Annotated in this window: 86 protein-coding genes and 4 pseudogenes (1 of these 90 only partly in view); 46 read left to right on the forward strand and 44 right to left on the reverse strand. The window is 71.6% G+C overall.

Annotated elements, in window-relative coordinates:
• Positions 1-74 precede the first annotated feature (74 nt).
• The 5 genes and pseudogenes from ACWDAG_RS11805 to ACWDAG_RS11825 form a co-directional block, all read right to left on the reverse strand.
• A complete protein-coding gene (locus ACWDAG_RS11805) occupies positions 75-848 on the reverse strand; it encodes a thioesterase II family protein (protein WP_450695430.1) in 774 nt (257 codons plus the stop codon).
• Positions 849-897: 49 nt separating this feature from the next.
• A complete protein-coding gene (locus ACWDAG_RS11810) occupies positions 898-2,205 on the reverse strand; it encodes a M18 family aminopeptidase (protein WP_450695431.1) in 1,308 nt (435 codons plus the stop codon).
• Complete coding sequence (locus ACWDAG_RS11815) at positions 2,202-7,844, reverse strand: MupA/Atu3671 family FMN-dependent luciferase-like monooxygenase (protein ID WP_450695432.1); 5,643 nt, start codon at positions 7,842-7,844, stop codon at positions 2,202-2,204. The genes ACWDAG_RS11810 and ACWDAG_RS11815 overlap by 4 nt, the downstream gene beginning before the upstream one ends.
• Positions 7,841-11,128 (reverse strand): type I polyketide synthase, encoded by a 3,288-nt coding sequence (locus ACWDAG_RS11820; RefSeq protein WP_450695433.1) that lies wholly within the window; start codon positions 11,126-11,128, stop codon positions 7,841-7,843. The genes ACWDAG_RS11815 and ACWDAG_RS11820 overlap by 4 nt, the downstream gene beginning before the upstream one ends.
• A 319-nt stretch (positions 11,129-11,447) precedes the next feature.
• Positions 11,448-12,503, reverse strand: a pseudogene (locus tag ACWDAG_RS11825) (MFS transporter); the annotation flags it as partial.
• Between the two features lie 179 nt (positions 12,504-12,682).
• On the opposite strand from ACWDAG_RS11825, the gene ACWDAG_RS11830 reads away from it, so the two are divergent.
• Complete coding sequence (locus ACWDAG_RS11830; protein WP_450695434.1) at positions 12,683-13,567, forward strand: LuxR C-terminal-related transcriptional regulator; 885 nt, start codon at positions 12,683-12,685, stop codon at positions 13,565-13,567.
• 62 nt (positions 13,568-13,629) lie between these two features.
• On the opposite strand, the gene ACWDAG_RS11835 is transcribed toward ACWDAG_RS11830, so the two are convergent.
• Complete coding sequence (locus ACWDAG_RS11835; RefSeq protein WP_450695435.1) at positions 13,630-13,803, reverse strand: hypothetical protein; 174 nt, start codon at positions 13,801-13,803, stop codon at positions 13,630-13,632.
• A 424-nt stretch (positions 13,804-14,227) separates the two neighbouring features.
• Here ACWDAG_RS11835 and ACWDAG_RS11840 point away from each other — a divergent pair, with 424 nt between their 5' ends.
• The gene (locus ACWDAG_RS11840) at positions 14,228-15,118 is read left to right on the forward strand and encodes an ornithine cyclodeaminase family protein (RefSeq protein WP_450695436.1); all 891 of its coding nucleotides are present in this window, start codon (positions 14,228-14,230) and stop codon (positions 15,116-15,118) included.
• 13 nt (positions 15,119-15,131) lie between these two features.
• Here ACWDAG_RS11840 and ACWDAG_RS11845 read toward each other — a convergent pair whose 3' ends face one another.
• Positions 15,132-15,728 carry a short chain dehydrogenase gene (locus tag ACWDAG_RS11845; RefSeq protein WP_450695437.1) on the reverse strand — a complete coding sequence of 199 codons (597 nt, stop codon included), beginning with the start codon at positions 15,726-15,728 and terminating at the stop codon, positions 15,132-15,134.
• A gap of 70 nt (positions 15,729-15,798) precedes the next feature.
• On the opposite strand from ACWDAG_RS11845, the gene ACWDAG_RS11850 reads away from it, so the two are divergent.
• The 5 genes from ACWDAG_RS11850 (at position 15,799) to ACWDAG_RS11870 (ending at position 21,008) form a co-directional block, all read left to right on the forward strand.
• On the forward strand, positions 15,799-16,656 hold the full coding sequence (locus ACWDAG_RS11850) for a LysR family transcriptional regulator (RefSeq protein WP_450695438.1): 858 nt from the start codon (positions 15,799-15,801) through the stop codon (positions 16,654-16,656).
• A 226-nt stretch (positions 16,657-16,882) separates the two neighbouring features.
• Positions 16,883-17,773 (forward strand): alkaline phosphatase family protein, encoded by an 891-nt coding sequence (locus tag ACWDAG_RS11855; RefSeq protein ID WP_450695439.1) that lies wholly within the window; start codon positions 16,883-16,885, stop codon positions 17,771-17,773.
• Between the two features lie 5 nt (positions 17,774-17,778).
• Positions 17,779-19,062 carry an MFS transporter gene (locus ACWDAG_RS11860; RefSeq protein ID WP_450695440.1) on the forward strand — a complete coding sequence of 428 codons (1,284 nt, stop codon included), beginning with the start codon at positions 17,779-17,781 and terminating at the stop codon, positions 19,060-19,062.
• Complete coding sequence (locus ACWDAG_RS11865; protein ID WP_450695441.1) at positions 19,059-20,081, forward strand: TolB family protein; 1,023 nt, start codon at positions 19,059-19,061, stop codon at positions 20,079-20,081. The genes ACWDAG_RS11860 and ACWDAG_RS11865 overlap by 4 nt, the downstream gene beginning before the upstream one ends.
• A gap of 126 nt (positions 20,082-20,207) precedes the next feature.
• Entirely contained in the window at positions 20,208-21,008 is an 801-nt protein-coding gene (locus ACWDAG_RS11870; RefSeq protein ID WP_450695442.1) for a transglutaminase domain-containing protein, read from the forward strand.
• A gap of 8 nt (positions 21,009-21,016) precedes the next feature.
• Here the strand turns inward: ACWDAG_RS11870 and ACWDAG_RS11875 are convergent, their stop codons facing one another.
• The 3 genes and pseudogenes from ACWDAG_RS11875 to ACWDAG_RS11885 form a co-directional block, all read right to left on the reverse strand.
• Positions 21,017-21,925: a TIGR01777 family oxidoreductase gene (locus ACWDAG_RS11875; RefSeq protein ID WP_450695443.1), complete on the reverse strand. Its 909-nt coding sequence runs from the start codon at positions 21,923-21,925 to the stop codon at positions 21,017-21,019.
• 755 nt (positions 21,926-22,680) lie between these two features.
• Positions 22,681-23,886 carry a cysteine desulfurase-like protein gene (locus tag ACWDAG_RS11880; protein ID WP_450695444.1) on the reverse strand — a complete coding sequence of 402 codons (1,206 nt, stop codon included), beginning with the start codon at positions 23,884-23,886 and terminating at the stop codon, positions 22,681-22,683.
• A 75-nt stretch (positions 23,887-23,961) separates the two neighbouring features.
• Positions 23,962-24,063, reverse strand: a pseudogene (locus ACWDAG_RS11885) (IclR family transcriptional regulator); the annotation flags it as partial.
• A gap of 197 nt (positions 24,064-24,260) precedes the next feature.
• Between ACWDAG_RS11885 and ACWDAG_RS11890 the strand changes: the two are divergent.
• From ACWDAG_RS11890 to ACWDAG_RS11940, 11 genes and pseudogenes are all read left to right on the forward strand, one after another.
• A pseudogene (locus ACWDAG_RS11890) lies at positions 24,261-24,936 on the forward strand (4-hydroxy-2-oxovalerate aldolase); the annotation flags it as partial.
• 4 nt (positions 24,937-24,940) lie between these two features.
• A complete protein-coding gene (locus ACWDAG_RS11895) occupies positions 24,941-25,030 on the forward strand; it encodes a hypothetical protein (RefSeq protein ID WP_450695574.1) in 90 nt (29 codons plus the stop codon).
• A gap of 104 nt (positions 25,031-25,134) precedes the next feature.
• Positions 25,135-26,550: a hypothetical protein gene (locus ACWDAG_RS11900; RefSeq protein ID WP_450695445.1), complete on the forward strand. Its 1,416-nt coding sequence runs from the start codon at positions 25,135-25,137 to the stop codon at positions 26,548-26,550.
• Between the two features lie 63 nt (positions 26,551-26,613).
• On the forward strand, positions 26,614-27,837 hold the full coding sequence (locus tag ACWDAG_RS11905) for an AAA family ATPase (RefSeq protein WP_450695446.1): 1,224 nt from the start codon (positions 26,614-26,616) through the stop codon (positions 27,835-27,837).
• Positions 27,834-29,069, forward strand: coding sequence for a vWA domain-containing protein (locus ACWDAG_RS11910; protein WP_450695447.1), 1,236 nt, complete (start codon positions 27,834-27,836; stop codon positions 29,067-29,069). Before ACWDAG_RS11905 ends, ACWDAG_RS11910 begins: the two co-directional genes overlap by 4 nt.
• Before the next feature lie 116 nt (positions 29,070-29,185).
• Positions 29,186-30,025, forward strand: a complete 840-nt coding sequence (locus ACWDAG_RS11915) for a PaaX family transcriptional regulator (RefSeq protein ID WP_450695448.1) — start codon at positions 29,186-29,188, stop codon at positions 30,023-30,025.
• A gap of 156 nt (positions 30,026-30,181) precedes the next feature.
• Entirely contained in the window at positions 30,182-31,783 is a 1,602-nt protein-coding gene (locus ACWDAG_RS11920; RefSeq protein WP_450695449.1) for an MFS transporter, read from the forward strand.
• 190 nt (positions 31,784-31,973) lie between these two features.
• Positions 31,974-32,690: a DUF4232 domain-containing protein gene (locus ACWDAG_RS11925; protein WP_450695450.1), complete on the forward strand. Its 717-nt coding sequence runs from the start codon at positions 31,974-31,976 to the stop codon at positions 32,688-32,690.
• Between the two features lie 184 nt (positions 32,691-32,874).
• Entirely contained in the window at positions 32,875-33,009 is a 135-nt protein-coding gene (locus tag ACWDAG_RS11930) for a hypothetical protein (protein WP_450695451.1), read from the forward strand.
• A gap of 154 nt (positions 33,010-33,163) precedes the next feature.
• A complete protein-coding gene (locus ACWDAG_RS11935; protein ID WP_450695452.1) occupies positions 33,164-41,272 on the forward strand; it encodes a type I polyketide synthase in 8,109 nt (2,702 codons plus the stop codon).
• Positions 41,242-42,789 carry a tryptophan 7-halogenase gene (locus ACWDAG_RS11940; RefSeq protein ID WP_450695453.1) on the forward strand — a complete coding sequence of 516 codons (1,548 nt, stop codon included), beginning with the start codon at positions 41,242-41,244 and terminating at the stop codon, positions 42,787-42,789. Before ACWDAG_RS11935 ends, ACWDAG_RS11940 begins: the two co-directional genes overlap by 31 nt.
• A 105-nt stretch (positions 42,790-42,894) precedes the next feature.
• On the opposite strand, the pseudogene ACWDAG_RS11945 reads toward ACWDAG_RS11940, so the two are convergent.
• Both ACWDAG_RS11945 and ACWDAG_RS11950 read right to left on the reverse strand, forming a co-directional pair.
• Positions 42,895-43,377: pseudogene (locus ACWDAG_RS11945) on the reverse strand (hypothetical protein); the annotation flags it as partial.
• Between the two features lie 311 nt (positions 43,378-43,688).
• The gene (locus ACWDAG_RS11950; RefSeq protein WP_450695454.1) at positions 43,689-44,864 is read right to left on the reverse strand and encodes a cytochrome P450; all 1,176 of its coding nucleotides are present in this window, start codon (positions 44,862-44,864) and stop codon (positions 43,689-43,691) included.
• 225 nt (positions 44,865-45,089) lie between these two features.
• Here ACWDAG_RS11950 and lanKC point away from each other — a divergent pair, with 225 nt between their 5' ends.
• The 4 genes from lanKC (at position 45,090) to ACWDAG_RS11970 (ending at position 51,619) form a co-directional block, all read left to right on the forward strand.
• A complete protein-coding gene (gene lanKC / locus ACWDAG_RS11955; RefSeq protein ID WP_450695455.1) occupies positions 45,090-47,705 on the forward strand; it encodes a class III lanthionine synthetase LanKC in 2,616 nt (871 codons plus the stop codon).
• Between the two features lie 6 nt (positions 47,706-47,711).
• Complete coding sequence (locus ACWDAG_RS11960; RefSeq protein WP_450695456.1) at positions 47,712-47,825, forward strand: SapB/AmfS family lanthipeptide; 114 nt, start codon at positions 47,712-47,714, stop codon at positions 47,823-47,825.
• Between the two features lie 93 nt (positions 47,826-47,918).
• On the forward strand, positions 47,919-49,649 hold the full coding sequence (locus ACWDAG_RS11965; protein ID WP_450695457.1) for an ABC transporter ATP-binding protein: 1,731 nt from the start codon (positions 47,919-47,921) through the stop codon (positions 49,647-49,649).
• Complete coding sequence (locus ACWDAG_RS11970) at positions 49,646-51,619, forward strand: ATP-binding cassette domain-containing protein (RefSeq protein WP_450695458.1); 1,974 nt, start codon at positions 49,646-49,648, stop codon at positions 51,617-51,619. The genes ACWDAG_RS11965 and ACWDAG_RS11970 overlap by 4 nt, the downstream gene beginning before the upstream one ends.
• A 15-nt stretch (positions 51,620-51,634) precedes the next feature.
• On the opposite strand, the gene ACWDAG_RS11975 is transcribed toward ACWDAG_RS11970, so the two are convergent.
• The gene (locus ACWDAG_RS11975) at positions 51,635-52,249 is read right to left on the reverse strand and encodes a response regulator transcription factor (RefSeq protein ID WP_450695575.1); all 615 of its coding nucleotides are present in this window, start codon (positions 52,247-52,249) and stop codon (positions 51,635-51,637) included.
• Between the two features lie 208 nt (positions 52,250-52,457).
• Here ACWDAG_RS11975 and ACWDAG_RS11980 point away from each other — a divergent pair, with 208 nt between their 5' ends.
• Both ACWDAG_RS11980 and ACWDAG_RS11985 read left to right on the forward strand, forming a co-directional pair.
• Complete coding sequence (locus ACWDAG_RS11980) at positions 52,458-53,516, forward strand: right-handed parallel beta-helix repeat-containing protein (RefSeq protein ID WP_450695459.1); 1,059 nt, start codon at positions 52,458-52,460, stop codon at positions 53,514-53,516.
• Positions 53,517-53,564: 48 nt separating this feature from the next.
• On the forward strand, positions 53,565-54,593 hold the full coding sequence (locus tag ACWDAG_RS11985; RefSeq protein ID WP_450695460.1) for a methyltransferase: 1,029 nt from the start codon (positions 53,565-53,567) through the stop codon (positions 54,591-54,593).
• Between the two features lie 72 nt (positions 54,594-54,665).
• Here the strand turns inward: ACWDAG_RS11985 and ACWDAG_RS11990 are convergent, their stop codons facing one another.
• From ACWDAG_RS11990 to ACWDAG_RS12040, 11 genes are all read right to left on the reverse strand, one after another.
• Entirely contained in the window at positions 54,666-54,998 is a 333-nt protein-coding gene (locus ACWDAG_RS11990; RefSeq protein ID WP_450695461.1) for a TcmI family type II polyketide cyclase, read from the reverse strand.
• Positions 54,999-55,021: 23 nt separating this feature from the next.
• Complete coding sequence (locus ACWDAG_RS11995; protein ID WP_450695462.1) at positions 55,022-55,501, reverse strand: SRPBCC family protein; 480 nt, start codon at positions 55,499-55,501, stop codon at positions 55,022-55,024.
• A 1-nt stretch (position 55,502) separates the two neighbouring features.
• The gene (locus tag ACWDAG_RS12000) at positions 55,503-55,757 is read right to left on the reverse strand and encodes an acyl carrier protein (RefSeq protein WP_450695463.1); all 255 of its coding nucleotides are present in this window, start codon (positions 55,755-55,757) and stop codon (positions 55,503-55,505) included.
• A 29-nt stretch (positions 55,758-55,786) separates the two neighbouring features.
• Positions 55,787-57,040, reverse strand: a complete 1,254-nt coding sequence (locus ACWDAG_RS12005; protein ID WP_450695464.1) for a beta-ketoacyl synthase N-terminal-like domain-containing protein — start codon at positions 57,038-57,040, stop codon at positions 55,787-55,789.
• On the reverse strand, positions 57,037-58,305 hold the full coding sequence (locus tag ACWDAG_RS12010) for a beta-ketoacyl-[acyl-carrier-protein] synthase family protein (protein ID WP_450695465.1): 1,269 nt from the start codon (positions 58,303-58,305) through the stop codon (positions 57,037-57,039). Before ACWDAG_RS12010 ends, ACWDAG_RS12005 begins: the two co-directional genes overlap by 4 nt.
• A complete protein-coding gene (locus ACWDAG_RS12015; protein ID WP_450695466.1) occupies positions 58,302-58,712 on the reverse strand; it encodes a cupin domain-containing protein in 411 nt (136 codons plus the stop codon). The genes ACWDAG_RS12010 and ACWDAG_RS12015 overlap by 4 nt, the downstream gene beginning before the upstream one ends.
• Positions 58,713-58,779: 67 nt before the next feature.
• Positions 58,780-59,922 (reverse strand): SchA/CurD-like domain-containing protein, encoded by a 1,143-nt coding sequence (locus ACWDAG_RS12020; protein WP_450695467.1) that lies wholly within the window; start codon positions 59,920-59,922, stop codon positions 58,780-58,782.
• A 121-nt stretch (positions 59,923-60,043) separates the two neighbouring features.
• Positions 60,044-60,727, reverse strand: a complete 684-nt coding sequence (locus tag ACWDAG_RS12025) for a class F sortase (RefSeq protein ID WP_450695468.1) — start codon at positions 60,725-60,727, stop codon at positions 60,044-60,046.
• Between the two features lie 262 nt (positions 60,728-60,989).
• On the reverse strand, positions 60,990-61,508 hold the full coding sequence (locus ACWDAG_RS12030) for a hypothetical protein (protein ID WP_450695469.1): 519 nt from the start codon (positions 61,506-61,508) through the stop codon (positions 60,990-60,992).
• Positions 61,509-61,670: 162 nt separating this feature from the next.
• Positions 61,671-63,386, reverse strand: coding sequence for an FAD-dependent oxidoreductase (locus tag ACWDAG_RS12035; protein ID WP_450695470.1), 1,716 nt, complete (start codon positions 63,384-63,386; stop codon positions 61,671-61,673).
• A gap of 174 nt (positions 63,387-63,560) precedes the next feature.
• Positions 63,561-66,503, reverse strand: a complete 2,943-nt coding sequence (locus ACWDAG_RS12040; RefSeq protein WP_450695471.1) for an AfsR/SARP family transcriptional regulator — start codon at positions 66,501-66,503, stop codon at positions 63,561-63,563.
• A gap of 249 nt (positions 66,504-66,752) precedes the next feature.
• Here ACWDAG_RS12040 and ACWDAG_RS12045 point away from each other — a divergent pair, with 249 nt between their 5' ends.
• From ACWDAG_RS12045 to ACWDAG_RS12055, 3 genes are all read left to right on the forward strand, one after another.
• Positions 66,753-67,472, forward strand: a complete 720-nt coding sequence (locus ACWDAG_RS12045; RefSeq protein WP_450695472.1) for an IclR family transcriptional regulator — start codon at positions 66,753-66,755, stop codon at positions 67,470-67,472.
• Between the two features lie 281 nt (positions 67,473-67,753).
• Entirely contained in the window at positions 67,754-68,971 is a 1,218-nt protein-coding gene (locus ACWDAG_RS12050) for a cytochrome P450 (RefSeq protein WP_450695473.1), read from the forward strand.
• A gap of 157 nt (positions 68,972-69,128) precedes the next feature.
• Positions 69,129-70,352 (forward strand): cytochrome P450, encoded by a 1,224-nt coding sequence (locus tag ACWDAG_RS12055; RefSeq protein ID WP_450695474.1) that lies wholly within the window; start codon positions 69,129-69,131, stop codon positions 70,350-70,352.
• Between the two features lie 39 nt (positions 70,353-70,391).
• Here ACWDAG_RS12055 and ACWDAG_RS12060 read toward each other — a convergent pair whose 3' ends face one another.
• From ACWDAG_RS12060 to ACWDAG_RS12075, 4 genes are all read right to left on the reverse strand, one after another.
• Positions 70,392-71,654: an MFS transporter gene (locus tag ACWDAG_RS12060; RefSeq protein ID WP_450695475.1), complete on the reverse strand. Its 1,263-nt coding sequence runs from the start codon at positions 71,652-71,654 to the stop codon at positions 70,392-70,394.
• A 116-nt stretch (positions 71,655-71,770) separates the two neighbouring features.
• Entirely contained in the window at positions 71,771-73,600 is a 1,830-nt protein-coding gene (locus tag ACWDAG_RS12065; RefSeq protein WP_450695476.1) for an endo alpha-1,4 polygalactosaminidase, read from the reverse strand.
• A 114-nt stretch (positions 73,601-73,714) separates the two neighbouring features.
• On the reverse strand, positions 73,715-73,909 hold the full coding sequence (locus tag ACWDAG_RS12070; protein ID WP_450695576.1) for a glycoside hydrolase family 97 C-terminal domain-containing protein: 195 nt from the start codon (positions 73,907-73,909) through the stop codon (positions 73,715-73,717).
• Positions 73,910-74,345: 436 nt separating this feature from the next.
• The gene (locus ACWDAG_RS12075; protein WP_450695477.1) at positions 74,346-74,945 is read right to left on the reverse strand and encodes a TetR/AcrR family transcriptional regulator; all 600 of its coding nucleotides are present in this window, start codon (positions 74,943-74,945) and stop codon (positions 74,346-74,348) included.
• A 116-nt stretch (positions 74,946-75,061) separates the two neighbouring features.
• On the opposite strand from ACWDAG_RS12075, the gene ACWDAG_RS12080 reads away from it, so the two are divergent.
• Positions 75,062-75,712, forward strand: coding sequence for a peroxiredoxin-like family protein (locus ACWDAG_RS12080; RefSeq protein WP_450695478.1), 651 nt, complete (start codon positions 75,062-75,064; stop codon positions 75,710-75,712).
• Between the two features lie 19 nt (positions 75,713-75,731).
• Here ACWDAG_RS12080 and ACWDAG_RS12085 read toward each other — a convergent pair whose 3' ends face one another.
• Positions 75,732-77,096 (reverse strand): pyridoxal phosphate-dependent decarboxylase family protein, encoded by a 1,365-nt coding sequence (locus tag ACWDAG_RS12085; RefSeq protein WP_450695479.1) that lies wholly within the window; start codon positions 77,094-77,096, stop codon positions 75,732-75,734.
• Between the two features lie 118 nt (positions 77,097-77,214).
• On the opposite strand from ACWDAG_RS12085, the gene ACWDAG_RS12090 reads away from it, so the two are divergent.
• Positions 77,215-77,706, forward strand: a complete 492-nt coding sequence (locus ACWDAG_RS12090; protein ID WP_450695480.1) for a MarR family winged helix-turn-helix transcriptional regulator — start codon at positions 77,215-77,217, stop codon at positions 77,704-77,706.
• A gap of 314 nt (positions 77,707-78,020) precedes the next feature.
• Here the strand turns inward: ACWDAG_RS12090 and ACWDAG_RS12095 are convergent, their stop codons facing one another.
• From ACWDAG_RS12095 to ACWDAG_RS12115, 5 genes are all read right to left on the reverse strand, one after another.
• A complete protein-coding gene (locus ACWDAG_RS12095; RefSeq protein WP_450695481.1) occupies positions 78,021-79,181 on the reverse strand; it encodes a substrate-binding domain-containing protein in 1,161 nt (386 codons plus the stop codon).
• 56 nt (positions 79,182-79,237) lie between these two features.
• Positions 79,238-80,344, reverse strand: coding sequence for an ABC transporter permease (locus ACWDAG_RS12100; protein WP_450695482.1), 1,107 nt, complete (start codon positions 80,342-80,344; stop codon positions 79,238-79,240).
• On the reverse strand, positions 80,341-81,888 hold the full coding sequence (locus ACWDAG_RS12105) for a sugar ABC transporter ATP-binding protein (protein WP_450695483.1): 1,548 nt from the start codon (positions 81,886-81,888) through the stop codon (positions 80,341-80,343). The genes ACWDAG_RS12100 and ACWDAG_RS12105 overlap by 4 nt, the downstream gene beginning before the upstream one ends.
• Before the next feature lie 136 nt (positions 81,889-82,024).
• Positions 82,025-84,901: a SpoIIE family protein phosphatase gene (locus tag ACWDAG_RS12110; protein WP_450695484.1), complete on the reverse strand. Its 2,877-nt coding sequence runs from the start codon at positions 84,899-84,901 to the stop codon at positions 82,025-82,027.
• 148 nt (positions 84,902-85,049) lie between these two features.
• On the reverse strand, positions 85,050-86,018 hold the full coding sequence (locus ACWDAG_RS12115; protein WP_450695485.1) for a cyclase family protein: 969 nt from the start codon (positions 86,016-86,018) through the stop codon (positions 85,050-85,052).
• Positions 86,019-86,719: 701 nt separating this feature from the next.
• Between ACWDAG_RS12115 and ACWDAG_RS12120 the strand changes: the two genes are divergently transcribed.
• Both ACWDAG_RS12120 and ACWDAG_RS12125 read left to right on the forward strand, forming a co-directional pair.
• Entirely contained in the window at positions 86,720-87,856 is a 1,137-nt protein-coding gene (locus ACWDAG_RS12120) for a serine/threonine-protein kinase (protein WP_450695486.1), read from the forward strand.
• A gap of 887 nt (positions 87,857-88,743) precedes the next feature.
• Positions 88,744-89,439, forward strand: coding sequence for a hypothetical protein (locus tag ACWDAG_RS12125; RefSeq protein ID WP_450695487.1), 696 nt, complete (start codon positions 88,744-88,746; stop codon positions 89,437-89,439).
• Positions 89,440-90,226: 787 nt separating this feature from the next.
• Here the strand turns inward: ACWDAG_RS12125 and ACWDAG_RS12130 are convergent.
• Positions 90,227-92,674: a SpoIIE family protein phosphatase gene (locus ACWDAG_RS12130; RefSeq protein ID WP_450695488.1), complete on the reverse strand. Its 2,448-nt coding sequence runs from the start codon at positions 92,672-92,674 to the stop codon at positions 90,227-90,229.
• Between the two features lie 432 nt (positions 92,675-93,106).
• On the opposite strand from ACWDAG_RS12130, the gene ACWDAG_RS12135 reads away from it, so the two are divergent.
• Positions 93,107-93,328: a response regulator transcription factor gene (locus ACWDAG_RS12135; protein WP_450695489.1), complete on the forward strand. Its 222-nt coding sequence runs from the start codon at positions 93,107-93,109 to the stop codon at positions 93,326-93,328.
• On the opposite strand, the gene ACWDAG_RS12140 is transcribed toward ACWDAG_RS12135, so the two are convergent.
• Entirely contained in the window at positions 93,312-93,800 is a 489-nt protein-coding gene (locus ACWDAG_RS12140; protein WP_450695577.1) for a transposase, read from the reverse strand. The two genes, ACWDAG_RS12135 and ACWDAG_RS12140, sit on opposite strands and share 17 nt — an antisense overlap.
• Before the next feature lie 29 nt (positions 93,801-93,829).
• Positions 93,830-94,252, reverse strand: coding sequence for a secondary thiamine-phosphate synthase enzyme YjbQ (locus tag ACWDAG_RS12145; RefSeq protein ID WP_450695490.1), 423 nt, complete (start codon positions 94,250-94,252; stop codon positions 93,830-93,832).
• Between the two features lie 136 nt (positions 94,253-94,388).
• Here ACWDAG_RS12145 and ACWDAG_RS12150 point away from each other — a divergent pair, with 136 nt between their 5' ends.
• From ACWDAG_RS12150 to ACWDAG_RS12170, 5 genes are all read left to right on the forward strand, one after another.
• Positions 94,389-94,457, forward strand: a complete 69-nt coding sequence (locus ACWDAG_RS12150) for a putative leader peptide (RefSeq protein ID WP_351286961.1) — start codon at positions 94,389-94,391, stop codon at positions 94,455-94,457.
• Between the two features lie 118 nt (positions 94,458-94,575).
• Positions 94,576-95,478, forward strand: a complete 903-nt coding sequence (locus ACWDAG_RS12155) for an ABC transporter permease (RefSeq protein ID WP_450695491.1) — start codon at positions 94,576-94,578, stop codon at positions 95,476-95,478.
• A complete protein-coding gene (locus tag ACWDAG_RS12160) occupies positions 95,451-96,191 on the forward strand; it encodes an ABC transporter ATP-binding protein (RefSeq protein WP_450695492.1) in 741 nt (246 codons plus the stop codon). The genes ACWDAG_RS12155 and ACWDAG_RS12160 overlap by 28 nt, the downstream gene beginning before the upstream one ends.
• Before the next feature lie 43 nt (positions 96,192-96,234).
• Positions 96,235-97,257 carry an ABC transporter substrate-binding protein gene (locus tag ACWDAG_RS12165; protein ID WP_450695493.1) on the forward strand — a complete coding sequence of 341 codons (1,023 nt, stop codon included), beginning with the start codon at positions 96,235-96,237 and terminating at the stop codon, positions 97,255-97,257.
• A gap of 73 nt (positions 97,258-97,330) precedes the next feature.
• A complete protein-coding gene (locus ACWDAG_RS12170; RefSeq protein WP_450695494.1) occupies positions 97,331-98,416 on the forward strand; it encodes an NAD(P)-binding domain-containing protein in 1,086 nt (361 codons plus the stop codon).
• A gap of 15 nt (positions 98,417-98,431) precedes the next feature.
• Here the strand turns inward: ACWDAG_RS12170 and mltG are convergent, their stop codons facing one another.
• Together mltG and ACWDAG_RS12180 are read right to left on the reverse strand one after the other, a co-directional pair.
• Positions 98,432-99,394 (reverse strand): endolytic transglycosylase MltG, encoded by a 963-nt coding sequence (gene mltG / locus ACWDAG_RS12175; RefSeq protein ID WP_450695495.1) that lies wholly within the window; start codon positions 99,392-99,394, stop codon positions 98,432-98,434.
• Between the two features lie 43 nt (positions 99,395-99,437).
• Positions 99,438-101,240: an ABC transporter ATP-binding protein gene (locus ACWDAG_RS12180; protein WP_450695496.1), complete on the reverse strand. Its 1,803-nt coding sequence runs from the start codon at positions 101,238-101,240 to the stop codon at positions 99,438-99,440.
• Between the two features lie 93 nt (positions 101,241-101,333).
• Between ACWDAG_RS12180 and ACWDAG_RS12185 the strand changes: the two genes are divergently transcribed.
• Positions 101,334-101,786, forward strand: coding sequence for a MarR family winged helix-turn-helix transcriptional regulator (locus ACWDAG_RS12185; RefSeq protein ID WP_450695497.1), 453 nt, complete (start codon positions 101,334-101,336; stop codon positions 101,784-101,786).
• 165 nt (positions 101,787-101,951) lie between these two features.
• Here the strand turns inward: ACWDAG_RS12185 and ACWDAG_RS12190 are convergent, their stop codons facing one another.
• From ACWDAG_RS12190 to ACWDAG_RS12200, 3 genes are all read right to left on the reverse strand, one after another.
• A complete protein-coding gene (locus ACWDAG_RS12190) occupies positions 101,952-103,298 on the reverse strand; it encodes a cation:dicarboxylate symporter family transporter (RefSeq protein WP_450695498.1) in 1,347 nt (448 codons plus the stop codon).
• A gap of 167 nt (positions 103,299-103,465) precedes the next feature.
• Positions 103,466-105,061, reverse strand: coding sequence for a peptide-N4-asparagine amidase (locus ACWDAG_RS12195; protein WP_450695499.1), 1,596 nt, complete (start codon positions 105,059-105,061; stop codon positions 103,466-103,468).
• A gap of 48 nt (positions 105,062-105,109) precedes the next feature.
• Complete coding sequence (locus ACWDAG_RS12200) at positions 105,110-105,856, reverse strand: L,D-transpeptidase family protein (protein ID WP_450695500.1); 747 nt, start codon at positions 105,854-105,856, stop codon at positions 105,110-105,112.
• 133 nt (positions 105,857-105,989) lie between these two features.
• Between ACWDAG_RS12200 and ACWDAG_RS12205 the strand changes: the two genes are divergently transcribed.
• Positions 105,990-107,795 (forward strand): ABC transporter transmembrane domain-containing protein, encoded by a 1,806-nt coding sequence (locus tag ACWDAG_RS12205; RefSeq protein ID WP_450695501.1) that lies wholly within the window; start codon positions 105,990-105,992, stop codon positions 107,793-107,795.
• Entirely contained in the window at positions 107,792-109,573 is a 1,782-nt protein-coding gene (locus tag ACWDAG_RS12210) for an ABC transporter ATP-binding protein (RefSeq protein WP_450695502.1), read from the forward strand. The genes ACWDAG_RS12205 and ACWDAG_RS12210 overlap by 4 nt, the downstream gene beginning before the upstream one ends.
• A 48-nt stretch (positions 109,574-109,621) precedes the next feature.
• Here ACWDAG_RS12210 and ACWDAG_RS12215 read toward each other — a convergent pair whose 3' ends face one another.
• Positions 109,622-110,131: a COG4315 family predicted lipoprotein gene (locus tag ACWDAG_RS12215; RefSeq protein WP_450695503.1), complete on the reverse strand. Its 510-nt coding sequence runs from the start codon at positions 110,129-110,131 to the stop codon at positions 109,622-109,624.
• 108 nt (positions 110,132-110,239) lie between these two features.
• On the opposite strand from ACWDAG_RS12215, the gene ACWDAG_RS12220 reads away from it, so the two are divergent.
• From ACWDAG_RS12220 to ACWDAG_RS12240, 5 genes are all read left to right on the forward strand, one after another.
• Complete coding sequence (locus ACWDAG_RS12220; RefSeq protein ID WP_450695504.1) at positions 110,240-110,845, forward strand: RNA polymerase sigma factor; 606 nt, start codon at positions 110,240-110,242, stop codon at positions 110,843-110,845.
• Positions 110,832-111,476: a hypothetical protein gene (locus ACWDAG_RS12225; protein ID WP_450695505.1), complete on the forward strand. Its 645-nt coding sequence runs from the start codon at positions 110,832-110,834 to the stop codon at positions 111,474-111,476. The genes ACWDAG_RS12220 and ACWDAG_RS12225 overlap by 14 nt, the downstream gene beginning before the upstream one ends.
• 245 nt (positions 111,477-111,721) lie before the next feature.
• Positions 111,722-112,192 carry a DUF5709 domain-containing protein gene (locus ACWDAG_RS12230; RefSeq protein ID WP_450695506.1) on the forward strand — a complete coding sequence of 157 codons (471 nt, stop codon included), beginning with the start codon at positions 111,722-111,724 and terminating at the stop codon, positions 112,190-112,192.
• A gap of 29 nt (positions 112,193-112,221) precedes the next feature.
• Positions 112,222-112,482, forward strand: coding sequence for a type B 50S ribosomal protein L31 (locus tag ACWDAG_RS12235; protein ID WP_450695507.1), 261 nt, complete (start codon positions 112,222-112,224; stop codon positions 112,480-112,482).
• Positions 112,483-112,581: 99 nt separating this feature from the next.
• Entirely contained in the window at positions 112,582-113,061 is a 480-nt protein-coding gene (locus ACWDAG_RS12240; protein ID WP_450695508.1) for a carboxymuconolactone decarboxylase family protein, read from the forward strand.
• 59 nt (positions 113,062-113,120) lie between these two features.
• Here ACWDAG_RS12240 and ACWDAG_RS12245 read toward each other — a convergent pair whose 3' ends face one another.
• Positions 113,121-113,915, reverse strand: a complete 795-nt coding sequence (locus ACWDAG_RS12245) for a metal-dependent hydrolase (RefSeq protein WP_450695509.1) — start codon at positions 113,913-113,915, stop codon at positions 113,121-113,123.
• A gap of 145 nt (positions 113,916-114,060) precedes the next feature.
• Between ACWDAG_RS12245 and ACWDAG_RS12250 the strand changes: the two genes are divergently transcribed.
• A protein-coding gene (locus tag ACWDAG_RS12250) for a DUF3516 domain-containing protein (protein WP_450695510.1) crosses the window boundary here: on the forward strand, positions 114,061-115,343 show its 5' portion. It continues 1,231 nt past the right edge of the window; only the first 1,283 of its 2,514 coding nucleotides appear in the window; the start codon lies at positions 114,061-114,063; the stop codon falls past the right edge of the window.

Consider the following 115,343-nt stretch of genomic DNA (forward strand, 5'->3'; position numbering starts at 1 on the left):
TGTCAACCTCGGAGTGTGATGTCAACAGCGAAGTGGGGGGAGGTGATGTGATGGAACGTCAGGACTGCGGGGCGTCAGGGCTGGAGCTGCGCGCTCCGGAAGTGGTCGAGATGGTCGGCGATCGCCTCCACCAGCTGCGCGGGCTCGTCCGCCAGCAGCAGATGGCCGCCGGGCAGCCAGACCGTGCGCGTCGCCTCGCTGAACAGGGACCAGCCTGCGGTGCGCTCCTCGGGGCACAGCTCGTCCTCGTCGCCGAACAGGGCCAGCAGCGGGCAGTTGACGGCCGCGGTGGCGGGATCGGCGACATAGTCCTCGACGGCGCGCATGTCCGCCACGATGGCCGGCAGGAGCAGCCTGAGCATCTCGTCCTGGGCGGCGAGCGTCTCCGGCACACCGCCGAAGTCCTGGAGTACGGCCAGGACTTCGGCGGGGTCGTCGGTGTCGCGCAGCAACCGGCGGGCGGGATCCGGCCGTTCGTTCACCGCCCACTGCGACACGACGACGAAGCCCGCCACCGTGCCGTCACCGGAGCGCTCGATCTCGCGTACGGCGTCGAGGCCGATGACCGCACCGGAGCACACCCCGACGACGATCAACGGGGCCGTCCCGGGCAGCGCGCGGATCGTGGCCACCACGTCCGCCACCAGACCGGGCAGCTCCGGAACGGCTTCCCGGATGCGCGACTCCCGGCCGGGCAGCCGGGCCGTCGCCACCAGCCAGTCGTCCGGAGCGTGCCCCGCGAACGCCAGACCGCTCGCCGCTCCCGCTCCCGCGTGGGGGACGATCAGCAGGCGCAGCGCCGCGTTCTCGGGGGCGGCTCCCTTGAGGGTGAAGCTCCGTGCGGACACCTTCTGCCTCTCGTGCTCATGTTGGTTCCGACCGGTGCGGTGCTCCCGATCAGGCGGTCGTCACGAACTCCGCCAGCGCCCGGGCCAGGAACCCCGGATCCGCGGCCCCGACCAGTTCGCGCGACGAGTGCATGGAGAGGCCGGGCACTCCGACATCGACCGTGGTCACGCCCAGACGTGCCGCGGTGATCGGCCCGATCGACGTACCGCAGGGCATCGCGTTGTTGGACACGAACCGCTGCCACGGCACCCCGGCCCGCTCGCAGGCGGCCACGAAGGCGGCGAAGCCGGTCCCGTCGGTGGCGTAGCGCTGGTTGACGTTGACCTTGACCACCGGGCCACCGCCCGGCAGGGGATGGTTGTCCGGATCGTGGCGCTCGCTGTAGTTGGGGTGGACCGCGTGCGACATGTCCGCGGAGACACAGAGCGAGCCCGCGAGCGCCCGTGACCAGTCCTCCCCGCTGCCGCCCCGGGCGGCGACCACCCGGCTGAGCACACGCTCCAGCAGCGGGCTCTGCGCGCCGGTCTCGGAGCCGCTGCCGACCTCCTCGTGGTCGAAGGCGGCGAGCACCGGCACCTGCACGGCCTGCGGGGCCCCTCCGTCGCCCGACCACACCTGGGCGGCCGACGTCAGCGCGGTCACTCCCGCGTGCACGGACACCAGGTTGTCCAGCCGGGCGGAGACCAGGAACTCCCGCTCCGCGCCCAGCAGAGTGGGTGCCTGCACGTCGTGCAGCATCAGGTCCCAGCCGAGGACGTCGGAGACGTCGAGGTCGGCTTCGCGCGCGACCCGGCGCAGCAGCGCACCCTGTTCGGGCCGGCCCAGCGACCAGATCGGCTGGGTCTGCCGCTGCCGGTCCAGGGTGAGCCCGTCGTTGACCGAGCGGTCGAGGTGGATGGCCAACTGCGGTACGCGCAGCAGCGGTTCATCGATCTTGACCAGCTTCGCGGTACCGTCGCGCAGGGTCAGCCGCCCCGAGATGCCCAGATCGCGGTCGAGCCAGGTGTTGAGCGGGACGCCTCCGTAGACCTCCACGGCGACCTGGCGCCAGCCCGCGGACCCGATGTCCGGCGTGGGCTTGACCCGCAGGTTCGGGGAGTCGGTGTGGGCGCCGACGATTCTGAACGGGGCGTGGGCGGGCGCGTCCGCGGGGACGTACCACGCGAGCAGGGCGCCGCCGCGGGCGATGAAGCAGCCACCGGTGTGACCGGTCCACTCCTCCGTCTCCCGCAGCTCCTTGAATCCGGCCTTCTCGAGCCGGTCCGCGGCCAGCGCCACGGCGTGGTACGGCGAGGAGCTGCCCTCGAGATAGGCGAGCAGATCCTCGATGTGAGGGTTGTCCGAGACCTTGGTCATTCGGCGTACGTCTCTCCAGTCGGCGTATGAGGGGTGAGCAGTGTGCGGACTTGCTGGTCCGGACGAGTGCACAGATCGTCCAGCAGGGCGACATAGGAGGCGAGGATGCCCTCCGCTGTCTCCCTGTCCCACAGGTCGGCCGAATATTCGAGAAACGTTCGGTAACCCCGGCTGCGGTCGCGGTACGGCTTGAAACCGAAGGTCAGTTCCGCGCGGGCCACGGACGGTGCCAGATCGTCCACTTCGACCCGCAGACCCGGTATCTCGATGTCGAGGTCGTCGGTGTTCTGGAAGGCGAGGGCGTTCGGCACGATCTCGGGCACCTCGCGCGCACCGGCCTCCCGCATCGCCTGCAGGACCCGGGTGGTGGGCAGCACGTTCGCCATGGTCGTCAGGGCCCCGGCACCGGTCCGGGCGACCAGCTCGGCGACGCTCTCGTCCGGGTCGATGCGCACCCGCACCATGACGGCCGTCGTCGTCATGGTCACCAGCGACTCGGTGTCGCTGCCCTCTCGGTTGGCGTACGGAACGCTCAGCAGCACGTCCCGCTGCCCGGAGAGCCGCGCCAGCAGCACTCCGAGTCCGGACGCCGCGACCGCGAACGGCGTCACATGCCGTAAGGCCGCGAACTCCTCGACCTTCGCCCGGAGTTCACCCGAGGCCTGGCCCCGGATCGTCTCGCCGTCGCCGCTCAGCCGCTCCGGCCGCGGCCGGTCCGTGGGCACCTCCACGCGGGCCGGCACACCGTCGAGATAGGCGACGCAGCGCGCGGCCCGCTCGGCCTCCGTCCGCGGGTTCTTCCGCGCCCGCTGGCGGCGGGCGTAGTCGGTGGGCTGCGACGAGGGCGGGGCGAGGGTGTGTGCGGTGCCGGCCGCTGCCGCCGTGTAGAGCTCGGCGAGCTCCGACAGCAGCACGGAGTGCGACCAGCCGTCGGTGCAGATGTGATGCACCATGAACATCAGCACCCACTCGTCCCTGTCGACCCGCAGCAGCCGCAGCCGGGGCAGCGACGGACGCGTCAGATCGAAGGGCTCCGCGACCAGAGCACGGCACACCTTGTCCACGCGGGCCGCCCGCCGGTCGGCCGGAAGACGACTGAAGTCGTCCATCTGCAGCCGCAGTCGAGGCGCCGCCACGACCTCCTGCCACCAAGCTCCCTCGCCGTCCCGCACGAAGCGGGTGCGCAGGGCGTGGTGCCGGTCGATCAGCTCGGCGAGCGCCGCGCGCAGCGCGTCCGGGACCAGCGGGCCCGTGAACCGGATCCGGGTCGGCACGTTCCACACCTGGGGCTGCGCCGTGACGTTGTGGGCGGCGATCACCCGGCTCTGCTGGTCGGTGACCGGGGCCCGGTCGACGACTTCGAAGCCGTCGCCCGGCGCAGCGGGCAAGACGGGCTCGGCGAGGCGTACGGGTCCGGCCTGGCGTTCCCCCTCGGCCGGTTCGGCTGCCTGCGGATCGGGTTCGGTCGCCTTCGGACGGGGATCGCCGCCGTCCGCGCCAAGATCCCGGACCATGGCGGCCAAGGTGGCGTCCGCGAAGAAGTCGGCCAGCGAGAACTCGACGTTCAGTGCGTCGCGTACGCGGTTGCCGAGCCGTATCGCCGAGATGGAACTGCCGCCGAGGTCGAAGAAGTTGGCGTTGTCGGGCACCTCGTCGACACCGAGCACCGTCTGCCACAGCGAGCGAAGCGTCTCCCGGACGGAGTCCGTGGCGGGCCGTACGTCTCCCACCAGTTGGGCGCTCCCGCTCGTCATCGCGCGCAGGACCCGGTCGAGGTCCTCCAGATACCCCTGGACCGTCGTGGCGTCGAAGAGGTCCGCGTCGTAGCGGATCCGCAGCCGCAGGCCGGCCCGGGTGCGGATGGCCATCAACGCCAGTTCGAGCGGGGCCGATTCGGCGCCCCCGTCGACCTGCTCGGCGCGCAGTCCGGGCAGCCGGATCCCGGCCAGCGGTGCGGTGTCGAGGTCCGCGGACACGGTGATCAGCGGGCGCGGGTTGCCGGGGTCGGGGTTGACGGTCGCCAACAGGGTGTCGAGGTCCACGTGTTGGTGCGCCTCGGCCTCGAACAGGGCGTCGCGGGTGGCCCGTACGGCATCGCGCAGTGACGTCGTGGCCGTGAGCGCGGCGCGCAGCGGCAGCACGGCGACATGGAAGCCGACAGTCCCGGCCGTCGCGGCGGTGCGCCCGCCGAAGGTGGAGCCGACGGTGAACTCGTCCTGGCCCGAACGCTCGCGCAGCACCAGCTGCCAGCCGGTGAGGAGCGTGGCGAACAGCGTGACGCCCTGCCGGCCGCTCCACTCCCGCAGTCCGGCCGCCCGCTCCTCGTCGAGCGCGACCTCGACCGCCGCGCCACGTCCGGCGACCCTTTTGCCGCGCGGCCGGTCGGTGGGCAGCGCGGGAACGGGCGGCAGCGGGTCCAGACGGCGCAGCCACCACTCCAGGTCCGCCGGGTCCGGCTCCGGCGGCGCGGCGTCGACCGTGCTGGTGGCCGGGCCCGTGAACACGGCCGGGCGCTGCTCCACCGCGGCCGTGTACAGCTCCTCGAGGTCGGCCGCGAGGATCCCCGCGGAGTGGGCGTCGGTGACGATGTGGTGCAGCCCGAACACCAACACATGGTCGTCCGGTGCGAGTCTGAGCAGCCTGGGGGCGAACAGCGGGCCCTCGGCCAGGTCATGGGGCCGGGTGCTCTCCTCACGGAGCAGCGCGGCGACGGCCGTGTCCGCGTCCTGCCCCTGAGCGTCGGTCACCCGCAACGGAACGCGCAGATCCGGCCGTACGACCTGCCGGACCGTCTCGTCCCCGGCGCCCGCGCGGAACACGGTGCGCAGTGCGGCATGCCGCTCGACAAGACCCGCCACGGCCGTGTGCAGCGCCGTCTCGTCCAGCGCGCCGTGCAGGCGCACCGCCTGGATCTCGTTGTACGCGGCCGGGTCGTCGATCAGCTGTGCGGCGAGCCAGAGCCTGCGCTGGGCGGCGGTCGCGGGCGCGGACACCTCGACCGGTTCCGGGAGTCGGGCCTCCTGGTGGCGTCGGCGCAGCGCGTCCAGGTGTGCCAGGCCGGCGCGCATCCGGTCGGCCGGCATGCCGAAGTCGACGAGGGCGGCGATCTCGTCGACGCCCGCCTCGCGCAGGGCGTCCACGAGCGGTGAGCAGCTCTCCGGCGTGCCGATGAGGGCACGCTCGTCGCAGTAGCGGTCGTAGGCCCGCCGGAACAGATAGTCCAGGTCCTCCTCGCTCGCCGCCGCCACATCCTGCGGGCCGGTGCCGAGCGCGGTCGCCGCGGAGCGCATCTGCAGTGAGGAGCGCAGATAGCGGGTCATCGGCTCCAGGGCCTCGGCCCGTGCGGCCGTGTGGTCCTCGCCGAGATAGGTGTGCAGCAGCACGGTCACGCGGCCCGCGTCGGGGTCGAGGCCGTGCTGCTCGCGGGCCTTGCGGTAGTGCCGGACGTTCTCCGCCAGCTCCTCGACGGACTGGCCCATCAGGTTGGTGACGATCCCGAGCCCGCGCCGCCCCGCGTCCTCGTAGGAGGCGCGCCGCCCCGAGGTGGCGAGGAACAGCGGCGGCAGGTCCTGCACCGGCCGGGGATGGATGCGTACGTCGGTCTCGCGGCCCTCGCCGGTCAGCCGCCGCACCGTACCGCCGCCCCACAGCGTGCGGACGTCGTCGAGGTGGGCGAAGGCGATCTCCTTGCGCCGGGCGAACCGGTCCGGGTGGAGCGCGAAGTCCTGTGCGTGCCACCCGGTGGCGCAGCCCAGGCCGACCCGGCCGCCCGAGAGGTTGTCGACGACCGACCACTCCTCGGCGACCCGGACGGGATCGTGCAGGGGCAGCACGACGGAACCGGCGTTGAGCCGGATGCGGCTGGTCTCGCGGGCCAGCGCGGAGGCCAGCACGGCCGGGTTGGGGAAGAGGCCGCCGAAGGAGTGGAAGTGGCGTTCGGGCAGCCACAGCGAGCTGAAGTCGTGGGTGTCGGCGAAGCGCGCCGTCTCGACGAGCCGGTCGTAGGCGTCGGACGGGCGGGGCGTGCCGTCGCCCTCGGGGTAGTCGCCGAAGAAGTACACGCCGAAGTCGGGGGCGGGACGCGGGCGTTGCGGCTTCGCCGCGGGCTGCGGCCGGGAGGTGCGGAAGAAGCCGCCCCGGCGCAGATCGCGCAGCGAGTCCTTGACCGCGTCCGCCACGCGGGCGACGTCGCCGTCGGTGTGGGCGGTGGAGAGATAGAAGCTGCGCCACTCCCACACGTAGACGCCGCGCACCAGCAGATGCTGGTACAGCAGCTCCATGTCGGCCCGGTGGGTGAACCGGAACATCGATCCGAAGTGGCTGAGTTCCAGGGGGAATTCCTCATCCTGGAAGAAGCCGTTGAGGTCCGCCGCCAGGGCGTCGGTGCGGGCGCTGAGCCGCTCCTGGAGCTGCGGGCCCTCGGTGTGCAGACGGGTGAGCACCGCCTTGGCGGCCGCCATGGACAGCGGGTGCTGCAGATAGGTGCCGCCGAAGAACGTGGTCTCGGCCATGGGCCGGCTGTCGTCGCCGTACCGCCAGAAGCCGCCGTCGACCCCGTCCATGATGTCGGCGCGGCCCGCGATCGCGCCGATCGGGTAGCCGCTGCCGAGCGCCTTGCCGTAGGTGGCCAGGTCGGGGACGACACCGAAGTGGTGCTGTGCGCCGCGCGGATGCGGGCGCAGACCGGTGAGCATCTCGTCGAAGAGCAGCACGATGCCCCGGCGGCGGGTGAGCTCGCGCAGGGTGCGCAGGAACGCGACCGGGCGCAGCGCGGGATTGCGGCACTGCACCGGCTCGACGAGGACCGCGGCGATGGAGTCGCCCAGCGCGTCGATGGTCTCCAACGCTTGCGGGCTGCCGTATTCGAGGACGATCAGCTCGGACACCGCGCTGTCGGGGATGCCGCGCGACACCGGGACGGCCTGCCGGCCGTCGGGTCCCGGGCGGCCGAGCACGGAGTCGACATGGCCGTGGTAGGAGCCCCGGAACATGACGATCCGGTCGCGTCCGGTGGCGGCCCGGGCCAGCCGGATCGCCGCGGAGTTCGCCTCGGTGCCGGAGGCCGCGAACGCCACCCGTTCCATGCCCGTCAAGTCGGCGAGCAGCTGGGCGACTTCACCGGCCTCCACGGGGCGGGGGCCGAACCGCAGCCCCTGGTCGAGGTGGGCGCGCACGGCCTGTGTGACGAACTCCGGTTCGTGGCCGAACAGCAGGGAGCCGAAGCCCATGGTGATGTCGGTGTACTCGTTGCCGTCCACGTCCGTCACCCGGGCGCCGCGCGCCGAGCGGGCCGAGATCGGGTACAGCGTCTCCTTGGTGGAACGGCGGAACCCGACCACGGCACGGCTGTCGGCCAGCACCGAACGCCGTTGCTGCGCAAGCTCCTTGGAGGTGCGGGTGCGCTCGGTCAGCCGCCGGGCCAGCTCGTCGGCGTGCGCCCGCTGCGCGATGTCGGCGGTGTCGCCCGCCATGCCGGAGCCCTCCGGGAGGGTGACGCGGGGGCCGTGTATTTCGGGGCGCGCTCGTGGCGGGGTTTCGGGGGGTGGCTCAGGCGCGGCGGTGCGCTGTTTGGCTGCCGCGAGTTGTGCGGTGAGTTGCCGGGAGAGTTCGGCGGCCCGGTCTGCCGGGGTGGCGCTCATCGGGCGCGCTCGGCGTTGAGGAGGGCGACGGCTTCGGAGAGCTGGGTGATCAGCGCGGCCTGGGTCTCGGCGAGCACATCGATCTGACGCCTGAGTTCGGCGATCTCGGCGCGGGTCGCGTAGTCGGGGGCCGCGGGTGCGTCGTGTGCTGGGGCATCGCTGGCCTTGCGTCCGCCGGGTGCCGCCTGCCGTGTGAGCGCCGGTACGCCTTGAGCCGCGGAGGCCTCGGCGCGGTCCGGCTCCGCCGGGGTGGGCAAGTGCCGTACCTCGATGGGCGCGGCGGCGGGCTCCGGGCTCGGCTGCCCGGAACGGGCGGTGATCAGACGGGCCGTCAGCTTAGGGGTGCCCGCCTCCTCCATGAACTCCCGCACGGTCAGACGTACCCCGAACTCGCCCTCCAACTGCCTCAGCATGCCAATGAGTTGGAGCGAGTCCGCGCCGAGGCCGACATAGGTCTCCTCGTCCCGCAGGCCGGCCCGGTCGTGGCCGAGATGCTGCGCGGTGAGATCCAGTACCCGCTCGAGTACTGCGTGTTCGGTCACGTCGGTCTCCACGGAAGGTTCGGTTGCGGGTCTGTCACCTGCGGGCGCACGCCTCGCCGCCGGCGGGGGCGGGCCGATCCAATACGACTGGTGCTGGAACGGGTACGTGGGCAGGGGGATCCGCCGCCCCGCGCACCCCTCCAGAAGGGCCGCCCAGTCCAGGCCGACCCCGGCGCAGTGCAGTCGGGCCACCGCCGTCCACAGCGCTTCGGTGCCCTGGCCCGGGCGCTGGGTCGGCACGCACGGCGTGCCGGGCAGGGTCCTGCGGACCATTCCGGTCAGCGGTGCGCCGGGTCCCAGTTCGAGCAGGACGACCGCGGGGGTGAGCGTGCGCAGGACGGCGTGGAAGTCGGCGGTGGCCCGGGCCTGGCGTACCAGGTAGTCCGCGTCGGGCAGCCAGCCCGGCGGATGCGCCGTCCCGTCGAGACCGCTGATGAACTCGGTCTCGACGGGCCGGAGTTGGATCTTCTCGGCGGCCGTGCGCAGTTCGTCGAGCACGGGGTCGAGCAGTGCCGTGTGGAAGGCGCGGTCGACGGGAAGCGGCTCGCCCGCCTCCCGGTGTTCGGCCAGCCAGCCGCGGGCCGCCTGCACGGCCGCGGGCGATCCCGCGACGACTTGGTGCCCGGGGCCGTTGGACACGGCGAGTTCCAGCGGGCCGAGCCCGGACTCGCCGATGTCGGCGAGCAGTTGGCGTACCCGGGCCCGGGAGGCGAACACGGCGAGCATCGCGCCGGGCCGAGTGTCCTGCATGAGGCGCCCTCGCCGGCACAGCAGCCGCATCCCGTCCTCCAGGGACAGCGCGCCCGCGGTGCACAGGGCCGCGTACTCCCCGACGCTGTGCCCGGCGACCGTGGTCGGCACCACGCCGAGGTGCCGCCAGAGCCGGGCCTGCGCGACCTGCAGGGCGAACAATGCGGGCTGGGCGAAGGCGGTGTCCCAGTGCTCCGGCCCCGCTCCGCCGACGAGCCGGTCGAGGAAGCCGTCCTCACCCGTCTCCTGCCGGTGGATCCGCGCGCACTCCTCCAGGACGTCGGCCACCACCGGGAAGCGGGCGGCGAGCGCGGCGCCCGAGGCCGGGCCGCCGCCGCCCTGGCCGCTGAAGACGAACGCGGGCGCCGCCGCAGTCTCCACCGTGCCGGCGTGATGAGTGCCCGCCGCCTTGTCCGGAGCCGTCAGCCAGGCGTCCAGCGCTTCGACCAGGCCCTCGGGGGCTGCGGTGACGACGAGCCGATGCCGCAGCTGCCGTCGGCCCAGCGCGGTCGTCGTCAGGAGATCGGCGGGGTCGATGTCCGGCCGGGCCGCCAGCGTGTCCCGGAAGGACCGGGCGTACCGCACCAGGGCCTCGGGGGTCTGGGCCGACAGCGGGAGGAGGGCGGGTGCGGGCGCTGTGGCCGCGGGCCGTGCCGGCGGTGCCGGTGCCTCCTCCACGATCACATGGGCGTTGGTCCCTCCCATGCCGATGGAGTGCACGCCCGCACGTCGCGGGCGCTGCCCGGGCCAGGCGGAGGCGTTTCGCGGCAGGACGAACGGGCTGTCCTCGACGCCCAGTCGGGGGTTGGGGCGGCTGAAGTTCACCAGCGGCGGGATGACGCCATGGCGCAGCACCAGGATCGCCTTGATCAGCCCGGCCAGACCGGCGGCGCTGTCCAGGTGCCCGATGGCGGGCTTGGTGGAACCGAGCGCGCAGAAGCCCGTACGGGCGGTGTGCCGGCGGAACGCCTCGGTGAGCGCGGCGAATTCGATGGGGTCGCCCTTGAACGTGCCGGTGCCGTGCGCCTCCAGATAGCCGATCGAGTCGGCGCCGACCCCGGCCCGGTCGAGCGCGTCGAGCACCGCGTCGCGCTGAGCAGGGACTCCCGGAGCCGCGAACCCCCCTTTGTCCGCACCGTCGTTGGTGACCGCGGAGCCCAGCAGGACGGCGTGGACGGTGTCGCCGTCGGCGAGGGCCTTCGCCAGCGGCTTGAGTACGACGACGGCCACACCGTTGCCGCCCACCGTGCCGTCCGCCGCCGCGTCGAAGGCTCGTACGGCGCCGCTCCGCGAGATCGTCGACCCTGGGACATGGCGATGCCCGGTGATCTGCGGCAGATGGAGCGCGGCCGAGCCCACCACCATCAGATCGGCGTCGCCCGCCAGCAGCGCCTGACAGGCCAGGTGCACCGACACGAGCGCGCTCGAACAGGCCGTGGCCACATTGACCGCCGGTCCGCGCAGACCGAGCCGGAAGGCGGCCCGATTGGCCGTGAAGTCCGGGTAGTTGCCGACCTGGACCTGCTTCACCGAGGTCCATTCGTCGCCTGCGAGATCCCGGATGTTGGAGGCCAGATAGCTGTGCAGGGAGTAGAGGCGGTACCCGATGCTCGCGTACACGCCGATCCGGTCACCGGGCCTCGTGGACACGCCGCTCCGCCCGCCCGACCCGGCGTACCCGGCGTCCTCCAGAGCATGGTGACAGCACTCGAGGAACAGCCGCTGCTGCGGATCGGTCAGCGTGGCCTCGCGGCCGCTCATCCCGAAGAACCCGGCGTCGAACTGGTCGATGCCGTCCAGCAGGGCACTGGCACCGGTGAAGTCCGGATCGCCGAGGACCTCCTCGGGTATGCCCGCCGCCTCGAACTCGCCCCGGGTGAAGGGGCGTACGTGCGAGACGCCGGATGTGATGTCGTTCCAGTACTCCTCCGGGGTCTCAGCCCCCGGAAACCTCAGCGCCATCCCGATGACCGCCACGCGCCGGTCCCGCACCCGCTTCCCCCCGCTCCTTGCGCGACTTCTGCCTGCGCCCGACGCCCTCCGTGCCCGCGGCGCGCTGCCGGAGCACCAGGGCCACGAAGACCACGGCGACGGCGATGGCTGCACCGTGCGCGACCGTCACCACCGACAACGGGCTGAAGGCGTCGAGCGCGGCACCGACCGCGATCATGCCGACGCCGAAACCGAGGCTCTCCACGGTGGCCGACAGCCCGAAGGCGTGCGTGCGGAAGGCGTCCGGCAGGCCCTGCAGATGCGAGGTGTACGACACTTCGGTGAGCCCGTCGGCCGCGCCCGCCACCAGGGCCACCAGCACGGTCACGGCCCAGGGGAACCCGGCGAAGGCCAGGATGAAGCCGGCGGACATCGCGATGGTGCCGACGCCGAAGCCCAACGCGCCGACCGCCCGCCCCGTGCGTTTGGTGTATCGCTGGATCACCTGCTGGACCAGGACGTTGCCCAGCGCCCACACGCACCAGAAGACGCTGACGAAGACGGCGGGGCTGTCGGTGTCCAGTTGGGTGGAGTACACGGGCAGCGCCGCGTTGTGCGAGGACGAGCCGAGCGCGTCGACGCCGCGCAGCAGCACCATCAGGCCGAGGACGGGCGCGGCCGCCAATGCCACGACCGCGGCGGGCAGTCGGCGCCCCGGCCGCCCGTCTGTGTCCCCCTTCTCGGCGTTCGCCCGGTCCGCCGTGCGCTCAGAGGCGGGCAGAAGGGCCACGGTCGCCGCGCAGACCAGGAAGGTGGCCATGTCCACGAGGAAGGCCGCGGTGTAGCCGAGCAGGGACACCACGACGCCCGAAGACGCGAACCCCGCGACCATCGCCATCGAACGCCAGCTGACCATCAGTGAGTTGGCCCAGGTGCGGCGGCTCTCCTCGATCACCTCCGGGATGACCGTGCCGCGCAGGGCGACCATGAACAGCGTGCTGGTGACGCCGGCCACCGCGGACACGGCGAACACCGCGGCGGTACGCAGCCCGTCGGGCGCCGTGATCAGGAGGAGCAGCGCGACCGCCTGGACCACGTTCACCCAGAACATGGCCCCCTTCGCCGACCAACGCGCCAGGATCGTGCCCGCGAGCAACCCCGCGACGAAGCCCGCCGCAAGCCGTACGGCCATGAACGCGCCGACGGCCAGCGCCCGGTCCGTGATGGCGTACACATACAGGTTGAGCGCCACCATGTTCAGGAAGCTGCCGTACGAGGAGACCGCGTAACCGGCCACCAGGATCCGGTACTTGCGTTCCCGGGCCGTCGCCTCACCGGACGTCACGAACACGCCCCTGCCAGGACGCTGCCGTGTCGTGTGGAGTCGGGCATGAGTGACTTCCTTCTCGAACGCCTGAGTGGAAACGGTCCCACCGCACGCTAGGCAGACAGCATCGAATTGACCCTCATGAACGGCGGCTCACGAATGTAATCTGCACACTTGTGAAGCGTGATCATTTCGGTGCACGGGCGTCCGATTGCGGCGAAACATGCCTCGAACGGCCTTGCGAACAGGCCCTGTCGGTCTACCGCCGCGCCCTGCGCGAGGGACGCGTGCGCCGCGTCGACGTGCCGAGTTGCCTGATCGACCTGCACCTCGTCGTGGACGACGAGGACGCGCCCGGGTTCTGCGTGCCCGTCCCGCCGGAGGGCGCGCGGCTCGCCGTAGTGAGCCCCATCGAGGACCGGATGGCGGAGCAGCGCAGGCAACTGCACTCCGTACAGGCCTGGTTGACCGCGTTCGAGTCGGTCTACACCCAGGAGCAGGACGAGACCCGGCCGTTGGTGGCCCGGCTGACCGGGAAGGCCGTCATCAACGCGGCCCTCGAAGTGGCGGTCGGCGGCTGCCGGCGCGAACTGCTCACGGCCCAACCGGGCGGCGGACGTTCGGAGTCGGCGCTGCAGGACGCAACGGGCCGCGATCTGCGGGCGCTCGGCCGAGGGGTGCGCCAGCGCACCATCTACCAGCACACCGTCTACACACATCGGCCGACGATGTCCTACATCGAGCAGGTCACGGCCGCCGGGGCCGAAGTGCGCACCCTCGCCGAGATTCTGGAACGCGTCATCGTCTGCGACCGCGAGGTCGCCTTCATTCCGCTGTCCGAGGACACGAACGCGGGAGCGCTGCAGATCCGGGACCCGGCCCTGGTGAGGTTCGTCGTCCGCTTCTTCGACCAGGTCTGGGAGCGTTCGATGCCGGTGCGCCCCGCGGACTCGGCGCAGCGCAGCCCGGTGGTCACCTCCGACCTGCAGCAGACCATCCTGCGGGCCGTGGTCACCGGGGAGACCGACAGCGCCATCGCCCGGCGCCTCGGCATGAGCCGACGCAGCGTCGCCGAGCACATCCACAAGGTCTCCGTGCGCCTCGGCAGCGGCAGCCGGGCCCAACTGGGCTACCTGCTGGCGACGTCCGGCCTCCTGGACCGCGACGCATGACATGCCTGTGGGGGCAAGCGCTTGGGCGCCTGCCCCCACCAGCCGGCCTCACGCGGCCGGCGTCACCGCGTCCCCGCCGGTGTCCGCAGGGCCCGTCGGGCGGTGACGAGGCTCGTCCCGAGCGTCACCGCCGCCGCGACCGCGACGACCGCCAGCCGGACACCGAGCCCCTGGTCCGGTTGGACCGAGTCCGTGCGGACCAGGGTGAAAGACAGGATCCCGGCGAGCCCGGCCACGGTGCCGAAGCGTGGACGTTGATGGGGTGCTTGCCGTCAGCAGGCTCGTCCTGGTCGTCGTTCTCGCGGGGGCCGACGGGGTCGCCGTCCTCGCCGATCGGGCGGCCCCGGTCGTCGCAGTCGACGGCAAAGACGGCTCTGCCGACTCTGCTGGTGCGGAACAGGCGGCGGACGTTCTCCGACAGGGTGTCCTCGTCGCGCTTGTTGGCCATCGTGAGGGAGGGGGCCGGGGGCCGTGGCCGTCGTACGGGGCGGCGTGGCCGGCGTTGACGAGGTCGGTGTTCAGGCATGCGCCCTCGGCTGCCGTGACCGTGGCGAGCCATCGGCCGTACTTCTCCTTGCGGTGGGTCTCGATGATCAGGTCGGGGCCGGTGTGGGGAGGAATGGATCGGAGATGACGGGTGCGCAAGGAGGGTTTCCAGCTGTGATCACTGTTCTCGGGGGCGCGCCTCCCATGGAGGCGGCCATCGGCGCGCTGCGGGCGAGCCTGCTCGGCGGGCTCGACCCGGAGGCCGGTCCGCCGCGTTCGGCCGTCCCGGTGCCGCGGGGGCAGCTCCTGCTCATGCCCGCGCACTGGGGCTCGTACGCCGGGGTCAAGGTGGTGACCGTGGCGCCGGACAACCCGGCACGGGAACTGCCGCGGATCCAGGGCAACTACCTGCTGCTGGACGGCGAGGCCCTCACCCCGCTGGCACTGCTGGACGGGATCGCGCTCACCAGCGTGCGTACCGCGGCGGTGTCGGCCGTGGCAGTCGACGCGCTCGCCGAACCGGGGGCGAGCCGACTGGTGCTGTTCGGGACGGGGCCGCAGGCACGGTCGCATGTCGAGGCGCTGCGGTGCGTCCGGCCGATCCGGGACGTCGTGGTCGTCGGCCGGAACGCCGAGCGCACCCGCGCGTTCGCCGCTGACATCGGGGCGCGAGTCGGCAGTGCGGACGAGGTCGCGGACGCGGACGTCGTGGCCTGCTGCACCACGGCGCGCACACCGTTGTTCGACGGCTCGCTGCTGCCGCCGCACGCGACCGTGGTGGCCGTCGGATCGCACGAGCCGGACGCCCGGGAGGTCGACGAGACGGCTGTCGGGCGTTCGACTGTGGTGGTGGAGGCGGTTTCGGCGGCGCTGCGTGAGGCGGGCGACATCGTCCTGGCCGTGCAGGCAGGGGCGCTCGATCCCGGCACGCTGGTCGGCCTCGCCGACCTCGTACGAGGCGACGCCCGACTCCCTTCCGATCAGCCGCGGTTGTTCAAGAGCGTGGGCATGGCCTGGCAGGACCTGGTGGTCGCCGCGGCCCACTTCGAAGCGGGCCGGGCATGACGGGCTCGGCTCCCTACAGGGCGTAGACCTGCCCGGTCTGCGCGCCCTCGACGGACCGGACGTATGCCTGCGTGACGTCGGCGAGGTCGACCGGCGGCATGCCCGGGAAGTAGTCGCCGTACCGGCTGAGGCTCTCGGTGAAGACCGTCGGGCTGATCGCGTTGATGCGCTGCGGGGCGATCTCGATGGCGGCGGCGCGGACGAACGCCTCCAGTGCGCCGTTGGCCATGGAGGCCGCGCTGCCCGTGGGGATCGGCTCCCGGGCGAGCACACCGGTGATGAGGGTGAAGGAGCCGCGCTCGGCGATGCGCGGGATGCCCTGGCACACCAGGTCGATCTGGCTGAGCACCTTGCCGTGGAAGGCGGCCAGATAGTCCTCGGGGGTCAGCTCGGCGACCGGCTTGTACGGCACGTGTCCGACGGCGCTGACCACGGCGTCCACCCGGCCGGCGCGGTCGTAGACCTCGGTGACCTGCGCGGGGTCGGTGATGTCGTGGCGCAGATCGCCGCCGCTGCGGCCCACGGTGAGGACGTCGTGGCCGCGGGTGTCGAATGTCTTGTGGAGGGCCGCGCCGAGCGTGCCCGTGGCGCCGATGAGCAGAATCTTCATGGCTGCGACGCTAGGCCCCGCCCCCGGCGGGAGGGAAATACCTTCTGGGGAGCACTTATGCTTCAGAGTTATGAATGTGGAGCTACGGCATCTGAGGGCGCTCGCCGCGATCGGCGACGAGGGCACCATCACCGGTGCGGCGGCCGTGCTCCACATCAGCCAGCCCGCCCTCTCGCGAACCCTGGAGCAGTTGGAGAGCCGGGTCGGCGTGCGGCTGGTGGACCGCACCACGCGTACCCTTTCCCTCACCGACGCCGGTCAACAGCTGCACGAGAAGGCCCATTTGATCCTGCGTCAGCTGGACGACGCACTGACGGAGGCCGCGGCGGGGGTGCGGCCGCTGCGGATCGGTTTCGCCTGGGCGGCGCTCGGTGACCTGACCGTGCCGCTCCTGCGCGGCTGGCGCGAGGCGCATCCCGGGACCCCGGTCCAGGTGTACCGGCGCGACGATCCGGAGGTGGCGCTGCGCCGCGGGGAGATCGACGCGGCACTCCTGCGCACCGCGCCCGGCGCCGGGCTGGAGGTCCGGTCGCTGTACCGGGAGCGGCGCCTGGCCGCCGTACCCGAGTGCGACCCGCTCGCCACTCGCCCGTCGGTGCGGCTGACGGATCTCGCCGACCGGCCGGTGGTGCTGTGCGCCACCGCCGCGACCACCGCCGAGCTGTGGCCCGAGGGACGGCGGCCCCGCACGTTCGAGGTGGCCAACGTCGACGAATGGCTCACCGTGATCGCCACGGGGGACGCGGTCGGCGTCACGGCGGAGGCCACCGAGCAGAGCCATCCGCACCCCGGGGTCCGCTATCTCCCGCTGGCGGACGTACCGCCCGTGACGGTCCGCATGGCCTGGCCGCGCACTCCCACGCACCCGGCCACGCTCGCCTTTCTCGACCGTCTGCAGTCCCTGATTTCCGCGCATCCGCAGGCCTGACCTGCGCGGACGTCCGGCTCGCTGAGATCGGGGTACGCGGGTCGCATGTGGCGGCGACCGCGAGCCCGCACCGCACATGACCTGTACATGACCAGCGTGTCGTGCGATGTTTGCCCATCGGGGTCCGGCGTTCGTCTGGGCTTCACGCAGTGCCGGCCTGAGGCTCCTATCGTTGCGGCGCCGCCCTCCCCCGCACGTGCCCGTCACTTCTGTCCGGAGGACAGTCATGACCGCCGTCAAGGCCCCCCAGCGCAACCGTCGTCCCCTCACCGCACTCGCCGGTGCCGTCGCCCTCACCGCCACGTCGATCGGCGCGTGGGCCGCAACGACCTCAGCAGCTCAGGCCGCCGCTCTCCCCACCCCCGACCACGTGGTGGTCGTGGTGATGGAGAACCACGCCTACTCGCAGGTGATCGGAAGCTCCAGCGCCCCGTACATCAACAACACCCTCAAGGCGGGTGGCGCCAACCTCACCCAGTCCTACGGCCTCACCCACCCCAGTGAGCCGAACTACTACATGCTCTTCTCGGGCTCCAACCAGGGCCGCACCGACGACAGTTGTGTGAGCGTCGGGTCCATCTCCGCGCCGAACCTCGCCTCCGAGCTGATCGCCGCGGGCAAGACCTGGAAGAGCTACAACGAGTCGCTGCCCAGCCAGGGTTCGACGACCTGCAGCAGCGGCAACTACGCGCAGAAGCACAACCCGTGGTTCGGCTTCTCCAACGTGCCGACGAACACCGCGATGACCTTCGCGCAGTTCCCGACCGACTACACGACCCTGCCGAAGGTCTCCTTCGTCGTGCCGAACCTGTGCAGCGACATGCACGACTGCTCGGTCTCCACCGGCGACACCTGGATCAAGAACAACCTGGGCGCGTACGCCACTTGGGCCCAGACGCACAACAGCATCCTCGCCGTCACCTTCGACGAGGACAACAAGCTCTCCGGCAACCGCATCCCGACCGTCCTCTACGGGCAGCACGTCACGCCGGGCAGCTCCAGCTCCACCACCTACAACCACTACAACGTCCTGCGCACGGTGGAGGACCTGGCCGGTCTGACGACCCACGCGGGCAACGCCGCCTCGGCGTCCGACATCACCGGCATCTGGAACTGACGCCCGTGTATCTCGCGGACTCCCGCAGCACCAAGGCCGCCGTCGCCCCGGACACCCGTCCGGGGCGGCGGCCGGCCGCCGTCCCCGGCACCGTGCTGGCCCTGGGTGCGGTCAGCCTGATCACCGACGTCTCCTCGGAGATGATCACCGCCGTGCTGCCGCTCTACGTGGTTGCCGGACTCGGCCTGTCCCCGCTCGGCTTCGGTCTGCTCGACGGCATCAACAACGGCGTGGGGGCACTCGTCCGACTGGCCGGCGGTCACCTCGCCGACCGCGGCGGCCGCCGGCACAAGGTCGTGGCGGGCCTCGGCTACGGCCTGTCGGCGCTGTGCAAGCCGCTGCTGCTGCTCGCCCACACGCTCCCCGTCATCAGCGCCGTACTGGCGGCCGACCGCACCGGCAAGGGGCTGCGCACCGCACCCCGGGACGCGATGATCTCGCTGGCCACCGAACCCGAGCACCGGGGACGGGCGTTCGGGGTGCACCGCGCCATGGACACCACCGGCGCACTGGTCGGCCCGCTGGTCGCGTTCGCCGTGCTGCGGGCAACCGTCGACGGCTACGACGCGGTCTTCGCGGTCAGCGGCTGCATCGCCGTGCTCGGGGTGCTGGTGCTGGTGCTGTTCGTGCCCCGCCGCATCGGCCCCGCAGGTGTGGTGCAGTTGCCCGAGCCGACTCGGCCTGCCCTGCGCGATTCGCTGGGCCTGCTGCGCCGCCCGGAGCTGCGTCGGCTCACCCTCTGCGCGGCCCTGCTGGGCCTGACCACCGTCAGCGACTCCTTCCTGTATCTGCTGCTCCAGCGCGAGGGGGACCTGTCCGCCGACCTGTTCCCGCTGCTGCCCCTGGGCACCGCCGCCGTCTTCCTGCTGCTCGCCGTCCCGCTCGGCGCACTCGCCGACCGCCTGGACCGCCGTCGGCTGTTCCTGGCCGGCCACGGCGTCCTGCTGCTCGGCTACGGTCTGGTGCTCTCCCCCTGGCACGGCATTCCCGCCGTGGTCGCGGTCCTCGTGCTGCACGGCACCTTCTACGCGGCCACCGACGGAGTCCTCGCGGCCGCCACCGCCGGAGCCGTTCCGGCACAGCACCAGGGTGCGGGGCAGGCGCTGGTGGGCACCGGCCAGGCGCTGGCCCGGTTCGCCTGCTCACTCGCCTTCGGCGCGGCCTGGAGCCTGTGGGGCGGCCGCACCGCGCTCGCCGTCACCGCCGCGGCGCTGGCCGTGAGCGCCGTCATGGCCTCGTTCGTGCTCCGTCCCGCCGACGACGTGTCCCCCGCCGAGGTGTCCGCATGACCCGAACCACCCGTCTGGTGATCCTGCTGGCCGCCGTTCTCCTGCTCGGCGGTGTCGGAACCGGGGCGGTCCTGTACGCCGCCCATCGCTCGGGCATGCGCGACGAGCAGCAGGCGAACGGTCCGACCGTGCGGACGGGCACCGTCTCGCTCCGGCCGACGGCCGGACGCCGGCTGCTGGTGCGCAACCTGGCCTGGGGCCCGCACCGCGACGAGATCGCCACCGTGCCCGCCGACGATCCGCAGGGACCGCGCACCGCCTCGGGCGTCAAGTGCCTGCGCTTCCACGCGGCCGCCGGAACCGGTATCTGCCTGCAGGCCGTGCACGGCACGCTCAGGGACACCTACCGGGCGGTGGTCCTCGACGCGCACCTGCACGAGCGGCACCGCTTCCCCGCCGCGGGCATCCCCACCCGGGCCCGCGTCTCGCCCTCCGGCCACCTGGCGGCCTGGACGGTCTTCGTCAGCGGAGACTCCTACGCAGGCACCAAGTTCTCCACCCGCACCGCCATCGTCGACACCCGCACCTGGAAGATCGACGACAACCTGGAGACCTTCCGCATCATCAAGGACGGCGGGACCTACCGCGCCGCCGACACCAACATCTGGGGCGTCACCTTCGCCGACGACAACCGCTTCTACGCCACGCTGGCGACGGGCGGCAAGACCTACCTCGTACGAGGAGACGTCGGAGCACGCACCCTCACCACCCTGCACCGCAACGTCGAATGCCCCTCCCTCTCCCCCGACGGGACCCGCATCGCCTACAAGAAGCGCGTCGAGGGAGCCTCCCCCGACGCCCCTTGGCGGCTGTACGTCCTGAACCTGCACACCATGAAGGAGACCGCGACCGCCGAGCAGCGCAACATCGACGACCAGGCCCTGTGGGCCGACGACTCCACCCTCGTCTACGCCCTGCCCGGCGACTACGGCTCGGACCTGTGGACCGTCCCGGCCGACGGCACCGGCACGGCCCGTCGGCTGATGACCTCGGCAGTGGCCCCCGCCTACCTGGGCTGACGGGTCCTCACAGCTCCCACGTCCAGCGCAGTCACCTGCGGGAGCGACCACGACAGAGTTGAACATGTTCAATTCATCGGTGATGATACGTGTGGCCATCGGGGCGCCGGAGAGAGGACCACGGTCATGACGAGCTCGCTTCTCACGCCACGAGGTCGCTCTCGCGCCGGCACGGCGGTCGGGGGAACGGCGGCGGGGAGCACTGCCCCGACGCGGATCCTCGACTGGCGGCACCCGCAGGTCGCTTCCCTGCTTCGACGGATCGACGCGACAGCGGCCGCGGGGACCGCCACTGCGGCCGACCGCCGGACAGCGGATCTGCGCAGGGCCCACCAGGTGATTGCCGAGGCTGTGCGGCCTGTGTACTCGGTGCAGGACGAGCGTCCCGTGTCCGAGGTGCTTCGCCGCGGCCGTGGTTCGTGCAGCCAGCGGCTGGCCGTGCTGGAGGCGGTGGCGCGGGCATCCGGGGTGGCCACGCGGGTGCGCGGTCTGCTGGTCGACGGGGCATTCTGGTATCCGCGCTTTCCTCGGCTGCGCCGGATCGTCCCGGACCGGGTTCTGCTGGCATGGCCGGAATTCCGCCTCGACGTACCGGCGCCGACCGGCCACGCCGCCACTGCCTGGCTGACGGTCTCGGAACTGTTCGGCAGCCTTGCCGAGTTGAGCGACGGCCGGGGCGGCGGCTTCACCAACGCCGGTGCGGAGACGCTGTTCGAGGCGCTGTCCAGGACCGCGATCGACTGGGACGGGGTGACGCTCTGCCCGGCCGACGGTGCCCCATGCGATCTCTCGGCCCACGTCCTGGCAGATCTGGGTCACTTCGACTCGCGCGACGAGCTCTTCGCCCGGCACGGCCAGACCCTCTGCCGGACGGCGAGGGTGCTGGCCGAACCCGTCCTGGGCCGTCGTCGCGCGGCGGGCGCCTGAGAGCACCGTCAGTGGACCACTGAGTCCAGGGCGGCGTCGAAGGTCGGATGCTCGAAGGTGAAGCCGGAGTCGAGGAGGCGTCCTGGCACCACCCGCTGGCTCATCAGGATGCCGTCGGCGAACTCCCCGAGCACCAGCCGCAGGGCGAAGCCGGGCACGGGCAGCACCGTGGGGCGGTGCAGGACCCTGCCGATGGCGGCGGTGATGTCCCGGTTGGTCGCCGGGTGCGGGGTGGTCATGTTCACCGGTCCGCTGACCGACTCGGTGTCGATGAGGTGGCGCAGGGCGCGGACCGTGTCGGCCAGGGAGATGTAGCTCCAGTACTGACGACCGCTGCCCAGCCGCCCGCCGAGACCCGCCCGGGCGAGCGGCAGCAGGCGGCCCATCGCCCCGCCCGCGCCCGACACGACGATCCCCAGGCGCGTGGTGACGACCCGCGTCCCGGCCGCCCGGGCGCCGTCCGCGGCGGCCTCCCACTCCTGGCACACACCGGCCAGGAAGTCCCGGCCCGCCCTGCCGGACTCGTCGACCACGGCCCGCCCGGTCTCGCCGTAGTAGCCGACGGCGGACCCCGACACGAACACCTGCGGCGGCTTCTCACAGCCACCGATCGCCTCGGCGAGGGCGCTGGTGCCGCGCACCCGGCTCTCGCGGATCTCCTTCTTGTACGCGGCGGTCCACCGGCGGTCGCCGACTCCGGCCCCGGCCAGCCCGACCACCGCGTCCGCGCCGTCGAGCACCGCCGGATCGACCGCGACAGCGTCCGCCCGCGGGTCCCACCGCGCCTCGACGCTTCCGTCGGCCCGGGTCTGGGGTTCCCGCCGGACCAACCGGGTCACGCGATGGCCGTCGGCCAGCAGCGACGCAGCGAGCGCGCCGCCGATCAACCCTGAGGAACCACTGATGACGACGTGCATGAGAACCGGCCTCGATCCGGGAGCGCAGCCCATATGTTTGACTCTTCAAACATACACCTGTCGTTGGCGGACCGTTCGCTCCGTTCGCGGAACTCGCTCGGCGGAACACCATGGGCCGAGCGGAAGGCCCGTGAGAACTCGGCGGGGCGGGGGAAGCCCCGGCGGGCGGGGGTCAGTTCGGGGTCGCCGAGGTGTCGGCGGATGAAGGACTTGACACGCAGGGTCGGCGCCCGGGCACGGGTCTCCGCCTGCAACCGGCGGTCGGCGTCCAGGGCGTGGGCGAAGACAGCGACGACGATTCCCTGGCGGGGCGCGTCCAGCGGCTCGTAAAGGCGCGGTGTCGGAGACCACCGGCACGAGGAACCGCGTCAGCAGCGCACCGACTCCCTCGCGGCCCGAGATCCGGCGCCCGGTCACCTGGTCCGCCCGGTGCGCGGGCAGCGCACCAGGGACCGTGGTATCTCGATTCCGATCAAGGTCACCGGGTCCGGGCCGGTGGATATGTCGTACGACCGTGAGGAGCTGTTGGTGTGGATGTCGTCGATCCGGAAGGCGACCCGCTGTCTGCCCCAGCCGGCAGCTACCTCTCCGCGTCGCAGGACGGAGACGTGGCAGACCTCGGGCGGCCCATGCGCTCGGTTCAGACGTCGAAGCGGTCGCCGACCGGCAGATCCACGGTCCGGAGACCCGATTCGCGCAACACGGCCGTGATCAACCACACGGCTCGGACGGCACTTTCGGGCCTCCGGCCGTGCTCAGAGCCCGAGGAACTCGGACAGCCCGCCCAGCAGCCGGTCGACGTCCTCCGTGCTGTTGTAGGGCGCGAGGCCCATGCGGAGGCCGCCGGTGTCGCCGAGGCCGAGCCGGCGGGAGGCCTCGATGGCGTAGAAGGATCCCGACGGGGCGTGGACGCCGCGCTCGGCGAGGAAGCGGTAGGCGTCCGTGGTGGAGCGGCCCTCGAAGGTCAGCAGCAGGGTGGGCGTGCGGTCGGCCGCCCTGGAGTGGACCGTGATGCCATCGAGCGAGGACAGTCCCTTGTCGATCTGTGTGCGCAGGCTGTGTTCGTGTGCTTCGAGCGCCGCGAACGCGGAGGTCAGGCGCTGTCGGCGGGTTCCCGCGGCGCTCGGGTCGAGGCGGGTGAGGAAGTCGACCGCGGCGATGGTGCCCGCGAGGAACTCATAGGGCAGCGTGCCCAGTTCGAAGCGCTCGGGGACCGCGTCAGTGGAGGGCAGGAGCTTGTCCGGCCGCAAGGTCTCCAGCAGCTCCGGCCGGGCGGCGAGGACTCCGTGGTGCGGGCCCAGGAACTTGTACGGGGAGCAGACGAAGAAGTCCGCGCCGAGCGCCTCCAGGCCGACCAGCGTGTGGGCGGCGTAGTGGACGCCGTCGACGTAGCTGAGCGCCCCCGCTTCGTGCGCCAGGGCGGAGATCTCGGCGATCGCGGGGCGTGTGCCGATCAGGTTGGAGGCGGCGGTGACGGCGACCAGCCGGGTGCGTCCGGTGAGGACGGCTCGGATGTCGTCGACGGTCAACTCCCCGGTGGCCGGGTCGAAGTCGGCCCAGCGTACGGTTGCGCCGACCGCCGCGGCGGCCTGGACCCAGGGGCGGATGTTGGCGTCGTGGTCGAGACGGGTGACGACCACCTCGTCCCCGGGCTGCCACGTCTTGGCGAGGGTGCGGGAGAACTCGTAGGTGAGCTGGGTGGCGCTGCGGCCGAACACGATCCCCGACGGATCCGCTCCGAGCAGGTCGGCCATGGCCCGGCGAGCCCCGGTGACGATGGCGTCGGCGTTGCGCTCGCCCTCCGCCACCTGACCCCGGTTCGACAGCGGGTGGGACATGGCGTCGGCGATGGCCCGGATGACGGGCTGCGGGGTCTGAGTGCCGCCCGGGCCGTCGAAGTGCGCCGTTCCGGCGGCCAGGGCCGGGAATTCGGAGCGGATGGCGGTGATGTCGTACGTCACGAGAAGGCTCCTGTTGAGTGCCGGGCCGGGGCAAGGATCCTCCGCGATGGCAGGCGGGCGTGGCAACAGCACGTGTCAGCCACCTGGGCGCAGCACGCGGGACAGACCGAGCGCCGCTGTCCGTAGGGCGGGAGCCGGCTGGGCGGGACTGAAGCGGGTCCGGGGCACGGCCACCGAGGGTGGTGACCGTGGTGCCGTCGGCGAGGTCGGCGGCACCGCCGAGGCAAGGCGATCATCGATGGTCGGCCGGGTCCAGGCCCATGTGCCCGGCTACCGGCTCAAGCAGAAGGTGCATACGAGAAGGTCGCCGCGGACGACCTCCTGCGCACCACGGAGCGCATGGCCGCCCACCGAGCCGTGGAGGTGGCCTCCCGATGACCCGCCTGTACTTCCAGGACGTCACCCTCAGGGACGGCATGCACGCCGTCCGCCACCCCCACACCGTCGAGCAGGCCCGCACCATCGCGGCCGCCCTGGACGCGGCCGGCGTGGCCGCCATCGAGATCGCCCACGGTGACGGCCCGGCCGGCTCCGGCATCAATCACGGCGTCGGCGCCCACACCGACCGGGAGTGGATCGAGGCCGTCACCGGCGTGGTACCGCAGGCGGTCCCGACCACCCCGCTGCTGCCGGGCATCGGTGCGCGTCGCCACCCACTGCACCGAGGCCGACATCTCGACCCAGCACATCGCCGCGGTCCGCGAGCTGAGCATGGACGTCGCCGGGTTCTTGATGATGTCCCACATGGCGGAGCCTGCCGAACTCTCCCGCCAAGCAAGGCTGATGAAGTCGTACGGCGCTACTTGCGTCTATGCCACCGACTCCGGCGGCCGGCTGACCATGGACGGCGTGCGCGACCGCTTTCGCTCCTACCGCGAAGTCCTCTCCCCCGACGCGGAGTTGGGCATCCCGCCCATCACAACCTCGCCCTCGGCGTGGCCGACTCCGTCGTCGCCGTCGAGAGCGACACGGTCCGCGTCGACGCCTCGCACGCCGGGCTGGAGCGCGGGCAACTGCCCGCTGGAGGTGTTCGTCGCGGTCGCCGACCTCAGAGATCGGCCGGCGGGGCATGGCCGGCGGCCAGGAGGACATGATCACTGACATCGCGCTGGGCCTGGTCGCGCGGGCAGGGACCTCGTCCTGAGCGAAAATCCTTGGCAGTTCGAGTACGGCGAAGGTTACGATCCCCGCGATGACTACTCATTCTGCTGTCAGATTGGGGGTCCCGTCCGCGCAAGGTGAGTGCTGATGCCCACTCACACCGCGAACGGGGACTCCTCCCTCTCGTTCTGGCTGCGCGTGCGCGAGTTCGCCGTGCCGCCCTCCATGATCGAGACCGCGACCGCCCGGCGCCGCGTCGGCGACTGGGCCGGCGCGTGCGCTGCCGCAGGCGTTGATGTCGACCTGAGTCTGCGCTCGGTGGAACGCACTCACGGCCGGGCGTTTGCTTCCCAGGTCAGGGCAGACCTACGGCAGTTGGCGCCGGACCTGCTGCGCTGGCACATGCCGAGGATCGCTCCCGACGGACTGCTCCGCCCGGGGCTGACCGTCGCCCTGGCCCGCTACGACACCGTGGAGCGCGACCGGCCGGATCCCGTGCACCTCGTGGTCCGCACGCCCCCGGCCTGGGCGGACGCCGGGCAGCGGATCAGCCTCGGGCTGTGGGACGGATCCCACTCCGAGGCCGCCGCCCGCCGCCATCCGCATCCTCACCCCAGCCGGCGCTTCCGTCTCGACCTGCACCGGCACCTGTGGGACGCGAGCAGGGCCGGGGAGCTGCGGGTCAGGTCCGGTGCCGATCGGCCGGCCGGCCCCGAACCCCTCGTACTGGAACCGGAGTTGCGCCGAACGGTGCCGCACTGGCATCGCTGTGCCCTCGACCGGTGGGCCGCCGAGGCGGGGATTCTGCTCCGCGCCGAACGGCGTCAAGGATCCAGCGGGTCCGTCCTCGTGCGGCTCGGGGGCCGGCATCGGCTGGTGCTGGACGTGAACCCCGACGGGCGGTCGTCGACGCTGCGGTGCGCGGACAGTGCCCGGTCCAGGCGTACGGACGGCCCCACGCTTCCGGTCCTCCCCGACGCGGGAACCTGGGTGCCGCCCGACCTGGAGTTGCTGCGCTCCGGTTCGATCGGGGCAGATCGGCTGCACCCTTTGGTCGCCGCCGCGCTCGTACCGGACCACTCGCCCGGTCCGGCCGGGGTTACGGAGCCGCCGGGGCTTCCGCGTCTCGTGGAGTGCCGTGGTTCCCGGCACCGGATCGGTCTGGTCGACGGAGTGCTCGTACCGCTGGACCACGACCCTGCCGAGGTCCGGCGGGAGGAGCTGCTGGTCGCGCTGACCGGCACTCCCCTGCCCTGCCTGCGGGCGATCGACGAGGCGCACCGCCGTCCGGACTGTCTCACGGGTGTCCGCGAACGCCTGGACCACGGTGACATCGCCGGTGCGCTGGCCGTCGTGGAGGGCCTGCTCGGCCCCGACGCGGTGCTGCGCGACGGCCCGCTGCGGGACGAACTGGAGGCGGCGGCGGAGCGGCGGATCACCTACGGCCTGTTCAGGGCGGGCCTGATCGGGCCCGAGGACCCGCCTGCCCGTTTCCGCCCCCGAGAAGACCGCCGCCGCCCCCTTGCCCGCCGCTTGCGCCTGCGCCGAGCGACCTTCTACTGACCCGCGGCTCCTGTTCCCGCGACTGCTCTGTCGGCTCACCACGAACCCAAAAGGTGATCAAACATGTCTGCACACGTTCCGTCCGCTGCCGCTTCCCAACTCGACGTCGCCGGCGAGCTGTTGACCCTGTTGCGCGACGCAACCACCGAACCGCGCCCCGACACCCGGCTCGAAGCCCTGACACTGGCCGTGGCCGCCGATCTCCCCGTGCTGCTGTGGGGTGAACCGGGCATCGGCAAGACCGCTGCCCTGACCCAGCTCGCCGAGGCCCTGGACCTTCCGCTGACCACGGTGATCGCCAGCGTGCACGAGCCGTCCGACTTCTCCGGGCTGCCCGTCGTCGGGGACGATCCCGCGGAGCAGGGGGTCCCGATGGCCCCGCCGGACTGGGCGGTTCGGCTGGTGCGGGCGGGACGGGGGCTGCTGTTCCTGGACGAGCTGTCCACCGCGCCGCCCGCGGTGCAGGCCGCGCTGCTGCGCCTGGTGCTGGAGCGACGGATCGGCGCCCTCCGACTGCCGCCGGGGGTGAGGATCGTGGCCGCCGCCAATCCGCGGTCCTCGGCCGCCGACGGCTGGGAGCTGAGCCCGCCGCTGGCCAACCGCTTCGTGCACCTTCAGTGGACCCACGACCACGAGGTCGTCGTACGCGGCCTCGGCGGGACCTGGCCGCGGGCCACGCTGCCGCGGCTCTCCCCGGCAAAGCTGTCTCAGGCGGTGGACTTCGCCCGCCGTGCGGTGTGCGGGCTGCTCACCGCACGGCCCAAGCTCGTGCATCAGCTGCCCGGCAACGAGATGCGGCGGGGCGGCGCGTGGCCGTCGCCGCGGAGCTGGGAGATGACGCTGTGTCTGATCGCCTTCGCGACCGCGGCCGGCTCCTCCCGGGACGTGCTCTCGCTCCTGGTCCGGGGCACGGTGGGCGACGGTCCGGGCCTCGAACTGCTGGCCAGTCTGGACCGGTTGGACCTGCCGGACCCCGAGGTGCTCCTTGCCGACCCTGCGGGTGCCGAACTGCCCGAGCGGGGTGATCTGCGCCAGGCCGTGCTCGACGGTGTGGTGGCGGCGGTCCGCGGCCGCCCCGAGAAGTCCCGCTGGGACGCGGCCTGGGCGCTCCTGGTGCGGGCGCTGGAGACCGGAGCGCCGGATCTGGTGGTCGTGCCCGCGACCACGCTCGCCACGCTGCGCCGCGAGGACTGGGACGTACCGGAGTCGATCGAGAAGCTCGCCGGAGCGGTGTCCGTGTCCCGGCGGGCGGACCAGGCCGCCCTCGCGTCGCAGGCCGGCCGATGAGCCCCGACGAAACCGGGGCACTGGACCTCGACAAGCTCTTCGCGGCCCGGCTGCACGCCGCCCGCGCCCGCCCCTACCTCGCGACCGCGCTGTTCGCCCTGCACACGGTCGAGTCGCGGCAGGTGCCGACGATGGCGGTCGACCGGCACTGGCGGTGCTATGTCTCGCCGGGGTTCGTGGACCGGATGCCGGTGGAGGACCTGGCGGCCGTCTGGGTGCACGAGGTGTCGCATCTGCTGCGCGACCACCACGGGCGCAGTGACCGGGTCGCCCGGGAGCGCGGGCTGACCGGCCCCGGCGAACGGCTGCGGATGAACATCGCCGCGGACTGCGAGATCAACGACGACATCTACGGCGACGGGCTGGTCCGGCCCCAGGGGGCGGTGCGGCCGACTGCCTTGGGCCTGTCCGAGGGGCAGCTGATGGAGGACTACCTGCGCCAGTTCACGCTCGGCGCGCGGACGCAGAGCATGGCCTGGCTGGACTGCGGCAGCGGCGCCGACGGGCTGGCACGAGAGTGGGAGCTGGGTCCGGACGGCGCACACGGTCTGAGCGCGCAGGAACAGGACGCGGTGCGGTTCCGGGTGGCGCAGGGGCTCAAGGGCCGGCCGGGCGATGCGCCGGAGGGGTGGCGGCGGTGGGCCGAGAAGGCGTTCCATCCGCCGCAGCCGTGGCGGGAGTTGCTGGGCGCGGCGGTCCGTTCGGCGGTCTCCGGGTCGGGCGCGGGCGAGGACTACAGCTACGGCCGGCCGGCGCGGCGCTCGGTGTCGCTGCCCGGTGTCGTACTGCCGAGCCTGCGGCGCAGACCGCCCCGGGTTTCGGTGATCATCGACACGTCCGGGTCGGTCAGTGACACCGAACTGGGCAGCGCCCTCCTAGAGGTGGCCGCGATCTCCCGCGCCGTGGGAGGCCGCCGTGACCTGGTGACCGTGGTGCCGTGTGACGCGGCGGCCCGGATCGCGCACCCGCTGTGCCGGGCCGAGGGCATACCGCTGATGGGCGGTGGCGGCACGGATCTGCGCACGGGCTTCGCCAAGGCCCTGCGTACGCGGCCGCGCCCCGATGTCGTAGTGGTGCTGACCGACGGTCAGACCCCCTGGCCGGACTCCCGGCCGGCGTGCCGGACGGTGGTCGGGCTGTTCCCCCGGCAGGGCGCGAGCTGGGACGAGGAGGATCCCGACTACGTGCCCGATGCGCCGCCCGCCTGGGCCCGGGTGGTCGACATCGGGTAGGTGCCCGCGGTGGGGCGAGCCGGTCAGCGTCGCAGGCACCATGGTGTGCGCCCCTCTTACACGGTGGACAACGACCTGTCCGTCGAGGTGAACAGGACCGGATCTACCCTTGCCCCGTGACCAGCTTCGATCCGCCGGACCAGGCAGGCAGCGCACCGCGGCCGCAGTCGCTGATGCTGACCTTCTTCGGCATTCACGCCCTGGGCCGGGACGTCGCCCTGTCGGCGAGCAGTCTCATCGACGTGTTCGGGCAGGCCGGGATCACCGAGGACGCCGTACGGTCGACGCTGACCCGCATGGTCAAGCGCGGTCTGCTGGAACGGCACCGGCGCGGCCGTAAGACGTACTTCGGCCCGACACCCCGCGCCACCCGCGTGCTGCAGGACGGCCACGACCGGGTCTGGCACACCGGCGCGGTCAACCGCACCTGGGACGGCACCTGGACCATGGTCGGCTTCTCCCTCCCGGAGGCATGGCGCCGCGAGCGGCACGACCTGCGTTCCCGACTGCTGTGGAGCGGTTTCGGCCCGCTGCAGAACGGCCTGTGGGTGGCGCCCGGCACGGTGGACGTGCCCGAGATCGTCGCCGGGCTGGACCTCGACCCCTATCTGCGCGTCTTCCAGGGAGCCACGGCCGTCGCCCCGACCGACGCCCGGACGATCCTGCACACGGCGTTCGACGTGGAGTCCGTCGCCAAGGGGTACGAGGCCTTCCTGGCCCGCTGGAGCATGGACGCCGACGAGCCGGCGGACCCACTCGTACGGCAGTTGCTGCTGCACACCGACTGGCTGGACCAGGTCCGCCAGGATCCCCATCTGCCCGCCGAGCACCTGCCCGAGGACTGGCCGGCGGCCCGCGCGGAGGAGCGGTTCCACGAGCTGGCGCGGCATTGCGAGGAGCCTGCCCGCAAGGAGGTCGCGAGCGCGCTGGACGTGATCGCGGTGACCGTCCCCTAGGACCGTCCGGACATTCCGTGGCACCCACCGGGCACAGCCATGCCTCTCATTATTGGGCAATCCATTGACCGCCGTTGAAAAACTGCCCTACATTCATCGCGTTCTCGGCGTCCCCAGATCGCTCGAAGCCGCCCAGCCGCTCAAAGGGGAGCACTCGTGTCCACCGAAACGCGCACCCACACCGGCACCACCGCCGACTCTCAACCATCCGGCGGCCTGCCCGTCGGCACCCTGATCGCCGGCTGCTTCGCGGTCTGTCTGGCACAGATCGCCCTGGCCATGCCGGCCACACTGAACGGGCTCTTCCAGCAGGACCTGCACCCCGTCGGTTCGCAACTGACCTGGATCTCGGATGCGTTCCTGCTGCCCGTCTCCGTACTGGAGCTGACCTTCGGCGTCCTCGGCGACCTCTTCGGCCGCAAGCGGCTGCTGGTCGGCGGCGGTGCGCTGCTGGTGGTCGGCGAGGCGCTGGCCGCCGCCAGCACCGGTATCCACATGCTCTGGGTGGGCCAGGCCATCGCCGGTCTGGGCGCGGCGGCGCTGTTCCCGACGTCGCTCGCGATGATCGCCGCGGGCACCCACTCGGCCAAGGACCGCGCCCGCACCATCACCATCTGGGCGGCGGCCCTGTCCAGCGGCGGTTTCGTCGCCCCGGTCCTGGGCGGCATCACCGGCAACTACGGCTCCTGGCGCTGGGCGTTCATCGTCGTCACGGGCCTGGCCCTGATCAGCACCGTGCTGAGCCAGCTGCTGGCGCACAACTCCAGCGCCCCGGAAGGCCGTTCACTCGACCTGGCCGGCCAGATCACCATCGGCATCGGCATGTTCGCCCTGCTCTACGCGGTGATCCAGGGCCCGGCGGACGGCTGGACCGCGACACCGGTGGTGATCGCGTACGTGGTCGCCGCGCTGTTCATCGGCCTGTTCATCGTGGCCGAAAGCCGGGCCGCCTCCCCTCTGTTGAGGCTCGATCTGTTCAAGAACCGGGCCTTCGCGGTGGCGTCGTTCGTCGCGGTGGTCGGCATGTTCAGCTACCTCGGCACCGCCTACGCGACCAGCATCCGGCTCGGCCCGATCCAGCATCAGAGCCCGCTGCGCGGCTCGTTCGCGTTCATCCTGCTCAACGCCTGGACGCTGCTGCTGATGCCGCTGATCTCCCGGCTGCTGGAGAAGGTCAGCCCGCGCTGGGTGCTCGGCGCCGGTCTCGGGCTGATGGCGACGGGAGACTTCATCGCCGCCACCCTCTCGGTCCACGACCGCGCCCTGACCTCTCTCATCCTCCCCATCGGCCTGGTCGGCATCGGCTTCGCACTCACCGTCTCCTCCATCACCGCGACCGCGGTCAACACGGTGGAGGTCCACTACGCGGGCATGGCCAGCGCATCGACCAGCCTGCTGCGCGACTTCGGCTTCACCCTCGGTCCGGCGGTCATCGGCGCGATCGCGCTGAGCCACGCGGCAGACGAGTTCACCTCGAAGCTGGCCGCCTCCCCTCTGTCCGCCGAGGTCAAGGCGGCGGCAGGGCAGGTGGCGGCCGAGGGCGGCCCGCTCGCCTCCAACTCCGTACCGCCGTCCTCCCCGCCGGGAGGCGCGGTCCCCCTCGCCCTGGAGGCCCTCGGCAACGGGTACGCCATCGGCTACGTGATCTGCGGTCTCTCGGCCCTGGCCTGCTGCCTCCTCAGTGTGATCGCGCTGCGCGGCAAGGGCGACAAGGACGCGACCGTGGGCATCGCGGAGGAGGAGCCCGCGGCCGCCTGACCACCCCTGAGATCCCCGAGCGAGAGGGCGCCGGTCCACTGGCCGGCGCCCTCTCGTCACCGCAGTGTCACAGAAGATCCACACGTGTCACAGCTGATCCACAGAGGAAACCCCCGGTGAGGCAGTCGTGTCTCCTTGGTCGGGCGCCGGCGAAGGACCGGCCCCGCACCATCCGAACTCGGGGGACTCCATGCAGTACGTGAACGGCATCCGCAAGGCCGCACTGGCGATCGCCGCGCTCTCGGCCGCCCTGTCGGTGACCGCGTGTCAGGCCGGCGGCTCCAACGCGGGGGCCGAAACGGCGACGAAGGCCCCGAGCAGCGCGCCGTCCGCCTCCACCACACCGGGCACGACGAGCCCGGAGCCCTCCCACGCGCCCACGACGAAGGCCCCGACGGCGACCGCCTCCCCCATATCCGGGTCCGGGTCCGGGTCCGGGTCCGGTTCCGGGTCCACGGGTACGGCCGTGAAGGCGTGCGCGGCAACCGTCCTGAAGGTGACCGCACACCAGGCCGCCGACCGCCCGGTGGGCACCGGAACCGGAGCGGCGGTGATCGAGTTCACCAATACCTCCGCCAAGCCGTGCATCGTGCAGGGCCATCCCACCGTGGCCGGCGCGGGCAACGGCTCGCCCGAGCACAACGCCCCGCTGAAGGTGACGCCCGTCGGCTCCGCAGCGCCGGTCAAGCTCGCCCCGGGCGCCAAGGCCTCGCTGAAGCTGACCTTCGTCCAGGTGCAGGGCGAGGCGGACGGCTACTGCAAGTCCGGCGCCAAGCCGGTCGCCTACCCCACGCTGGTGGTCGGCCTGCCGGCCTCCGGGGCACACCAGGTCGCCCTGGACGACGGTGTCTTCGCGGAGTGCGACAACACGGTGACCGCCACTGCCGTGACGGCCGCGAAGGCCTGAGCCCACAGGACATTTTCACCATGGACACCGAAGGCGTTCTCCTTCTCCGCAATTCGGTCCGCCTGTCCTGATTTATTGGCTGGTCGGTCACGGGATCCGTGACCGACCGGCCCGCACGACCGAGTTCACCACGGAGAAGGACCAGACTGTGATATCCGACCCGACCGGAAACGATCACCTACCGGTGTACGAAAGCCTGCTCCGTGAGCGCGGCGACGTCGTGGCGGAAGCCCGCGTGGCCGCGGAGCAGATGCAGCACCAGGCACCGCAGACGCAGAGCAGCAACGACTGGGATCCGTCGGACTTCGGCCCGCAGTGAGGGAGGAGCCCCGCCGGTCAGGAAGGGGCTCCTGCTTTGCGCCACCCCGCCGGAACATTCGATCACCCGGCCCTCTGCCCCGTAGGCTCAACGTCATTGACCTGCAAGGGGATTGACGGCGGCCGTGCCGAGCACGCGCCGGAGGGGCAGGAACATGACGCACGACGGGCTGATCCGGCCGCTGCCGGAGCTGCTGAAGGCGCACGCGTGGGAGGCACCGTCACGTGTGGCGTTCGCCGACGACGTGCGTGTCCTCACCTACGCGGAGTTGGAGCGGCGCACCGGGCGACTCGCCGCGCACCTGGCCCGGACCGGCCTGGGGCGGGGCGAGCGGGTCGCGATCTGCCTGGGCAACTGTGTGGAGACGGTGGAGAGTGTGCTGGCCGCCGTCAGGGCGGGAGCGGTCGGGGTGCCGCTCAATCCCCGGTCCTCGGACGCCGAACTCGCCCATTTCCTCAAGGACAGCGGCGCCTCGGTACTGGTCACCGACCCCGCGCACCTGGCCCGCCTGCACCGCCTGGGTCCCGGACACCGCCTTCCACGCATCCTGCTGACCGGCCCCGGGCCGATACCCGAGGACGCCCCCGACGGAACGGTCCTCTTCGACGCCATCGCCGCCGAGCCCTCGCCCGCCGGGCCGCGGGACGACCTCGGGCTCGACGAGCCCGCCTGGATGCTCTACACCTCCGGCACCACACACCGCCCCAAGGGCGTGCTGTCCACCCAGCGCGCCGCCCTGTGGTCGGCGGCAGCCTGTTACGCCCCGCTCTTCGGGCTCTCCGCCACGGACCGGCTGCTGTGGCCACTGCCGCTGTTCCACAGCTTCGGGCACTCCCTCGCCGTCCTGGGTGTCACCGCGGTCGGCGCGAGCGCCAGGATCACCGGCGAACTCCTCCCGCCCGGAGGCCTGTTGCGGGAGCTGCACACACCGCGCGAGAACCTGGGCGGCCCCTACACCGTCCTGGCCGGGGTGCCCGCCACCTACCACCAGCTGCTGGCCTCCGCCCAGGAGGAGCCCTCCTCGACCCCGCCGGGACTGCGGACCTGCATCGTGGCGGGCGCCCCGAGCGGACCCGCCCTGCGCCGGGCGGTGGAGAACCTGTTGGGGGCACAACTCCTCGATGCGTACGGCAGCACCGAGACCTGCGGCATGATCGCGGTGAACCGTCCGGACGGCCCGCGGGTCGACGGTTCCTGCGGTCCGCCGGTGCCGGGCATGGAGGTGCGTGTCGTCGATCCCGGCTCCGGCAACGATGTCGCGGACGGCGGCGAGGGCGAGCTGTGGGTGCGCGGCCCGAGCCTGATGACCGGCTACCACAACCGGCCGCAGGAGACCGAGGCCGCGCTGCGGGACGGCTGGTACCGCACCGGGGACCTCGGCCGACGTGTCGCACACGGCCATCTCACCCTCACCGGCCGGGTCAGCGAGCTGATCATCCGCGGTGGGGAGAACATTCACCCCACGGAGATCGAAGAGGCGCTGCTGCGCTGCCCCGGCGTGCGGGACGCGGTCGTCGTGGGCGCCCCGCACACCGTCCTCGGCGAGGTCCCGATGGCCTACGTCGTCCCGGGACCGGAAGGGTTCGACCCACGGCAGGTCCTGGACGCGTGCCGGAGCCGGCTGGCCGAGTACAAGGTGCCCGTCGAGATCCGCGAGATCGCGGCCGTACCGCGCACGGCGTCCGGCAAGATCGCCCGCCACGCGGTCGTCACGGGAGCAGCCCCGCCCGCCCCGTCCTCCGCCACGGCCGCCGCGGGAGCCCTGCGGCAGCGGCTGCTGTCCCTGCCGGCCGAGGGGCGCGAGCGGGCGCTGCGCGAGGCGGTACTCGCGGAGACGGCCGCGGTCTGCGACAGCGGACCGTATGAACGCCTCGATGCGGACGGCCCGTTCACGGACCTCGGCCTGACCTCCGTGGGCGCCGTCACGCTCGTCGAACGGCTCGGCGAGGCGACCGGACTGCGGCTGCCCTCGACGCTGGTCTTCGACCAGCCCACACCGGCCGCGCTGGCCCGGCACCTGCACGGCACCCTCTTCACCCCGGACACCACGACCGTGCGGCCCTCCGCAGCGGGTGCGAGCACGGACGATCCCGTGGTGATCGTCGCCATGGGCTGCCGCCTGCCCGGCGACGTCGATTCCCCCGAGGACCTGTGGCGGCTGGTGTCGGAGGGCGGGGACGCGACCTCAGACTTCCCGACCGACCGGGGCTGGGACCTGGCCGCCCTCTACGATCCCGACCCCGACCGGATCGGCACCTCGTACACGCGCCGGGGCGGATTCCTGCACCGGGCCGCGGAGTTCGACGCGGGACTGTTCGGGATCTCGCCGCGCGAGGCGCTGGCCATGGATCCCCAGCAGCGGCTGCTGCTGGAGACGTCGTGGGAGGTGTGGGAGCGGGCGGGCATCGACCCGGCCGCGATCCGTGAGAGCGACACCGGCGTGTTCGTGGGCGTGATGCACGGCGACTACTCCGCCCGCTTCACCACCCACGAACTGGAGGCCCATCTGGGCCTGGGCTCCTCCGGCAGCGTGGCCTCGGGTCGGATCTCGTACGTGTACGGTCTGCGCGGGCCCTCGATCACCGTCGACACCGCGTGCTCCTCCTCGCTGGTGGCGCTGCACTGGGCGGCGAAGGCGCTGCGTTCCGGGGAGTGTTCACTCGCTCTGGCGGGCGGGGTCACGGTGATGGCGACGCCCAAACCGTTCACGGCGTTCAGCCGTCAGCGCGGTCTGGCGCCCGACGGCCGCTGCAAGTCGTTCTCGGCCGCGGCGGACGGCACCGCCTGGGCCGAGGGCGCGGGCCTGGTGCTGCTGGAGCGGCTGTCCGACGCCCGCCGCCACGGTCACCCGGTGCTGGCCGTGCTGCGCGGCTCCGCGGTCAACTCCGACGGCGCGTCCAACGGGCTGACGGCCCCCAACGGTCAGGCCCAACAGCGGCTGATCACACGGGCGTTGGCCGACGCCGGACTCCGCCCCGAGGACGTGGACGCCGTGGAGGCGCACGGCACGGGCACCACGCTCGGTGATCCTCTGGAGGCACGGGCGCTGCTGGCCACCTACGGCCAGGGGCGGCCCGAGGACCGGCCACCGCTCTGGCTCGGCTCGGTCAAGTCCAACCTCGGGCACACCCAGGCGGCCGCCGGAGTGGCCGGGGTCATCAAGATGGTGCAGGCCCTGCACCACGAGGAACTCCCCCGCTCCCTGCACGCGCAGACCCCGACACCGCACGTCGACTGGTCCACCGGCCGGGTGCGGCTGCTGACCGAGGCCCGCCCGTGGCCTGCGACGGACAGCAGGCTGCGCCGAGCGGGTGTGTCGGCCTTCGGCATCGGCGGCACGAACGCCCACGTGATCCTGGAGGAGCCCAAGCGCTCCGCGGAAAGTGCCACGATTGGCCGTCGATCGCCTGCGGGTACGTCGTGGCTGGTCGCTCCCCCACTCTCGGCTTCGTTCGATCGGGGGGACCCCCATCGCGGCGAAGCCGCACATGAAAGCAGCCCCCTGCCCCTTCAAGGCGCTGCCGAACCGCCGATGCCTTGGTTGCTCTCCGGTGCCGACGAGGCAGCCTTGCGGGCCCAGGCCCGCCGCCTCGCGGACCACCTGACCGCCCGCCCCGACCTCTCCGCGGCCGACGTCGGCGTCTCCCTGGCCGTGTCCAGGACGGCGCTCGCCCACCGGGCGATGGTGCCGGCCGACGACCGAACGCGGATGCTCGCGGCCCTCGATGCGCTCGCCGAGGGCGTCGACGGCATCGGCTCGATGCGAGCCGTCGCCGCCCCGGGCCTGCGCATGGCCTTCCTGTTCACCGGCCAAGGCGCCCAACGCGTCCGCATGGGCGCGGAGTTGCGCACCGCGTTCCCCGCCTTCGCCACCGCCTTCGACGAGGTCTGCCGGGAGCTCGACGGCCACCTCGAAGTGCCGCTGGGTCAGGTGCTGTCCGCGGAGCGGGGCTCGCCCGAGGCCGCACTGCTCGACCGTACGGACTTCACGCAGGCCGGACTGTTCGCCTTCGAGGTGGCGCTGTTCCGGCTGCTGGAGTCCTGGGGCGTGCGGGCCGACTTCCTGACCGGTCACTCCGTGGGGGAACTGGCGGCGGCCCATGTCGCCGGAGTGCTGGATCTGCCCGACGCGGCGCGACTGGTGGCCGCCCGCGGCCGGTTGATGCAGGCCCTGCCCGCCGACGGGGCGATGATGGCCCTGCACGCGACGGAGGAGGAGGTCCTCGCGGCGCTCGAGAACGCCGGTGACCGGGTGGCGATCGCCTCCCTCAACGGACCGCGCTCGGTGGTGATCTCCGGCGTACGGGAGACGGTTCTCGCCGTCGCGGCCGGGTTCGAGGCCCGCGGCCGCAGGACCGTACGCCTTCGGGTCGCCCACGCCTTCCACTCGCCGCTGGTGGAGCCGATGCTCGACGACTTCCGCCAAGTCGCCGAGGGGCTGGTCTTCCGGCCGCCACGGATACCCGTGGTCTCGGCGGTGACGGGCCGTCCGGTCAAGGCCGGGGAGCTGTGTACCCCGGAGTACTGGGTACGGCACGCCCGCCTGCCGGTGCGGTTCGCCGATGCCCTGGGGTGGCTCGGCGACAACGGCGTCTCGGCGTTCCTGGAGATCGGCCCCGGTCCCGTGCTGACGGCGGCGGCCGAGGAATGTCTGACCGGCCCGGACGGCGAGGGCCCCTTGTGCATCACGGCCACCCGCGGCGGCGAACACGAGCCGCAGACCCTGCTGACCGCCGTGGCCCGCCTCCATGTGCGCGGGGCGCAGGTCGACTGGCCCGCGGTGTTCGCGGACAGCGGGGCACGCCGGGTGGACCTGCCGACGTACGCCTTCCAGCGCCGCCGGTACTGGCTGGACGCGCCGCGCACGCAGGGCCCCGTTCCGGCCGCCCACGAACACCCGCTGCTGGGACCGGCGTTCACCGTGCCGGACACCGACCGCACGGTGTTCTCCGGCCTGCTCTCCCCCGCCACGCACCCATGGCTCACCGACCATGTGATCGCCGGGTCGGCCCTCGTCCCCGCGACGGTGTTCGTGGAGCTGGCCGTACAGGCGGGCCAGGAGACGGGCTGCGGCGCTCTCGACGAACTCGTGGTCGTGGCTCCCCTGGCCCTCGCCCCGGACACGGGGGTGCGCGTCCAAATCGTCGTAGGAAAGCCGGACGAGTCCGCCCGACGGCCGTTCGACGTCTACGCCCGCCCCGACGGGGACGGGGAGCCCGCCTGGACCCGGCATGCCACCGGGCTGCTCGGCCCGGGTCCCGGGGAGGCTCCGCCGCCGGACCCGGAACTCACGGCATGGCCCCCGCAGGGCGCCGCCGGGGTCGACCTCACGGACGCCTACGACGGGCTCGCGGAGGGCGGCCTCGCCTACGGGCCGTCCTTCCGGGGCGTACGGGCGGTGTGGCGACGCGGGGACGAACTGTTCGCGGAAGTCCGGCTGTCCGACGGGGAGTTGACCGGCGCCGACCGCTTCGGCATCCACCCGGCCATGCTCGACGCGGCACTGCACGCACCGCTGCTGGCGGGCTCCGCGGGCGAGGCGGAGGCTCTCCGGGTGCCGTTCGCATGGACCGGTGTGCGGCTGTACGCGGCGGGCGCATCGGAGGTACGCGTGCGCGTCGCCCCGACCGGAGCGGACGCGCTCTCGGTGACGCTGGCCGACCCGGCAGGCCGCGCGGTGGCACGAGTGGATTCCCTCGTCACCCGGCAGCTCCCGGTCCCGACGGACGAACTCGACGTGGCCCGGCAGGCCCTGTGGCGCCCTGCCTGGACCCCCGTCGAACCGCCCGACGGCGAACGGGGCACCACGGGACGCTGGGCGCTGCTCGGCCCGGACGAGCTGGACCTGCACACGCTGCTCCCCGAAGTCGTGGACACCGCCGCACACGAACCGGACACCGTCGTCCTCACGGCCGTCGGCCCGGCGGCGGATCCCGACCCGCTGCCCGCCGTGCACGCACTGACGGCGAGGGTGCTGCGCACGCTGCAGGACTGGCAGGACGACCCTCGAACGGCAGGCTCCCGCCTGGTGGTGCTGACGCGGAACGCCACCGCACCGGACCCGGACCTGGCCGGTGCCGCGGTGTGGGGGCTGGTGCGCACGGCCCAGTCCGAGATCCCGGGGCGCATCACCCTCGTCGATGTGGACGGACGACCGGAGTCGCTACGGCTCCTGCCGACGGCCGTGGCCACCGGACAGCCCCAACTGTCCGCCTCTTCCGGCCGGTTGAGCGCGCCGCGACTGGTCCGTGCCACCGGCACCGCGACGGCGGACACCCCTCGCTGGGCCGGCACCGTCCTGGTCACCGGCGGCACCGGCGCCCTGGGCGCGGAGCTCGCCCGCCATCTCGTCACCTCGTACGGCGTACGGCACCTGCTGCTCACCGGGCGCCGGGGGCCGCAGGCGCCCGGCGCCCGGGAGCTGCGCGCCGGGCTGGAGGAGTTGGGCGCCGAGGTGCGGATCGCGGCCTGCGACGCGTCCGATCGTGCCGCACTCGCCGAGGTGATCAACAGCTGTGCGCCCGCGTTGACCGCCGTGGTGCATGCCGCCGGGGTGCTGGACGACGGGGTACTGACCGCGCTGAGTCCCGAGCGGATGGCCGCGGTGCTGCGGCCGAAGGCGGACGCGGCCTGGCATCTGCACGAGCTGACACGGGACCTGGATCTGTCGGCGTTCGTCCTGTTCTCCTCGGTGTCCGGGCTGCTGGGTCGCGCGGGCCAGGGCAACTACGCGGCGGCCAACTCCTTCCTGGACGCCCTGGCCCGCCACCGCACCCGGATCGGGCTGCCGGCCGTGTCCCTGGCGTGGGGGCCGTGGGAGACCGCAAGAGGTATGGCCGGTACCCAGCAGCGGGGAGGTGACGTGCTCCGGCCGCTGTCCACGGCGCAGGGGCTGGCCCTGTTCGATGCGGCGCTCCGCGAAGGCGAGCCCGTGCCGGCGCCCGTTCTGCTGGATCGGGCGGCCCTCCGAGCCGCCCCAGAGCCGCTGCCGCCGCTCCTGCGTGGGCTGGTGCGCCCTCGTACGCCTGCCGTCGAGAAGGCCCGGCCCGGCCCGGAGCAGGTGTGGGAGCCGGGAGCATGGCGGCAGGTGCTGGCCGAGCTCCCCGCCGGTCAACGGGAAGGCAGGCTCACGGAGTTGATGAGCGCCGACGTGGCGGCGGTGCTCGGATACCCGGACGCCGACGCGCTCCCGGCCGGCAGGTCCTTCGCCGAGATGGGCTTCGACTCGCTGATGGCGGTGCAGGTCCGCAACCGGCTGAGCATGGCGCTGCGACTGCGGCTCTCGGCCGCCGTGGTGTTCGAGCATCCGACGGCTCAGGGGCTGGCCCGTCACATCCTCGGCCTGCTGGAGGACGACCTACCGGCGACGGCGCCCGACACCGCGGGGGCACCGGACCCGCGGCCCGCGCAGACCCTGTCCTCGCTCTACCGTCGGGTCTGCGAGGCCGGTCAGGTGGTCGCCGCGATGCAGATGCTGGTCACGGCGTCCTGGGCCGTTCCGACGTTCGACCCGGCCGAGAGCCGGCAACGCGCGATCCCGCCGGTGCGGCGCGCCACCGACGCCGGGGACGGCGGCCCGGTGCTCGTGTTCTTCACCGGCACCCACCCGACGTTCGGCGCGCCGGGCGGGGAGTTCGCTCGCTTCCACGGTCTTCTTCAAGGGGAGATGGACGTCTTCGAGTTCCCGCACCCGGGCATCGATGCGGGCGGCGCGGTGCCGGCCGACCGGGAGACACTGGCCCTCACGCACGCCGAGTCGGTGCTGCGGCACGTGGGCGGCAGACCCTTCGTGGTCGTCGGCGTCAGCACCGGGGGTGCCGTGGCCCACGCCGTGACCCGGCGGCTCGAAGCGATGGGGGCCGCTCCCCTCGGGCAGGCACTGCTGGACACGTACCTCGTCGACGACGGCAACAGCGACAAGGACTGGCTGCTGTCGCTCCCCGCGGTCATCGCGCCGCGTCTGGGCGGCACCGAGTTCGGCGGGGACGAGGACGCGGGCGTTGCGGCCCTGGGGGCGTACACCCGCATGTTCCTGGGCTGGGACCCCGAACCGGTCGACACCCCGACCCTGCTGGTGAGGGCGACCGAGCCCACCGCCGAGATGGCGGCGAGCGCGGGCCCGGACGAGTGGCGGACGTCCTGGCCACTGCCGCACACCCAGGTCGACGTACCCGGCGACCACTTCTCGTTCATGCAGGAGCACGCTCCGACCACCGTGGCGGCCGTCCGCGCATGGATCGACTCCCTAGGAGAAGCACAGTGACTGTTGCACAACCCACCGTTGATCACGGGGCAGTCGAGGAGTTCGATGTGATCGTCGTGGGCGGCGGTCCGGCCGGGTCGACCGCCGCCACCGCTGTCGCCCTGCGCGGCCACCGCGTCCTGCTCCTGGAACAGCAGACGTTCCCCCGCTACCAGATCGGCGAGTCGCTGCTGCCGTCCACCGTGCACGGTGTGTGCCGCATCCTGGGCGTCGAGGACGAGGTCGCGCGGGCGGGCTTCAAACTGAAGCGCGGCGGGACGTTCCGCTGGGGCCGGAACCGGGATCCGTGGCAGTTCTCCTTCGCTCTTTCTCCCCTGCTGGCCGACCCGACCTCGTTCGCCTACCAGGTCGAGCGGTCGCGGTTCGACGCGATCCTGCTGGCGGGCGCCCGCCGGGTCGGCGTCGACGTTCGGGAGAACTGCCGCGTCAAGGGCGTGCTCGCCGACGAGGAGCGGGTGCGGGGCGTCAGCTGGAGCGGCTCCGGCGGCGGACTCCGCGAGGCCCGGGCCCGCTATGTCGTGGACGCCTCCGGCAACGGCAGCCGGATCCACACCGAGGTCGGCGGCAGCCGGACGTACTCCGACTTCTTCCGCAACATCGCGGTCTTCGGCTACTTCGCCGGGGGCAAGCGGCTCCCGAAGCCCAACGACGGCAACATCTTCTGCGCCGCCTTCGACGAGGGCTGGATCTGGTACATCCCGCTCCGCGACGACCTCACGAGTGTGGGGGCCGTGGTGAGCCGGGAGAACGCCGCCGCGATCCAGCGCGATCCGGTGGCGGCCTGGCGCCGGCTGATCGACTCCTGTCCCGAGGTCCGCGACCTCCTCCAAGGGGTTCCGCAGGCCACCGAGATGCCCTACGACCAGGTCCGCGTCCGCAAGGACTGGTCGTACTGGAAGTCCCGGCTGTGGCGGCCCGGCATGGTGCTGGCCGGTGACGCGGCGTGCTTCGTCGACCCGGTGCTCTCCTCCGGCGTGCACCTCGCCACGTACGGGGCCCTGCTCGCGGCCCGGTCCATCAACAGCGGCCTCGCGGGGACGCTGGACGAGCGTCGCCTGTTCGACGAGTTCGAGGCCCGCTACCGGCACGAGTACAGCCTGTTCTACGAGTTCCTGGTCTCCTTCTACGACATGCACGAGGACGAGCGTTCGTACTTCTGGAAGGCCCGCAAGGTCACCAACGTGGGCGCGACGGAACTGGAGGCGTTCGTGGAACTGGTGGGCGGCCTGGCCTCCGGCGACGCCGCCTTCGGCGGGCTCGGGGAGGCGGAGGCCCGGCTGACGACGGCCTCCTCGGAGCTCGGCTCGGCGGTGGGCCGGCTGCCGGACTCCGACGGCCTGCGCAACCCCCTCTTCGAGTCCGCCACCATCCGTGAGGTGTTCCAGGAGGGTGCGGTTCTGCAGGAACGAGGCGTGTTCGGCGGGCCGTTGGAGGAGGAGACGCCGGTGCGGCCGGGCGGGCTGGTGGCGTCGGAGGACGGGCTCACATGGGTGGACCCCGCCGGGCCACGGCCCTGAGGCTCGCCACCGGCCTCCGGACCGTCGGGTGGCGGTACGGCTCCCGCAGCCGCGGGCGCGCAGGGCGGCACCGATACGGACGGCGAACAGGGAGTTGCCGCCGAGCTCGAAGAAGTCCTCGTCCGGGGCCACGGGCATGCCCAGCACGTCGCTCCAGATCTCCGTCAGGCTTGCGGTGAGGTCGTCGAAGGCGGGTGCGCCTGGGGCCGGCTCACGCTTCGGCGGGCGGGAGGCGGCGGGTTCGGGGAGCATGTACTCGGGCAGGATTCCGGCGCCCCGCTCGCGGACTCCCGCGGGGTCGCCACCGGGCGCCAGGGGCACGTAGGCGTCGATCCTGGCCGTGGCGGCACCTGCCGTCTCGCCGCGGCGAACCAGGACGGCCGCCGTGCGCGCGTCGGTCTGTCGGCTGTCGCGGGGCGCTCTCCGACCGTTGCGCCCGCCGGCTGAGCGCGATCCCCGGCTGCCGCCCCACGAGCGGGCCGACGACTTCGTGTTGGTCGGGCGCGACGAGGCCGAGGAGTTGGGGGCACCGCGCGCCCGGATGACATCGAGGGCACTGCTCAGCTCCGCGCCAGTCGTGGTCGTCATGGACGCCGAGCACGGGGCGACGTCGTGTGCGGAGAATGTGCGGACGACCGTGCCCTCGCTGCCCCCCAAGGCGGTCGAACCGGTCGGCACGGGACGCGTTCGCGGTCGGCTGTCCGGCCAGTGTGCTGGAGGGCCGCGCCGACGCCTCCGGCTGCGCCGCGGATGCTCCGGTCGTGCCGCCGCGCGAGAGGATCGACCGGCACCTGGCCCTTCCTCTCCGCGAGGGCACGTGCGGTGTGTGCCGGTTCGGAGGTCGCCACAACGCGCCCCACTGCCATCGACCGTGACGCGACAACGGCCGCAACTGCCGCTCAGCGAGGGCTGTCCCACTGCACATGCAGGGTGGGGGGCTTGCGGAAGACCAGGCCGTACGGGGCTGCGGGGCGGTCCGGGGCGAGGCGCAGGGCGGGGAGGCGTTCGAGGAGGCGTTGGAGGGCGATGCGGGTCTCCAGGCGGGCCAGGTGGGCGGCGATGCAGTGGTGCGGGCCGTGGGCGAAGGCCAGTTGGAGGCGGGCGTTCTCGCGGCGGACGTCGAAGAGGTCCGGGTCGGGGAAGACGACAGGGTCGCGGTTGGCGCCGGCCAGGGAGACGGTCACCAGATCGCCCCGGCGGATGGTGGCCGGGCCCAGTGCGGTGTCACATGTCGCGTAGCGGTCCACGACGGCGGCGCCGGGTTCCAGGCGCAGCGACTCCTCGATGGCACCGTCCAGCAGCTCGAAGTCACCGCGTACGAGGGCGAGTTGACCCGGGTGGCTCAGCAGGTGCAACAGCGCATTGGTGATCATCGCCTCGGTGGTCTCGATGCCTCCGAACATCAGGACCGCGGCGTTGGAAGCCACCTCGGGCAGGGCCAGGCGCCCGGCGGCGGAGACCAGCAGCGAGGAACTGCCCCGGTCGGCAACGGTGTTCTCCACGGCGGCCCGCAGCTCCGCGTACGCGGCCGCTCCGGCGGGCCCCGCCTCGTGTCCGGCGGTGATGTCCGAGACCGACCGCACGATGGAGTCGTACCAGGAAAGCACCGTGTCCGTGCCGGCACCGGCCAGCCCGAGCGCCTCGGTCACGACGGCGACCGCGAGCGGTCCGGCGAAGGCGCGTCGCAGTTCGGCGGCCCCGGCCGGCTCGAGCGCGGTGATGAGTCGGTCGGTCTCCTGCTCGATGAAGGAGGCGAAGCCGTCGCGTACCTGCCGCGGGCGGAAGGGGGCGTTGAAGGGCTCGCGGTGGCGGGTGTGCTGCTCCCCGTCCAGCGACAGCATGCTCGGCCCGACGACCTGCGCGGTGGAGAACCGGGGATCGTCGACGGTGAAGGTCGCGGCGTCCCGCATCACGTGCAGCGCGAGATCGCGTCGGGTCACCAGCCAGCCGCCCAGCTCCGGCAGCCAGGACACGGGCTCGCGCGCCCGCAGCTGCGCCAGCCGGGGATGCGGGTCCCGGGCGAGTTCGTCGAGCGTGGTGGCGGCACCGAGCGGGAAGGAGTCGGTGACGTTCATCGTGCGGGACCGTTGCGCATGGCGGGAAACACACGCCCTCTCGGGAGGTTCGGATACTCCTGCGGCCGTGATTATCCCCGCCCATGGGTGTGCGTTCGTCACGGGTGCCCCGGGTGAATCCCACGCTCGTCAGGTGACAGACGCACGATGTCCCCGCCTGCGCCTTCTGCCATGGTGGGACGTGAGAGGCACCAGGGAGGCGGACTGAAACCCTTGGAGACTCCCGTGGACAAGCGGTATGAGGTCTACTGCCTCACGGACGCCCATTTCTACGACGCACCGCATCACGGCCGGACGCGTGGCCGCTTCCGGCAGGCCGGCCTTCGGCTCCCCGACTCGTGGGCGCGCGAGGAGCTCGGCGACTGGGTCGTGTGCCGTCCCACCGGCAGCGTGCTCCCCCGGCAGGGCTGGAAGATCCACGTCTCGGCGTGTCCGGACAACGCGCAGTCGATCCTGGACGAGGTGTGGGACTACTGCGTCCCGCGCCGTATCGCCTTCAAGTTCCTGCCCGGCATGGACGCACTGTTCCTCGCCAACGCGAAGTACGCCCACCGTGGCTCCAGCGGCAAGTTCGTGACCGTCTACCCCGTGGACGAGGCCGAGTGCGAGCGCATCCTCACCGAGCTGGGCGGACTGCTCGACGGCCGGCAGGGCCCGTACATCCTCAGCGACCTGCGCTGGGGGGACGGTCCGCTGTACGTCAGGTACGGGGCCTTCGCCGAGCGGTACTGCGTATCGGCGGACGGCGTGCTGGAGGAAGCGGTGGAGGATCCCTCCGGGCGTCTGGTACCCGATGTGCGCGGCCCGACCTTCCGGGTGCCGGAGTGGGTGCGGCTGCCCGAATTCCTCGAACCCCACCTGGCCGAGAGTCGGCGGACCACCGTGGCCGAGCTTCCCTACCGGATCGAGAAGGCCTTGCACTTCTCCAACGCCGGCGGAGTGTACGCAGCGGTGGACACGCGCACGGACGAACGTGTCGTTCTCAAGGAGGGGCGGCCGTACGCGGGTCTCACACCCGACGGTGCGGACGCCGTCACCCGCCTCAAGCGCGAGCGCGAAGCCCTGGAACGGCTACGCGGCCTGCCCTGTGTCCCCGCGCTCCACGATCACTTCGAACTGGGCGGTCACCACTTCCTGGTGGAGGAATTCGTCGAGGGGACGCCCCTGCACACAGCGTTCGTCGACCGCTACCCTCTGGCCACCACCCTGGTCCCGGACCCGGCGGCCTTCGTCGACCACACCTCCTGGGCACTCGACGTGCTGACGAAGGTGGAGGACGCTGTCACGGCGGTCCACGAGCGGGGCATCGTGCTCGGCGACGTGCACATGTTCAACATCCTGGTCCGCCCCGACGGCAATGTGGTCCTGATCGACTTCGAGGGCGCGTCGGATGTGGCGGACGCGCGACATCAGATCCTTGCCGCCCCGGGCTTCCTCGCCCCGCGAGGGGTCACCGGCTTCGACATCGACCGGTACGCCCTGGCCTGCCTGCGGCTCTCGCTGTTCATGCCGCTGACGGGCCTGGTCGATCTGGACCGGGGCAAGGCGGGACAGCTTGCCAGGGAGGCCGCGCGGCTGTTCCCGGTCCCCCGGGCGTTCCTCGACGACGCCGTTCGCACGGTCACCGGCGACGGGGGGATGACCGCCGGCGCGGACCGCGAGCCCCGGCTGGACCCCGACCACCCTGGCTGGCTGCACGCCCGGGAGTCCATAGCCGCCGCGATCCTGGCCTCCGCCACGCCCGACCGCCACGACCGGCTCTTCCCGGGAGACATCGAGCAGTTCATCCTCCCCGGCAGCGGCCTCGACCTGGCCCACGGAGCGGCGGGCGTGCTGTACGCGCTGGACGTGACGGGCGCAGGACGCCACCCGGACCACGAGGAGTGGCTGATCCGGCACGCGCTCCACCCGGAATCAGGCACCCGCCTCGGCTTCTACGAAGGCCTGCACGGCATCGCGTACGTTCTGGAGCGCCTCGGGCACCATGAGGAGGCCGCCAAGGTCCTCGACATGTGTCTGGGCGAACACTGGGAGATCCTCGCCCTCGACCTCAAGGGCGGCCTGTCCGGCATCGGGCTCAACCTGCTGCACTTCGCCACCACCACCGGCGACGCCGTCTGCCGCGACGCCGCCCACCGCGTGGCGGAGATCGTCGCGGACCGCCTGGGCCCCGCGGACGGCGTGCCTCAGACCAGCGGTGGCGCCCACCCGAGAGCGGGGCTGATGTACGGATCGTCGGGTCCCGCGCTGATGTTCCTGCGTCTGTACGAGCAGTACGGCGACCCGGCGCACCTCGACCTGGCGGCCACCGCCCTGCGCCAGGACCTCCGCCGCTGCATCGTGCGCGACGAGGGGTCGATGGAGGTGAACGAGGGCTGGCGCACCATGCCCTATCTCGCCGACGGAAGCGTGGGCATCGGCATGGTCCTCGACGACTACCTGGCCCATCGCGGGGACGAGGACTTCTCAGCCGCCGCCGACGCGATCCGCAAGGCCGCCAGTGCATCCTTCTACCTAGAGCCCGGGCTCTTCGACGGCATCGCCGGAATGATTCTCCACCTCAGCCGTGCCCACCCACCCGGCACGGCCGCGACACGAGACCCCGTGATCGCGGAGCATGTGCGCAGCCTGGCCCGCCACGCGTGTCTGCTCGACGGCCGACTGGCCTTCCCCGGCGAGGAGTTGATGCGGCTGTCCATGGACCTGGCCACCGGCGGTGCCGGCGTCCTCCTCGCCCTGGGCGCCGCCTTCCACTCCCGGCCTGCCGGACTGCCGTTCCTGACGCCGGACCTGACCACACATGAGACCCCCCGTCCCCACCGCGAACAAGAGAGGAGGTGAGGACATATGTCGCTCCTCGAACTGCAGGGTCTGACCATCGAGTCGGAAACCGGTCTGCGTCCGGGCCCCAGCCGGGCAAGCAAGGGTTGCTTCAGCGGCCTCAGCGTCGCGCTGTGCTAGGAGCTCGCCTCTGAATCACCATGGCGGGGGCACTTCGAGTGCCCCCGCCCCCTGTCTCCGGAACCGTCCGACGACGGCAGACGGGAGCGGCCGATGGACCGACGTGCGGCGGACCGACTGCTGCTGACGGCGGTGCGGCGGGGCGGCACCTGGGGCGGCGTCCTGGCCGCCACTTCTCTTGTGCTCGCCGGGGTCTACGTCGTCCTGCCCGCCGTGATGGGCCGCACGGTCGACGCCGTGCTGGGGCGTGGTGACGCCCCCCTGTGGCTGACCCTGTCCGCCGTCGCCGTCACGCTCCTCGTGGTGTGCGACGCGGCGGACGACTACGCGGGCGCCGTCGCCAACTCCCGCTGCACCGCATGGCTGCGGCACACCCTGCTGGGGCACGTCCTCGACCTGGGCAGCCGTGCCACCCGCCGCCACACCCCCGGTGACCTGGTCACGCGCCTGGTGAGCAACACCGCCCGGACCGGCAGCGCCCCCTCGGGCCTGGTGTGGGCGGTGACCGAGGTACTCCCCCCGGTCGGCGCGGTGGTGGCCCTGGCCCTCATCGACCCCTGGCTGTGCCTGACGTTTCTCGCCGGGCTGCCGGTGGTCGTCCTGGTGGTGCGGGCCTTCGTCCGTGACGTCTCCGACGTCAACGACCGCTACTTCGCCACCCAGGGCCGTATCGCCGCCCGGCTCGTCGACGCCCTCACCGGCATCCGCTCCATCACCGCCGCCGGGACCACGGCCCGGGAGGCCGAGCGGATCCTGCAGCCGCTGCCGGAGCTGCACCGCCACGGCATGGGGATGTGGCGGGCGTACGCCCGGGTCTCCGGGCGGGACGCGGCGGTCGTCCCCCTGCTGGAGGTCGCCGTGCTGGCGGTGGCCGGCCTGGAGCTCGCCCGGGGCCGCATCACACCGGGTCAGACGCTTGCCGCGAGCGAGTACGTACTGCTGGCCACGGGCGTGAGTTCGCTGGTGGCCTCGGCGCACCGGCTCACCTTCGCACGCGCCACGGCGGGGCGGGTCGCCGAGGTCCTGGCGGAACCCGCCGTCGTGTACGGCACCGCGCGCCTGCCGGACGGGGGCGGCGGCCGGCTGGAGTTCCGCCGGGTGACCGTCCGCACGCCGGAGGGCGAGAAGGTGCTGGACGGGGTCGACCTGGCCCCGCCGCCCGGCCTGCTGACGGCCGTCGTGGGCCGGTCGGGATCCGGCAAGTCGCTGCTCGCCGCGCTGGCCGGGAGGCTGGCCGATCCGGACGAGGGCGAGGTACTGCTCGACGGTGTGCCGCTGCGTGACGTGGACCGCGCGGCGCTGCGGCGGGCCGTGGCGTACGGCTTCGACCGGCCGGTGCTGCTGGGCGAGACCTACGCCGACGCGATCGCCTTCGGGGCCCGCGACCCCGCGCAGGCCGAGGTGCCGGCGGCGGCGACCGCCGCGCGCGCCGACACCTTCCTCCAGACCCTGCCCGAGGGGTACGGCACCCGGCCGACCACCGCCCCGCTGTCCGGTGGGGAGACCCAACGGGTGGGCCTGGCACGCGCGTTCGTCCAGGCGGGCCCGGCCGGTCGTCTCCTGGTGCTCGACGACGTGACGGCCGGCCTCGACACCGTCACCGAGCACCACATCGGCAAGGTGCTCACCGGGTCCGGGCGGCTCGCCCGCCGTACCCGGCTCGTGGTGACCCACCGTGCTTCCACCGCGGCCCGTGCGGACCACGTCGTCTGGCTCGACGCGGGCCGCGTCCGCGGACAGGGCACCCACCGAGCGCTGTGGGCGGACCCGGGGTACCGGGCCGTCTTCCGTCCGGAGCCGACGCCCGACCGGGGGTCGCGATGAACCGGGCGGCCCACGGCCTGCTTCGCTCCGCTCTCCGCGCCCGGCGCCGGGAGTTCGTGCGGCTCACCGGCTGGTCGCTGGTCCAGGCGGTGCCCGCGCTGCTGTCCGGCTGGCTGGTCGCCCGGGCCCTCGACGACGGCTTCCTGGCCGGCCGCGGCGCCCAGGGCCTCGGCTGGCTGGGACTGCTGGCCTGCACCGTCCTGCTCGGTGCCTGGGGCACCCGGCAGGCCACCCTCCAACTGGCCGACGTCGTCGAACCGTTCCGCGACGACCTGGTCACCCTCGTCACCACGGGCACGCTGCAGCGCTCCGCCCGCCTGACCGGACCGGCCGACACATCGGGCGTGGCGCGGCTGACCGAACAGGTCGAGATCGCCCGCGAGTCGTACGGGGCGATCGTGATGTTCGTGCAGACCTTCTCGGTCACCGCGGTGAGCGTGCTGCTCGGGCTGGTCGTACTCGATCCCGCCCTGCTGCTGTTCGTGCTGCCGCCCCTCGCGGCCGGGCTGGCACTCTTCCTGCTGGCCCTGCGCGCGATGGCCGCCCGGCAGCGGGCCGTCGTGCTGGCCGACGAGGCCATCGCCGAGCAGGTGGGCGCGGTGGCCGACGGGCTGCGGGACGTCACGGCCTGCGGCGCCGAGGACGTCGTACGCGCTCGGGTCGGCGCCCGCATCGACGCGGCGGCGGGCGCGGCCCGCGCCCTGGCCCGGCTCACCGCCGTACGGACCGCCGCCCTGGGCGTCGGCGGCTGGCTCCCGATCGTGCTGATCCTCGTCGGAACGCCGTGGCTGGTCCACGGCGGCATGACGACCGGCGCCATCCTGGGCGCCCTGACCTACGTCTCCCAGTCCCTGCAACCGGCCCTACGAGGCTTCGTCCAGGGCCTCGGCGGCAGCGGCCTGTGGCTCCTGGTCACCCTGACCCGAATCCTGGAATCATCCACCCCGACGGAAACAGGCCCCCCAGCCGATACCGGCCCGGGCAACACCCCGACTGCGGCCCACACTTCGGCGAGGCGCAGGGCGTCAGGCATGGTGACGGGCGGGCCCGAGGGGCCCCCGTCAAAGCGCCGAACCGCCGGTCTGCTCCCCACAGCAATGTCGGGCGAGCCCAAAGACCCACCACACCTGGAGAGCGGCGCCACGCCGGACGGGTCCCGGTCTGCCGCTGCCGCCCGCTCCACCCTGGCATCGCAGCCCCTCGACGGGCGTCTGGAGTTGCGCGGGGTCACCTTTGGGTACGCCCGTTCCGCCGAACCGGTCGTCCGGGATCTCGACCTCGTTCTCGCGGCGGGCACGCACCTGGCGGTCGTGGGCCCCAGTGGGGCGGGCAAGTCGACGCTGGCCGCGCTCGTCGCGGGGGTGCTCGAACCGCGCGCCGGCCGGATCCGGCTGGGGGGTGTGCCGGTGCGGGAGCTGGATCGGGACCGGCTGTCGCGGTGCCGTGTGCTGATCCCGCAGGAGGCCTACGTTTTCGCCGGCACCCTGCGCGAGAATCTCGCCTATCTTCACCCCGCGGCCACCGGGTCCGAGCTGGACGCGGCGGTCCGCGCCATCGGTGCGCAGGCGCTCGTCCGGCGTCTCGGCGGCTATGACGCGATCGTGGATCCGGCCGTGCTCTCGGCGGGTGAGCGGCAGCTGCTCGCCTTGGTCCGGGCCCTGCTGCCGTCGGCCCGGCTGGTCCTGCTGGACGAGGCCACCTGCCACCTCGACCCGGCAGCGGAGGCGGTCGCCGAACGGGCCTTCGCCCGCCGCCCGGCCACCCTGATCGTGTGCGCCCACCGGATCAGTTCCGCGCTGCGCGCCGACCTCGTCCTCGTCATGGACGGCTCGGGCTGCCGCCTCGGCACTCACGACCAGCTGATGGCTGACTGCGCCCTCTACCGCGACCTGATCGGCCACTGGGACGGACGAGCGGACGAGGCGCAACCGGTCGTCGGCGGCGCACTCGCCCACCGGAAAGCCATGTGAGCCGGACGGCCGCGGCTACAGCCATCCCGACTGCCGGGCGATGCGGATCGCGTCGATGCGGTTGCGCGCACCGGTCTTCCTGGAGACCGCGTTGAGATGGTTGCGGACCGTTCCCACCGACAGCGACAGCCGCTCGGCGATCTCCCGCGTCGGTGTGCCGTCCGCCGCCAGCCGCAGCACCTCGATCTCCCTGGGGGTCAGCGGGCTCCTGGCCGAGGAGAGCGCCAGCAGTGCCAGCTCCGGGTCGATGAACCGCCCGCCCGCCGCCACCTTGCGCACGCCCTCCGTCAGAAAGTTGCTGGGGCTGTTCCGGCCGATGAGTCCCGCGACGGGCTGAGCCAGCGCCTGACGCAGATACTCGGGCGTCGCCGTGCCGGCCACCAGCAGGATCCGGCACTCCGGAAGCCGCTCGCTCAGCTCCTGCGAGGTGCCCAGCGCCCCGTCCTCGACGGCGCCATTGCCGTCACAGTCGATGACGACGACATCGGGCCGGTACGACAGCGCCCGTGTGATGGCCTGCCCGCACCCCGGTGCCGCTGCGACCACCTCGATGTCCTCCTCACGTGTCAGCAGGGCAGCCAGTGCCCCGCGCACCAGGTCGGTCTCCTCGACGAGAAGCACACGGATCAACATCGCTCCCGCCCGGCCCGCAGCGGCCTGCTCGTGCGACACGCCCCGGAAACTCCGAAGGCGCTGTACGAAGTATCTCCGGTTATCGCCCGGTTTGACGGACGGCACCCCGCCCCGAGCCCGCGTCAGGCTCAGGGGGCGCGCGGGACACGCCGCCGAATGGCCCATCCAGCAGGTAAACCGCCTATCAGGTCATAGCGTTCGCGGTATGAAGAAATACCGCATTGCGTACATGATGTGCACCACCGTGGTGGTCGGGGCCGGGCTGGGTGCCGCTCCGCCGGCTGCCCGTCATGCGTTCCATGTGGTCATGCCGGGCCAGTCGATCCAGAAGGCGGTGGACGCGGCCGAGCCCGGAGACACCGTTCTCGTCGCCCCCGGCACGTTCCACGAGAGCGTGAAGGTGACCACGCCCGGGCTGACTTTGCGGGGCATGGGGCGCAGCACAGTGATCGAACCGAGCACGAAGAAGGCCGCGAACAGCTGTGCGGAGGGCGGCAACGGCATCTGTGTCGTGGGCACGAAGAACCGCAACGTCGAGGGCGTGACCGTTGCTTCGCTGACCGTCACCGGCTTCGCCAGGACCGGGGTGTTCGCCATGGCGACCGACCGGCTGGTCGTGCGGAACGTGACCGCCGCGAGAAACGGTGTGTGGGGCATCGCCCAGGAGCGCTCGGTCCGCTCGCTGATCCGGGACAACAGCGCCCTGAACAACGGCGACGCGGGCGTCTTCCTCGCCAACACCATCCAGGAGGAGGCGGGCGCCACGGACACCGGGGGCACGCTGATCGACCACAACCGGCTGGAGGGCAACCGGATCGGCCTGACCGTGCGGCGGCTGCGGAACCTCACCGTCGCAGGCAACCGCCTCACCGCCAACTGCGCCGCGGTGTTCGTCGTCGGTGACGAGAACAAGCCGAAGGCAGGCGCGCTGACGGTGCGCGACAACCTCGTCGTACGCAACAACAAGTCGTGCCCGAAGACAGCACGGCTGGACGCCCTGCAGGGCTCCGGCATCGTCCTGACCGGCGCCGAGGACACCTTGGTGACACGGAACGTGGTCAGGGACAACGTCGGCAACTCGCCGCTGTCGGGCGGCATCGTCCTGTTCAAGAGCTTTGTGGCCGTCACCAGCGACCGCAACCGGATCAGCGACAACGTGGTCGAGGGCAACTCCCCGGCGGACCTCATCAACGCCGACCACGGCACGGGAAACACCTTCGAACGCAACTCCTGCCGGGCCTCCCAGCCCGCGGGACTGTGCTGACCCGCAGGTCATGGCCCGTCTGCGGACCCAGAAGGAAGGAAGCGGCACATGACGACCGCACAGACAGCCCCACCGCCGTCCATGCGGCTGAGGGAGCTCGCGTTCGCGGCGGCATGTGCCGCCGCCCTCCGGGCGGCCGCCCGGCTGGGAGTCCCCGACGCCCTCGGTGACCACCCCATGACCGCGGAGGACCTGGCGGCGGCGGTGAAGGCGGAGGCCGGGCCGCTACGAAGGCTGCTGCGCACCCTCTCCTGCTACGGCGTCTTCGAGGAACTGCCGGACGGGACCTTCGCCCACACCGATGTCTCCCGGCTGCTGCGCGAGGACGATCCGGGCAGCCTGCGCGCCATCTCGCTGTGGTGCACCGAGCCGTGGACCTGGGACGCCTGGCCGAGGCTCGACGAGGCGGTGCGCACCGGGCGCAATGTCGTCGAGGACCTGTACGGCAAGGAGTTCTTCCCCTACCTGAACGAGGACGCCCCGGAGTCCGCCGACGTCTTCAACCGGGCCATGACGACGTCCAGCGTGCAGTCGGCGCGGGACGTGGCCGACTTCCTCGACCTGTCGGGGAGTTCCTCGGTAGCCGATCTCGGCGGCGGCCAGGGGCATGTGGTGGTGAGCCTGCTCGACAAGTACCCCTCGCTGCACGGCAGTCTGCTCGACCTTCCGCGGGTGGTGGAGAACGCGCTGCCGAGGCTGCGGCCGGGCGGTGACCTCGCGGACCGCGCCTGTGTCGTGCCCGGCGACGTCCGGGTGTCCGTCCCGGTCGCCGCGGACGTCTACATCATCAAGAACATCCTGGAGTGGGACGACGACAGCACCGCCCGGACGCTGCGCAACGTCCGTGCGGCGGGTGGCCCGGGGGCCAGGGTCGTGGTCATCGAGAACCTCGTCGACGACTCGCCCTCGATGCGCTTCAGCACCGCGATGGACCTGCTGCTGCTCCTGAACGTCGGCGGGGCGAAGCACACCACCGACAGCATGGTCGGCCGGCTGACCGAGGCGGGGCTGGTCATCGACGACATCCGCCCGGTCAACCCCTATCTGCACGCGTTCGACTGTCACGTCCCGGGCTGATCGGGCCCCCGAAGACCCCGGCCGCCGGGCCCGCGACGCTGCGGGCCCGGCGGCCGGTGCGGTACGGCGGGGTCAGCCGGCCGGGTCGCGCTCCCAGAGGTAGAAGCGCTGCGCCATGGCGTCCTTCGGGGAACGCCAGGTCTCGGGGTCGTACGCGCTGACGTACGCGGACAGCCGCTCGCTGACGTCCCGGAACTCGGGATGCTGCGTCACCTTCGCGATGGCGGGGCCGGGCTCGTGCTCGGACTCGATGAGGTGCATGTACACGTCGCCGAACTGGAAGAGGCTGCGCCGGACCACCCCGACGAGGTGCGGCAGCTCTCCCCGGTCGGACTCGGCGAACACCTTGGCGATGTCCGGGGCCGAGCCGGGGGCCATGCGGGCGACGATCAGTGCTTGGTGCATGGGGGCTTGGTTCTCCGTCCGGCTCAGTCGGTCAGACCCGGAGTGGCGCCGCGCTCGGCGGCGACCTTCTCGATGCGGTCCCGGATCAGCCCCATCTGGACCTTGGAGTTCCGGTTGATGTTGTCGGTCATCCAGGCGTCGTCGACCGGTGCCTCCGGTTTCATCGCGAAGTCCTGCGTCCACACCATGCGGGTGCCGCCCGGCACCTCCTCGTACTGCCAGTGGATGTCCATGTGGTCGAAGGGGCCCGTCTCGACCCGGCGGGCCCTGACGGTGAGCGTGTCGCGGTCCGGCTCGCGTTCGGAGACCCAGCTCCACACGGTGCCGTTCTCGTCGGGGTGCATGGTCAGCCGGAAGGTGGTCTTGAGCCCCTCCCGGGCCAGGACTTCGACGGAGGCGTACTCGGTGAACAGCCGCGGCCAGTTCTCCAGGTCGTTGGTCATCTCCCAGACCAGGTCCAGCGGCGCCGCGATGGTGATCTCGTTCTGCGTGTGTCCGGTCATCTCACGCTCCTGTCATGAGGGCACTGTTGACGAGGTCCAGGAACTGCCGGGGGGTCTTGGAGCGTTCGGCGTCGGCGGGCATCGGCGTGCCGTAGCGGTTCTCCAGCTCGCCCACGATGCCCAGCAGGCCGAGCGAGTCGACGCCCAGGGTGTCGAAGCCCGGGTTGTGCAGCCCGAGTTCCTCGGGGCTGACGGTGACGCCTGCGGACTTCTTCATGAGTTCGGCCAGCTCTTCGACGGTTATTCGGTCGGACATGCGGTTCTCCTCTACTGCTGCTCGGCGCCTCAGGACGAGGTGCCGGTGGCGCCGTGCCGCAGCACCAGCGCCGAGTTCGACCCCATGAGGCCCCGGCTCAGGACCAGCGCCGTGCGCGGCCGGGCGGCGCGGGCCCGGCCGGTCACGAGGTCGAGTTCATGGCAGATGTCGTAGACGTTGGGGGTGGGCGGGATCAGACCGTGCTCCATGGCCAGCACCGCGGCCGCGACATCGAGCACCGCTGCCGCGCCGTAGCCGCGGCCGATGCCGGTCTTGGGTGCGGTGACGGGCACACGGGTGCCGTGCGCGCCGAGCGCGTCGGCGATCGCGAGGGCCTCGGCGCGGTCCGCCTCCGGCACACCGAGGGCGTCGGCGAAGACGACATCGATCTCCTCGGGGGCACAGCCCGCTTCGGCCAGGGCGCCCCGGACGGCGTGGGCGAGGCCCTCCCGGGACTGCTCCCAGCGGGAGGCGCCGGTGAAGGTGGCCGCGTGTCCGGCGAGCACCGCCTGTACCCGCGCGCCCCGTGCCAGGGCCGTCGCCTCGTCCTCCACGACGAACATGGCGCCCCCCTCCGCGGGCACGAAACCGCAGGCCGTGGAGGTGAACGGGCGGTAGGCGCGGGCCGGGTCGGCCTCGGTGCTGAGCTCCGGGTAGCCGAGCTGGCAGACGACGGAGTACGGGGCGAGCGGCGCCTCGGTCGATCCGGTCACGATCACGTCGGTGCCGCGCCGCACGGCCCGCGCCGCGTGCGCGAGGGCGTCCAGGCCACCGGCCTCGTCGCTGGCGACGACCGAGCAGGGGCCCTTGAAGCCGCGGCGGATGGAGATCTGGCCGGTGCTGGCGGCGTAGAACCAGGCGATGGACTGGTAGGGGCCGACGAACCGGCTGCCCTTTCCCCACAGTTGCTGCAGTTCCCGCTGCCCGAACTCGCCGCCGCCGGAACCGGCCGCGGTGACCACCCCCACGGAGAAGGGTGAGCCGTCGGTCTCGGGCCGGCCGAGCCGGGCGTCGTCCAGCGCGAGGTCGGCCGCGGCCATCGCGAAGTGCGTGAACCGGTCGGTCTGGACGAGGAAGCGTTCCTCGACGGCGGCGGACGGGTCGAAGTCGCGGACCTCGCCCGCCACCCGCAGCGGCAGGTGGGTGCAGCCCTCGCGGGTGACCCGGTCGAGGACGCTGATGCCCTCCTTGACGGACTTCCAGAAGGTTTCCGTGCTGGATCCGTTGGGTGCGACCACGCCGATTCCGGTGATGGCCGCCCGCCGTGGATGCGGTTCGCTCATCGTGTCTTCTCCCTCGGCCGGGTCAGGACCACCGCGGACTGGAAGCCGCCGAACCCGCTGCCCACCGAGAGCACACTGTTCAGTTTCCGCTCGCGTGCGACGCGCGGGACGTAGTCCAGGTCGCACTCGGGGTCCGGGGTCTCGTAGTTGGCGGTCGGCGGGACGACCTGGTGAGCCAACGCCAGTACGCAGGCGACGAGTTCGATGGCGCCGATCGCGCCGAGGGAATGGCCCACCATGGACTTGATGGAGCTCATCGGGGTGTCGTAGGCGTGCGGGCCCAGGGCCCGTTTCACCGCGGCGGTCTCGTGGCGGTCGTTCTGCTGGGTGCCCGAGCCGTGCGCGTTGACGTAGTCGATCGCCGTACCGTCCAGCCGCGCGTGGTCGAGGGCGGCCTCGATGGCCTTCGCCATCTCCACGCCCTCACGGGTCAGTCCGGTCATGTGGTAGGCGTTGCCGAAGGTGGCATAGCCGGCGAGTTCGCAGTACACGTGCGCGCCGCGGGCCCGGGCGTGCTCCAGCTCCTCCAGGACGAGCACCGCGCCGCCCTCGCCCATGACGAACCCGTCGCGGTCGGCGTCGAAGGGGCGCGAGGCGTGCGCGGGGTCGTCGTTGTTCGGGGACGTCGCCTTGATCGCGTCGAAGCAGGCCATGGTGATCGGGGAGATCGGCGAGTCCGAGGCGCCGGCGATGCACACGTCGGCGCGGCCCTCCTCGACGGTGTGGAAGGCGTATCCGACGGCATCGAGCCCCGAAGTGCAGCCCGTGGAGACGGTCTGCACCGGACCGCGCGCCCCGAACCACTCGGCCACCGTGGAGGCAAGGGTGCTGGGCGCGAACGCGCGGTGCAGATGCGGTCCGGCCCGCTGCGCGTCCACGTCCCAGCGCTGTCCGTGCCGGCTGACCAGCACATAGTCGTGCTCCAGCCGTGTGGTGCCGCCGACCGCGGTGCCGAGCGAGACCCCGACCCGCCAGGCGTTCTCCCGCTCCGGCTCCAGGCCGGCGTCGCGTATCGCTTCCGCCGCGGCGGCCAGGGCGAACTGTATGTAGCGGTCGCACCGTGCGGTCTGCTCCGCGTCCAGCCCGTGCGTCGCCGGGTCGAAGTCGCACTCGGCGGCGATCCGGGAGCGCAGGCCTGCCGGGTCGAAGAAGGTGATGCCCCGTGTCGCCGTGCGCCCGGCGGCCAGGAGGTCCCAGAACGCCGGTACACCCGTGCCGCCGGGGGCGACGACGCCTATGCCGGTGACCGCCACCCGGCGTGTCATGACCGGACCCCTTCGACGGCCCCGTCCTCCTCGGTGTCGACGTGGCCGAGCGGCGGGCTCGGGGCCAGCGGGCCGAGGTGGAAGACGATGCGGGCCTCGACGTTGCCGACGTTGCGGAAGCGGTGTCGCATGTGCATGGGGATCATGAGGCCCTGTTCGGGCCGCAGCGGCTGGGGGACGCCGTCGAGGTCCACCTCCAGGTCGCCGCACACGACGTACACGAACTCCTCGGAGTACGGGTGGTAGTGCTCCCCGATGCGCTCGCCGGGCTGCACGATGGCGACGCCCATGAATCCGCTGGTGGAGCCGACCGTGGCGGGGGTGAGCATGGCACGCAGGTCGCCGCCGCGCCGACGGTTGGGCTCGACCTCGCTGAGATCCACGATTCTGGGACGGGATGTGATCACGGCGTTCCTCCGATCAGGTCCTGCATCGACGTGGGGGCTGTGGCCGCCACGGCCGGCTGAGGGCGGCTCAGGCCTCGGGCGAGCGGCGGTCGGTGACGAGGTCCATGCGGGCGAGCCCGATGAAACGCGCGAGCTCGCCGTGCCGTGGCGCGGACGCGTCGATGGGGAAGGTCGTCAGCTCGGCCAGCTGCCCTGGGTTCTGGAGGCCGAGGGCAAGGGCGGGGTCGGCGGCCGCAAGTCCGCCGCGAACGTCGATCAGGCGTACGACGACGTCGTCGCGCTGGAAGATCGTGCTGCGCAGGATCGGGCTGCGCGGGTCGTCCGCGGCGGCCTCGTCGTGCCGGGCCAGCGCCTCGGCCAGGCGCATGCCGCAGCCGGGCCGGACCGGATAGGACAGGGCGTGCCGCTCCTCCCGCGGGTCCTGCTGCTCCAGCGTCACGTGGTGGACGGCGGGCAGTGCGGCCCGGGTGAAGAAGACACGGGCGGACTCGGGATCGTCGAGGTCCCGGTCCTGCTCCAGGTACGGGTTGATGGCCTCCTCCACGGCGCGCACCTCGGGCTGCCGGGCGACATGGCGCAGTGCGGCGAGCAGGTCACCGCGTACCTCGATGGCCCGTACCACCCGGTTGCCGTGCAGGAACAGCGAGGTGCGGCACAGCCGGGTGGAGTCGTCGACCTTCGGCTCGGGCGAGGCGTAGTCGGCGAGGATCTTCGCGACCTTCTCCTCGCTGCCCGGCGTGACGGTGAAGGTGAGGGCGTGCCGGATCAGTCCGTCGCCGATCCTGGGTGCCGCCTGGAGCCGGCGCTTGCCGGGCTCGGCGCCGGGGGCCGGGCTGCCGGTCTCGCGGACGATGTGGAAGCGCAGCGACCGGGTGTCGCGGACACAGCTGTGCAGCGGTTCCACCATCCGCACGTGTTCCTCGCTGTTGACCCAGGCGAGGAACGGCGGGGCGCTCTCCCACTCGCTGGTGATGAGCCATTGGGAGGGGTTCTCGATGGACTGGCACAGCTGGTCGCTGACATGTCCGGGGACGGAGGCGACCTGGTTGCACAGGAGCTCGTACGCCTCCAGGAACTGCTGCTGGGCTCCGTCGTAGACGTCCACCAGCAGGACGACCCGGAGTCGGGAGCCGTCGAACACGGACTGGGAGACCCGGGGCGACACCTGCCGGGCCGGCGGACCGGAAACACGTTCGGACGTGGTCGTCATCCTGCGCACATCTCCTTCGCGGGGCGGAAGCGACGTCGGCCGCGGTCGGCGGCGTCGGCGTTCCTCGATCGTGTGCCCGTGGCCCGAAGCGCGCGACTCGTATGGCCTACGCGGGTGATGCTCAGACGAGGTGGGCGAAGACCACCAGGTTGTCCGTGTAGTCCATGACCGACCGGTCGTAGTTGCCCGCGCAGGTGATGAGCCGTACCTGGGCCTGGGGGGTGTCGTCGTACACGCGATGGCTGGGGAAGTCGTCCTTCTCGAAGGTCTCCACGCTGTCGACCCGGAAGGTCGCCGTGCGCCCGTCGGCGCGTTCGACGTAGAAGACGTCGCCCTCGTCCAGCTGGCCGAGGTTGGCGAAGACGGCTGCGGACGTCTTGGTGTCGACGTGCCCGGCGATGATCGCGGTCCCCGGCTCTCCGGGGGAGGCTCCCTTGGTGTGCCAGCCGACGAGGTTGGTGTCGTCGCCGGGGGGAGGCTGCAGCTGCCCGCCCGGGCCGATGGACAGGCCCGTGAAGGGGGCGTCGACCCAGATCTTCGGGATGCGCAGGCGCACGGGCCGCGAGCGGGGCAGGTGCTTGCCCGACGGCTGCCCGGCCGGCGGGACTGCTGCGGCCTGCTTCGGAGCCGACGCGGCGGACCGCGGGCGGGAGGCGTCGGCGGAGGTGTCCTGGCCGCTGATCATGCTCGCTGCGAGCACCAGGCAGGCGGCGGCGCAGATCGTCATCACGCCCGAGCGGGGTACTCCCGGTGCGGCGGGCGCGGGCTGGTCGTCGGAGGGAGGAGAGGGGGGAGGAACTGCCATGGGAGAGCACCTCATTCAGGCACGGCGGCGGGGCGCTGAGCAGGCCGGACGCGATCCGCTGCGGTGCGGCGGCGCCCTGAAGGGGCGCGGGGCCGCATCCATGCGCGGCTCCGCCGCGGGGGAGCGACCAGCCACGACGCCGCCGCAGACAGTCGGCGGCCCGCGCGGCCCTTCCAGCGCGGCGCCCAGCGGAGCGCTGTGCCGCGGCCGCCGCACGGGGCTCGGGTGACGGCCGCGGCTGCGCTATCGCATCGGGCACGGGTCAGACCGCGCCCACGGCCGGCTTCTTGCGCCGCACCGCGTACAGCCCGGTTGCGACGACTCCCAGTACGGCCAGCCCGCCGGCGGTCGCCGTCGGTGCGGCAAGGGCCCCGCCGCCGGTGTGCATGCCGCCCGTGGGCTTCTCGTGGTCGCCGCCGCCCCAGGAGTCCTCACCGCGGCCGCCGCCCTGGTCGTCACGGCCCCCGTGGTCACTGCCCCACGAGTCGTCCCGGTAGCTGTCGGGGTCCGTCTTCGAGTTCTGCCGGCCGCCCCAGTCACCGTCGTCGTTCACCGCGGTCAGCGCACCTCCACCGGTGTGCACTCCACCGCGCGGTTCCTCGTGCCTGGGCTGCTTGCCGTGCTCCTTCCCGTGCTCCTTGCCGTGTTCCTTCCCGTGCTCCTTGCCGTGCGAAGAACCGTCGTGATCCCAGTCGCCGGCGCTTGCGTACGCGCCGGGCGCGCCGATGGCGAGGACGGCGGAAGCCGCCGCTGTGGCCAGAAAAATGCGAGCAGAACGCATAGGAACGTCCTTCCGCCAAGGCCCGGCAGCTGGTACTTCATCAGCTGACTTGACCGGACCCCGACGTGAACCACCGTCAGTCAGTCGTCACCTCACCACCAGTCGGGACGATCACCTGGGTGACAGTCCCAAGGGTTGGGACGGGGGTTCCGCCGCCGGTGGTCAATTCAGTGCCAGCACGGTTTTCAGCACGTGCCGCAGCACCGATTCGGCGTCGGGGTCCGGGCCGGGCGACCGCCATGCGACGAACCCGTCGGGCCGCACGAGCACGGCTCCCCCGGTTGTCGTGCCGTGCCGCTCGGTCCACTGCGCATCCCCTTCCGGTACCAGTTCGGCGCCGGGGCCGCTGCCCACGCGGTACGACCGGATGGGCACCGACAGCTCCTGGGCGAGGCGGCCGGCGGCCCGGTGCCATCCGCTCGGGTCGCCGGCGTCGCTGAGCAGGACCAGGGACCGTTCGTAGAGGTCGAGGGTGGAGATCCGTTCGGCCCCGTGCCGCACCCACAGGTGGGGCGCCCTGCTGCCGGGCTCGCCGGTCAGTTCGAGGTTCTCCGGAACGACCGCGGCCGCGGGGTCGGTGCCGACGACGGCGCCCTGCCGGTAGCGGTAGCCGAGGGCGACGTTGAGGATGCCCCGCCGGGGGCCGCCGCCTGCGTCGGGCGGCGGGGTGAACCCGGGGTGGCTGTGCTCGGCCGAACGGTCGGCGGCCCGGGCGCTGGTCGCCTCCGCCACCGGGCGGCGCTCGGCGTCGTAGGAGTCCAGCAGGCCCTCCCCGGCCCAGCCGCCGAGGACCGCGGCCAGCTTCCAGGCGAGGTTGTGCGCGTCCTGGATGCCGGTGTTGGAGCCGAATGCCCCGGTGGGCGACATCTCGTGGGCCGAGTCACCGGCCAGGAAGACCCGTCCGGAGCGGTAGCTGCGGGCGACGCGCTGAGCGGCGTGCCAGGGGGCCCGGCCGGTGATCTCCACGTCGAGGTCCGGCACACCGACCGCGCGGCGGATGTGCTCGATGCACCGCTGGTCGGTGAACTCCTCCAGTGTCTCGCCGTGTTCGGGATGCCAGGGGGCGTGGAAGACCCAGTTCTCCCGGTTGTCCACCGGGAGCAGGGCGCCGTCGGCGTCCGGGTTGGTGAGGTAGCACACGATGAAGAGGCGGTCGCGGACGACGTCCGCGAGGCGGCGGGAGCGGAAGGTGACGCTGACGTTGTGGAACAGGTCGCCGGGCCCGCTGTGGCCGATGCCGAGCTGCTCGCGGACGGGGCTGCGCGGGCCGTCGGCCGCGACGAGGTAGTCGGCGCGGACGGTGCTGTGCTCGCCCGTCTCCCGGCTCTTGACCACGGCGGTGACACCGGTGAGGTCGCTCTCGAACGACATGAGTTCGGTGGCGAAGCGCAGCTCGCCGCCGAGCGCCGCGGCCTGTTCGAGCAGGACCGGCTCCAGGTCGTTCTGGCTGCACAGACACCAGGCGCCGGGGCTGAAGCGGGCCAGTCCGCCGCCGGGGTCGATCTCCCGGAACAGCCACTCGCCCGCGTCGCCGACCAGGGTGGGGGTCTGCAGGATGCCGTGGTTGTCGGCCAGGGTGGCGGCGGCCTCATGGATCGCCGGCTCGACGCCCGCGACCCGGAACAGTTCCATCGTGCGGATGTTGTTGCCACGTCCGCGCGGGTGGATGGAGGTGCCGGTGTGACGCTCCACCAGCAGGTGGCGCACCCCAAGCCGGCCGAGGAACAACGAGGTCGACAGGCCGACCAGGGAGCCCCCGACGATGAGCACCGGGACCCTGTGGGTGTGGTGGCCGGCCTGATCGGCCCGTTCGTTCGTCACTCTCGCCTCCCGCGCATGGTGCCCCGCCGTCCGGCCGCCACCGGCCGGGACCCTCATGCATGCCCCGGGAAGCGGGCGCCACCGCAGGCTTCACCCGCCTGTCACCCGGTGGGCAGGCCAATGGGTGCGGGCGGCGGGAAGTGAGTACGACGAGCGGCGATCGGGCAAGGACGACACGCCGGTTCGGGCCGATGACCGAGGGCCCGAACGGGCGAACTGCCGTCGTGAGCGCTACCCGGCTCCCAGCGGGGCGGTCGACTCCGTTGCCTGCGTACGGAGTCTGGTGCGCAGGGCGTCGGCCTCCGGCAGGCCCAGTTCGTCGAACAGGTCCAGGGCGCGCCGCCGGGCGTCCAGAGCGGGGCCGGGAGCGCCCGCCTCCTCGTGGGTGTCTCCGAGATAGGTGAGGCCGATGGCCTCGCTGCGTCGGTCGCCCGTCTTGCGGAAGAGGGCGAGGGCCCGGTCGTAGCACTCCACGGCGGTGGCGTGGCGGCCCAGGTGCCGGTGGATGTAGCCGAGGCTGTCCCAGGTGTGGGCCTGGCCGCTGAGGTCGCCGGTCGCCTGGACCAGCGGCAGTGCCCGTCGGCAGTGGTCGAGCGCCTGGCGCAGTTCGCCGAGTTCGGCGAGGTACCAGCCGATGTCGTTGAGGGCGACCGCCTGGCCGCCGCGGTCGTGGGCGAGCAGGAAGTGTTCCAGCGCGCGGCGCGCGTGCTGCAGCGCCTCGCGGGGCGCGCCGTGCGCCCAGGCCATCTTGGCCAGGTTCTGGCGGGTGCGGGCCTGACCGGCGTGGTTGTCCAGCTGCCGGAAGAGGTCGAGGGCGCGGGTGAAGTGACGGCGGGCGCCCTGCGGATCGCGCAGCTGGAAGCGGGCCAGTCCCAGACCGCGGTGGCCGGCCGCCTGTCCGGCCAGGTCCTGATGGTGCGCCGCCGCGTCGAGGGCGACGGTGTGCACATCGATGAGGGCCTGCCAGTTGCCCTGGCGCTCCAGGAACGTGGTCAGGGTCGCGGCGAACTGCCAGGTGTAGCCGTCGAAGCCGGGCCGCGGGCGCTCCACGGCCGACAGCAGAACCGCCTGTTCGGCGGTCAGCCATGCCAACGCCTCGTCGAAGTCGGCGAGTTGGCGGGGCTGGGCGCCGGGCTCGGCCGGGGCGAGGGTCATCGGGTGGCGTCGCCGGGTGAGCAGGGCGTCGGCCGCGTACGCGGTGTGCAGGTAGTGGTCCAGACAGCGGCGGGTCGCGGCCTGGAGGGTGGCTTCGTCGTCGTGCTCGGCGACCAGCTCGACGGCGTAGGCCCGCAGCAGGTCGTGGCAGCTGTAGCGCTGCGGTGCGTGTTCGATGAGCAGGTGGGCCGAGGTCAGCTCCGCCAGCGGCGCCCGCACCTGGCCCACCCCGGTGCCGGCGAGGGCGGCGAGGGCGGTCAGGTCGGCGTCGGGGCCGGGGTGCAGACCCAGGAAGCGGAACAGGCGTGCGGCCTGCGGACCGAGTGTGCGGTACGACCAGTGGAAGACCGTCCGTACCGCGGTGGCCGGATCGCCGGTGTCCAGTGGGTCCAGGATCCGCTCGGCGGTGCGCAGTTCCTCCGCGAAGCCGGCCAGCGGCACCGCGGGGCGGGCGGCGGCGCGGGCGGCGACGACCGCGAGGGCGAGCGGCAGCCCGGCGCAGCGCACGACGATCTCGTCGACCGCGGCGGCCTCGGCCGCCACCCGCGCGGCACCCAGGCGGGCGGCGAGCAGTTCGCGGCACTCCTCGGCGGTGAGCAGGTCGAGGGCGAGCAGGTGTGCTCCCTCCGCGGCGGCCAGTCCGGTCAGCGGGCTGCGGCTGCTGACCAGGGCGAGACAGCCCGGTGCGCCGGGCAGCAGCGGCCGCACCTGATCGGCGTCGCGGGCGTTGTCGAGGACCACCAGGACCCGTCGGCCGGACAGCAGGCTGCGGTACAGGCCCACCTGCGCATCGAGTGACTCCGGGACCCGGGTGGCGGGCACCCCCAGCGCGTCGAGGAATCCGCGGACGGCCCGGTCCGGGGCCAGGGGCGCGCCGCCGGGGTCGAATCCGCGCAGGTTCACATACAACTGCCCGTCGGGAAACGCCGGGCGCACCTGCCGTGCCCAGTGCACCGCCAGCGCGGTCTTGCCCACCCCGCCCATGCCCGACAGCGCCGAGACGACCACCGCCGCCGGGCGTCGTGCGGCGTCGGCCAGCAGCGTGTCCAGGCGGGCGAGTTCGTCGGTACGTCCGGTGAAACCCGTTACGCCGATGGGGAGTTGAGCCGGCACCGTGTAGGGGACGCTGATGCCCGTCGGGGCCGACGGCGTCCGCCCCGGTCGATCGGGGGCGGTGGGGGGCGGCCGAGTCGCCGACGCGGCCGGGAGGGCGGGCACCGCCTCGTGTTCACGCTCGTCCCGGAGGGGCTGTTCCCGGAGGATCTCCTGGTGCAGTTCCCACAGCCGGCGCCCGGGTTCCGTGCCGAGCTCCTCCACCAGGCGCCGTCTGGTCTGGGCGTAGCAGCGCAGCGCCTCGGCACTGTCGCCGGCCGCGTGCAGGGCGCGCATCAGGGCTTCCGCCAGGGGTTCGGTCAGCGGGTACTCGCCCAGCAGATCGGTCAGCCGGCCCACGACGGCTGCCGGGTCGCCGCCGCGGATCTCGAGGTCCGCAAGCCGCAGGGCGGCGTCCACGCGCTGCCTGCGCCAGGTCTCACGCATCCGGGCGGGCCAGGTTCCGGGCAGACCGGCCAGGGGCTCGCCGCGCCACAGTTCGAGGGCCTCGCGCAGCAGCGCGGCACGCGTCCGGTCGGGCTGGGTGTCGACACGCGCCAGCGCGGCCAGGCGATGGAACCGGTGCAGGTCGATCCGGTCGGGGTCGAGGTCCAGTTGATAGCCGCCGGAGCGGCGCAGAATGGGTAATCGCCCCTCGCCCACATCCTCCAGACGCCCGGCCAGTCGCCGGATGCGGGCGATGTGCGCGTACAGGGAGCGGCGCGCGCCTTCCGGCGGATCGGCGCCCCAGATCCGGTCGATGAGCACGTCGAGAGGTACGGGCCGGCCGGCGTCCACGGCCAACGCGGCCAGTACCGCCCGGCGTTGGGGCGGACCCAGATCCACCGGCGCTTCCCGCACCAGCACTTCCACCGGTCCCGACAGACACAGCCGCAGCACTGCACCCACCCCCCGTTCACATTCCATCCACAGTCTCCTCACGTCGACGAGCAGGGCGACAAGCTTTCGGCAAAATCTCGGCCCACCCCTGCCCCCCACCCTGACGGGAGCGGCGCCCGCGCCGGTACGGCAGCACGGCGCCTGCGCAAGCGCGACCCGCACAGTCACTGAACGGGGCTCACACGTGAACACGGGGGTTGACACGTGCATCGATCGAACACGGCGACTGCGACGGCCACGTCGCCTGCCCGGATCGGACCACTGAACAGCGCGCCCTTGCCCGGCCCGGACGGTCCGCTGTCCGCGACAGCCGGACGCAGCGTCCTGGAGGGCGCCTTCGCCCTGCTGAACGCTCTGCGCCAGGAGGAGGGGGCCGGCGTGACCGTGCTGGCCTCGGTGTGCGGTCTGCCCAAGACGACCGCGTACCGGCTGCTCGACCAGCTCGTGGAGCTGGGGGCCGTCGAACGCAGTGCGGGCCACTACCGCATCGGTCCGGGCATGTTCCGACTGGGCCACCGCTGGCAGCCGCACCCGGGTCTGCGGTCGGCCGCCGAGCGGCCGCTGCGGCGACTGGCGGCCGTCACCGGCATGACGGTCGGCCTCGCCGTGCTGCACCAGGGGCAGACGCTGGTCCTTGACTGGTCGACCACCGCGGACGTCCCGCCGCCGGTGCCCGACGACCGGCAGACCTGGCCCTGGTACACGGCGGCCGGCAAGGTGCTGACCGCCTGGGCCCGGCCCGGCCTGCCGCTGGGTCGACTGCCCCGGGCCTGGCCGAACGAGGCCACGCGGATCCGGGAGTCCGGCGCCGCCTACGACCGGGAGGAGGTGCTGGAGGGGGTGTGCTGCACCGCCGTACCCGTGTGTGGGGCGGACGGCGTCCCGGTGGCGGCCCTGAGCGTCCTGACCGACCCCGACCACCACCTGGAACGCCTCGCCGACCCGGCCCGCCGCGCGGCGGCGGCCATCACGGCGGGGCTCGGCCGCCGCCGCTGAGAGTCTCGGTTCGTCGGTCGGTGCGGGCTGAGTGCGGCTGGTCGCGCGCACGCGGCGGAGCCGCATATCGATACAGCCCCGCGCCCCTCAGAAGCCGTGTCCCGGAGGTCGGCCGGCGCCCGGCGGCGCCCCGCCGTTCCGCTCAGCGGCACAGCAGGCGACAGCGCGAGGCCCGCTGAGCAGGCTGTGTGCGTCGGCCTCAGGCCACGCACACGGCACCCGCTGCCGGCTGTCGGCAATCCCGCGGACCGCCATCCGCACCATCACCTACGGAGGGCCTCATGGAGTCGTCGCCGGCGCGTCCCGTGAACGGCGCAGGCAGCACCCGTACTCCTGGCGGCGGGGGCTCGCGCCACCACGGCGGCGACCCGTTGGCTCTGCTGGCAGCGGAGTTCGACGGGGTGCACGACGTGTGGCGCTCCTCCATGGGCGCGGTGTGCGTGGCCGAGCCCGAGGCGGTCCGGGCGGTGCTGGGCAACCGGCACGGCGCCGTCGCGGAGACGTCCGACTTCTTCCACAACCGGCACGGCGTCTTCGGCCCGCGTTCCGCGCAGATCGCCATCGGTCGTGGGGCCCGTGAGCTGATACGACGTCATCTCGACGCGCACCGCTCGGAGTTGCCCCGGCTGGTCGCCGAGCGGCTCGCGCCGCACAGCGAATGGCCGGATGCCGGCAATCTGCTCGTGCTGCGGCATCTGCGGGAGGCGCTGCTGCACCGGGAGGCGCCGGCCCGTCTGCACGAGCTCGTGGAGGCGATCGTGGCCCGCGCGGTGCTGGCGGGTGCGCGACGGCGCCACTCGGCCGCCGCCCGGCTGCTCTTCCGCCATCGTGCGCTGCCGGCCCTGCGCACGGAGATGTGCGCCCGGCAGGAGCGACTGCGGCAGGACGGCGGCGGCGACGGGTCGCGCGACCTCGTGGACGTCGTCGTCGCCGGGGGCGGGCCGTCGGCGGATCCGGACGATCTCGTCGAGGTCTATCTGTCCTTCCTGTTCGCCACGGTCGGGTCGATCGGCTTCGCGCTGGGCTGGTCCGTCCATCTGCTGGGCACGCACCCCGACCGCGCCGCGGCCGACCCGAGCTGGACCGTGCGCGAGGCGCTGCGGCTGTGGCCGGTGGCGTGGCTGTTCGCCCGCACCCCGAGCCGGGTGCAGGAGTTGAGCGGGACGCGGGTGACGCCCCGGGACCGACTCGTGGTGTGCAGCTATCTGGTGCACCGGCATCCCGGGCACTGGGAGCGGCCCGACGAGTTCCTTCCGCAGCGCTGGGCCGCGGGGGTGCCCGACGCCGCCTATCTGCCGTTCGGACACGGGCCGCACACCTGCGCGGGCGCAACCGTGACCGTGCGGCTGCTGGAGGACCTCGTCGGTCTGCTCTCACGTGACTGGCGCGTGTCGGTCGCGCCCCAGGACGGCGGCGGGCCCCAGGTGGGCCCGGCGCTGGCTCCGCCGCGGTTCACCGCGACGCTGAGCCTCCCCGACGACCGTCCCGAAAGGAGGTGAACCAGCATGCGCGCGCTGTACCTCAAGGCGAAGTCGGTCCTCAACATCCGGGGCCAGTACGAATACTTCTGGTACCTGTACCACCACATCTGACCGGCCCTGCGCGGGGAGGCGCCTGCCGGTCGGCTCCCCGCGCCCCACGAGGGGAACGTGCACGATGACCACCCCGCAACACCCCGAGGACTTCCTGCGTTTCATGCGGATGCGCAGCGCCCAGGAGGACGGGATCTTCTGGGTGGACGACCAGCGGCTCGGCGTGTTCGAGCCGGAGGCGGCGCGCCACGTCAGCGCCACGAACTGGCACCGGTTCGTGATGCACGACCGACTCGTCGACATGGTGCGCCGGCGCCACAGCCCCGAGATGCGGTGGAGCCGCATCCGTTCCGCGTGGCTGACCCAGCTGCACACCCTGGCGACGGCCGAGCACCACGGCCGGCTGATCGAGCGCATGGAGCGGATCATGGACGCCCGGGTCGGGCAGGACGTCGACCTGACCATGCTCACGCAGGATGTGACGCTGCGTTCGCTCCTGCCCGTCGCGCTGACCGGCCTGACCTCCGGCGAGGCGGAGCTGGTGCGCCGGGACCTGGAGATGAAGCTGCTGCGCCTGGTCTCGCCCGAACCCGGCAGCACCTGGCACCATCTGCGGTTCATCGCCGTCCAGATCCGCTCGGGGCTGGTGGTGCGCCGGGTTCTGCGGCAGCGCGCCAGTGGCCGGCGCCGACGCGAGCCGGACCTCGCCGACCCGTTCGTGGATCTGCTGCCGGAGCTCGGCATGGACCGCGCGCTGGACGTCGTCACCGCCGTCCTGACCGCCATCGGCGGCCCGCCGGGCACCGCGGCCGCGAGCCTGCTCTACGAGTTCGTCCGGCATCCCGAGTGGCAGCTACGGCTCTCGCAGGAGCTGTGCGCCGTGGATCCGGCGGAGTTCCGCGCGGCGCCCACCCATGTGGCCCCGGTGACGCACCGGTTCGTGAAAGAGGTGCTGCGGATGTGGAGCCCGCCGCTGCTGCTGGTGCGGCGCTCCAAGTTCGCTTTCGACCTGGGGGCCACGCGGCTGGAGCCGGGGCAGTGGTATCTGCTGAGCCCGCACATGATCCACCGTGACGAGCGGATCTGGAAACAGCCCGACGTCTTCGATCCGGACCGTTTCCTGCCGGGCGCGCCGCACGGCCCGGCGGACCGCACCTGTTATGTGCCGTTCGGCTGGGCGCCGAAGAAGTGCATCGGCGCGAATCTCGGCACGGTTCAGCTGATGGCCCTGTGCCACCTGCTGTGCACGCGCTACCGACTGGATGTGGAACGGCCGCAGGACATCACCATGGCGTTGCGGTTCGCGCCGGTGCCGGAGAACTTCCGCGGTCGGCTGGCTCTGCGGTAGGCCTGCGGCGCACGTCGCGGCGCGTCGATCGGCGTTGCGCTAGACGGTGTCGGCGGTTGCGGTGCTCGGGACGTGCGTACCGGTGCTGCCGAACCGGATGCCCTTGGCCTCCTTGCCGACGGCGCTCAGGACGATCACCACTGCGAGGGCGGGTACCACGGTCCACGACATCGCCGCCGGATAGCCGTGCCGCTCGGCGACGGCCTCCTGGATCGGCAGGTTGAGGGCGGCGATCAGGTTCCCCAACTGGTAGGTGACACCCGGGTAGAAGCCCCGGACGGCATCCGGGCTCATCTCCGTCAGATGCGCGGGGATGACACCCCAGGCACCCTGTACGCACACCTGCATCAGGAACGAGGAGAGCATCAGCCAGCCCACGGCGGTGGACAGCACGAAGAAGGGCACGACGACCAGACCCGCGGCGGCGGCGACCATGATCGTGCGACGGCGGCCCAGCCTCTCGGAGTAGGCGCCGAGCACCATGCCTCCGATGATGGCGCCGATGTTGTAGACCACGGCGATGGCGATCGCGGTGTCCGGGGACAGTCCCAGGCCCTTCTTGACGAAGGTCGGGTAGACGTCCTGGGTGCCGTGCGACATCCAGTTGAAGGCGGTCATCAACGCGACCAGATAAACGAAGCGCTTGAGCACCGCCGGGTTCTTGAACACCTGGTGGGCGGGGGTGCGGTTGAGCGCCACGCTCTTCTCCCACACCTCGCTCTCCTCCACCCGGGTACGCACCCACAGGGCGACCAGGGCGGGCACCAGACTGAAGGCGAACAACCCCCGCCAGCCGAAGGCGGGTTCGATGCCGAAGAAAGCCACGGCGGCGAGCAGGTACCCCAGTGAGTAACCGCTCTGCAGCAGCCCGGACCAGAAACCCCGCCGCTCGGCCGGGATCTTCTCCATGGCCAGCGCCGCGCCCAGGCCCCACTCCCCGCCCATGCCTATGCCGTACAGCAGCCGCAGCACCAGCAGCACGGCGTAGTTGGGCGCGAAGGCGCAGGCGAACCCGACGACCGAGTAGAAGCAGACGTCGACCATCAGCGGGAGCCGTCGGCCCTTGCGGTCCGCCCACATGCCGAACAGCAGGGCGCCCACCGGACGCATCACCAGGGTGGCGGTGGTGAGGAAGGCCATGTCGGTGAGGGAGACATGGAAGTCGTCGGCGATCTCGCTGTAGACGAGGACCACCAGGAAGTAGTCGAAGGCGTCCATCGCCCAGCCCAAGTAGGCGGCGACAAAAGCATTGCGCTGATCTTTCGTGAGACCCGATGCCTGCTCGCGGACGGTCTTCAGCATGCCTGCCCTTCCCACGGCTTAGCAGGTGAGGCTAGGTCGGGGCGGCGCAGCGGGCAACGCAAGCAGAGGCAAAGCGCAAACCACAATTCCCCAAAGGTGGCCGTGGCGGGCGGCCGTCAGCAGGTCTGGTGGACGTAGCCGCTCGCGCCCTTCGGTACGACCGACCCGTCACGGCGGACGATGCTCAGCGTGCTGCCCCACCCGCTGCACGCTTTCGCCATGCCCTTCGCCGTGTACTCGATCACGAACACCTTGTCGCCGTATGCCTCTGCGAACTCTCCGCACTCGTCATACTCCGCGCACTCCTCGGCCACGGCGAAGTCCAGGCCCACGGCCGCACGGTCGGACAGGAGCTCGGCGGCGTTCTTCTGGGCGATGGCCAGGCCCTTGTCGTGGGCGTGGGCGGACAGGAGTTTCATCAGCGCCTCGGCCTGGCCGGCCTTGACGTAGTTCGGGAAGCGGGTGAAGACGTCGTAGTTGTCGGGCTCCACGGCCTTGTACCCCTTCGCCGCACACTCGTCGATCAAGGTGTTCAGCTTGGCGGCGATGCGCTGCCGCTTGGCGGGCGTGCGGATGTCCAGGATCGCCTCGCCCCAGTCCTTGTCGTGGACGACATCAGCCTTGGCGTCGCGCAGCAGCAGGTCGGAGTCCCAGTCGCGCTGCTCGTCCTTCTGCGCCTGGAAGGCATTGATGTTGCAGATGTTGTAGACGCCCGGCGCGGGCTCGCTGTCGTGGTCGCGGCTCACGACCCGAGCACCGGCCGCCAGGGGGTACGCGCCGCCGATCTGGTAGTCCCACTGCACATGCTTCGGGGGCAGGGTCACCGTGGCGGCGGAGCTGTCGGTCGAGGGCGAGGCGGACGCGGAGGCGCCTGCGGACGGGGAGGCGTCGTCGTGGTGCGACCCGAATCTCACCGCCGCGATGCTCACCCCGGTGACCGCCAGGGCAGCGGCGAGACCGACGAGGACGCGCCGCCGACGACGTCCGTGACCGGTCCGGGTTACGACCGCTTCCGTTCTCCCCCCGTCTGCGGCGGGGCCCGGAGTGAAGGGGTGGGTGCGGGAGGCCCGGCGGTCGGCTTCGGCCGAGTCGGACACTCCCGGTGCGACCGGCACGGCCGAGACGACCGCCGGCACCTCGGAATCCGGCAACTCCCGGAGCATACGGCGGAGTTCGTCGACGCCGGGCCGGGCGGCCGGGTCCTTGTCCAGGCACCGCTCGGCGATGCTCCGGAGCGGTTCGGCGACTCCGGCCAGGTCCGGCGCCTCGTACATCACCTGATAGCCCGTCAAGTAGGGGCTGCTGCCGTCGAACGGACGGTTTCCGGTGGCCGCGTACGCCAGCACCGAACCCAGCGAGAAGACGTCCGATGCCCCGGTGACCTCACGCGGCGCGGCGAACTGCTCCGGAGACATGAAGGGCGGGGTGCCGATCAGCCGGCCGGTCATGGTGAGGGCCTCGTTGTCGACGGCGTACGAGATTCCGAAGTCGATGACGCGGGGGCCGTCCTCGGCCATCAGGACGTTGCTCGGCTTGAGATCGCGGTGCACCATGCCCACCCGGTGGATGTCCCGCAAGGCCTCCACCAGACCCAGCGCGAGCACACGCAGCTCGCGTCCGCGCAACGGGCCGTCGTTGGCCACGGTTTCCGCCAGCGTGCGGCCCGGGACGTACAGCGTCGCCATCCACGGCTGCTCGGCGTCCGGATCGGCGTCCACCACCGGGGCGGTGAACGCGCCGCTGACCCGGCGGGCCGCCGCGACCTCCTGCCGGAAGCGCGTCCGGAACTCCTCGTCCTGCGCGTACGGCGCGTGCACGACCTTGACCGCGACCTGCCGACCCGAGTCCGAGCGCCCCAGATAGACGATCCCCATGCCGCCGCTACCGAGCCGGTCGACCAGCGCATAGCCGCCTATGGACTCCGGATCGCCGAGGCTCAGCGACATCGCGGGTCACCTTTCCCATGTGCCGTGCTTCAAAAAAAGCTGTTCAAGTACATCCGAAGATCAGACTAGTACTGAGACGGATGAGTCCGGTGTGCGACCTCGGCTGGGACGGTGTCAGACAGGGGTCTGGTAGACGTTGGTGCCGGGCGTGCCATCGGCGTAGACCGTCGCCGTCCAGTTGCCGCCGCCGAGGAAGGACAGCGGGAGCGACGGCGTCCGGGCCGACTCGTTCGTCATCGTCCCCAGGTACCAGGTGGTGCCCTTGCGGCGGGCGACCGCGATGTACTGGCCGATCGCCCCGTCCAGGATCCGGCTCTCTTACCAGGTGGTGGGGAGGGCGTCGAACCATGACAGGAAAGCAACCGCACCCGGCGGCCTGCCGATGCTCAGTCAGCCTCCCCCCGCCCCTGCTCCGTCCCGGTCGTCGGCAGGACCACTCTGAGCTTCACGTCGGGCAGCACCCAGGACAGGTCCGCACCCTCGTGAGCCGCGAGATCGACGACGGCGTGCCAGGCGGGGGGGCAGTTCGGAGAACTCTCCGAACTGCGGCCGGTGCATCCGGACCACCGGGGGAAGACCCGGCATCCACCGGGCTGTCCCGGTACCGCTCATTGCGAGGATGCCTCCATCCAGGATCAGAACCAGTTCACGCCCCCGGAGAGCGCCACCGCGCCAGAGGACACGCTCATTGCACCGCTGCCGGACAGCCGGCCAGGCCCAGTGGCTGAGCCCGATCCGCAGATGTCTACGCCGCCGCCCCGACGCCGATCGAATCCAGTGCGGCGGCCACCGTCTTTCGCAACGCCGCCGCATCGGCACCGGCGCGCGAACGCAAGTTGACGCCGTAGGCCAGCAGAGCCAGCAGATCTGCCGAGGCGTCGGGGTCGGTGCCGGGCGCAAGCTGCTCCTGGCGCTCGGCGGTGACGAGCGCCGCGTACATCGCGTCGCGCAAGTCCCGGTGGTGCTGGTCCAGGACGGCGCGCACGCCTGGATCGGTGTTCTCAGCCCCGGCATGCGCGTTGGAGACCATGCAGCCCCAGCGGGCGTACTCACCCGAGCAGCGGGCTTCGATCAGGCCGTCGAAGAACTCGGCAACAGCCGGCAGACCCCGCTCGTCCTCCGCCAGGCGCCGAAACATCGGCCGGGACCGCTGTTCCAGGTAGCGGCGCAGTGCGGCGAGGTAGAGCTCCTGCTTGCCGCCGAACGTCGCGTACAGGCTGGAGCGGTTGAGCCCGGTCGCAGTCACCACGTCCTGGATGCCGGTCGAGGCCACACCCTGCCGCCAGAACAGCCGCACCACGGTCTCCAGGGTGGCGTCCGGATCGAAGTGCTTGATGTCCGGCATGACCCAACCCCGCATCTTGAAATAGGGATTCCAAGATACCCCCCGGACCCCTATCTTGGAACGACCATTTCAAGATTGGCCCACGCTCCAGCGGTCAACCGGGAGGAACGAACACCATGACCACCCTGAACGCCGAACTGCGCACCTTCTACGAAGCACGTCAGCAGCAGATCCCCGCCGAGATCCGGGAGATCATACAGCGGGCCGCCCAGGAACTCGCCCACTCCGGCCAGGCCGACCGCGCTCTGACCGTCGGGGCGCAGGCTCCGCGCTTCAGCCTCGGCTCCGCGACCGGCGAGACTCTGACTCTGGACGGCCTACTCGCCGACGGCCCGGTCGTGTTGACCTTCTACCGCGGTGCCTGGTGCCCGTACTGCAACCTCGCCCTGCGCGCCCTCCAGCAGCACCACGAGGCGATCACCGCCCGCGGCGCCCGCCTGGTGGCCGTCTCCCCGCAGATCCCCGACGAGTCCCTCACCCTCGCCGAGAAGCACGACCTCGCGTTCGACGTCCTCAGCGACATCGGCTCCGCCATCGCCAAGCAGTACGGCCTCGCCTTCGACCTCCCCGACGACCTCGCCGCCGTCTACGACAAGCTCGGCTTCGACCTCCAGCGCGTCAACGACGGCCATCCGCGCACGCTCCCGCTGCCTGCCACCTACGTCATCGACCGCGAGGGCGTGATCCGCTGGGCTTTCGTCGACACCGACTACACCGCCCGCGCCGAACCGGCCGACATCGTCGCCGCCCTCGACGCGATGAGCTGATCACAAGGCGGCGGGCAGGTCAGCGGCACCGCGTCAGCTGCTCGACCCGGCCGTGCAGGTGCTCGACGTGGTGTTCCGACTCCGGCTTCATCAGAACGCTGCGGAGGATCCGGGCGCCGTCGGTGTCCGTTCTGACTTTGGGATGGCGGGCGGTGAACGCTTCGTGACCCGCTCTCAGGGTGCTGAGGTACACGGGATCGGGCGCCGTCATGCCGTCCGCCAGGATGCGCGCGGTTGCCGCGTCGATACCGCTGAGGGTCGCGGGATCGACAGCGGGGAAGTAGGTGACGATGTCCAACTGGGGTTGCTGGTAGAGCTCCAGGAGGTCCGAGGCCTCGATCAGGTCCGCCCACTTCAGAGCTGCTCGGCGGCCGGCCGCCAGGACCTGCCCGAGGCCGTCGGGGGTGGGCGGCAGGAGCTGGAAGGTGAGCCACAGGGCGGCCGCGGAGGCGCCGGCGCGGGAGCATTCCAGGCTGATCTCACCGAGGTGCAGCTCGGCGGAGGTGAAGTAGGTGTACGGCGAGTCGTGGAGGTAGAAGCGCCCCACCTCGGGGTCGCGGAAGAGGACGGCCCCGCAGCCGTACGGTTGTAGGCCGTGCTTGTGGGGGTCGACGACGACCGAGTCCGCCCGGGCGATGGCCCGCCAGGGCTCGGGAGGCAGCCCCTCCATGCCGCCGGCTCCGGCCAGGAGCGTGAAGAAGCCGCCGTACGCGGCGTCGATGTGGACACGGACGCCGTACCGTTCGGCCAGGGGCAGGATGTCGTGGACGGGGTCGACGGCGCCCAGACCGGTGCTGCCGGTGGTGAGGACGACGGTGCCCACCTGCCCGGTGCGCAGGACGTCCTGCAGCGCTTCGAGGTCCATCCGCCCCTGGCTGTCGGTACGGACGGGATGACTCGCCATGCCCAGGACGTGACACATGCGGCCATGGGTGTAGTGGGCGTCGGCGCTGTGGGCGATACCGCGGCCGGGGTGCAGTTCGCGGGCGACGAAGAGGGCTTCGAGGTTGGCGATCGTGCCACTGGTGGTGAGGTGGCCGAGATGGGTGTCGTAACCGAACATCGCGGCGAGCCGCGCGACGACCTCCCGCTCCATCGCGGCGGTGGCGGGGCCGCCGTCCAGGGCGTGGTTGTTGGGGTTGATCAGCATGGCGGTGAGGTAGCCGACCACCGCTGCGGGGTGCGGGGGCTTGAGCATCTGGCCTGCGTAATGCGGATGGAAGAAGGGGTAGTTGTCCTTCAGCCTCTCGGTGAACCCTGCGAAGGCGGACGCGAAGCGGTCGTCGTCCACCCTCAGGGACGAGTGGGGCTGGTGAGGACCGAAGGCGTCGGCCCAGTCCTGTATCGCGTGAGTCGCTCGGCCGAGCCAGTACTGCAGGTCCACGTCGATCTCCCTCTCGCTCGCGGTCTGAGCTCGCTCCAGAATTTAGCTGAGCAGTCAGCAATTGACTAGTCAGCGATTGAGGTGGCAGTGGGTGAGGAGACAGTAAAATCGGGGGGTGATGAACCCGACGCCGCACCCCAGCGACGAAACCGCAGCCCGCGCCGCCAACAGCCGGCTCGTGCGGGACTTCGGCCTGCTGATCAAATCGGCCACCCGCCTGGAACAGCGCATCGACAGCGCGCTGCGCCAGGAGTGCGGGATCAGCCACACCATGCTGGAGGTGCTGATACGCCTCTGCCGCCGCCCCGGCGAGGAGGTCTCCCAGCGGCAGTTGGCCGACGACCTCACTCTCACCAGCAGCGGCACCACCCGCCTGATCGACCGCATGGAGGACGCCGGCCTGGTCCGCCGCGTACCGTCCGCCGAGGACCGGAGGGTGGCTCTGGTGGAACCGACCACCGAAGGACGTACGGCGTTCGTGCGGGCTGCGGCCGTCCACGCGCAGGTGGTGGAGAAGTACTTCGTCAAGCCCCTGGCAGCGGACGACTACACACAGCTGACCGGAGCACTGGGCGAGATCGACAAGGCGCTTCGCGAAGACACCCGTTGAGGCGATCGGTCACGCGCGCTCCGGGCGGCCCCCCGGCCCGGAACCGGGTCGTTGAGGAGCCCCCGAGGAAGGAAAGACGCACCTTCCGCCGCGCGTTGTCGGCGAAGCGCCCGAGCGCGACGACGCGTTGGTGAGGGCCGTGGTCCTTGCCGTGCCGCTCCGGGCGCAGGGTCCACCTGGCCGGCGCGGAGGAGACGATGCGGCGCTTCCCCAGCTCTCGATCGCCTGCCACGCTTCCCCCGACAGGGCGGACGACATCGCGCTCGTGCTCACCGATTACGCCCCGCCACGTTGACCAGTCCCTGCCGCCACCGTCACGTGCCCCAGATCTTCCGGTACGCCTCCCGGAATCCCGCCGGATCCCAGGTCGTGGCGCCGTGGCTGTTGTCGGCCGTGCTGATGTGGACGGGGGCCACATACCCGCTGGCCGGCCGGCCCGAGAAGGCGCGATTGAACTCGTCGACGATCTGCCAGCCCTGCAGGGACAGCGGCTCCGGCACGGTGGCCGCCTGGTACTGCTTGCTGTTGATGCGCTGGAACGCGGAGGGGTCCCCGTCGCCGGCGCCGATGTTGAAGGGCGGGCCGGAACCTTTCTTGCCGGCCGCGCGGAACGCCGGGGCGGCATCGGCGAAGTACAGGTCGTTGATGGCGACGGAGTGGGTCCATCTCTCCTGGAAGCGGGAAAGCAGCGAGGAGATCTCCCGGGGCGTGCGGCTGCCGGCATCCGGGATCGGGATGTTCTCGTACGCCAGCAGCTTCACCCCCGCGCAGGTGGCCAGCTCCTTCCTGATCAGGTCGGACTTGTACTTGGCGAAGGGGATCGAGGCATCGGTGAGGACCACGGCCCCGGCTGTGCCGCCGGAGCTCGAGATGACCCACTGCGCACTGGCTCTGGCCACGTCCTCGACTTTGGTGGTGACGTTGGTGAAGAGCCTGGGGCGCCGGCTGGGGCCGGGGGAAGCGACCGCGTGCCAGCCGATGAGCGGGATGCCTGCCGCGTTCGCACGCGCCACCTGCTGCGAGGTCGAGCCCGGGTCGAAGCCCCCGATGACGATGCCCGAGGGTCTGACGTCCACGGCCTCGCTCATCGCCGCCTGGATGCCGGCGGGAGTGCCGCCACCCTCGATCACCCGGACGTGCCAGCCGATGACGCGCGCCGCTTCGCGCACGCTGTCCGCGACGCCCGCGACTCCGGGATTGGTCATGGTCTGGGCGACGTAGACGATGGTCTTTCCGGCCACCGCGGTGGGACCGCTGGTCGGTCCGTTCCAGGGGATGTCGGTCCGCTCCGCCCGGCTGACGGCGGCCTCGGCCCTGGTCTGGGCCGCGGGGCAGCCGCTCGGACCCGAGGTGGAGTGCGCCGGACCGCTCGACGAGCCGCGTTCACAGCCGGCCAGCACGAAGACCGCGACCACCAGGGCGGTAGCAGTGGACCGCGCGTTGCGGACGGTGGGGGTGTTGCGGTTGCGGTGCACGAAAGCTCCTTGCGGAGGATGCCGCCCGGGCACTTCGGCGGTGCCCGCGGCGAGGGTCATGGAGGGCTGCCCGGCGTGCCGTCGTCCTGTGTCAAGGCGGGCGAATCGCGGGCGACGACCGCACCGGTGCGCAGTCTGCGACGTGCGGAGTAGCCGGCCAGTCCGACGGCGAGGAGCAGGGTGCCGCCGTAGAACAACGGGACCGTCCAGAAATCGCCGCCCATCTGGGCGATGCCGGTGAGGCCGACGGCGAGGACGGCGACGGCGACGAGGGTGCCCAGGGCGTTGGGGCGCCCCGGTTTGATGGCGGTGGAGCCGAGGAGGGCCCCGACGAACGCGGGCAGCAGGTAGTCGAGGCCGACGCTGGGATTGCCGATCTGCTGCTGGGCCGCGAGCAGCACTCCGTCGAAGCCGACGATCAGTCCCGACGCGGCGAAGGCGTAGACGGTGTACTTGCGGGTCGGGATGCCGACCAGGTCGGCGGCGCGCGGGTTCGAGCCGACGACGTGCAGGTACCTGCCGAGCGGCAGTCGCTCCAGAACCACCCACAGGGCGACCGCGAGCGCGAGCACGTAGAAGGCGGGAACCGGCAGGCCGAGGAACCTGGAGTCGTAGAGGTCGGTGAAGCCGGCCGGGAGGCCTTGCGGGCCGGGGACGATCCGGCCGCCGCCGGTGATCCAGCCGGTCACCGCGTACATCATGCTGCCGGTTCCGAGTGTGGCGATGAACGAATCGATCCGTCCGAATTCGACGACGACACCGTTGAGGACGCCCACGACTCCCCCTCCGGCGATCACGGTGAGGCAGGCGAGCGGCCAGGGCCAGCCGTCGTTCACGACGAGCTGCATCACCATGACGTGCGCCAGGCCGAGCCCGTAGCCGATGGAGAGGTCGAACGCGCCGGTCACGATGGGGACCATCGCGGCGAGTGCGAGGACGGCCGGGATCGACTGGTTGGACAGGATCGAGTCGACGGTGTCCCGGGTGGGAAAGGTACGCGGCAGGGTGAGGGAGAAGATCAGGAAGAGCAGGGCGGTGAGGGTCAGGAGGCCGTAGGCGCCGATGAGTTGCCCGCCACGGCCGTGCAGTCGGGCGAGTCGCCTCGGTGGTCCCGAGCGACGCGGCCCTGGCGGGGGCGCAGCCGGAGAGGGGGAGCCGGTCACGGATTGTCCGCGGTTCCGGAGGAGGGCAGGGCCGAAGCCGCCCGCGTGAGCTCGGTGACCGTGAGGGCCGGGCCGGTCAGCTCGGTCGTCACGGATCCGCGGACGAAGACGAGGGCGCGCCGACACACGCCCGCGACCTCCTCGAAGTCGCTGGAGATGAGGAGGACCGCGAGGCCGCCGGCGAGCGCCTCGTCGAGCAGGCGGTGGATCGCGGCTTTGGCACCGATGTCCACGCTCGCCGTCGGTTCCTCGAGGATCAGCAGGCGCAGGGCCGGCCGCAGCCACCGGCCGATCATGACCTTCTGCTGGTTCCCCCCGGACAGGGTGGCGATGGCAGCCTCGCTGTCGTCGGGACGCACCGAGAACCGTTCGATCAAGGTGCCGGCCTCGGCGCGTTCGCGGCGGGGGCTGATCCAGGACAGCGCCGGCATGCCTCCCGCCCGGGGGTTGGCCAGGAGGTTCTCCCGTACGGTCAGCTCGGCGAGGCAACCTTCCCGCTGTCTGTCGCCGGGTACGAGGGCGACGCCCCGTCCGACGGCGTCCGCGACCGTACGGGGACGGTACGGTCGACCGCCGAGAAGGGCCCGTCCGCCGAGGAGAGGCCGGGCGCCCGCAAGGGCTCGGGCGAGGCCCATGTGTCCGGCGCCCGTGAGGCCGACCAGGCCGAGGACCTCCCCCCGCCGGAGCTCCAGACTGACCGGTCCCGCGTCGGGGGTGCGCACCTTGTCCAGGGTCAGGACGGCCGGGCCGCCGGCCGGGGTGGCGGCGGGGCGGTGATCGCTCGGCCCCTCGCCGGTGATGGCGCGCACCAGACGGGCCGGAGTGTGACTCGCCGGCGAGCCGTGGCTGACCAGGCGTCCGTCGCGCAGCACGGCGAAGGTGTCGGCGACCTCGTACACCTCGTCCAGGCGATGGCTGACGTAGAGGATGCCACGCCCCCGGTCGCGCAGGGTGTGCAGCACCCGGAACAGCCGGGTGCAGTCCGCGGCCGGCAGGCGGGCGGTCGGCTCGTCGAGGACGATGAGGCTCGCCCGTGCCGCCAGGGCTCGTGCGACGGCGACAAGCGAACGCTCGGCCGGGGCGAGGCGGGAGATCGGCGTGTCGGGGTCGAGATGTCCGGCGACGGCCCGCAGGGCCTCGGTGCAGTGTTCCCGGGTGAGCCGCCAGGAGATCAGTCCGGCGCGGCGCGGATACCCGGTGCTCAGGGCGATGTTCTCGGCCACCGTCATCCACTCCACCAGGCCGAGATCCTGATGGATGAAGGACATGTGCCGGGAAGCGGCGTGACTCCCGAGCGGGTGCCCGGCCACGGTGACCTGCCCCGAGTCGGCGTGGTGGACGCCGGCGAGCACCTTGATGAGCGTGGACTTCCCGGCTCCGTTGGGACCGAGGAGGGCGAGGACGCTGCCGGCGTGGACATCGAGGTCGACCCCGGCGAGCGCGAGGGTCCCCCCGAAGCGCTTGGTGAGTCCGCGGACACGGACCAGGGGTTCCGCGCCGAAGGGCGGCACCGCACGCGCAGAGGTGTCGTGGGCCTCGTGCACGGACCTCTCCGGGGTTGGACCTGTCGTGTTCTTCCCGATGCGCATCAGCGACACTAGCGGTACATATCGCATATTTTGGGATATCTGGCCGCTCTCTGTCACCCCAGCGGAGCAGCGAATCGCCGGGGGCGGCGCCTCAGGCCCCCTCTAGCCCGCATTCTGCCCAGATGACCTTGCCCTGCTGGGTGTAGCGCGTGCCCCAGCTCTGCGTCAGCTGCGCGACGAGGAACAGGCCGCGGCCGCCCTCGTCGGTGCTGGCCGCTCGGCGCAGGTGCGGGGCGGTGTTGCTGGTGTCGGAGACCTCGCAGATCAGGGTGCGGTCGTGGAGCAGCCGTACCCGGATGGGCCCTGCGCCGTGGCGGATGGCGTTCGTGACCAGCTCGCTGAGCACCAGTTCGACGGCGAACGCGGCCTCGTCGAGTCCCCAGTCGGTCAGTTGCCGGGTGGCGGAGGCACGCACCTCGCTGACCAGGGCCGGATCCGCGGGCAGGTCCCAGGTGGCGATCCGCTGAGGGTCCAGGGCGTGGGTGCGGGCGACGAGCAGGGCGATGTCGTCGCAGGGGTGGGCGGGGGCCACCGTGTCGAGTACCGCCTCGCAGGTCTCGTCGGGCGTGCCGTTCGCCTGGGCCAGCGTGGCGCTCAGCTGATCGAGGACCTCGTCGACGTCGCGTTGACGGTCCTCGATGAGCCCGTCGGTGTAGAGGACCAGCCGGCTGTTCTCAGGGAGGTCGAGCTCGGCGTTTTCGAACGGCAGACCGCCGAGGCCGAGCGGCGGTCCGGCGGGCAGGTCGGGGAACCACACGGTGCCGTCGGGGCGGACCAGAGCGGGCGGGGGATGGCCTGCGCGGGCCATGGTGCACTGCTGTGTGGTCGGGTCGTAGATGGCGTAGAGACAGGTCGCGCCGATGATGCCCGCGTCCACGGCGTCGGGGTCCTCCCGGTCCAGGCGTCCCACGAGTTTGTCGAGGTGGGTGAGGACCTCGTCCGGGGGGAAGTCGAGTTCGGCGAAACTGCGGGCGGCCGTGCGCAGCCGCCCCATGGTGGCGGCGGAGAGCATGCCGTGGCCGACGACGTCGCCGACGAAGAGCCCGATGCGGCTGCCGGACAGGGGTATGACGTCGTACCAGTCCCCTCCCACGTCGGATTCGGCGGGCAGGTAGCGATGGGCGACCTCGACGGCGTCCTGGTCCGGCACACCGTGCGGGAGCAGGCTGCGCTGCAGGGCCAGGACCATGGCGCGCTCGCGCGTGTAGCGCCGGGCGTTGTCGATGGACAGTGCGGCACGGGCGGCCAGTTCCTGGGCCAGCGACCGGTCGTCGTCCCCGAACGCCGGCGAGCCCTGCGCGCGGTAGAAGCCGGCCACGCCCAGGACCGCGCCGCGGGCGACCAGGGGCACCGCGATGAGGGAGTGGACGTGGCTCAGCAGCTGCGCGGAGTGCTCGGGGTCCTGCCCGAACCAGCCCGCGGCAGCATTCAGGTCCGGTTCCAGCACTGCCTGGCCGCTGGTCAGACACCGCGCCTGCGGCATCGTCGGACCGTAGTCGACCTGCTTGCCGACCGGGTGGAAGGGACAGTCGTCATGGATGCCGTGGACCACCGTACGGCGTAGGTCACTGCGGGGATCGGCGGACTCCTCGCCGCGGAGTACGGCTTCCGGCAGGTCGATCGTGACGAAGTCGGCCAGCTGCGGCACCGCCGACTCGGCGAGCTCCCGGGCGGTAGTGCGCACATCCAGGGTGGTGCCTATGCGGACGCCGGCCTCGGACAACAATTCCAGGCGGCGGCGCGCGGCCAGGGCATAGGCCCCCACGTGCGGCTCCCCCACCAGCATGAGCGATCTCGCCGGGGGCGGGGCGTCGGATCGCTCGTCCGTCGTGCCGTCGCCGACCGTGACGCGCTCGACGCCCACGGCGGCAGGGCCGTGCTCCGTGCCGGGAAGATACTCCGCCGACGGGGTGACGTGGAGCTGCCCGGGCGCCGCATCGGGAACAGCCCCGGAGAACGTGAGGGAGGTGGCGACGGCAAGCTCGGCAGACAGGCCCAGCGGCTCGTGGACCTGATGCGGGAAGACGAGGGGCCCGCGCGGTGAGGGATCGGGGACAACGGCCTCGATGGCGAAGCCCTCCACTCCGGAGGCACTCGTCATCGGCCGGCTCACGAGCGTGACCCGACGGCCGTCGGACAGGGGCACGTCGACACAGGCCCGCTGCGCGCAGGCGATCAGCTCGGCGGCCTTCTCCATGAGGATCGCCTGGTCGCGTGGGCTCATCTCCGCGGCCAGCTCCCGCACCCCTGTGCGGTGCCGAAAACCTCCGGCGGCCCCGGCTCCGCTGTCCAGGTACGCCCGCAGCAGAGCGCGTTCACGCGAGGAACTCTGCCTCAGCAGCCGCCGCTCGATGGTCCCGGCCGCCTTGCGTATCACGGTGTCCAGCGCCGGGTCCTCGGCGCTGCGCGGATAGCCGAAGCACAGGACGCCCTCGATGCGGCCGCTGAGCGGGTCGCGGACGGGCAGTGCACGGCAGGCGCTGCCCTGGGAGCGCTCGGCGAAGTGCTCGGCACCGTAGACCCGGATGGGTTGGCGCTCGGCCAGGGCGAGACCGATGCCGTTGGTACCCGCGACCTTCTCGGCGAACACGAACCCGGGGACACTCTGGATGGCCGGGAGAACTCTGGCCAGCGACGCTTCCCCGAAACGGCGCAGGAGAACCGTCCCGCTCGCATCGGCGACGGAGATGTTCATCGCGCTGCCGGCGAACATGGCCTGCAGCCGGTCGAGCACCGGAACGGCCGCGCGGACGATCCGTCCGTCCGGTTCGAAGTCCTCCCGGAAGGGAAGGTCGGACTGGTCAGGAGACAGCCCCAGGGTCCGGCAGCGCCGCCAGGAATTCAGGATCGACGTGCGCACGCCCGTCTCGACCGGCTCACCCTGCAGGAACCGCTCACGGAAACTGGCGGGCCCCGTGCCGCCTGGCGCACGCCCCGTCGGTATCGGATCTTCGCCGGCCCGAACCACGCTCCGCCTCACTCGCGCCTTCGACAGTCAATCCTTCTGAATTGCCCAACCCTTCCGAATTGTCCGATAGGTACGAGGATACGGTTATTGGGGGCGCGAGTCACCGTTCACAAGGCCCCTCACACACGGTGACCGGACCGGATCGGCGTCACAGGACCGCGACCGGGTTGACGGGCGAGCCCGTCCCGCCCGGGACGTTCAGCGGCGCCACGACGAGCATGAAGTCGTAGCGCCCCGCCGTCGCGGTCGCGGCGGACAGCGCTTCCAGGTCGAGGTTGTCCAGCAGTGGCATCCCCATCGCGGCCACGGCCAGGGCGTGGACCGGCGAGTGCACGCCGTCCACGGGTGAGGGCCGCACGTCACTGTCGCCGTCCCCGCCCAGCAGCGCGATGCCGCGCTCGGCCAGCAGCGGCAGGGCGTCCACATGAAAGCCCGCGCTGGCCGTGTCGGGGTCCCAGGCGCCGAGTTCCTCGCGGCGCCGGACGTGTCCGGAGCGCAGCAGCACCGCGTCGCCCTCGCCGATCGTCACATCGAGCGCCTTCTCCGCCACGACGATGTCCCTCGCGTGCACCGCTCGCCCCGGCTCCAACCAGTGGACCCCGAGGACGGCGGGCAGGTCGAGGAGCACTCCCCTCGTGACGAGGGACCCGAGCGTCGACACCGCGCCGAAGCGGGCGCCTGCGGCATCGACGACCTCGTGTGCCGTGCGGCCGTCGTAGAGCTGCCCGCGATAGGCGATGTGGCACAGCGCGTCGAGATGGGTGATGCCCTTGCCGTGGTAGTCGGCGGCGATGAAGTCCTTGTGGGTGGAGGGTTCCGGCGCCTGCACGTCGCCGAGGTCGGTCATGTGGTGCAGGGCAGGCTTGCGGTTGCCGGGGCCGGGCCGGGTGTTCCACGGCAGCGCCAGCGGGACGACCCTCCCGGTCCGCACGCGCGCTGCGGCCCGCCGCACATGGTCGGCGGTGACCCGGTTCCAGGCACCGCGGTCGGCCGGGGACCAGCGACCCCACGTGCGAACCGCCTCGAAGAGTGCGTCGAACTCCCGACGGGAGACGGCGGGCCCGTTGCCGACGCCGGTCGGCGTGGGATTCGCGGCATCGGCGGAACCAGGACTCATCTGCACTCACCGCTCCCAGGCTGGAACGGCTCCGACGGCAGGACGTCACCGGACGCGACAGGGATCGGGCTTACGGGGTGTGCGCCCGGCTGACGCCGTGACACGGAGAAGCACCGTCCTCGTGATCGGAAAGCCAGCTTCGCACATTCACGGGTGCTCCTCTTGGGGAGGTGTGACCGCAGGGAGGGGTGGTGCAGGTTCCGTCCGCCAACCGCGCCGGGTCCCCCATCCCGGCGCGCGTCCACCCCGGTGCAGGTGCGCTCGGCGTGGTGGGAGAGTACGCGAGTGGATCGAGCGCGGCCCCTTCACCGTGGTGTTCGACAGCAATGTGTTCAGGGTTGAACCTGAGCTCCGGTACGGAGGAGCCGGCACTGCGGGCCGGCGGTCCATGAGCTCCTGGATCCTCCACCCGCTCGAGGTCACCCTCACCACTCCCCCCATGGGCGCCGAATGACCCGACAGCGCTCCGGCTCTCCCGTCGCCCGGGGATGGCGGGTCGAGGAGACGTCCGGTAGGGCGGCGACATGGGGTGATTGATAGCATTTGGCAATGAATGGGTGGTTGGTCACGCTGATGCTACCGGCCGGGTCGACGGGGCCGACTGCGGTGGCGGTGAACCTGGCCGCGCGGTGCGTGGCGGGAGTAGGTCTGCGCGGCGAAAGCGGCGTGATGGCCGACGCTATGCGGGCGCGGGGCATGTGATGAGTGCGGGGACTGGCGTGCCGCAGAGCCGGGGTGTGCCGGTGGACCCCGATTCGGGGATTCCTGGGATAGGGACCAAGATCGCGGGCTATCGAGTGGAGCGTGAGATCGGCCGTGGGGGGATGGCTGTGGTGTACGGCGCGTGGGATCTACGCCTGGATCGTCCGGTGGCGCTGAAGGTGCTGGCCCCGCAATGGGTCCGCAATGACACGTTCCGCCGCCGCTTCACGCACGAGTCACGGGTGGCCGCTGCGCTCGACCATCCTCATGTCGTGCCCATCTTCGAAGCCGGTGAGACGGACCGTGTCCTGTATATCGCCATGCGGTACGTCGCGGGGCTGGATCTGCGGGCCCTGCTCGCCCGGGACGGCCCGCTGTCGGTAAAGACAGCGCTGCGCATAGCCTCCCAGGTGGCGTCCGCCCTCGATGCCGCCCATGAACATGATCTGGTGCACCGGGACGTCAAGCCCGGCAATATCCTGGTGGCCCGTGGTACCGACAGTGATCACCCCGAGCACGTCTATCTCACGGATTTCGGGCTGACGAAGAAATCACTGTCGCTGACGGGACTCACCATGGTCGGCGAGTTCGTCGGCACGCTCGACTATGTGGCGCCGGAGCAGATCTCGGGTCGCCCGGTGGACGGCAGGTGCGATCTGTACAGCCTCGCCTGCGTCGTCTACGAAACCCTCACGGGTCGCCCGCCGTTCCAGCGGGATGACGAGATGGCCCTGCTGTGGGCCCATCAGTACGATCAGCCGCCCGCCCTGAGCGAGAAACGGCCGGGCACCCCCGCAGCCATGGACGGCGTGTTGGCCAGGGCTTTGGCGAAGGTTCCCGAGGACCGTTACGGCTCCTGCCTGGAATTCGTGACGGCCCTGCGTGCCACCGCGCAGGACGCCGGCCGTACGCATCCGCCGACACAGGTGAACCATCGAGCCACCGCACTCCCGCAGCCCGCCGATCCGCTCCCGGACCCACCCAGGTGGGCCAGGCCTGTCTTTGGCCGTCCGGCGGTCACCGACTCTGACCGCGGGGCGCCGAGAGGGCCGGATGTCCGCTGTTCCCTGCGCTGTGGCGGTGAGGTCCCCCGGGACACGAAGGAAGCTGACAGCGAGTCAGGCGACAGTTCATAAGAGGGATCTGTGCCCCTGGCCGCCACGAGAACGGATCCGCTCACGCGGCATGCGCATGTGATCGGGACGCAGCGCACCGCGGACGAGGTGGGCTCAATCCGCCACGCTGAGCCCGGCGCCGGCGCACGGGACGACCTGCCGTCCGCGCACAAACCGCTGTTCCCTTCGCCGAGCGAGCCGAGCTCGCCACCAGGTGCCCAAGTGGCCATCAGCGAAGGTCCGTTCCGTGACCGTGGGCCAGCTGAAGAAGGGGCCGGATCTGGCGGCGCGCAGGGGCGGCGGTGGCATCGCCGGACGGTCACCAACCTTGCCGGCCCGGCGCCGGGTCGGCGCCGCCAGCCGGTCCACCGAACCGCACGAGGCGTGAACTCGCTTGCTGCCGCGGCAACTCGTGCGCTCCGAGTGCTGCCCGCCACGTGTGGGTCGCGCGAGCGAGAGAGCGCGCCGTAAAGGCCCCCGGAGCGGGAAGGGGCGGTCTGGTCGGGCAGCAGGTCAACGTGCCGTCTCTCCCCAGCGGCAGGGTCACACCGCGATGCCCCCTTGCCTTCCCCACCGTGTTCCGGGCCATGTTGAGCATGCGTCACATGTGCAATTTCGCGCACGGCATTGCCTGCGATTGAGCTTCACGGCCGCCGGTCCTCCTGGCGGTGTTCGCCCGACAGCGGGTGCCCATGACGCCAGACCGCTTCCGATGGCCGCCAAGGCGGCCCGTGGCGCAACACCTCCGCCGCTTTACCCGGCATATTTGCAGCCGTCAAGTCCCGAGCCCTCGGAACATGACCCAGCGGGACGCGGCAGGCCTACTGGAAGTGCAAGCCTCACGGGAAACACCGGAAAGAAAACGAGGCACTGGGCACGCCAAAGTGCCTTTCACTTCGGGAGGAAACGTGAATCGCATTATCCGCAAGCAGGAGGGCGCCCGCCCCAGGCGCCGACTGAGCCTGGCGACGGCAGTGGCTTCGGCCGCGGTGGTCGGCGGAGCCGTCATCCTGCCGGCCGCCACCGCAACGGCGGCCCCGATGTCCCACACGTCGGCGCCCACCATGGCCCCGGCCCATCACCACCACAAGTCGTACTGCTGGAGCAAGTACTACTACAAGCACCATAAGCACCACAAGCACTACAAGCACCACAACGAAGACTACTGCTGGGGCTACCACTACAAGTGGTACTGGGACGACGACTACGACTGCTACTACGTCCTGAAGCACCACCACAAGTGGTACTTCTGGGACACCTACGACGACTACTACTTCTGGGAAGACCACCACGACGATCACTGGCACTGGGACGGCATGGACAGTGACCACTGGAAGGACGAGCACGACGTCAAGACCATGCCGGATTCCCAGAAGCACGACGACAGCACGTCGGACGACAGCAGCAAGTCGCACGACAGCAGCCCGTCGGACGACACCAGCACATCGAACGACAGCACGTCGAACGACAGCAGCAAGTCGGACGACACCAGCACCTCGGACGACAGCACGTCGACAGACGGCAGCACGTCGACGGACGGCAGCACGTCGACCGACCAGCAGGCCCCGGCCCCGACCGACACGGCTCTGGTCCCGGCCTCCTGAGGCGCGAGTGGCGAGAGTGGTCACGGCGGTGACGCCCTCCGGCCGACCCTCGCCACACGAGCAGACGGATTGTCGGCACCCGAGCCTGAGACAGCTCGACGCGACGGGGTGAAGACCTGCCACGGCCTTCACCCCGCCCGCCTTCGTGGCCCCCTCACCCGAAAGGAGTGAGCACTCGTGTCCACAAAGCTCCACCAGTGTTGCGCTGCGGCGGCAGACTCGTGGGCGATCGCCAGCGCATGCCCGCCCCCGTACGCCGGACACGCAGTGCCCGGCACGCACCGCACGCCGCCGGCCTTCGCCCCCCTGACGTGTCGGAGCTGCGGCCCGGCTGTTCAAGGGCGCGGGATGCGCCGACGTCCGGAAGACAACCGCGCGCCGCCGCTCGTGTGCCCGGGGCCCTGATACCGGGCAGCTTCCGGGTCGCCGGGCGCCGGGAAGTCGAGCCGCCTGGTGCCTGACGACGGACTCTTCGGAGAGGGCCGGGTCCCGGAGCGGACCGGCCCGGGCGGGGCAAGGACGCTGATGCACGACCCGGCCGACTGGCCGGAGGAGCTCCTGTCGGCTGTCCACCGCCGCGTCTTTCTGATCATCTCCGAGGCCTACGAGAACGTGGCTCCGATGCCGGTCATCGTCACGAAGGCGGACGGCCGAGTGACTGACCGGGGGGAGGGGCGCCCGTGCTGGGAGGCGACATGTCGGTAACGGGCTGCACGACGCGTCCGCGACGTGCCCTCACACTGGCCTTCGACTGAGCACGGGTTCTGGCGACGGAACTCGCTCCCGCTCAGGTTCCGTGAACGGTGAGGAACTGTTCGGCCCAGACGGTCTTGCCGGTGGCCGCGTGCCGGGTGCCCCAGCGCTGGGCGAGCTGGCCGACCAACAGCAGGCCCCGTCCACCTTCGTCGAAGGTCCGGGCGCGGCGCATGTGCGGCGCGGTGCTGCTGGAGTCGAAGACCTCGGTGATGAGCGTGTGGTCGGCGTGGATCAGCCGCAGCTGGATGGGTGGGCGGCCGTAGCGGAGTGCGTTGGTGACCAGTTCGCTGACGACGAGTTCGGTGATGAAGGCGGCATCGTCCAGGTGCCAGGCGGTCAGCTGGTCGGTGGCGTGACGGCGGGCGTGGGCGACGACGGCGGGGTCGAAGGGCAGATCCCAGGTGGCGAACCGGTCGCCGTGCAGGGCCCTGGTGCGGGCGATCAGCAGGGCGATGTCGTCGTCGGGGCGGTGGGTGAGCATGGACGTGAGGATCCGGTCACAGACCGCGTCCAGCGCCGTGGCGGGGCGGGCGAGAGCCTGGAACATCTTGTCCAGGGCCTCGTCGATGTCGTGGTCACGCGCTTCGAGCAGGCCGTCGGTGTAGAGGGTGATCAGGCTGCCGGCGGGCAACTCGGTCTCGAAGTTCTCAAACGGCAGGCCCCCCAGGCCCAGGGGCGGGCCTGGGGGAACGTCGAGGAAGTGGACGGCGCCGTCGGGGGCGACCACGGCGGGCGGGGGGTGGCCGGCCCTGGCCAGAGTCAGGTGACGGGAGATCGGGTCGTACACGGCGTACAGGCAGGTGGTGCCGACGCCTCCGGCGCTGGCGGCGTCATCCGGGCCGCCCTCCTCGGCGGAGAGGTGGATGACCAGGTCGTCGAGGTGGGTGAGCAGTTCGTCGGGCGGCAGGTCGACATCGGCCAAAGTGCGTACCGCGGTGCGCACCCTGCCCATGGTGGCCGAGGCACGGATGCCGTGGCCGACCACATCGCCCACGACGAGAGCCACCCGCATGCCGGACAGCGGGATCACATCGAACCAGTCGCCCCCCACGCCGGCCCGGCTGCCGGCCGACAGGTAGCGGGTGGCGACGTCCAACGCCTGCTGTTCGGGCAACGTCTGCGGAAGCAGGCTGCGCTGCAGGGTCATGGTGGTGGTGTGCTGCCGGGCGGGGCGGTGCGCGCCGTAAATGCTCACCGCGGCGCGGGCCGCAAGCTGTTCGGCCAGCCACAAATCGTCCGTCCCAAACGGGTCGGGGCGCCGGTGACGGCCGAAGAGAGCCACGCCGAGCGTAGTACCCCCCGCCCGCATGGGCACAACCATCACCGAGTGCGTTCCTGTCCGGCGGATCCAGGCGGCCTGCGGGTCCTTGGCCGCCCACCGGGCGATGACGGCGTCGCCCACCCCGTACACGGCGCCCTGCCCCTGAGCCAGGCACTCGGCCACCGGTGAGACGTCCGGGCAGCCGAAGACCTCTCCCGCGGGGGGAAGGGAGACGGTGCCATCGTCCTGGATCAAGCGCACAGCGGTGCGGCCCAGAGTGATAGGCCTGGCCGGCCCACCCGGCCTCACCTCGCCGGGGGCGCCGTCCAGCAGGTCGACGGCGGCGAAGTCCGCGAGGCCAGGGACCGCGACCTCAGCCAGTTCTTGCGTGGTGCGCGCGACGTCTGCGGTGGTGCCGATGCGCGCATCGGCGTCGTTGAGCAGGAGCATCCGCTGCGCCCCGATGTGCCCGGGCAGCACCGGATGCGCCACCAGGCATACGGCACGCACCCGGCCGGTCGCGTCTTCCAGCGGAGCCAGCAAGGCCGGCCAACCGCGCTCGGCACCCACGCCCGCGGGCCGGACACCGGCATGAACCTGCTGCGTCCCGCCGCCCTCCAACACCAGACGCATCCTGGCCTGCGCCTCCTCGCTCACCGCACCCGGCGCGATCTCCGCCAGCCGCAGCCCGCGCGCCTCCTCCTCACCCAGCCCCCACACGCGCTCCATGCCCGCATTCGCCCGCACCAGCCGCAGGTCCGCATCGAAGACGGCCAGCACGCAGGGCGACTGGCGAAACACCCACTCGGCCAGCGCCTCACCACCAGGCGTTGCCGCCTCACCCTCGGGCGCTCGCGACCCGCCCACCACCGCGGACACCACCAGCCACTCGGCGAGAGTCCCGCGGGGCGGGAGACGGTGCACCAGCAGCCGCAGCTCAACCCGGTGACCGTCCCGGTGCCGCAGCACCACCGTGCGTCCGAAGCTCTCCCGCCCGGCCGCCTCCCGCCACTCCCTCACGGCAACCTCATCGGCGAGCAGCCGTGCCACCGGCTGCCCCACGACCTGCGAGGACGCATATCCCAGCAGCAGCCGCGCCCCCTCACTCCACCCCGTCACAACGCCTCGCTCATCCACGGTGGCCGAGGCCGTCAAGGCCGACCGAGGGGCGGTATCCGCCTGCACCGGCTCACCGCCAGGGGTGGGAAGTCGCTCCATAGCCGCTCATCTCGCCCTCCGCCAGCCCGCACAGTCCCCTCTGACAAGCATGATCCTCACAGCTGCCGAGCACCAACCCGACGCCGCGACAACGCAACCGCCCAGGCACCGTCACGCTCAAGCACGTCCGCGAGCAAGCACTCCGGGCGGCCGGTCAGTTGCAGGACGAGGCGGCAACAGCAGATCATCCGGCGGAAGAATCCGGCACCTCCCTTGATCGCAACCGAGAGCACACCCTGGTGGCCCCGCCTGCCGGACGGCCGCGATGCCGGCAGGCCGCCTGTCACACACCCGTGACAGGCGACGGACACGGTCATGACGTCGCGCCGACAGCCTTATCAAAAGGACATAAAAGGCAGTATTCGGACAATTCCTTCTCTGCTTCCGACGGTGCGAGCGGGGAGACCGAGCCAATCCCGCCGGAGAAACCCCATGAGCCCCACCCCCACCACTCCGACATCCACACCCGCACTGACCCCGCGTGAGCGGGAAACCCTGCACCACATCGCCCAGGGCCGCACCTACCTGCAAGCAGCCCGCCAGATGGGACTCTCCCCCCACACCATCGACACCTATCTGCGCCGCATCCGGGCCAAACTCAACATCAACACCACCGCCGAGCTCACCCGCCTGGCCATCACCCTGGGACTTTGACCGCCCCCGGCCCTGAGGGAAGAGGCTTTCCCCCTGCAGGGCCGGGCGGGGATTCCTGGCTCAGGTGCTCCGCGGGGCAGGATAGAGGCGCTGGTCCTCGCGTGCGGTGTGGTAGCGCCGGTAGGCGTCGAGCTCGCCGTTTGTCGATCAGCGTCCGGAGTTGGAGGACGGCTTTGGCACCGTGCAGTCCCCAGCGGACGCCGGTGATGCCGAGGCGGTTGATCAGGTGGCGGCATGCACCCTCGACGGTACCGATGGCGATCGGCCGGCCTGCTGCCAGGGCGATGTACTTCCAGTCAATCCTCGTGCGCACCGCATCCGCTGTCGCACGATCCGAGAGGTTCTCCGCGAACTGCAGCACCGACACCAGCGCCGACTGCCCCAGCAAGAAGGCCGGTCGGCCATCGGCCGGATACAGGTCGGCAAAGTCCTCGTCGGTGAAAACCACATGAGGCCGGTCCTTCATCAGCATCACCGGCGTCCCCCTCGGACACGCCGCGCTCAGCCCAGGAAGCTCAGCCGAACTTCACGGTGGGGATTGTCCTTATTGGTGTCGACCAGACACACCGACTGCCAGGTCCCCAACTCCAGTCGCCCGCCCACCACGGGCAGCGTCGCATGCGGCGGTACGAGCGCCGGGAGGACGTGATCGCGGCCGTGGCCGGGGCTGCCGTGGCGGTGCTGCCAGCGGTCGTCGGCGGGGAGCAGGGTGTGAAGGGTGGCGAGGAGGTCGTCGTCGCTGCCGGAACCCGTTTCGAGAATCGCGATCCCGGCAGTTGCGTGGGGGACGAAGACGTTCAGGAGGCCGTCGCGGCCGGCGGCCGCCTCCCGCAGGAAGGCCTCGCAGTCGCGGGTCAGGTCGACGACCTGCTCCGTCGAACCGGTGGCGACGTCAAGGACTCGGGTGGTGAAGGCATCTGACATGCCCCCATCCTGACCCATACGCCGGGTTTCACAGGTCAACGGCGGTTCGCTGCTTGATATGGGTGGTCCAGTCCGCGAGACGCCATTGACCGTGCACGGACTACCTGGCTACTTTCGCCGCATGTTGCGTTCAGCCATGCTCACCACGCGCGGTCACATCGACCTGCTGCGGGTGGCCTCCGCCGCGTGTCGCCGCGGCTGCTGACGCCTTTCCCCCTTCGCCATTGCCCGTATTCCGCCGTACCCGCATGCTCCGCGTGACGTGGCGGCGCTGAGGCGCGTACCCCCTCCCTCACCGGACGCTCTCCTCCCATGGAGCACCCATGAGCATCAGCCATGCCCCGCCCGGTTCCTCCGAACCCGATATTTCCGCTATATCGGGATCGAAGGGGGCCGAGGCAGACCCCCGCGACTCGGCGTCGATCGAGCTCACCCCCATCGTCCCCGGCTCCTCCCGCCGCACCCGCGTCCCGCGCTGGCTGCGCCGTACCGCGGGCCCCCTTCTGCTGCTCGCCGTGTGGCAACTCCTGAGCTCCACCGGCGTGTTGGCGTCGGACGTCCTCGCCTCGCCCGGCCGGATCGCGCGGGTAGCCGGGGATCTGATCGGTGACGGTTCGCTGGCCTCCGCCCTCGGCACCTCGCTGCAGCGCGTGGCGTTCGGGTTGCTGCTGGGCACCGCCATCGGCACCGGACTCGCCCTGGTCTCGGGCCTGTTCAGGATCGGCGAGGATCTGGTGGATGCGCCGGTGCAGATGCTGCGCACCGTGCCGTTCGTGGGTCTGATCCCGCTGTTCATCATCTGGTTCGGCATCGGCGAGGCCCCGAAGGTCGCCATCATCACGCTCGGTGTGACCTTCCCGCTCTACCTCAACGTGTACGCCGGAATCCGCGGTGTGGACGCCCAGTTGATCGAGGCCGGGGAGTCCCTGGGCCTGTCCCGCTGGGGGCTCGTCCGGCATGTCGTGCTGCCGGGGGCCCTGCCCGGCGCGCTGACCGGGCTGCGCTACTCCCTGGGCGTCGCCTGGCTGGCGCTGGTCTTCGCCGAGCAGGTCAACGCCGACTCCGGCATCGGCTTTCTGATGGTGCAGGCACGGGACTTCCTGCGGACCGACGTGATCGTGGTCTGCCTGATCGTCTACGCCTTCCTCGGTCTGCTGGCCGACTTCATCGTCCGCTCCCTCGAAAGGCTGCTGCTGCAATGGCGACCGACGTTCACCGGCCGGTGACCCCGCAGACCGCGGTACGGGTCGAGGGGCTGACCCGCTCCTTCGACGGCCGTGCCGTCATCGACAGCCTCCAACTCGACGTGCGGCCGGGCGAGTTCGTCGCCCTGCTCGGTCGCAGTGGCTGCGGCAAGTCCACGTTGCTGCGCATCTTGGCGGGCCTCGACCGCGACATCGAGGGCACTGTCCTGGTGCCGCGCCGCAAGGCCGTCGCCTTCCAGGCGCCCCGGCTGATGCCGTGGAAGAAGGTGTGGCGCAACGTCCTGCTCGGTCTGCCCGGCAAGCCCGCCCGCGCCGTCGCCGAACAGGCCCTGGACGAGGTCGGCCTCAGCCACCGCTCCGACGCCTGGCCCAAGACCCTCTCCGGCGGCGAGGCCCAGCGGGCCTCCCTCGCCCGTGCGCTGGTCCGCGAACCCGATCTGCTGCTGCTCGACGAGCCGTTCGGCGCGCTCGACGCGCTCACCCGCATCAAGGCGCAGCGCCTGGTGGGCGAGTTGTGGCAGCGCCGGGGCTGCGCGGTGCTGCTGGTCACGCACGACGTCGAGGAGGCCGTCCTGCTCGCCGACCGGGTCCTGGTCATGGACGACGGCGTCATCGCGCACGAGCAGGAGATCGATCTCGACCGGCCGCGCGACATCACCGACCCCCGGTTTGCCGAACTGCGCGCCGGGCTGCTGGAACGGCTCGGCGTCGACACCGCCGCCGAAGCCGCCTGAACTCCCCCTCTCCCAACCCCAGTTGCACAGAACGGATCCACCCATGCGACGACGTCTCGTCCCCGCCGCGCTGCTCCTGCCCTTCGCTCTCCTGCTCACCGCCTGCGGCGGGAACTCGTCCGCGAGCACGGGGACCGGCACCGACGGCAAGGGCTCCCTCACGCTCAACGTCGGTGACCAGAAGGGCGGTTCCGAGGCCATCCTGCGAGCCGCCGGTGAGCTCAAGAACCTCGACTACAAGATCAAGTGGTCCACCTTCACCTCCGGACCGCCGCTGCTGGAGGCCGTCAACGCCAAGGCCGTCGACATCGGCGGCGTCGGCAACACCCCGCCGGTCTTCGCCGCGGGCGCGGGCTCGAAGATCACGGTCGTGGCCGCCTTCCACGGCACCTCCAAGGGCGACGCCATCCTCGTACCGAACGACTCGAAGCTGACCGACCCCAAGCAGCTCAAGGGCAAGTCGGTCGCCGTGGCGCAGGGCTCCTCCGCCAACTACCAGCTGGTCGCCTCCCTCAAGGCGGCGGGGCTGAGCCTGAGCGACATCAAGGTCAAGTACCTCCAGCCGGCCGACGCGCTGGCCGCGTTCACCTCCGGCAAGGTGGACGCGTGGGCGGTGTGGGACCCGTACACCTCGCAGATCCTGCAGGGCAAGCAGGGCCGCGTCCTCACCACCGGCGAGGGCATCACCAACGGCCTGACCTTCCAGGTGGCGGCACCGAGTGCGCTGCAGGACAAGAAGAAGGCCGCCGCCATCAAGGACTATCTGGAGCGGCTGCGGCGGGCCACGGCGTGGGTCTACGGCCATCAGGAGGAGTGGGCGAAGGTCTGGGCGAAGGACACCGGTCTGCCGTACGAGGTGGCGCTCGCCTCGGTGCGGCGCACCAACTCCACCCGGATCTCGGTCGCCGTCGACAAGCCGCTCATCGCCTCCGAGCAGCAGATCGCCGACGCCTTCACCGACTTGAAGCTCATCCCCAAGAAGGTGGACTTCGGCGACTTCGTGGACACCCAGTACAACGGCAAGCTGCCGGCTTCGACCACGCCCGCCCGTGCGTCCGAGGGCTGAGCACTTCACACCGTTCGGCACATCACTGCTCCACCGCGGGAAGATCCACGACCTCCGCACAGTTGGTAGAAACGTGAACAACGCGCGCGAGGTCGAGGTAGTCGTCGTGGGCGCTGGGCAGGCCGGCCTGTCCAGCGCCTATCACCTGCGGCGCACCGGTTTCGAGCCGGGGCGTGACTTCGTGGTGCTGGACCACTCCCCCGGGCCGGGCGGCGCCTGGCAGTTCCGGTGGCCGTCACTGACGTACGGCAAGGTGCACGGCATGCATGCGCTGCCGGGCATGGAGCTGACCGACGCCGATCCGGCGCGGGCCTCGTCCGAGGTGATCGCCGAGTACTTCGCCGCGTACGAGCGCACCTTCGACCTGCGGGTGCGGCGGCCCGTCGATGTGCATGCCGTGCGGGAGGGCGTGGGCGGGCGGCTGCTCGTGGAGACCTCGGACGGCGACTGGTCGACCCGGGCGCTGATCAACGCGACCGGCACCTGGGACCGGCCGTTCTGGCCGCGCTATCCCGGTCAGGAGAGCTTCCGGGGGCGGCAGTTGCACACGGCGCAGTACCCCGGGCCCGAGGCGTTCGCCGGGCAGCGGGTGGTCGTGGTCGGCGGGGGCGCCTCGGGTACGCAGCATCTGCTGGAGATCGCCCCGTACGCGGCTGCCACCACATGGGTGACCAGGCGGCCGCCGGTCTTCCGTGAGGGCCCCTTCACCGAGGACGTGGGGCGGGCGGCCGTCGCGCTCGTCGAGGAGCGGGTGCGGCAGGGGCTGCCGCCGAGGAGTGTCGTCTCGGTCACCGGGCTGCCGCTGAGCGACGCGATCCGGCAGGGCATCGCGGACGGGGTTCTCGACCGCCGGCCCATGTTCGACCGGATCACTCCGGCCGGGGTGGAGTGGAACGACGGACAGCGGGTGGAGGCCGACGTCATCCTGTGGGCCACCGGGTTCCGGGCGGCCATCGACCATCTGCGGCCGCTGCGGCTGCGCGAGCCGGGCGGCGGGATCCGGGTCGAGGGCACGCGTGCGGTCGCCGATCCGCGGGTCCATCTCGTCGGCTACGGGCCCTCGGCCAGCACCATCGGCGCCAACCGGGCGGGCCGGGCGGCCGTACGGGACATCCGGCGGCTGCTGGCCGGGCAGCCGACCGAGCCTGTCGCCGCCTGACGGCCGCTGCGCGGGCTACTTCGTGGCCTGCGGAGCGGGGCTGCTCTGCGGTGTCTGCGGGGCGGGGCTGTTCTGCGGCGTCTGCGGGGCGGGGCTGCTCTGGGCCGTCTGCGGAGCGGAGCTGCTCTGCGCGGCTTGCGGAGCGGAGCCGTTCTGTCGGGCGTTGAACTCGGCCACATTGCGCTGGTGCTCGGCGAAGTCGGCGGTGAAGCGGGTGTCCCCCGGCCTGACCGTGACGAAGTACAACCAGTCGCCTGCGGGCGGGTTGATCGCGGCGCGCATCGCCTCCTCGCCCGGGTTGTCGATCGGGGTGGGCGGCAGACCCATGCGCTGGTAGGAGTTGTAAGGGCTGGCGAGCTTCGTGTCGTCGGCGCTGGTCTTCAGGGTGGCGCGCTTGAGGGCGTAGTTGAGGGTGGAGTCCATCTGCAGCGGCATCCCGCGCTCCAGCCGGTTGAAGACGACCCGGGCCACCTTGCCCATGTCGGCCTTCGAGGCGGCCTCGGCCTGCACGATGCTCGCGACGGTGACCGCCTGGTAGACGTTCATCGCGTTGCGCTGCGCGCCTGCTGAGACGGGGGCGCCGTTGAACTTCTTGTTGGCGGTGTTGACCATGAACGACAGCAGCGACTCGGGCGTGGTCTTCTTCGTGATGGGATAGGTCGCCGGGAAGAGGTAGCCCTCCGGGTTGCCCGCGGCGTCCCTCGGCAGCTTCAGGTGGGCCTTCGCGAGCGCCTTCTCGGTGCTGCCGGCGGGCAGGGCGAGGGCCTTGTCGACGGCGCCGTAGACCTGACTCGCCCGCCAGCCCTCCGGGATCACCAGGGAGGCAGGCTTGGCCTCCTGCACGCCGTGCCGCACGGTCAGCAGCGGCACCACCACGGCGGCGACGGCCACGACGGCCCCGGTCGCGAGGAGGATGAGGACGAGTCGGCCCCGGCGCGTCAGTCGGATCGTGCCCCGTGGCGGAGTGTTCTGGTACATGCGGGCACGGTAACCCGCATATCACCATAAACCCGACAGATCTTCAGCCTGTCGGTTCCAGTTGGGCATCCCGGCGTACCAGGGCCGCGTACCGCCCGTCCTGTTCCAGCAGTTCTTCGTGCGTGCCCCGTTCGGCGACGCGGCCGGAGTCGAGGACCACGATCTGGTCGGCGCCACGGACGGTGGACAGCCGGTGCGCGATGGTGAGGGTGGTGCGGTTGGCCGACAGGGCGTCGATGGCCTCCTGGACGGCCGCTTCGGTGCGGTTGTCCAGGGCACTGGTCGCCTCGTCGAGGATCAGCACCGGCGGGTCGCGCAGGATCGTGCGGGCTATCGCCAGGCGCTGCTTCTCGCCGCCGGAGAAGCGGTGCCCCCGCTCGCCGACGACGGTGTCGTACCCGTCGGGCAGCGACGCGATGTGGTCGTGGATCTGGGCCGCCCTGGCCGCCGCGTGCAGTTCCTCGTCGGTGGCGTCCGGCTTGGCGAAGCGCAGGTTCTCGGCGACCGAGGCATGGAAGAGGTACGTCTCCTGGGAGACGACGCCGACCGCGCGCGCGAGGGTGTCGAAGTCGAGGTCGCGGACATCGACGCCGTCGAGGGTGACGCGTCCGCCGGTGACGTCGTAGAGCCGCGGAACGAGATAGCCGAGCGTCGACTTGCCTGCGCCCGTGGGGCCGACGACCGCGAGGCTGCTGCCCGCGGGGACGGTGACGTCGATGCCGTCGAGGGTGGGGCCGCTCTTGTCGTCGTAGCGGAACGTGACGTCCTCGAAGCGGACTTCGCCCTTGATCCGGTCGAGGTGGACCGGGTTCTCCCGCTCGGTGATGTCGATCGGCAGGTCGAGGTATTCGAAGATGCGCTGGAAGAGCGCGAGCGAGCTCTGGATCTGCACGCCGGTCGACAGCAGGCTGACCGCCGGGCGGAACAGGCCCTGCTGGAGGGAGACGAAGGCGACGATGGTGCCGATGGAGATGTCGGGGCCGCCCGCCTGCAGGGCGATGCCCGCGGTCCAGTAGATGACGGCCGGCATGGCGGCCATGACGATCGTGATGACGGCCATGCGCCAGCGGCCGGACATGTTCGACCGCACCTCCAGGTCGACCAGGCCCTCGGACTCCTCGGCGAAGGATTTCGTCAGCGAGTCGGAGCGGCCCATGGTGCGGCCCAGCAGGATGCCGCTGACGGAGAGCGACTCGGTGACCGTGGCGGCCATGGCGGCCATCTGCTTCTGGCGCTCGGTGGTGATCTTCTTGCGCTCCCTGCCGACGCGGCGGCTGATCCAGACGAAGACCGGGAGCAGCAGCAGCGAGACGACGGTCAGGCGCCAGTCCAGGGCGATCATCGCGACGATCGTGGCGACCACGCTGGTCAGGTTGGAGACCAGGGAGGTGGCGGTGGAGGTGACGGTGGCCTGCATGCCGCCGATGTCGTTGGCGATGCGGGACTGGACCTCGCCGGTACGTGTGCGCGTGAAGAACGCGAGCGACATGCGCTGGAGACGGCCGTAGACGGCGGTGCGCAGGTCGTGCATGACGCGCTGGCCGACCGTCGTGGAGATCAGGGTCTGCAGCACGCCGAAGACGCTGGTGAGGACGGCGCTGAGGATCATGCCGAGCGCCAGCAGGCTGAGCAGGCCGGTGCGGCCCTGGGGGATCGCGACGTCGAGGGTGGCCTTCAGCAGGAAGGGCGTGGCGACGGAGACCAGCGAGGCGGCGCCGACCAGCAGGCCGACCACGGCCAGGCGGGCGCGGTAGGGGCGGAAGAGTCGCAGGATGCGGCGCACCTGCCGGGGCTGCTCCTTGGCATCGGCCGGCGGTGTCCAGCGGGGTTCTCGATCGGGGTGCAATGGACTCCTAGGGAGTGAGGTGACGAAGACTGGCGGAGCCTAGCTCATTGTTACCTATGCTCACAATGAATTACGTCCTGATATTGTTCCCGTATGGCCACCCCCGATTCCGACAGCCTGCTCGCCGAGCAGCTGCTGCGGTTCACCCGCCGTGTGCACCGCATCCAGAAGCGGCACATCGAGCAGTGCGGCCTGGGCGTCACTCCGGCCCAGTCCCGGCTGCTGCGCACACTGGCGCACTGGAGCTCGCCACCGCGCATGGCCGACCTGGCCGAGCGCCTCGAGGTGGTACCCCGGGCGGTGACGACGCTGGTCGACGGGCTGGAGGCGAGCGGCAAGGTGCGGCGGGTGCCGGATCCGACCAACCGCCGGGTGATCCGGATCGAGCTCACGGATGACGGGCGGAAAGCGCTGAGCGAGCTCCGCGGGGCGCGCCGGTCCGCCGCCTCGGAGATTCTCGCTCCGCTGACAGATGAGCAGCGTGCGGTGCTGGGCGGGTTGCTGGACACGCTGGTTGACGGGGCGCCGGAGAGGCGCTGCGGGTAGGGGGCCTCAACGGTTCGCGGGCGGCTGCGGGTGCGTGGGGGTTGCTCGCGCCCACGCGGCGGAGCCGCATATGGATACAGCCCCGCGCCCCTAAAAGGGGCGCGGGGAACGACGCGACAAGCCACGAACCACCCGCAGCCGCCCGCGAAAACAGGCCGCGCCGAGCTACTGGGCGACAGCTTCCGCCGGCTCCGGCACAGACGGCTCCGACTCGCCGGCGACAGCTGAACCGTCCAGCACCTTCTTCGCCCGCTCCACGTCCAACGCCCCCTCCCAGCGGGACACCGCGAACACGGCGACGCAGTTGCCGAGCAGGTTCGTCACCACCCGCATGGAGTCCATGATCCGGTCCACGCCCAGCAGCAGCGCCACCGCTCCGGCCGGGATGGCCCCCAGCGAGGAGGCGGTCGCGGACAGGGCGAGGAAGGCGGAGCCGGGGATTCCCGCCATGCCCTTGCTGGTCAGCATCAGGACCAGGACGACGGTGATCTGCTGGCTCAGGCTGAGGTCGACGCCGACCGCCTGGGCGATGAACAGCGTGCCGATGGAGAGGTAGAGCGAGGCGCCGTCGAGGTTGAAGGAGTAGCCGGTGGGCAGCACCAGGCCGACCGCATCGTCGCGAGCGCCCGCCCTGCGCAGCTTCTGCATCACCCGCGGCATGACGGACTCGGTGGATGCGGTGCCCAGCGCGAGGAGCATCTCCTCACGGATGTAGCGCAGGAACTTCCACAGGCTCAGTCCGGCGACCATGCGCAGGGCGACGGCGAGCAGGGCGATGAACAGCGCTGCGGCGACGTAGCACAGGATGATCAGCTTGGCGTAGGTCTCGATCACTCCGAGCCCGTACTGCCCGATCAGGACGGCCATCGCACCGAACACGGCGATCGGGGCCAGCCGCATCACGAAGCCGACGATCGCGAAGATGATCTCCTGGGCCTGCTCGACGGCGGGCAGCACCTGGGGCACCTTGGTGTGGCCGAGGTGCAGCAGCGCGGCGCCCACCAGGCAGGCCAGGATGAGCACCTGGAGCAGGGAGTTCTCGGCGAAGGCGCCGATGAAACTGGTGGGCAGCGCGTTGACGATGAACTCGGTCGTCGAGGGCAGCGCGCCGCCGCCCGTCTTGGCGTCGACCGCCTTGGTGCTCAGGGTGGACGGGTCGACGTGCATGCCAGAGCCGGGCTGGACGACGTTGGCGGCGACCAGGCCGATGATCAGCGCCGCGGTACTGGCGACCTCGAACCAGATCAGGGCCTTGAGCCCGATCCGGCCGAAGGCCTTGAGGTCACCGGCCTTGGCGATGCCGACGACGACCACGCAGAACACCAGCGGCGAGATGATCGTCTTGATGAGCCGGGTGAAACCGTCGCCGAGCGGCTGGAGATCCGCGGCGAAGCCGGGCCACAGCTTCCCCACGACGATTCCGAGGACGAGCGCGCAGAGGACCTGCACGAAGAGAGAGGTACGCAGTATGCGTGCGACGCGTCGCGGGGCGGACGGGACGGACGGCGGCACGGGCACTCCTAGTGGGGACGTCAACGCACAGAAGCCGTGGGGACTTCTGCGATACGGAAAGCGGCTTCCGTGACGATCACTTTCGCGCTCCGGATGATCCCGCCCGCAACCTCCATGTTGCGTACATGTAAATCACGCCCCGTGTGACGCATCGCACACGACTCGCGTCAGCAGCCGTCCCGTTCCTCCGTGAGCACCCCCTGAACGGTCGTCAGGGAGCGGTCGTAGCAGCCCGCCGAGCCGTACAGCCGGTAGCGCTCGCTCGTCGTGCCGACCGCGTGCCGCTGATCGCGCGGGACGCCCGTGGTGTACGTGGCGTCGCCGGTGACCGTGTCGTCCAGCAGCGACCAGCCCGTGCGCCGTCCGCCGCGCGTCTCGACGACGGCGGCACGGTCGCCGAGCGTCAGCGCGGTGCGCAGCCGTGCGTCGTCGCCGATGGTGGTCGAGCCGTTCATCGTGTACGTGCGGTGGGTGAGTGTCGTGCGGGCCGGTCCGCGCCCGTCGACGGTGACCGACTCGTCGTCGCTCCACCTGGCGTCGAGGCCGTCCATGTTCTCGCCGTCGGTCCACCGGTGGGCGGACGTGTTGGCGAGCTCGCGGCTGACGGTCGTGGTCACGCGCCCGTGCGAGGTGTCGACATACCCGGAGACGGTCAGCCGGTGACCGGCCTCGGTGTCCACCCGCTCCGGTGAACCGGCCGTATACGTCGAGGAGTTCGCGAGGTCCCCGGCCCGGTCCGCGGTGAGCTTCCCGGGCACGTGCGCCCGCCCGGCGTCCTGCCACACCAGCACATCGACCGGCGCGCTCCAGCCGCTCTGCCCCTCGGGCACGCCCACCACCGAGACGTCGACCTTGTGCGGGCGGCCGTCGTTGAGGAGCCCCGCGAAGGGCGTCAGGTCGTATTCGATCGGCTTGACGTCGAAGGCGCGCGGTGCCGGAACGACGTACCAGAGGAAGGGGTCGGACCAGCCCCCGGTCCACACGTGCGGGAACGGCGCGGCTATTCCGGCCAGTTGGCCGTCGACCTTGATCTGCACCTCACGGTACGGGCCGCCGTCGGCCTGGCAGGAGTACGGCGCCTTGTCGGGCACCGCCAGATACCAGAACTCCTCGCAGCCGCCGCCCGATCCGGTGGCGTACACCTCGGCGAGGATGCGTTCGCTGTTGCGCGGGGTGGTGAGGGTGTTGCCGTCACCGAGGGTGAGGACCTTGTCGGCGGGCGCGGCGGTCGGCTTGCCCGGGTAGAAGGTCAGCGTGGCCTTGATGTCGAGCACGCCGGTGTAGGTGTCGTCGACGACGTTCCCGATGAGCATCTCGACGTCCCGGCTGCTGCGGAAGGTGTCGCTGTAGCGCGTGACGTCCTTCTCGACGGACCACGCGATGCCGTCGGGCGAGGGCTCGGGGGTGGAGGTGCGGAGGATCTCGACACCACCGACGTGCAGATAGCCGAGCCGGTCGAACTGCCGTCCCTTGACCTTGCCGTCGAGGCGCAGCACCACCTTGCTCCAGCGGTCGCCACAACCCTTGGGTGGTGTGTACGTTCCCCTGTAGGGGGTGAAGTCCTTGAACTGCGCCTCGGCGAGGGTGACTTGGCAGGACTTGCCGGCCGGTGCGCCGACGGGCGGAGCCGCCGTCACCGGGTCGTGCCAATCGGTCCCGAACTCGGCGGGCACGTCGGCGGATTGGGCGGGTGCCGCCCCGAGGAGGGTGCCCGCCAGGAGGGCCACCCCGGCGAGCATGGACATGACGATCCGTCTCTTCATGGCCGGTGTTCTACGGGGAGTTGGCGCCTCGTGGCAATGAGGCCTCCCTCAGAAGTGCCAGGCCTCCAGGTCCGCCCTGTCCCCCATCACCACCACGGGATGACGGTCCGGGTCGAGCGTGCGCAGCAGGTATTCCATGGCCGCCCTGGACAGGCTGACGCAGGCCGAGGTACCGCTGCCGTGGTCCATGTGCAGCCAGATGCCGCCGCCCTTCGTCTCGCCCTCGGGGCGGGTCGGGTCGTTGGGCGGGGTGCCCTTGACTCGGTTGTAGTCGATGGCGATGACGTAGTCGAAGTCGTGCCAGTGCGACGCGGCCCACCAGCGCGGGGCCGCGAAGGACGCGTCGCGGGTGTACGGGAGCCGGGTGCCGGGGTCGGGCAGGACGCCGCCCGCGTCGGTGAGGGTGAACACGCCGACGGGGCTGCGTCGGTCGCCCTCGTGGTGGTCGGCGGTCCAGCCCTTCTTGCCGTTGTGCGCCGGCCAGCCGCGGGTCCGCTCCCAGGTCGAGCCGTGCTTCGTGTACAGCACGACCGTGGAGTCCGCGGAGTCCCTGCCTGCGCCGTAGACGGCGACGACCTGACCGGAGTTCGCGGGAATCCGCTTCCGCAGGCGGTCGCCGATGTCGGGGATGCCGGTGCCCTCGGCGGTACGCGCGCGCGTGGCGGCCGTGTTGCCCGCGGCCCCTGTCTCCGCGGTACTGCTGTCCTGCGCCCCGCCACACGCCGTCAAGGCCGTCAGAAGGGCTCCCAGGGCCGCCACCGCGGTCGCCGCACGCGGCGTACCGGTCTTTCGCATCGCCCCATTCTGTACGGCTGCACGGAAAACCGTTTGCCTTCGACCACGCTGCGACGCGAACCTGTCACGGTTTGCTGCCGCCGTTCGCGGCTCCCCCCACCCCCTGACACGAGCCACTGGGACGTCAGTCGTCATGCAGATTCAAGACCTTCCGTATCCCGACCCGGGCGTGCCGGACGCACGCTCCGGGCCCCGATTCCTGTGGTGGCTGGGCCGTAGTCAACTGGGCGGTCAGTTCAAGTCGCTGGCCTGGGGCCTGCTGCACTTCGCGTCGGTCTCCGCGCTGCCCTTCTGCGTCGGCACGGCCGTCCAGGCCGTCGTCGACCACTCGGGCACCCGGCTGGCCCTCGCGGGCGCTCTGTTGGCCCTGGCAGGCTTCGGCACCGCACTCGGCGACACGTTCCTGCACCGTGCCGCGGTCACCAACTGGATCACGGCCGCCGCCCGCGTCCAGCAACTGCTCGCCCGCAAGGCCGCCGTGCTGGGTTCGGCGCTGACGCGGCGCGTGGCGGCCGGCGAGGTCGTGGCCGTCTCCACCGGTGACGTCGAGAAGATCGGCTGGTTCGTGGAGGGCGTCTCCCGATTCACCGCTGCGGCCCTCACCGTCGTGCTGGTCTGCGTCGCCCTGCTCGTCTACCAGCCCAAGCTCGGCGTGGTCGTCGCCGCAGGCCTGCCCCTGCTGGCCGTCGCGGTGCTGCCGCTGCTGCCACGGGCGACCCGACGGGCCGACTTCCAGCGCGAGAAGGCCGGTCGGGCCACCGAACTGGCCTCGGACACCGTCGCCGGACTGCGTGTGCTGCGCGGCATCGGCGGCGAGGAGCTGTTCCTCGACCGCTACCGCCGCGCCTCCCAGGAGGTCCGTCACGCGGCGGTGCGCAGCGCCCGCATGTGGTCCCTGATCTCCGCGATCCAGGTGCTGCTGCCGGGTCTGCTGATGGTCGCGGTCGTCTGGTACGGCGTCCATCTGGCCCGCCAGGGCCGCATCACCGTCGGCGAACTGGTCACCGTCTACAGCTCGGTGATGGTCCTGACGTATCCCTTGCGGCACTTCGAGGAGATCGCGATGGCCTACTCCTTCTCGCGGCCCTCCGCCAAGCGGGCGGCGCGGGTGCTGTCGCTGGAACGGGCCACGGACACCGAGGGCTCACGCACGGCCGACGTCCCCTCTGGGGACCTGTACGACCCGGCGACCGGTCTGCTCGCCCCCGCGGGCCGGCTGACCGCCGTGGTGTGCGGCGACCCGGACGCGGCGGGCCTGCTCGCCGAACGGCTGGGCGGACACCCCGCCGAGCAGGGCACCTCCGTCCTGCTGGGCGGCGTGCCCCTCGACGAGCTGCCGCTGGACACCGCCCGCAAGGCGGTGCTCGTCCAGGACAAGGACCCGGTGCTGCTGTCCGGTTCGCTGCGGGAACTGCTCGACGTGCCCGCTTCGGGTCACGTCGCGGCGCGCGACGCGCTGGCGGCCGCGCAGTGCGGGGACGTCCTGGAGGCGCTCGCCCAGGGGTCGTTGGACGCCGCCGACCCGATGGACACGCGGATCACCGAACGCGGGCGGTCGCTGTCCGGCGGGCAGCGACAACGACTCGCGCTGGCTCGCTCGCTGATCACCGACCCGGAGGTGCTCGTCCTGGACGAGCCGACCTCGGCCGTCGACTCGCACACCGAGGCACGCATCGCGGAGGGGGTGCGCGCGCTTCGCGAGGGGCGCACGACGGTGGTGTTCACCTCCTCGCCGCTGCTCCTGGACCATGCGGACCGGGTCGTGCTGGTCCACGAGGGCGAGGTCGCCGCAGTCGGTGTGCACCGCGAACTGCTGCACACCGAGCCCCGCTACCGGGCCGTGGTCACCCGGGAGACCGAGGAAGAGGCCGCCCTGAGCGGTGTCCTCGAAGACGACGACGTTCTGAAGGAACTGGAAGACATCGAGGAGACAGCATGATCGGCGTGGCGCCACCGGCGTACGACCCGGCGGCCCCGACGACGGCGCACACCCTGCCCGTCGGCGCCCCCGCGACCGTACGTGCCTATGTGGCCGAACTGTTCCGCCGGCACCGGCGTGCCTTCCTGATCCTGATCGCCGTCAACACGGCGGCCGTACTCGCCTCGATGGCGGGCCCATGGCTGCTGGGCGACCTGGTCGAGCGGGTGTCGGACGGGGCGCGTGAGCTTCATCTGCCGCTCACCGTCTCGCTGTTCGTCCTCGCGCTGCTCGTCCAGGCCGTCTTCGTACGGCAGGTGCGGCTGCGCGGGGCGATGCTCGGCGAGCGGATGCTGGCCGATCTGCGCGAGGACTTCCTCGTACGGTCGGTCGGACTGCCGCCGGGCGTCCTGGAGCGGGCGGGCACGGGCGACCTGCTGTCCCGGATCACGACGGACATCGACCGGCTCGCCAACGCGATGCGCGAGGCGGTGCCGCAGCTGGCGATCGGCGTGGTGTGGGCGGTGCTGCTGCTCGGCGGTCTCGTCGTGACGGTGCCGCCGCTCGCGCCCGCCGTGCTGGTGGCCGTACCGCTGCTGGTGGCCGGCTGCCGCTGGTACTTCAAGCGGGCGCCGTCCGGCTACCGCTCGGAGGCCGCCGGGTACGCGGCCGTGGCCGCCGCTCTTGCGGAGACGGTCGACGCCGGGCGCACCGTGGAGGCCCACCGCCTCGGCGAGCGCCGGATCGAGCTGTCCGACCGCCGAGTGAAGGAATGGACCGCCTGGGAGAACTACACACTCTGGCTGCGGTCCGTGCTCTTCCCCGTCATCAACCTCACCCATGTGACCGTGCTCGCCTCGGTGTTGATGATCGGCGGTGTGTTCGTCCTGCAGGGCTGGATCGGAGTGGGCCAGCTGACGACGGGCGCGCTGATCGCGCAGATGCTCGTCGACCCGGTGAACCTCATCCTGCGCTGGTACGACGAGCTGCAGGTGGCCCAGGTGTCGCTGGCCCGGCTGGTCGGCGTGCGGGACATCGAGCCGGAGGCGGGTGAGGCGTCACTGGCCCCGGACGGGCGCGATGTGCACGCCGACCGGGTGCACTTCGGCTACCGCGAGGGCGTGGACGTACTGCGCAAGGTGTCGCTGCAGGTGGCGCCCGGCACCCGGCTGGCGCTGGTCGGTCCCTCGGGCGCGGGCAAGTCCACGCTGGGCAGGCTGCTCGCCGGCATCTACGCGCCGCGGGAGGGCCGCATCACCCTCGGCGGTGCCGAACTGTCCCGGATGCCCGCCGAGCGAGTGCGCTCCCATGTGGCCCTGGTCAACCAGGAGCACCACGTCTTCGTGGGCTCCCTGCGCGACAACCTGCTGCTGGCCCGGACCGGCGCGGTGGACGCCGAGCTGTGGGCGGCGCTGGGGGCGGTCGACGCCGAGGGGTGGGCGCGTGCGCTGGAGGACGGGCTGGACACCGAGGTCGGCTCGGGCGGGCTGGCGCTCACCCCGGCGCAGGCCCAGCAGATCGCGCTGGCCCGGCTGGTGCTGGCGGACCCGCACACGTTGGTCCTGGACGAGGCGACCTCGCTGCTGGACCCGCGTGCGGCACGCCACCTGGAGCGCTCCCTCGCCCGCGTCCTCGACGGCCGCACGGTGGTCGCCATCGCCCACCGGCTGCACACCGCCCATGACGCGGATCTGATCGCCGTCGTCGAGAACGGCCGCATCAGCGAGCTCGGCAGCCACGACGAACTGGTGGCGGCGCAGGGACCGTATGCGGCGCTGTGGCGGTCGTGGCACGGGTGAGCGTTCCCGGCCCGGTCGGGGGCTGCCGTTCTGCGGCACCCGACCGGGTCAGTACCCATAACCACCGCCACCGCTGCTGTTCGACGTCGGGACGGCCTTCTTGATCGCCGTGCCCTTGGCGTTCAGGACGTACCAGATCCCGTCGATGCCCTGCCCCTTCAGATCACCGGCGTTCTTGTCCTTGGCGTAGTAGTACAGCGGGTGCCCGGCATACGTGACCTGGGCCTTTCCCGACACCTTCGTGTGGCCGACGAGGTTCGCGTCGACGCCTGCGCCCGCGTGCGGCTGGCCCTCCATGTGCGGCCACAGCTTCATGCAGGTGGCGTCACAGTTCATCGAGTTGGTGTTCTTGCCGTCCTCGGTGAACAGGTACAGCGTGCGGCCGCCTCCGTCGACGAGGATGTCGCCCACTTGTGAGTGGCTGGTCCTGATCGTCGAGGTGTCCATGGTGGCCGCTGCCTGGCTGGCGCTGTGGGCGCTGCCGCCCCCGCCGCCGCAGCCGGCGAGCGCCAGACCCGCGAGTGCGATCCCCGCCACGGTGATCCTGCTTCGCCTCATGGTCTCTCCGTCCCTTCTGACGGAGGTTGTACGGGCGAGCGATGTGGACGGATTGGGGTGGATTGCGGTGGACTGCGGTCAATCCTTTCGGTGCTCCCGTACGTACATATGAACGTGGAGCTGTTCCCGCGTGCCGACCGGGTCGACGACGCCGCGCTCGTCGCCGGCTTCGCGCTGGGCGACGAGCAGGCGGCGGTCGCCTTCGTGCGCCGCTTCCAGGACGCGGTGTACGGGCTGGCGCTGTCGGTCACCCGTGACCCGGTCCTCGCCGAGGACGTGAGCCAGGAGGTGTTCGTACGGGCCTGGCGGGCTGGGGGGAACTACGACCCCCGGCGGGCCTCGGCCCTCACCTGGCTGCTGACCATCACCCGCAACGCCGCGATCGACGCCGTGCGGGCGCGGCGCTCCAGTCCCGTCCTGGCCGAGACCCTGGAACGGCTCCTGGATGTGACCCTGCGGGCCGAGAACGACTCCGACGGCACGGAACGGCTGGCCCTGATCGCCCTGGAGAGCGAGCGAGCCCTCGACCGGCTGCGGGCCCTGCCGGTCGAGCAGGCCCGGGCGGTGGCGCTCGCCGTGCTCGGCGGCTGCACAGCCGCGGAGGTGGGCCGGCACGAGCACATTCCCCTGGGCACCGCCAAGACCCGCATCCGCACCGGCCTGCGCAGGCTGCGCGACGACCTGAAGGAGGGAAGCCGCGATGGAACACCCTGACGAGGACGAACTGACCGCCCTGGCCCTCGGCGCCCTCCCCGGGGCACCGGCGCAGCTGCTGCGCCACCTCACCTCCTGCGCCACCTGCCGAACGGCCTACGACGATCTGTCGGCGGCCGTCGACGCGGTGCTGCCCGCGGCTCCTGCGGTCGCCGCCCCGCCCGGCTTCGACGCCCGGGTCCTCGACCGCCTGGAACTGCGCCGCCCCTCCCCCGCCCGCCGGCGCCGCCGGACCCCGCTGCTGCTCGCCGCGGCCGCCGCGGCCGGACTGTGCCTGGGCGCGGCCGGCACCGCGCTCCTGCACCACGAGTCGGCCCCGGCCCAGGTGACCGCGAGCGACCACGGAGGCCTGCTGCTCACCGGCTCGGGGGCACGGGTGGGCAGCGTCGAACCGAGCCGGGCCGGGAGCGAGCAGGTCATGGTCATGCAGATCACGGCCGGCCGGCCCGGCACCCACTACACCTGCCGGCTCCTCCTCAAGGACGGCTCCACCCGCGACGCGGGCCAGTGGTGGGTACCGCCCTCCGGCCGGGCCACCTGGATCGCCTACGGATCGGCACGCGCCGTCGACCGCGTCGATCTGGTGGCGGACGACGGCCACGTCTGGTCGTCGGCCGTGTTGCCCAGCTGACCTCGGCCCCCGCCCCGCAGCACTCGGGCATGCCCACGGAGCCGCTTCCCCCCTGCGCCGCATACCTCCTGGTGCCGTGCCGTTGCGCAGTCACGAAAAGGGGTGGAAGGCTGGATATCGGCACCGGCTCGGGGAGCGCCCTGGGACCGACGGTTCCTCCCGGGCGCAGCCTGTGCTCCGCGCCACGGCACACCGACGCCCCGCGCGGTGAGCAACGGGCCCGTCCCCACCACCTGGAGGTACCCGTGAACAGCGCCGACGGATGGGGAGACGACGTCTACCAGCCCGACGGATCCGAGATCCAGGAGGACTCCGGGCTGCTCGACGTGGAGGACACCCTGGTCGACGACGGTGTCGACGACCCCCTCGACCGGGGCTGGTCCCCTCCGGACCGACCATGGGCGGTCGAGCGCGCCGATGTGACGGCGGCGGAGCGGCAGCACGGGGAAACCCTGGACCAGCGGCTCGCCGAGGAACTGCCGGACCTCGTGATGCCCGACACCGACGGCATCGGCGACTGCGAGGGCACCGACGGCGAACTCCTGGACAACGAGGTCGGCGCCGTCCGCTCCGGCCGTCTCGTGGCACCGGACGAGGGCGCACACGAGGACGAGGAGAGCGCCCTGGTCGCCCGGGACGTCGGCATCGACGGTGCGGCGGCCTCCGCCGAGGAGGCGGCCATGCACATCGTCGACGAGGACGCCCTGTCCGGCTGACCAGCCGCCGACCAGCCAAGGAGCACCGTATGCAGCAGGACAAGCACCCCGACTACCACGAGGTCGTCTTCCGCGACCGCGCCGCAGGCTACGCCTTCCTGACCCGGTCCACCGCGACCAGCGACCAGACCATCGAGTGGGACGACGGCACGACGTATCCGGTGGTGGACGTGGAGATCTCGTCCGAGAGCCACCCCTTCTACACCGGCAAGGCGCGGACCGTGGACACGGAAGGGCGTATCGCCCAGTTCGAGCGGCGCTACGGGGGCGGCACGGGCCAGGGCTCCTGAGGGCCCGACCAGAAAATCCAAGGCGTCCGGCGGTCACATCCGGGCTTCGGGATCCGTCAGTCCGACGAAAGCATCCCGAGGATTCCGGAAGGAAACGCCATGACCACGCAGTCGCGCCTGTCCAACCCCCTCAGGCTCGTCCCCGAGTTCGGTCCGGTCACCGGCGCCCTGTTCAAGGCCACCGGCAACGGCTCGATCCCGCAGACCACCATCAGCCTGCTGCAGCTGCGCGCCGGCCAGCTGGTCGGGAACACCTACCTGACCGCCCTGCACACCGGCAGCCTGCGCAAGGCAGGTGAGTCCGAGGAGCGGATCATGGGCGTGGCGACCTGGCAGGACGCCCCTTATTTCAGTGACGCCGAGCGGGTCGCCCTCGCCCTGGTCGAGGCGGTGCTCACCCCGAACCCGCACGGTGAACGCGTCTCCGACGAGCTGTATGCGAAGGCCGCCGAACACTACGAGGAGAAGGCCCTCGCCACTTTGACGATCGCCATCTGCCAGGTCTTCTTCTTCATCCCGCTCGCCGTGATCGGCAGGCCGCTGCCCGGTGTGTCCCCGGCCCAGCAGTGGAAGGACTGACCCAGGGCTCGCGGGGTGGGGTCACGGCGTCCGGACCTCACCCCGGCGGGGCGGCCCTCTCAGATGAAGTTCAAGGCCGCCGCGCAGCCCACCCCGCCGAGCAGCATGAACACCGGCATCAGCACCTTGAGCTCGACCCAGCTTCCGGCCCGGAACCGCATGACCTTCGGCGGGCCGATCGGGTACCAGCGCTTGCGGCCCACCGGGATCGGCCACAGGATCGGGCAGCCGGAGACCGTCAGTGCGTCCCCGATGTCGTGGACTATCGCGCCCAGCACGATCGGCAGCCCCAGCCACAGGTACTGCTGGCCGGGCTGGGTGAACAGCCAGTCCGAGCCGTTGCCCGGCTTGTCCAGGATGCCGGCGAGGATCCAGGCGCTCGTCGCAGCGAGCAGCCACACCAGGACATCGGCGCTGGAGCCCCGGGTCGCCCGCCACAGCAGGCCCTCGATGGCCAGCACCACGTGGACGAAGAGGATGGCCAGCACCGCCCAGCGGCCACCGGTGATGGCGGCGACCGACGTACCCGCGCCGATCAGGACGGCCCACAGCCAGGTGTGGGTGAGCGTGCGGTGGCCGCCGGAGCGGCGTGGGTCGCCCTGCTTCTTCGTCGCCTTGTAGACGGCGTAGGAGAGCTTGTCGACGATCTCGCACAGCCCGCGCGAGAGGGGGCCGAAGGCCCGGGAGATGGTGGCCGCCTTGTGGTCCAGGTCCGGGGCAAGAGCGGCTCCGGCGCAGATCAGAGCACCGACCAGGATGACCGGCCAGGGCATGGGGTGCCCGGCCGCCGCGGCCGCCGCACCGACGCCGAGCCAGGCGGCGGCGCCCGACAGTGAGTGTGCTGGTCCCATCATGGCCGTTCCCCGCCCCATTCCTCGTGTGCCGCTGTCCAGTTGACCGGGTGCGCTGACACTCCGTCGGCGACACAGCGTACTGGTCGTGATCTTCCTGCCGGCAACCGATTCCCCTGTGAGGGAGGTCGCCAGGCAAGATGGGTGCGTGACCCTCATCGATCAGCTGCCGCCGACCGCCGACCCCGACGCCCTCTACGAAGCCTTCGAGTCGTGGGCCCAGGAGCGGGGTCTCACGCTCTATCCCCATCAGGAGGAGGCGCTGATCGAGGTGGTCTCCGGTGCGAACGTGATCGTTTCGACACCCACCGGCTCCGGCAAGAGCATGATCGCCGCGGGCGCCCACTTCGCCGCTCTGGCCCGGGACGAGGTCACCTTCTACACCGCTCCGATCAAGGCGCTCGTCTCGGAGAAGTTCTTCGAACTGTGCAAGATCTTCGGCACCGAGAACGTCGGCATGCTCACCGGCGACGCGTCCGTCAACTCGGACGCGCCGGTCATCTGCTGCACCGCCGAGGTCCTCGCCTCGATCGCGCTGCGCGACGGCAAGGACGCGGACGTCGGCCAGGTCGTCATGGACGAGTTCCACTTCTACGCGGAGGGGGACCGCGGCTGGGCCTGGCAGATCCCGATCCTGGAGCTGCCCCAGGCGCAGTTCGTCCTGATGTCGGCCACGCTCGGCGACGTCTCGATGTTCGAGAAGGACCTCACCCGGCGCACCGGCCGCCCCACGTCGGTGGTCCGCTCGGCGACCCGCCCGGTCCCGCTGTCCTACGAGTACCGGCTCACCCCGCTCACGGAGACGCTGACCGAGCTGCTGGAGACCCGGCAGGCGCCGGTCTACATCGTGCACTTCACGCAGGCGCAGGCCGTGGAGCGGGCGCAGGCGCTGATGAGCATCAACATGTGCTCGAAGGAGGAGAAGGAGCAGATCGCCGAGCTGATCGGCAACTTCCGCTTCACCACCAAGTTCGGCCGCAACCTCTCCCGCTACGTGCGGCACGGCATCGGTGTCCACCACGCCGGCATGCTGCCCAAGTACCGGCGTCTGGTGGAGAAGCTCGCGCAGGCCGGTCTGCTGAAGGTGATCTGCGGGACGGACACGCTCGGTGTGGGCGTCAACGTGCCCATCCGCACAGTGCTGTTCACGGCGCTGACCAAGTACGACGGCAGCCGTGTGCGCACGCTGCGCGCCCGTGAGTTCCACCAGATCGCCGGCCGTGCCGGGCGGGCCGGTTTCGACACGGCGGGCTTTGTCGTCGCACAGGCCCCCGAGCATGTCGTGGAGAACGAGAAGGCGCTCGCCAAGGCGGGCGACGACCCGAAGAAGCGCCGCAAGGTCGTCCGCAAGAAGGCTCCAGAGGGATTCGTCGGGTGGACGGAGAACACCTTCGAGAAGCTCATCGCCTCCGATCCCGAGCCGCTGACCTC

Source organism: Streptomyces sp. NPDC001157, assembly GCF_053598255.1.

Excerpts from the sequence above, each read along its gene's own strand:
- ACWDAG_RS11810 (WP_450695431.1), bottom strand. The coding sequence starts at position 2,205 with ATGACCAAGGTCTCGGACAACCCTCACATCGAGGATCTGCTCGCCTAT.
- ACWDAG_RS11815 (WP_450695432.1), bottom strand. The coding sequence starts at position 7,844 with ATGAGCGCCACCCCGGCAGACCGGGCCGCCGAACTCTCCCGGCAACTC.
- ACWDAG_RS11845 (WP_450695437.1), bottom strand. The coding sequence starts at position 15,728 with ATGAAGATTCTGCTCATCGGCGCCACGGGCACGCTCGGCGCGGCCCTC.
- ACWDAG_RS11850 (WP_450695438.1), top strand. The coding sequence starts at position 15,799 with ATGAATGTGGAGCTACGGCATCTGAGGGCGCTCGCCGCGATCGGCGAC.
- ACWDAG_RS11855 (WP_450695439.1), top strand. The coding sequence starts at position 16,883 with ATGACCGCCGTCAAGGCCCCCCAGCGCAACCGTCGTCCCCTCACCGCA.
- ACWDAG_RS11865 (WP_450695441.1), top strand. The coding sequence starts at position 19,059 with ATGACCCGAACCACCCGTCTGGTGATCCTGCTGGCCGCCGTTCTCCTG.
- ACWDAG_RS11870 (WP_450695442.1), top strand. The coding sequence starts at position 20,208 with ATGACGAGCTCGCTTCTCACGCCACGAGGTCGCTCTCGCGCCGGCACG.
- ACWDAG_RS11875 (WP_450695443.1), bottom strand. The coding sequence starts at position 21,925 with ATGCACGTCGTCATCAGTGGTTCCTCAGGGTTGATCGGCGGCGCGCTC.
- ACWDAG_RS11900 (WP_450695445.1), top strand. The coding sequence starts at position 25,135 with ATGCCCACTCACACCGCGAACGGGGACTCCTCCCTCTCGTTCTGGCTG.
- ACWDAG_RS11905 (WP_450695446.1), top strand. The coding sequence starts at position 26,614 with ATGTCTGCACACGTTCCGTCCGCTGCCGCTTCCCAACTCGACGTCGCC.
- ACWDAG_RS11910 (WP_450695447.1), top strand. The coding sequence starts at position 27,834 with ATGAGCCCCGACGAAACCGGGGCACTGGACCTCGACAAGCTCTTCGCG.
- ACWDAG_RS11925 (WP_450695450.1), top strand. The coding sequence starts at position 31,974 with ATGCAGTACGTGAACGGCATCCGCAAGGCCGCACTGGCGATCGCCGCG.
- ACWDAG_RS11935 (WP_450695452.1), top strand. The coding sequence starts at position 33,164 with ATGACGCACGACGGGCTGATCCGGCCGCTGCCGGAGCTGCTGAAGGCG.
- ACWDAG_RS11940 (WP_450695453.1), top strand. The coding sequence starts at position 41,242 with ATGGATCGACTCCCTAGGAGAAGCACAGTGACTGTTGCACAACCCACC.
- ACWDAG_RS11950 (WP_450695454.1), bottom strand. The coding sequence starts at position 44,864 with ATGAACGTCACCGACTCCTTCCCGCTCGGTGCCGCCACCACGCTCGAC.
- ACWDAG_RS11960 (WP_450695456.1), top strand. The coding sequence starts at position 47,712 with ATGTCGCTCCTCGAACTGCAGGGTCTGACCATCGAGTCGGAAACCGGT.
- ACWDAG_RS11965 (WP_450695457.1), top strand. The coding sequence starts at position 47,919 with ATGGACCGACGTGCGGCGGACCGACTGCTGCTGACGGCGGTGCGGCGG.
- ACWDAG_RS11970 (WP_450695458.1), top strand. The coding sequence starts at position 49,646 with ATGAACCGGGCGGCCCACGGCCTGCTTCGCTCCGCTCTCCGCGCCCGG.
- ACWDAG_RS11980 (WP_450695459.1), top strand. The coding sequence starts at position 52,458 with ATGAAGAAATACCGCATTGCGTACATGATGTGCACCACCGTGGTGGTC.
- ACWDAG_RS11985 (WP_450695460.1), top strand. The coding sequence starts at position 53,565 with ATGACGACCGCACAGACAGCCCCACCGCCGTCCATGCGGCTGAGGGAG.
- ACWDAG_RS11990 (WP_450695461.1), bottom strand. The coding sequence starts at position 54,998 with ATGCACCAAGCACTGATCGTCGCCCGCATGGCCCCCGGCTCGGCCCCG.
- ACWDAG_RS11995 (WP_450695462.1), bottom strand. The coding sequence starts at position 55,501 with ATGACCGGACACACGCAGAACGAGATCACCATCGCGGCGCCGCTGGAC.
- ACWDAG_RS12000 (WP_450695463.1), bottom strand. The coding sequence starts at position 55,757 with ATGTCCGACCGAATAACCGTCGAAGAGCTGGCCGAACTCATGAAGAAG.
- ACWDAG_RS12005 (WP_450695464.1), bottom strand. The coding sequence starts at position 57,040 with ATGAGCGAACCGCATCCACGGCGGGCGGCCATCACCGGAATCGGCGTG.
- ACWDAG_RS12010 (WP_450695465.1), bottom strand. The coding sequence starts at position 58,305 with ATGACACGCCGGGTGGCGGTCACCGGCATAGGCGTCGTCGCCCCCGGC.
- ACWDAG_RS12020 (WP_450695467.1), bottom strand. The coding sequence starts at position 59,922 with ATGACGACCACGTCCGAACGTGTTTCCGGTCCGCCGGCCCGGCAGGTG.
- ACWDAG_RS12025 (WP_450695468.1), bottom strand. The coding sequence starts at position 60,727 with ATGGCAGTTCCTCCCCCCTCTCCTCCCTCCGACGACCAGCCCGCGCCC.
- ACWDAG_RS12030 (WP_450695469.1), bottom strand. The coding sequence starts at position 61,508 with ATGCGTTCTGCTCGCATTTTTCTGGCCACAGCGGCGGCTTCCGCCGTC.
- ACWDAG_RS12035 (WP_450695470.1), bottom strand. The coding sequence starts at position 63,386 with ATGAGGGTCCCGGCCGGTGGCGGCCGGACGGCGGGGCACCATGCGCGG.
- ACWDAG_RS12040 (WP_450695471.1), bottom strand. The coding sequence starts at position 66,503 with ATGGAATGTGAACGGGGGGTGGGTGCAGTGCTGCGGCTGTGTCTGTCG.
- ACWDAG_RS12050 (WP_450695473.1), top strand. The coding sequence starts at position 67,754 with ATGGAGTCGTCGCCGGCGCGTCCCGTGAACGGCGCAGGCAGCACCCGT.
- ACWDAG_RS12055 (WP_450695474.1), top strand. The coding sequence starts at position 69,129 with ATGACCACCCCGCAACACCCCGAGGACTTCCTGCGTTTCATGCGGATG.
- ACWDAG_RS12060 (WP_450695475.1), bottom strand. The coding sequence starts at position 71,654 with ATGCTGAAGACCGTCCGCGAGCAGGCATCGGGTCTCACGAAAGATCAG.
- ACWDAG_RS12065 (WP_450695476.1), bottom strand. The coding sequence starts at position 73,600 with ATGTCGCTGAGCCTCGGCGATCCGGAGTCCATAGGCGGCTATGCGCTG.
- ACWDAG_RS12075 (WP_450695477.1), bottom strand. The coding sequence starts at position 74,945 with ATGCCGGACATCAAGCACTTCGATCCGGACGCCACCCTGGAGACCGTG.
- ACWDAG_RS12080 (WP_450695478.1), top strand. The coding sequence starts at position 75,062 with ATGACCACCCTGAACGCCGAACTGCGCACCTTCTACGAAGCACGTCAG.
- ACWDAG_RS12090 (WP_450695480.1), top strand. The coding sequence starts at position 77,215 with ATGAACCCGACGCCGCACCCCAGCGACGAAACCGCAGCCCGCGCCGCC.
- ACWDAG_RS12115 (WP_450695485.1), bottom strand. The coding sequence starts at position 86,018 with ATGAGTCCTGGTTCCGCCGATGCCGCGAATCCCACGCCGACCGGCGTC.
- ACWDAG_RS12120 (WP_450695486.1), top strand. The coding sequence starts at position 86,720 with ATGAGTGCGGGGACTGGCGTGCCGCAGAGCCGGGGTGTGCCGGTGGAC.
- ACWDAG_RS12130 (WP_450695488.1), bottom strand. The coding sequence starts at position 92,674 with ATGGAGCGACTTCCCACCCCTGGCGGTGAGCCGGTGCAGGCGGATACC.
- ACWDAG_RS12135 (WP_450695489.1), top strand. The coding sequence starts at position 93,107 with ATGAGCCCCACCCCCACCACTCCGACATCCACACCCGCACTGACCCCG.
- ACWDAG_RS12140 (WP_450695577.1), bottom strand. The coding sequence starts at position 93,800 with ATGCTGATGAAGGACCGGCCTCATGTGGTTTTCACCGACGAGGACTTT.
- ACWDAG_RS12145 (WP_450695490.1), bottom strand. The coding sequence starts at position 94,252 with ATGTCAGATGCCTTCACCACCCGAGTCCTTGACGTCGCCACCGGTTCG.
- ACWDAG_RS12155 (WP_450695491.1), top strand. The coding sequence starts at position 94,576 with ATGAGCATCAGCCATGCCCCGCCCGGTTCCTCCGAACCCGATATTTCC.
- ACWDAG_RS12160 (WP_450695492.1), top strand. The coding sequence starts at position 95,451 with ATGGCGACCGACGTTCACCGGCCGGTGACCCCGCAGACCGCGGTACGG.
- ACWDAG_RS12165 (WP_450695493.1), top strand. The coding sequence starts at position 96,235 with ATGCGACGACGTCTCGTCCCCGCCGCGCTGCTCCTGCCCTTCGCTCTC.
- mltG (WP_450695495.1), bottom strand. The coding sequence starts at position 99,394 with ATGTACCAGAACACTCCGCCACGGGGCACGATCCGACTGACGCGCCGG.
- ACWDAG_RS12185 (WP_450695497.1), top strand. The coding sequence starts at position 101,334 with ATGGCCACCCCCGATTCCGACAGCCTGCTCGCCGAGCAGCTGCTGCGG.
- ACWDAG_RS12195 (WP_450695499.1), bottom strand. The coding sequence starts at position 105,061 with ATGAAGAGACGGATCGTCATGTCCATGCTCGCCGGGGTGGCCCTCCTG.
- ACWDAG_RS12200 (WP_450695500.1), bottom strand. The coding sequence starts at position 105,856 with ATGCGAAAGACCGGTACGCCGCGTGCGGCGACCGCGGTGGCGGCCCTG.
- ACWDAG_RS12205 (WP_450695501.1), top strand. The coding sequence starts at position 105,990 with ATGCAGATTCAAGACCTTCCGTATCCCGACCCGGGCGTGCCGGACGCA.
- ACWDAG_RS12210 (WP_450695502.1), top strand. The coding sequence starts at position 107,792 with ATGATCGGCGTGGCGCCACCGGCGTACGACCCGGCGGCCCCGACGACG.
- ACWDAG_RS12215 (WP_450695503.1), bottom strand. The coding sequence starts at position 110,131 with ATGAGGCGAAGCAGGATCACCGTGGCGGGGATCGCACTCGCGGGTCTG.
- ACWDAG_RS12220 (WP_450695504.1), top strand. The coding sequence starts at position 110,240 with ATGAACGTGGAGCTGTTCCCGCGTGCCGACCGGGTCGACGACGCCGCG.
- ACWDAG_RS12225 (WP_450695505.1), top strand. The coding sequence starts at position 110,832 with ATGGAACACCCTGACGAGGACGAACTGACCGCCCTGGCCCTCGGCGCC.
- ACWDAG_RS12235 (WP_450695507.1), top strand. The coding sequence starts at position 112,222 with ATGCAGCAGGACAAGCACCCCGACTACCACGAGGTCGTCTTCCGCGAC.
- ACWDAG_RS12240 (WP_450695508.1), top strand. The coding sequence starts at position 112,582 with ATGACCACGCAGTCGCGCCTGTCCAACCCCCTCAGGCTCGTCCCCGAG.
- ACWDAG_RS12245 (WP_450695509.1), bottom strand. The coding sequence starts at position 113,915 with ATGATGGGACCAGCACACTCACTGTCGGGCGCCGCCGCCTGGCTCGGC.